Genomic DNA, 111811 nt, shown 5'->3' on the forward strand with positions numbered 1-111811 from the left:
TGTAGCGCCGCCTTGCGCACGGAATCCGATGCAAGCAGGCAATCGGCGTAGTCGAGCCACAGCGATTTATGGCGCAGGCGGGCCAGCGGCGTCCCCGTCAAGGCATTGAAGGTGCGCCCGCAAGGCATGCAGCGGTAGCGCTGCAAGCCGTGCGCATGGCCATGCCGATGCAGATGGGACGAGCGGCAGGCGGGACAGGCCAAGCGCGGCTGCGCCACGCCCTCCAGCAGCGCGACGGTCGCGTCGTGTGGCGTGTTGCCACGCAGCAGGGCCATGCCTGCCTGCCGCTGGCGCCGGTTCAGGCGAGCAAACTGGGCGATAAAACGAATCCATTCGGCTGGCTGCATGATCTGCTCCCTGTGTGGTGGGTATGCAGAGTCAGACCGCACAGCCAACGGAAGATTCCGGAATTTCCCCTATTTGCCGATGACAGAGCAAAAAAAACGCCGTCAATGACGGCGTTTCTATGCAACACGGCTGGCGTTCAGCGTTTGCGGCGCAGCCAGCTGGCGGCCACGGCGGCCACGGCCACGAGGACCAGGGCCGGCTTGACCAGCTTCTTGCGTCCGATAAACGATAGCGCCGTCAGCACGTAAGGCATGGCGCCTTGCAGGCGCATGCCACCCGGCGCCAGCAGCGATTCGACGCGGTGACCGGCAAAGCCGACCGCCGTTTCCACCACGCCCTGCAGCATCGACTCGGGGCGCAACGCATAACCGACGTTGGCGCGCGCATGCACGATACCCACGCGGTACATTTCGCCCTGGGCGATCAGCAGGCGCTTGCGGGCGGCTTGCGCCGCCAGTTTGTCGTTGTCCGACATGAATTCTCCTCGTAATGCCGCTTACATCAGCATGTCGCGGTCAGCCTTCAATTCCGCCATGGTGGCCGGCATGGACAGCTTTCCTTGACGCAGCATGGCACGCGCATACATGACCAGGACGATGGCCAGCAGTACGAACACGACCGTCATGATCGCCAGGATCTTCCAGCCCAGGCTATCCCAGGCCAGGAAGACGATCAGCACGCTGCCGTAAGCGATGGCGAACAAGCCCGCCACCGTCGCCAACGCGAAAATGACAATCAGCTGCAACATGTGATTGCGCACTTCCGACAGTTCGATGGTGGCCAGTTCCAGCCGCGACAACATCAGTCCGACAGCGTTTTTGGCCAGGCCGGCGACCGAGCCGATCAATCCCGGCCCCTGGTGAGACGAAGCAGACTTGTCCATATCGCTCCTGAAGTGGATTACTTGCGGCCCAGGATGAAGCCGACCAGCACGCCGACGCCAGCGGCGACAGCCACCGTGCGCCATGGGTTTTCCTTGACATAACCGTCAGCCTGGGCAGCCATCTGCTTGGTGGCGACGATGGCCGATGCTTGCGCTTCATGCGCCTTGGCCAGGGCGGCGTCCAGGGTTTTCATGCCCTTGACGCGCACTTCATCGGCTTTTTCGCCGGTCAGGGCGGCAGCGGCGCTGAACAGGGCTTGCGCATCCTTGACCAGGGTTTTGACATCGTTATTAACGGTGGTGATATTGTTTTCCAACATGGTTTAGCTCCTTAGCTGTGGATGAATGTAGTTACTATACCTACTTTACTCAAAAACACTATTCCATTAGATCGCGCATATCATCGGCGTGCTCTTCCTCGACAGCCATGATCTTGATCAACAAATGGCGTGTGGTAGGGTCTTTGTCGCCGATTTTCACGATCATCTGGCGATACGACTCGATCGCCACCCGTTCCGCGATCAAATTGGCACGCACCATGCTTTGCACGTCTTCGGAGTCATCATACTCGGCATGGCTGCGTGCAAGCAATGTTGCAGGATTAAAATCTGGCTTGCCATTCAATTGCACGATGCGCTCGGCCAGCCAGTCCGCGTGTTCCTGCTCCTGCTGCGCATGCTCGAGGAACTCGGCCTTGATGGTGCCATTGTCGCGGCCGCTAACGGTGTAGTAATGGCGTTTATAGCGCGCAATACACACCAGTTCGGTGGCCAGCGCCCCATTCAACAGGGTGATCAGCTCCTGGCGGTCGCCCTGATAGCCGGCCGTCACGGCGCCGTCGTCCAGGTTGCGGGCGGCAGCGCGGATGGCGGCCGTGTCGATGCCAACTGGAATCTCAACAGATGTTTGGGTCATGATGTTTCCTTTCAAGTCTTGCATGGGTATCCACCGGCCAACCTTCGGCCGGTGCTGCCTACTCACAAATCAAACACTAGACAAAACCATAGCGAGCCGCAAGTCGCGACGCGCAGCAGGTTTGGCCTGGTGTTTTAGCGGCGGGCGGGAATGGCCGTGTTATCTTCGGACAAGACAATTTCCACACGACGATTCAGCTGGCGATTCGCCGCCGTATCGTTGCCGGCGGCCGGATAGGCGGCGCCATAACCTTTCGTGGCGATACGGTCACGGTTGATGCCTTGTTCCAGCAGCGCATTGCGCACGGACTCGGCGCGGCGTTGCGACAGTTCCAGGTTATGCGCGGAACCGCCCGTGCTATCCGTAAAGCCTTCGATCAGCACGGTGCGCTGCGGATTGTTCTTCAGCACTTCGGCCAGCTTGCGCGCCGTATTCGCGCCATCGGCCGTCAGGTTCGCCTTGTCCGTGCCAAACAGCACGTCACCCAGGGTGATCACCATGCCGCGCTCGGTTTTCTTGGCGGCCAGGTCGGCCAGCTGCGCTTCCAGGCCGGCGGCGCGGGCAGAAGCATCGCGTGCCGATGCTTCTGCCGCTTGCGCCTGGGCCTTGGCCGCTTCCGCATCGGCCTGCGCCGACTGGGCACGGGCCGTGGCCTGGTCAGCCTGCTGCGTACGCGCATCGAGGCGCAACTGGTCGCGCTGCTTGCCAGCGTTGGCGATCTCGGCCTCAGCTGCCTTCTGCTTGGCGACTTCTTGCGCCGTGGCTATCTTTTGCTTGGCCAGGTAGGCCAGCTTGTCGACTTTTTCGCTATCTTCCTGGCGCGTGGCGGCCGCGTTCGCCGCTTCCAGCGCAGCGCTCGCTTCGCGGAATTCGCGTGGCGCATAGGTCGACACGATCGGGTTCGATTGCGCCGCCATGTAATCGCCACGCGTCTGGTCGAGCAGGCTGGTGGTGGTCGGCGCGGAGCTGCAGGCGGCAACAAGAGCGGCCATGGCCAGCAGGCCGGGAATCGTGGTGTAAGTAGCTTTTTTCATGATGGGGTCCTGTTATTGGTTATTGTTGTTGCTTATTGTTTTGGGGCTTGCTGATTGGCGCGGTCGAGCTCTTCGCGCATGACGCGGATGTTCTCGTTGATTTCATCGGCGGCGCTGGTGGCCTTGGCCGAGTTGGCCTTGCTTTGCGCCAGCTTGGCATCGGCTTGCGCCTGGTCGGCCAGGTCGCGTGCCAGCTTGTAATCGCGGTCTTTCAAGGCTTGGTTGGCCATGCGCATTTTTTCGCGGGCCGAACGCATCTCATCGGGAGCCAGGTCGGCGGCGCCGGCGCTGGCGGCGTTATCGACGGCGGCGCGCGACACGGCGACGTCGGCCGTGGCAGGCGTTTTCAGGCTGGAGCAACCCGTCATCAGCACGACGGCGGTGGCACATGCGGCGAAAGCGGCCAGCGGGGAAATCTTGAAATCTCGGTTTGTCATTTTTCTTCTCCTGGAGAATGTTAAGCGTGAAGGGTAGATGTCGATGCATCTGGAATCAGGAACTGCGTTTGATGTATGACGTTATAGGCTCCGGCTCGCCGCATATCCGTTCGGTGCCGCACATAGAGTAAGAAATCGACAATACTTGCAGGGGCAACGTGCGCCAGCGCACGTGCATGCCAGCAAAACCTGAAACGACCCCGGCTTTGGCACGATTCCTGTAGCATCGTGCCTACTTGTCCAGAAAGAATCAGCTTATGCCGCTCTCCCGCCGTCAGAAAATCACCCTCGCCAGTGCCGCCGCACTCATCGCCCTGCCCGTCGCGGCCACCGTCGTCCTGCTGAGCATGGACTGGAACCGCGCCAAGCCCTGGCTCAATGGGCGCGCCAGCGAAGCGCTGGGACGGCCGTTCGCCATCGAGGGCGACCTGGCGCTGACGTGGCAACAACCAGCCACGAGCGCGGGGCAACAAACCTGGCGCGACTATTTGCCGTGGCCGCACCTGCAGGCGAAGGACGTGCGCCTGGGCAACCCGAGCACCATGGCAACGGCGGATGGCCAGGCGCAGCTGGCCAGCGTGAGCCAGCTGGCGTTCTCGCTCAACCCGCTGGCCCTGCTGGACAAGAAAATCATCATTCCGCAATTGCGCTTCGACACGCCGCAAGTCCATTTGCTGCGCAGCAAGGATGGCAAGAACAACTGGACCTTCGACAAGCAGGACCAGCCATCGCCGTGGCAACTGGAATTGCAAAGCGTGGTCTTCAGCAAGGGCACGGTACATCTGGACGATGGCGTCACCAAGACGGCGATGCGCGCCGATGTCGACACCATCGCGGACGATGCGCGCTACGGCATCGCGTGGAAGCTGTCGGGCACCTACCGCGGCGAAACCGTCACCGGTGGCGGCAAGGCGGGCGGCGTGCTGTCACTGCAGCGGCAAGGCACGCCCTTCCCCATCCAGGCCGACATGCGCGCAAGCGGCAGCAGCGTGGCCATCGAAGGCACGCTGACGCGCCCGGCAAACCTGGCCGCGCTCGACGTGCGCCTGAAGCTATCCGGGCCCAGCATGGCGCGCCTGTATCCCTTGACGGGCGTGCTACTGCCGGAAACGCCGCACTTCAGCACGGAAGGCCATCTGACGGGCACCCTGGCGCCGCGCGGCGGCGAATGGGTGTACGACCAATTCAGCGGCAAGGTGGGCTCCAGCGACATCAGTGGCAAGCTGGCCTTTTCCGCCAGCACGCCACGCAAGCGCCTGACGGGTGAAGTCCACTCGCGCCTGCTGCAATTTTCCGACCTCGGTCCGCTGGTGGGCGCCGATTCCAGCGCCAGCAAGAAGGAACGGGGCGTGCCGTCGACGCAGCCGGCCGGCCGCGTGCTGCCGGTGGAAACCTTCAAGACGGAGCGCTGGACCAGCCTGGACGCCGATGTGCGCTACACGGCCGACAAGATCACGCGCGATGCCGAGCTGCCGATCAGCAAACTCGACACGCATGTGGTGCTGACGAACGGCGTGCTGTCCCTGGCGCCGCTCAACTTCAACGTGGCGGGCGGCACACTGTCGTCGCAGATCAAGCTCGACGGCAGCGGCAAGGTCATCGCCAACGGCATCGCGGCAGAACTCAAGGCCAGCGCCCGCCATCTGCACATCCAGCAACTGTTCCCCCGACTGCCTGCCTTGCAAGCGAGCGTGGGCGAAATCAATGGCGACGCGTCGCTGTCGGCCACGGGCAATTCCGTCGCCACCCTGCTGGGCAGCTCGAACGGCGAAGTGCGCGCGCTGATCGACCGGGGCAGCATCAGCAAGCTGTTACTGGAAGAAATGGGCTTGAATATCGGCAGTGTCGTGCTGGCCAAACTGGCGGGCGACAAGCAGGTCAAGCTGAACTGCATGGCCGCCGACTTCGCCGTCACCAAGGGCTTGATGCGCACGCGCCAGTTCATCGTCGATACGGATGACGCCATCCTGCATATCGATGGCACGGTGAACCTGGCCGATGAACGGCTGGACCTGACCCTGCGGCCGGACAGCAAGGGCTTGCGCATCTTTTCGCTGCGCTCGCCGCTGTATGTGCATGGCACTTTCAGCAAGCCCGACGTGAGCGTGGACAAGGGTGTGCTGGCCCTGCGCGCCGGTGGCGCGCTGGCCCTGGCCGTGGTGGCGCCCGTGGCGGCGCTGCTGCCGCTGGTCAATAGCGGCCCCGTCGAGGACAGCGCCTGCGCGGCGCTGCTGACCCAGGCGAGAGTCAAGCCGGTGGCGCCCAAGCCAGGCAAACCCGTGCGCAAGGCACGCTAAGCGTGGCGTGTGTGCTTTTACAATTGTTACACCCCTATGTGCGTTGGCGAACAGACCCTGCCTTGCCACAAATCTATTCTGTGATCGTGCCTGAAACACCCAAGACGTGGCGATACGAAGTCCCACCGGCCCATACCATGCCGGCGCCACGAGGTCCGAATTCATAGGAGAACTATCATGCAAATCATTAAAAAAATCGCCGCCACCACTTCCGTTGCCGCCCTGCTGCTGAGCCTGACGGCTTGCGCCAACATGTCCGGCCAGGATAAAAACACGGCCATCGGCGCTGGTATCGGCGCCGTTGCCGGTTCCGTGCTGACGGGTGGCAGCGCAGTCGGCGCGGTCGGCGGCGCCGCCGTCGGCGGCGTGATCGGCAATCAGGTCAAGCCGAAGTAAGCGTTGAACGAAAAGAGCGGGTTGGGTGCCCAGGCGCCCAACCCGCTTTTTTGCGTCTGCAGCATACGGAGAAAAGCAGGAGGGACGAAGACCGGCCCGGTCAGACGAAGACGTTGGCCATGCCGATCGCGCCGCTATCCTTGACCAGCTCGTAGCAGCGGCAGGAAACGGCTTCCAGCCCCGCCGAATCGAGGATCTCGATATTGCCGCGGCTGTAGGTGATGAGTTTTTGCTGTTGCAGCGCGCTGGCCGCCTTGGTCACGCCGACCCGCCGCACGCCCAGGGTGTGCGCGAGGAATTCATGTGTCAGGTGAAATTTTTCCGATTGCAGGCGGTCGCGCGTGATCAGCAGCGAACGGGCCAGGCGCGCCTCGAGCACGTGGAAGCGGCTGCACACGGCAATCTGGATGGCTTGCGCCAGCAAGGTGTCCGTGTAGCGGTACAGCAAGCGCTGCAGGGACTCGAGCTGGGCGAACTCGGCGCAGAACTCGGCCCGCGCGATGCGGCTGGCCGTGCCGGAACGTTGCACCACGGCACGCACTTGCGCCAGGTCGTGGCCCAGCGCGACGGAAGCGCCCAGCACGCCTTCGCGGCCGACGGACCCCACTTCCAGGGTCATCCGGCCTTCCGCCACGGCCAGCAGCGAAATCAGGCAGTCGCGGGGAAAGTAGATGTAGCCGATAGGCTGGCCCGGTTCGTACAGCACTTCGCCCACCTCGACCTTCACGGTATCGAACAGGGCAGTCAGGTGCCGCAGATCGTGTTCGGGCAGGCTGGCCAGCAAGCGGTTGCCGGCGTCAGGCGCGCCCACGGGCGTGCCCAGGCCGGATCGGCCTGCGTCGCGGGACAGGGTCATGCTGGCAGTCGTTGGTGGCATTGCTTTTCCTTGGTGTCGTTACAACTCGACATAATTTTTACTTAGCCTACGGTGCGCTACCGCCCCTGTATGTACGGTGACGCACGGAAGCGAAGCAAGCGGCGCAGCACACTGGCTGCATGCACGGATAACACGCACTACCCATTTCATTATTTATAAAAACCAAGGAGCTTTCCATGACTACCACCACCAAATCCCTCCACCCGCTGGTGCTTGCCGCCGCCGTCGCCGTCCTGCTGTTTTGCGGCGTGGGCACGGCAGCCCTGATGGGCTGGCTGCCTTCCTCCCAGAGCGACAGCCAGCCACTGGCGACCAGCACCTCGGCCGAGCAAATGGCCAACCTGCAGGCGAACCAGCCGCCGGCCGGCGCGCAGCCGCTGGCCGCCCTGCCGCCACAGCAGCAACAGCCCGTGCGCCAGCCGCAGCCACAACAGCCACAGCAGCAGCCACAGCAACAATACGCGGCAGCCCCTGCGCCACAGGTGTGCGGCAATTGCGGCGTGATCGAAGCCATCCATGAAGTCAATACGCGCGCCGAAGGCAGCGGCGTGGGCGCGGCTGGCGGCGCCGTCGTCGGCGGCTTGCTGGGCAACCAGGTTGGCGGCGGCCACGGCAAGCAGCTGGCCACCGTGCTGGGCGCCGTTGGCGGCGCCGTGGCCGGCAACCAGATCGAAGGCAGCGTGCGCGCCACGCGTAGCTACAACATCGTCGTGCGCCTCGACAACGGCAAGACGCGCACCGTGCACCAGAGCGCCGCGCCGAACTGGCGCCAGGGCGACCGCGTACGCATCGTCAACGGCGCCTTGCGCGCCATGGGCTAAGCGGCCGGCGGCAAGCAGGCCGCCCGCCAGCGTTGCCAATTCAACACACGCCCGGCCTGTCCGGGCGTTTTCTTTTTGATCATGTTCGTTGGCGTACAGATGAGCTTGCCGGGGCGCGAGATGATGCATTCAGGAAAGTTCAACGGATATTCCCCTCAAGGAGCGGCGATGGAAAACGACAAGGCAGGCAATAACAAGATCTGGTTCGGCTTGATTGGCGGCGGCGTGCTGGCCACCGCGCTGGGCTTCTGCGCGCTGGATCTGGCGCCGCCAGCGGGCGGCCCCGTATTTGGCGTCATGCTGTTGCTCACGGGCGGCATGGTCAGCTGCCTGGCGGGCGCCGTCGGCATGGCCGGCATGCTGGCGTGGGTGCCAGGCATGGCCGATGAACACGCCGACCGCCCCCGATAGTTGAGCCTTGTGTACGACAGCGTACAGAACGCAGGGAAAACAAAGTAGACACTTAGTCATGGCATCAGCGTTCAGCGACCCCGGTCGCCGCGCAATGACAAGAATCGATGACGGCGCCACGCGCCAACGCCTGCCAGGCCAAGGCGGTCGCCGTCATCCACACATTACTCTCGGAGGACTCATCATGCTGTATACAATCGCCGTCGTACTCATTATTCTTTGGCTGCTGGGCCTGGTAACTTCCTATACCATTGGCGGCTTCATCCACATCCTGCTGGTGGTCGCCGTCATCATGATCCTGCTGCGCCTGATCAGCGGGCGCGGTTTATAGCCCAGGCCGTTAATATGGCCTGACCAGAGCGGCGCGCGTGCAAACGGGCGCCGCTCTTTTGCCGCCTTTTAAGTGCCGCGTGTGTGCGCTGGCAAGCAGCGTCATTTTGCAGTAACGTGTACGGGTAGTCCTGGGTATGTCCCAATAACAAAACAAGGAGAAAATCCATGAAAGAAACATTCAAAAAAGGCCCTGGCGCCAAGTCCCTGATCGGCATGCTGGTGATCGCATTGGCCGCCAGCGGCTGCGCGGATATGTCCTCGACGCAACGTGGCACGGCCACGGGCGCCGGCATCGGCGCGGGCCTGGGCGCCTTGATCGGCGGCACCACCGGTGGCGGCAGCAGCGGCCGCACGGCCGGCGGCGCCCTGCTGGGCGCGGCAGCTGGCGCCGTGGTCGGCAATATCTGGTCGAACCGCATGGAAAACCAGAAGCGCGCGATGGAACAAGCCACACAGGGTACTGGTGTGCAAGTGTCGCAGACGGCCGATAACCGCCTGAAAATGGAAATCCCGAGCGACATTTCCTTCGACACCAACCGCGCCGACATCAAGGGCAACTTCCGCCCCATCCTCGACCGCTTCGCCGCCACCCTGAATGAAAACCCGAACACCACGGTCAGCATCATCGGCCACACGGACAGCACGGGCAGCGATTCCATCAACGAACCGCTGTCGGTGGAACGCGCGGCCCACACGCGCGACTACCTGGCCATGCGCGGCGTATCGCCAACGCGCGTCGTCACGGAAGGCCGCGGCGCCCGCGAGCCGATCGCCTCGAATGCGGATGCGGCCGGACGCGCTCGCAACCGCCGTGTGGAAATTTACGTCGCGGAATTAGCCCCACGCTAAGCTGACACACGTCAATAAAAAACCCGCCGGCAAGTGACCTTGCCGGCGGGTTTTTCTATGTAAAACGGCTTATTTCGACGTCGTCGCCTTGGCGCCGCTGTCGCCCTCTTTCGCCACTTTGGCGAAGTCGCCCGCCGTCACGATCGAGACGGCGGCCGGTTTCAGATACTCGCGCAAGCCCTGGTTTACTTGCGCCAGGGTCAAGGCGGACACTTTCGCTTCCAGGTCCTTGTCGTACGCCAAGGTACGATCTTGCGCCAGGTAATCGGCCAGGCCGCGCGCCAGGCCCGCATCCTGCGTACGGCCCACTTCTTCCGATTGCAGCCAGCCTTTCTTCGCCTCGCCCAGTTCCTCTTGCGTGAAGCCGTCGGCCAGCACCTTGGCGATTTCCTCGCGCAGGGCCGCTTCGACCTTGGCCGTGTTTTGCGGCGCGCTGATGGCATACGCCATCCAATAGCCGGCCGGTTCGCGCGACGGGATGCTCACTTGCGAGCCGACGCCGTACGACAGGCCTTCCTTCTGGCGGATGCGGTCGGCCAGGCGGCTGCGCAAGGCACCGCCGCCGAGCATGTGATTGGCGATCAGCAAGGCCGGATAGTTGGCGGCGTCATCCTTGAGGGGAATCGGCTGGATGGCGAACAGCACGCTGTTCGCCTTGTCCGGCGTCTCCAGCGTGACTTTTTCGCCGCTGACGGGCTTGACGGCGTCGGCAATGCGCACATACGGCTGCTGCGCCTTCCAGCTGCCGTACAGGCTGGCCACTTGCGCCTTCAGCGCGGCCGGGTCGAAGTCGCCCACGGCGGCAAAGGTGGCGTTCGCGGCACCATAGTAGGCGCCATGGAAGGCTTTCACATCGGCCACCTTGATGGCTTTCCATTGCGCCAGCTCGGCCGGCAGGGTGGCCACGTGGCGCACATGGCCTTCCGGCGTGGCGTCGAGCAGGCGGCGGAAGGCGTTCACGGCCAGCGGCTGCGGTTCAGGCAATTCCTGCTCCGCGCGGCCGACGCGCTCGCGCTGCAATTCCAGGAATTCCGTCTCGCTCAAGGCCGGTTTCTGCAGCACTTGCGCCAGCAGGTCCATGGCGGCCGGCAAGTTCTCGCGCTTGCCCGTCAGCATGGCGGTCACGCCCTCGGCGCCGCCCGAAATGGCCACCTGCATGCCCAGCTGGTCGAACTTGTCCTTCACTTCCTGGCGCGACAGTTTATCCGTGCCGCGCGACAACAGATTGGCCGTGTAGCTGCCCACTTGCGCCTTGCCGCGCAAGCTCTCTTCGCTGCCGATCTGCAATTTCAACACGACGCTGACGGTATTGCCCTTGGTTTTCTTCGGCAGCAAGGCGCCCTTCAAGCCGTTCGGCAAGGTGAAGCGCGTGGTGCGCGCCTCGATATTGTCGGGGCTGGGGTCGAATGCCTCGCCCTGCGCCACGACCGCCCGGCCCGTGTAGCCGGCCAGTTGCGGCGCCACGTCGGCGTAGGCCGGCACAACCGTGCGGTCCGGCGCATCGGTGGGGATGAAACGGCCCAGGGTGCGGTTCGAGCTCTTCAGGTATTTCTCGGCCGCCGCCTGCACCTGCGCCGTCGTCAGCTTGTCGAGCTGGTCGCGCTGCAGGAAGAACAGCCGCCAGTCGCCGGCCGCCAGGGACTCCGTCAGGGCGATCGTCATGCGCGCCGTGTTCGAGGTGATCAGTTCGACCTGCTTGTTCAGTTGCTGTTTCACGCGCGCCACTTCCGCATCCGTGATCGGCTGCGATTTCAGCTCTTCCAGCACCTTCAGCATGGCCGCTTGCGCCGCATCGAGGTTGCCATCGACGGGCACGAGCGCGCCGAACAGGTTGTAGCCCGGCTCCAGGTTGCTCACCGAGTTGTATTCGATCTTGCTGGCCAGCTTGGTTTCCACCAGCGCCTTGTGCAGGCGGCCGGCCGGCGCGTCCGTCAGCACGTGGCCCAGCACCTCGATGGCGACGGCGTCCGGGTTGCCGGACGGCGCCACGTGGTAGCCGGCGCCGACGAATTGCGTGCCGCCGCTGCGGCGCACCGTCACGGCGCGCTCGCCATCCTGCACCGGTTCGGCCGTGTAGGTCGGTTCGATCACGCGCGTCGGTTTCGGGATCTTGCCGAACAGATCATCAATCTGTTTCAAGACCTTGGCTTCGTCGAAGCGGCCCGCCACCATCAGCACGGCGTTATCGGGTTGGTAGTATTTGTGATAGAACGCGCGCAGGCGGGGAATGTTCACCTGCTCGATGTCGGAACGGGCGCCGATGGTCGACTTGCCATAGTTGTGCCAGTCGTAGGCGATGGCCTGGATGCGTTCGCTCGTCACGCCGATCGGGTCGCTCTCGCCCATCTCGAACTCGTTGCGCACGACGGTCATTTCGCCCTTCTGCGTCTTGGGATTCCACAGGTCGTTCTGGTCGATGGCGGCGTTGACCATGCGGTCCGCTTCCATGGCCAGCATCTGGCGCAGGTTGTCGTCGTTGGCGGGGAAGGTGGCGTAGTAATTGGTGCGGTCATACCAGGTGGTGCCGTTGAAATCGGCGCCCGTCGAATTGAGGATCTCGACCGGGGTTTTCGTGCCCTTCTTGATGCCGAAGTTGGCGCTGGGCTTGAACAGCAAGTGTTCGAGCAAGTGGGCCATGCCCGTTTCGCCATAGTTTTCATGGCGCGAACCGACCAGGTAGACGATGTTGGTGGTCAGGGTCGGCTTGCTGGCATCGGGAAACAGCAGCACGCGCAAGCCATTGGCCAGGCGGTATTCGGTGATGCCTTCGACGGACGTGACTTTGACGGCGGCGCGGCTGGGTGCGGCCTTGCCGGCTTTCTGGGTCGGCGCCGCTTCCACCGGGGTGGCGGCCAAGATGAACGACGGCGAGAGGATGCCGGCGGCAAGCAGGAGGGCGGTAATTGGTTTCAAGGCAAAGTCCTGGTAACACTACGTTATAGACGTGCGCAAGCAAGCAGTGCAGGCGCGATGTGATACGAACGCAAGAATAGTCACGGGGCCCGCGCTGCGTCTTCGCCGCCATGTGAAATTATTGCCATTTCATAATTTACGGCATACGTATCACTAAAGCAAGCCCTGTCATCGGGCTGTTATCGGCCCGTGTTATACTCACGATTCCAGAACTATCTGCCTGTATATGAGACGAGCTCTCGTCCTGCTCTGCCTTTTTGTTTTCATCGCCTTACCCCAGGCGTTCGCCAGCATGGCCTACGCCAGCCCTTCCCCATTCCAGCATGCAATCGCGGCCGGCACTACCGCCACGCCCGCCTTCAGCATCGATTGTGCCGACGCCAGCGTCCATGCGAGCCTGCCTGGCGACAGCTGCGACGCCGAGGAATGCGACAACGACCCCATCACGCTGTACCCGAGCTCGCGCCAGGGGGCGCCGTTTTGCGCCATCATTTGGCAAGCGGGACCGGGCGCACTTGCCGAAGCGGACGTGCGGCTGGCCACCCGGCCGCCGCGCGTCCGCCTCTGAACACATGCATGCAGCACCCATCACGCCTGGGGCACCAGCCGCCAGGCAAGCTTGATACTTACTGACTTTACAAGGTTACACACATGGAATGGTTATTTGACCCGACAATCTGGGTCGGCCTGCTGACGCTGGTCGTACTGGAAATCGTACTGGGTATCGACAACCTGATTTTCATCGCCATCCTGGCCGAGAAACTGCCGCCGCACCAGCGCGACAAGGCCAGAGTGCTGGGCCTGACGCTGGCCCTCGTCATGCGCCTGGGCCTGCTTTCGCTGATTTCCTGGCTGGTCACCCTGACCACGCCATTGTTTTCCCTATGGACATTCTCGTTTTCGGGGCGCGACCTGATCCTGCTCGTCGGCGGCCTGTTCCTGCTGTTCAAGGCCACCACCGAGCTGCACGAGCGCCTCGAAGGCGTCACGCACGCCCAGACGGGCCCGAAAGTCTACGCCGGCTTCGGCCTCGTGGTGGCGCAAATCGTCGTGCTCGACGCCGTCTTTTCGCTCGACGCCGTCATCACGGCCGTCGGCATGGTGGACAACCTGTATGTGATGATGGCGGCCGTCGTCATTTCCATCGTCGTCATGATGCTGGCGTCGAAGGTGCTGACGCGCTTCGTCAACGCCCACCCCACGGTCGTCGTGCTGTGCCTGAGCTTCCTGCTGATGATCGGCCTGTCGCTGGTGGCCGAAGGCCTGGGCTTCCACATTCCGAAAGGCTATCTGTACGCGGCCATCGGTTTCTCGATCGTCATCGAGTTCTTCAACCAGCTGGCGCGCCGCAACTTCCTCAAGCTGCAATCGAACGCCCCGCTGCGCGACCGCACGGCGCAAGCCGTGTTGAGCTTGCTGGGCGGGCGCAAGGGCCGCGAAGCCGTGGAAGAACACGAAATCAAGGAAGTGCCCGATGCCTCCGCCTTTGGCGTGGAAGAACGCAACATGGTCAGCGGCGTGCTGACCCTGGCAGAACGGTCGATCCGCTCCGTGATGACGCCGCGAGGCGACGTCTCATGGGTCAACCTGAACGACAGCAGCGAGAAGATGCTGCAATTGCTGCGCGACACACCGCACAGCATGATTCCCGTCTGTAATGATGACCTCGACAACGTGGTCGGCATCGCGCGCAGCAAGGACCTGATCGAGGACTTGGTATCGCGCGGCAAGATCGACCCGGACAGCATGCGCGAAGCCGTCGTCGTGCCGGAAGCGGCCGGCGTGCTGAAAGCCATGGAAACCCTGAAGCGCTCGCGCGGCCAGCTGGTGCTGGTGGTCGACGAGTTCGGCACCGTGCAAGGCGTGCTCACGCCGATCGACATCCTGGAAGCCATCGCCGGCGAATTCCCCGACGAGGACGAGCAGCCCGACGTGGAAGTGCTGGGCCCCGGCCACTGGCGCATCGACGGCGCGACGGACCTGCATTACCTGGAGCAAGTGTTCGAGAAGGAAACCCTGGTCAGCGAAGACGGCGAATACAACTCGCTGGCCGGCTTCCTGCTGGCGCACTTCGAAAACATGCCGGCCGTGGGCGAAGTGCTGGAACTCGATGACTTGCGCTATGAAATCGTCGAAGCCGACGAGCGCCGCATCGCCTGCGTGGACGTGCGCCGCATCGAGCCCGATCACAGTTTGTAACACAATGGCAAGCGTGCTCCGCTTGCCATGCCGTATGCTGGGGTCTGCCCATACCGGAGACCCCACGATGAAACGATCCCTGCTACGCCTGAGTTTACTGGCCTGCGCCGCCATCGGCGCCCACGCCGGCGCCCAAGCCGTCTCGCCATCCGCCACCATCAAGCCGGGCCTGTGGCAAGTCGACAGCACGATGGCGTCGCCGGACGCCGCCACCGACAACGCCATGTCGATGGTGCTGCAGCAACTGGGCAACCTTCCCCCCGATCAACGCAAGCAACTGGAAAGCATGGCCGCCAGCCGCGGCATGGCCATGCCCACCGTGGGCGCCGACGGCGCCGTGCGCGTGACGGCGTGCGTGACGCCGGAAATGGCCGCGCGTAAGCAGATTCCCACGGGCCAGCCCGGCGATTGCAAATCGAAAAACAGCGACATCGCGGGCGGCATGCAGGTGTCATTTAGCTGCGCCAACCCGAAATCGAGCGGCGAAGGCCAGGTGCGCTTCCATGGCGACCAGGCCTTCGACATGCAGCTGGCGGTGACGACCAGCGCGCGCGGCACGCCGGAACAGGTGAATGTGACGAGCAAGGGCAAGTGGCTGGGCGCCAGCTGCCCTGCCCCTGCCGCGACGGCACTTCAGAAACCGTGACGGAAGCCCATATTAAAAGCCGCGTCGCCGCGTCCGCCGTCGCTGGCATTGCCCACCGTGTAGCGGGCACCGTTCTTGTTATGGATCTTCGCGTAGGACGCGTAGAAATCGCTGCGTTTTGACAGCGAATACGTGAGGCCGACGGCAAGCTGCGTGGCGTCGCGGTTGGCCAGGTCGCGGTCATCCTTGCGCACCCATGACGCCAGCAGCTTGAAGCCGCCCACGGGCACGGACACGCCCAGCAAGGTGTCGCGGCTGTCCGAGGACGACATCGACAGGGCCAGCGAGCTGTAGGCATTGTTCGGGTCCCACGGCGAGCTGCCATAGCCCTTGTTCACGCCCACGGCGGCAAAGGCGGTGGCCACTTTCAGGTCGACGTTCGCCGCGATCAGGGTGTTGCGCGACGACATGTCGATGGCGGGCAAGGTGCCGGAGGCGAGGATGAAGTTGTTCTTGCGCTGGTGCGACACGCTGACATTCACGGCGCCGGCCGAATAGCCGAGGGTGGCGCCATACGCGCGGTTGTTGGCGTTGCTGTACGGCGACTCGCCAAAGCTGTAGATGGCGCTGGCGGACACGCCGCGCAAGGCGGGTGTCACGTACTTGACGGTATTGTCGTAGCGTTTCACGCTGTAGCCGGCCAGGTTGCTGGCGCTGCCGGCCATGCCGCCCTTGAACGGATCGGCCACGTCGGTGAGGGTCAGGTATTGCAGGTTGTACTGGCGTCCCAGGGTCAGCGCGCCCAGGCGGCTGTCGAGGCCCACGTAGGCCTGGCGTCCGAACAGACGCCCGTCTTCCGACTGGCCCGTGTCGTTCTGCACGCCCGCTTCCAGGGTGAAGACGGCGGACACGTCATTGCCCAGCGCTTCGCGGCCCTGCAACCCCAGGCGCGAACCGGACGCGACGCCGCCGGACACCTTGGCGCCGGCGCAACTGGCGGCACAACCGCGTTCGGCCACGATGCCCGCGTCGAGCACGCCGTACACGGCAACGTTACCGGATGCGGCACTGCCCGCGCCATCGGGAGCCTGGGCCGCTGCGCCCAGCGCGAATGGCCCCATCCCTATCACAGCAAGCGCAAAATACGAGGTCTTCATGATAAATATCTCGGTGACGTGGGTGAAACTTCCCGGTATTGATCAGGACATGCGCTGTGTGTCTGATCTTAGTGTTACCTTATCCTCGCTTTTTGTCCAGCCATCCGTGCGTTGTACAACAGAAACGTCAGCTTAGTCCCCGGAAAAGAGTCGCGCACTGACAACACGCAAGCGGAAGCATGATTGGGGAAATTTGCGGCAAAATGGCGTGCAATGCAGGCCCTGTCGTAAAGCAATGTTCGGTGGCGAACGTTGCGTGATTTGACGCAGGCGGTACACTACTGGTTTTACCGACAGCGGCTCGCCCGTTTTTTCTGCATGCTAGCTATCCTCGAACGCATTGACCCGAACTCCAGCAATATCGACTTGCTGGTGGAATTATTCAACTCACTGCGTCCCAAGCGCTGCCACGACAGCGCTACCGCGATCGCCAACGTGCGCACCCTGCGCCAGCTTCTCAAAGGTAACCCCGCGCAAGCGCGCGCCCTGCACGAATACGTGCTGCGCGTGCTGGCCGCGCGCCGCCACGCCAGTCTGTACACGGACATCGGCGTGCTGTCGAACAGCGGTTTTTTCACGGAATTGAAACGCCGCATCGCCTACCGCATGCTGCCCCCCGCCCTCGGTGACGAATACCTGAACGACGCGCTCGACCAGGTGCTGTACCTGAAAACCGATTATTTGTGGATCAGCAACGTGCCCGCCACGGACTGGCTGGAACTGTTCGACGTGCTCACCAGCGACGACATCGAACTGGCCGTCGGCGACGGCAATATCATGCTGCCCGGCATACTCGACGCCATCCGCACCCTGTCCTACCGCGTCTGCGCCATGGGCCTGGAGCCGGAACTGACGCGTTTCCACAATGAAATCGAAGTGTTCCAGTCGCCGTTCATGGTGCAGAACACGGAAGTGAACGCCTACCTGGACGCCTACACGAATTTGCTGCAAGGCGACATCGAGCACATCGAAGATGCGCGCCACTTGCTGGTGATGCTGGACCAGTGCGACGCCGTCATCGCCAAGATCCGCAAGAAAGCGCTGTACCAGGGCACCAGCATTCCCCTCACGTATTTATTGGTGGCGCTGGCGCAAAGCATCGACCGCCTGCGCAAGCTGCTGTTCCTGGTCGACACGAGCGGCGAACTGCCCAGCTCGGCGAACGTGGATATCGCCGCCATCACGGTGGACGCCACGCAGGACTTGCTGCATCCGCAGCCCGTCAGCCGCCGCCGCGCGGGCGCCGTCGCGCTGGCGCTGGAACTGATACGCGCGCATAACCACAAGTACAAGGTCAGCGACCTGTTTTCCGACAATATCAACTTGCTGGCACGCAATGTGACGGAAAACGCCAGCCGCACGGGCGAACACTACATCGCGGAGAGCCGGCGCGAGATGGGCGCCATGTTCCTCTCGTCCGCGGGCGCGGGCGTGATCATCGGCTTCATGGCCCTGTTCAAGATATTGATGTCGTATCTGCGCTCGGCGCCGCTGGTCGAAGCCTTCATGTTCAGCATGAATTACTCGATCGGCTTCATGTTCATCCACTTGCTGCATTTCACGGTGGCCACCAAGCAGCCGGCCATGACGGCCTCGCGCATCGCCGCCGGCCTGCACAGCAAGGATGGCCGGAATATCGACCTCGACAGCATGGCCGAGCTGATCAACAAGGTCTTCCGCACGCAAAACATGGCCGTGCTGGGCAACCTGGCGACCGCCATTCCCACGGCCTGGCTGATCGCGCTCGGCTACAAGGCGATTACCGGGCACAACCTGGTGACGCCCGAAAAAGCCATGCATCTGCTGCACGATATCGACCCCATCGGCAGTCCCGCTATCTTCTACGCCATGATCGCCGGCGTGTGCCTGTTCGTGGCCGGCCTGATTTCGGGCTACTATGACAACCAGGCCCTGTACACGCGCTGGGCACAGCGCATCGCGCAATTGCGCGGCCTGGGCAAGGTGATCGGCCAGGAGCGGCTGCAGCGGCTGGGCCTGTATTTGGAAAACAACCTGGGCGGGCTGATGGGTAACTTCTACTTCGGTATCCTGCTCGGTTCCATCGGCACCCTGGGTTTCCTGATCGGCTTGCCGATCGATATCCGCCACATCACCTTCTCGGCCGCCAACTTCGCCACGGCCCTGGTGGGCCTGGACCACAACATGAGCTGGCAACTGGCCGTCAAGTCGCTGTCGGGTATCTTCGCCATCGGCACGGCCAACCTGCTGGTCAGCTTTGGCCTGGCCCTGTGGGTGGCGCTGCGTTCGCGCCAGGTACGCTTCAAGCACGGCATGCAACTGTTGAAGATTCTGGGCAAGCGCTTCCTGCGCTCGCCCATCGTCTTCTTCTTCGGCTCGAAAAACCCGCCGCCACTGGCATTGGCCGATGAATCGGCAAACCTGTCACCCACGACCAAGGCTCAAAAATGACCGCTAGCCGCATGCAACCCTGTCTCACCGCCATACTGCTGTGCTGGACCCTGGCTGCATGCGCCTCGCTGCCCAATGTCAAGAACCTCAACACCACCCTCGAACCGGTGGCCAAGCCGAATGTGATCACGGGCAAGGGCGCCTTGTTGAATGTCAACAGCCGGGCCGCCCTGCTCAACAAGCGCTGGGCCAAGTCCGGCATGGACTTGAAAGCCCAGGCCGCGCTGGAAGAGGCGGCCACCGGCGTGCCTTTGATCAAGGGCAACAAGGTGACCCTGCTGTTTGACGGCCCGCAAACCATGGCCGCCATGTTCCAGGCCATCAGCGACGCGAAAACCAGCATCAACCTGGAAACGTATATCTTCGACCAGGATCCGCTGGGCCTGAAGTTCGCCGACATGCTGATCGAAAAGCAGCAAGCGGGCGTGACGGTCAACGTCATCTACGACAGCGTGGGCACCCTCGGCGTGCCGCAAGCGTTCTTCGAGCGCATGCGCGCGGCCGGCGTGCACCTGGTGGCCTTCAACCCCGTCAATCCCGCCAGGCTCAAGGGCGACGACTGGAAGATCAACAACCGCGACCATCGCAAGGTGCTGATCGTCGACGGCAAGACGGCGTTTACGGGCGGCGTCAATATCAGCGACACCTATGCGAAAAGCTCGCTGTTCCGCTCGAAATCGAAAGCCACCGACAAGAAGGACGTGGGCTGGCGCGATACCCACGTGAAAGTGGAAGGCCCGGCCGTGGCCGCCTTCCAGTGGCTATTCATCCGCACCTGGGCCCAGCAAGACCAGGCCGACTTGCCGGACGCGAATTATTTCCCGCCCCTGTCGGAAGTGGGCGACAAGCTGGTGCGCGTCGTGGCCAGCGAGCCGGACGGCGGCTTTGAAATCTACAAGGCGTATATCCTGGCCATCCAGGAAGCAAAAAAATCCATCCACATCACCTCCGCCTACTTCGTGCCCGACCAGCAGACGGTCGATGCGCTGGTGGCCGCCGCGAAACGTGGCGTGGATGTGACCGTGGTGCTGCCCGGCGTGTCCGACAGCGGCCTCGTGTTCCATGCGGGACACGCGCTGTACGACAAGCTGCTGGCTGGCGGCATCCGCATTTTTCACTTGAAACTGGCCGTACTGCACGCCAAGACGGCCGTCATCGACGGCGCCTGGTCGACCGTGGGTTCGACCAACATCGACATGCGCAGCTTCCTGCATAACAGCGAACTGAACGTGATCGTGCTGGGCGACAGCTTCGGCCGCGAAATGGAAAACGCCTTCCAGGAAGACTTGCGCGACTCGGAAGAGATCACCAAAACGAAATGGGAAACCCGGCCGATTGCCGACCGCATGAAGGAGTGGGCGGCGCGCGTCATGAATTATTGGCTGTAAGGGAGTTGCCGTCAAAAAGTCCAGGGCGTTGTTGCATTGCCTCGCCGTACTATTCGTACTGTCTTCGGCAACGCGCCTAGCCCTGGCCATTTTGCCGGCCACTCCTGCTACCGGCGCAGGTCGGCGTAGGTCGGCTTAGCGCAGCGTAAGCCGACATCAGCGTAAGCCGACACCATCACGAAAACTACGACCACCGCCAACAATAGCGTCGGATTACGCGCGGCTTCGCCCCGCTAATCCAACCTACAGCGGCCGCAAGCTGGCCCACACCCCGCCCTGACGCTCGAACGCTTCCGTGCTGACCTTTTCAAAGTCGGCGCTGTCGTCATTCCAGCTGTAGCGCTCGACGCGAATGCAACTGTTTTCCACGCGCAGCACATTGAAGGAGTTCGACTCGCCGCGCCCCCGCGTGGACGTGGCCGTGCCCGCCTGCACCATCAGGGCGGCGTAGCCGTCGATCTTGTAGCGCGCCGAGGTATCGCCCGCATGGCTGGCGTGCAGGTGGCCGGCCAGCAATAAGTCCACGCCGCATTCGGAAAACATTTGCAGCGCCAGCGGCGCACGGTCGACCAGGTCATCCTTGTCGAAATGCTCGGGCAAATCAAATGGATGATGCGTGACGATGATGCGCGTCAAGCCGGGCGGCAAACGGCCCAGGCGTTCACGCAGGATATCGATCTGCTCGTGGCTGATGCGGCCATCCTTGAACGTCAGGGAGCGGGCCGTGTTGATGCCCAGCACGGCGATTTCCTCGTCCACATGCTCGGGCGACAAATCGTCCGTCACATGGCGCCGGTACTTCACCAGCGGCGTCAGGAAGCGGGAAAAGACGTTGTAGAGGGGCACGTCATGGTTGCCCGGCACCACGATCTGCGGCCCCGGCAAGCTGTCGAGAAAGTGGCGCGCCTGCTGGAACTGGGCGCTGCGGGCGCGCTGCGTGAGGTCGCCCGAGACCACCACCACGTCCGGTTCCAGCCGCTCGACGAGCGTGCGCAAGGGTGCCAGCAGGTCCGCGTCGACCCTGCCGAAATGCAAGTCGGACAAATGCACGATGGTACGCATGGCCTTACTCCCCTGCTGGTGCTGGTGCTGGTGCTGGTGCCGGTGCCGGTGCCGGTGCCGGCACCAGCACCGCCAGCGCGGCCGTACGGATGCGGTAACGCAACGGCGTATTCATGACGGTCACTTCGCCATCGGTGGCCACGCGCAGGCGGCGGTGTCGCGTGGCGATCTCCAGGTCGGTGGCCGTCAACACGTCGAAATCCTTGGCCTGCGACAACTTGCCGAACAGTGCATGCAAGGCCAGCTTCAGCAAGCCCAGGCGGCCCGGACGCTGCGCCACGTACAGACTCAGCTGGCCGCCATCGAGCCGCTCGCGCTCGCCGATATTCAAGCCTTCCATCAGGTATTCATTATTGCCGATGAACACAAACGGCGTGCGCCGCGCATGCACGGCGTCGTTGAGTTTCAATTGCACGCTGAGGAAGGGATAGCGGCGCAAGGCTGCCAGCAGCGCCCAGCTGAAGGCCAGCCACTTGCCACGCCCCAGCCGGCGCTGCTGCTTTTCGCGGTCGCGCACGATGTCCGGATACAGGCCCAGGCTGGAATTGTTCAGGAAGATGCGGCCATTCACGTCCCCCACGTCGACCTGGTGCGGCAGGCCCCGCGCCACGTTGGCAATCGCCGCATCGAGGTCGAGCGGGATATTCAAATCCTTGGCGAAATGGTTCAGGGTACCCAACGGCAAGACGCCAAACGGCGTGCCGCTGCCGACAACGACAGACGCGACGGCATTGATGGTGCCGTCGCCGCCACCGGCCACGACGATCGGTGCGCCATCGCGCACGGCTTGCTCGGCCGTGGCGATCATCTCGGCGCCGCTGGCGGCCAGCGTGATGGCGGCGTCGAGTCCCACGGCGGCGAATTTCGCTTCGAGCTGCTGCGCCCAGTCGGGTGCGTAGCCGCAACCGGCGCCCCCGTTGATGATGACTGCGATCTTGCTCAGGATGGTTTCCCCTTATTTGGTTTGCCGGATATGCCGGCGGCGGCGCAGGGTCGACACTCCGGCGATGCAGATGGCCAGCCAGCCATAGCTTTCCGCCATGGCCGCCAGCACATCGCTCAGGTAATGCGCGCCCAGGTAAATGCGGCTGAAACCCACGAGTGACGCCATCAGGAAAGCTGCCAGCGCGATGGCGATGCGCTTGCCCCAGGCGCCCGGCGCCGTCTGGCAAATCAGATAGGCGGCCAGCAAGCCGTACAGGGCCGTCGAGGTGGCCGTATGGCCGCTGGGAAAGCTGTACGTGCTCAAGGCCGTCTGCAGGATCGGTTCATCAAAACTGGGCCGCGCGCGGACAAAAATGTACTTTAACAGCAGGTTCAAAAACATGACGCCCGGCATGGTGATGATCAAGGTAAACAACCAGTAATCGGCGCCCTTGCGGTGCAGATACCAGCCCAGCAGGGTCGCCAGCGTGATGGCGCCGATCACGCCATGCATGTGCGTGACGACCAGCAGGACGCTGGTGATCCACGGCACGGCATGCTGGTTGAACCAGTGCGCCACTTGCAAGTCGATCACGGTGATCTGGGCCATGCCCATGACGGCTTCGGCGATCTCGTGGAAGACGACGATGGCCACCAGCATCAGGGCCACGCCCACCGTCATATGCAGGCCCAGTTCGCCCTCGGGCGACAGGCGCGCCTCGGCGAAACGGCGCAGTTTCGTGGTCCAGCCCGTGGTCATGCCCATGTCATTTTTCTCTTGCAAACTCATCTCTCTTTCATGTTCCCGGTGCTGATCAAAAAAACCACACCAGTAAAAAAATACTGTTTATTCATACAGTAACTGTGTTTTCATACAGTAGTTATGCTATTCTGATGACTCGTTCAACACATCTCCCTCAAAGGAATTGTCATGGCAACATTGAATAGCGGTTTTGGCTCACGGTTCGGCCTGGAATACGCCCCAAGCTCTTTCCTCGTCCGCATGGGCAAGCGCGAAATCCTCGTCTGCCGCGACTTCCGCAAGCGCTACTACACCGTCAATCCCTTGATCGAGTGCGGTACGGGCATCGAGCCGGGCTATGTTGAAGTGCTGCTGATGCGCCGTTGGCTCCTCATTTTATCCAAGGCGCATTAAATACACCGTAAAAATCTACTGCGCGGCGCGATTTGCGGCCTGCGATGCTCGCTGTACTAAAGTACAGCTGCGCTTCTTAGCCACAACTCGTTGCCGCTCGCTACGATTTTTGTCGGCGTATTCCGGGGCTTTCGACGACCTTGCTTGAAAGCTCCGCCCGGCCACGCCGGGAACGCCCAGTACCGGCCAGCGGCAACGCTGGCCGACCCCTCATTACTGTGTGCGTTCCGGCGCGGCCGGGCTGGCAGGTGTTGGCACTGACAGCACCTTGTCAGACACGTTCGCTTCGTACCACAGGGTTACAAACAGCACCATCACGACGGGGCCGATGAACAGACCCACGAGGCCCAGGGTTTCCACGCCGCCCAGGATGCCGAACAGCACGGCCAGGAAGGGCAAGCGGGTGGCGTTGCCGATCATGCCGGGGCGCACGAAGTGGTCCGCCACGAACAGCACCACGGTGCCCCACACGGCCACGCCGATGGCGGCGCCCACATTGCCCTGAAACACCAGCAAGGCGGCCGCGCACAGGTAGGCGAGCGGCGCGCCGAACGGGATGATGGCGAGGATGCCCGTGGCGAACGCCCACAGGGCCGGCGACGGCAAGCCGGCGATGACGTAGGCAATACCGATCAACACGCCTTCGGCCAGGCCCACCAGCACCAGGCCGTTGACGGTGGCGCGGATGGCCGTGGGGATCTTTTGCGCATAGCGGCCCCACCGTTCCGGGCGCAGGAAATGGCTGCCGACGGCCGTGATCTGGCGCGTCAACGCTTCGCCATCCTTGTAGAAGAAAAACAGGCATAAAAACGCCAGGCCGAAGTCGACCAGGCGGTGGAACACGTCCGCCCCCAGCACCTTGAGCATGTCGCGCGCGGAATGAAAGCCGCCCACGGCGCTGCCCGCAAAGAAGTGGCCCAGGCCATGGGGCTGGCTCAGGGTGGCTTGCCACCAGTCGCCGATGGCGCTGCCGGCCAGCGGAATGTGCGCTACCCAGTCCGGCACGGGCAAGCCGTCGGTGTTCGCATGGACAAGGAAATTGGCCAGCACGGGCACTTCGCGCGCCGCCTGCGCCACGCCGAACAGCACGGGAATGATGAAGATGCAGGCGAACGCCAGGGTCAGCAGGGCGGCGGCCACGATGGTGCGCTGGCCCAGGGCCGCGCGCACGCGCAGGTACAGCGGCCAGGTGGCCACGCACAGGATGCCGGCCCACACGAGCGGCAAAAAGAAACGCTGCATGACGAAGGCCGTCACGGCGATCAGGGCCAGGGAAAAGCCTGCGCTGAGCATATCGCGCTGGGTATCGTTCATGCCACTCCATTCGTGCCCGGCGCCATGGGCCGCCAGTATTCGCTATGCGCCACATGCGCAGGCGTAGCGTAACACGGAGATTCGCCGATTTACACGAGGCCCAGTTCCTCCGGCTTGACGCCGGCAAACACGTGGTCGAGTTGCGCCGGCGTCAAGCCGAAGGTGCGGCGCAGCAAGCCGCCCAGCACGGCCCGGTATTCATTGAGCACGGGCATGTCGCGGTTCTGGAACAAGGTCGCCTGCGACATCGCCACCTGCTCGCCCGCCACCTGTTTTCCCTTGATGCCGCCGCCCAGCACCCAGAACACGCTGCCGTGGCCGTGATCCGTGCCACGGTTGCCGTTTTCGCGGAAGGTGCGGCCAAATTCGCTGACGACCACCACCACGGTATTGCGCCAGGCGCCGCCCATTTCCTGCGAAAACGCAGACAAACCGCGTCCCAGCTCGTCAAAGCGCCCGGCCAGGTAGCCGTTGGCGCCGCCCTGGCCCACGTGCGTATCCCAGCCGCCCACGTCGACGAAGCCGAGGTTGTATTTGTCCTTCATCAAGCGGGCGATGCGCTGCGCCTCCAGCTCAAAACCCTTGGTGCTGATGGCGTTGCGGTTGGCCGCCTGCATCTCGCCCGTCAACTCCTTCGTCACATCAGCGCGCACGGCAAAGCCCGCGCTGACCGGTTGCTGCAAGGGCGTGCCCCGGTACATGGCCGCGATGACCTGGCTTTGACGCGCATCGATGCCCGCCTTGCCCACGGAGCGCAGCGCCATGTTCGGCACTTGCACGCTCCCCTGGAAGATCAGCGGCAGCTGGTCCGTGAAGGAAATGGCGTGCTTGCTGCCATTGAGGCTTTGTGCCAGCCGGTTCAGGAAGCCCGAGCGGAAATCACGGCGTCCGCCCAGTTCCTGCCCCAGTTCGATGCTGTCCTGCGTTTCAAAATGGCTGCGCGTCAGATCCGTCGTGCCGGCAAACGGTATGAAGGCCGCCTCGCCGCCCGTGAACAGGGGATAGATGGTCTCGCGCAAGGCCGGATGCAAGGCCCAGTCCGCGGTCAAGGGCAGCGCGCCGTTTTCCTCGCCGGGTTTGGCGATGGCGATATTCGGTCGCGATGCATAGTAAAAATCGCTGCCGACAGGCACCAGCAGATTGTTCGCGTCATAGCCGCCGCGCAAGAAGACGAACAGCAGCTTCGCATCCGTGGCCGGTGCGGCCAGCAGGCTGCCCGCATGCGACAACAGGGGCGCGGCGGCCAGGGCTTTCAACAGGTCACGACGATTCATGGCAATCCTTTCAATCTAGCGGTGCATCATTTCCGGCGAAGACAGGAGAAAGGTGTTCCACTCCTGCGGCGAAGCGGCCTGCTCCAGGGCCTGGAGAGTGGCCAGGCTCAAGGTTGGCTGCAGCGACTGGAAATACAGGGCGCTGGCCAGTTGCGGGAAGGCGACTTTTTCCTGCGGCTGCGGGCCGTCCGTCTTGAACAGGCCGGCGCTGCCCGAGCCGATGGTGCGGGCGATATCGAAACGCGTCGTCATCTGGCCGGGACTGGCCCAGGCGGCGTCCGTCAGCGGATAGCCATCCGGTGTCTGGCGTCCGTACAGGGGCTGGCCCATGCGCGAAAGCCAGCTCAGCATGGGGCCCGCGTTGAGGATGGGCTTGTCGTCATAACTGAGACGCACGGCCGACACCACGTAATGCATGGGGTCCTTGAATTTCTTGCCCAGCGACTGCTTGAACTCCGGGCTGGTGAACATCGTCTGCAGCACGTCGGCGATCATGCCGTCGCTGTGCTGGAAGGTGGCCGCCATGCGCGCCACCAGCGCTTCGGGAGGACTATCTCCCACGAAATACTGGGCCAGCTTGCCACTGATGAAATGCGCGGTGGCGGGACTGCGGCTCAGGCGATCCAGCGCTTCATCGAGTTCGGCCAGCCCCCTGCCTTTCACCGTTTTCCCGAGGAATTGTTTATCTCCGTAATCGTGGCGGTTCGGGTTGAATTCGAACAAGCCCCGGCGCACGTATTGCGACTGCAGCGCCGGTTTCACTTTCGGCGTGTCCGCTCCCAGGTTCACGCCCACCCCCGTCAGGATGCGCGCCAGTTCCTGCACATCCATCTGGCTGTAGCCGCCGTTCACGCCCAGCGTGTGCAACTCCATCAGCTCGCGCGCATAGTTTTCATTGATGCGCTTGGCGGCGTTGGCTTCATTGTCCAGGTAGCGCAGCATGGCCGGATGGTGGACGGTGGCGCCCAGCAAGTCACGGAATTTTCCCAGCGCATGCGGCGCGATGGCGTTCGCCTCGTAATCGCCCACCATGGCGCGCAAGTTGTGCTTGCCCTGGTGCACGCTGAAATGATTGAGCCAAAACCAGCTCAGCTGCTGCTGCAACTGGTTCGGCGAATACACGTCGAGCAGCAAGGAGCGCGTGGCCGCCTCGCGCGCCAGGCGGTTCAGTTCCTGCTGATACTCCTTTTGCGCCTGCTGCTTGGCCATGTCGTCCATCACACCGGCCGACTCCTTGCGCTTTCGCTCCACGGACATCACCAATTGATCGAGCGGCACCTGGCTGATGGTCATGGCGTCGATCTGCGCGGAGATGGCCGGCGGCAAGACGGCTTTTCCTGGATGCAACTGCGCCTGCAGCCAGGCGTTCCAGCCTTGCGCCTGCAGCTGGCGCACGCTGCCCCCGTTCACACCCCAGCTCACCCGTTCCAGCATGGCGACGTCCTGCGCGGAACTGGTTTGCGCGGGACTGGCCTGCGCGCGATGATCGGACTGAACGGCGGGTCCGGTCGCGGCGCAGCCGGCCAGCAAGAACAGGGAAAGCAAGGTCGTCGGCAATAATCGGGGCGGGGTCATGGCGGTCCTTCAAGCGGTTTCATGCAGAATGCTTGAGGGTACGCCCAGGTTGACCTGCGCATGATTGCCATTTGCAACGAGTTGTAATCAAACGCAATGGCTCGCCAAGCGATTTCGCACAAGAGCGAGCACATTAGCAATGAATCATCTCGGATAAAATGGTATCGGGAGAATGGCGTATTGCAATCGCAGCTCCGTATTTTCTCGCGAACCAGACATTATCCATACAATACGTCCACATTAAGAAGAAATGAAAATATTATTTATCGCTGCATTAGGAACGTTATCGCTCATTCAAGCGCCGTCTGCCTTGGCGGAGAATCTGAATGGCAAAACCCTGTATGTACAGCGCTGTGCCGTGTGCCACGGCGCGGAGATCAAGGGAACGGGGCCATTGGCGAATAAAAGCAATCCGCCCACGCCGGACCTGACCACCGCCGCCTTCAAAAAACGCCTGAAGGATTATCCGGGCGTGATCGTGTCATCGGTCATCCTGCGTCCGAATGGCGATCTGATTCCAAAGACCTTGAAAGAGAATGGCGTCAAGATCGCACCATATGCCTGGCGCGTAAAGGATTTTCGCGATTTGAATCAATACATGAGTGATGTGATTTTAAAGAATCGCTGATATTGAAATACGCGGCGGGCACGTCGCGAGGCAACGATCGACGGTCAATTCCGCAGTTTTAATCATTCGGCACATTTGTCGCGCAGGAAATCGCGCAGCTGCAGCACCAGCGGCGTCACCTGCGCCCGGTGCGTGCAGACCAGATGCAAGGGCGCAGCCTCGCCCGCCACCTCGGGCAACAGCGCTTGCAGGCGGCCGGCGGCCAGGTCGCCCGCCACGTCGAGCCGCGATTTATAGGCGATGCCCAGGCCCGCCACGGCCCAGCGGCGCACCAGATCGGCGTCGTCGGCGCTGCGGTTGCCGCTCACGGGGACCGTCACTTGCTCGCGCTGGGGCAGGCGGTAAAAGGTCCAGCGGTCGTGCAAGCCGTCTTCCAGCGCGAAACGCAGGCAATTGCGCTGCGACAAATCTTCCACCGCCAGCAGGGGGCCGTAGTCGCGCAGGTAAGCGGGCGACGCCACCAGTACGCGGTCGTTGGCGGGGGCGATCGGCATGGCGATCAGGCTCGAATCCTCCTGCTGCCCATAACGTAGAGCAATGTCTACTTGCTGGCGCACCATGTCGGCCACGCGGTCGCTGACGCTGAGCTGGTAATGCAGCTTCGGGTGGCGCAGCTGGAATTCGTCCAGCCAGCCCAGCATCAGGTTGCGGCCCAGGTCGGAGGGCATGGCAATTTTCAAGGTTCCGCCGAAACTGTCCTTGCCGGCCAGCAGCGCATCGTGGCCTGCGCGCAGCAGGCGCAAGGCTTCCCGCGCATGTTCCAGGTATTGCGTGCCTTCCGGCGTCAGGCTCAAGGAACGGGTCGTGCGGGCCAGCAGGCGCAGGCCCAGCTCCCCTTCCAGGCGCTTGACGGCGGCGCTGGCCAGCGCGGGCGAGATGCCGATCTCGCGCGCGGCGGCCGACAAACTGCCCCGATCGGCCGTGCGCACAAATACCTGCAAGTCATCGAGTCGCAGCAATTTTCAGCATTCCTTTGAAAGTGTTTCGGTACGCGCCCCCTGTTTCCAGGGCGGCATTGCCACCATCATACGGTATCCACTCAACGAGGAAGCACATGAAAGCCATCGCCTACCACCACAGCCTGCCCATCACGGATGCCGACGCCCTGCTCGACATCGAGCTGCCCATGCCAGTCGCCACGGGGCGCGACCTGCTCGTCGCCGTCAAGGCCATTTCCGTCAATCCCGTCGACACCAAGGTGCGCAAGAACCGCGCCCCAAAAGATGCCCAGCCGGAAGTGCTGGGTTGGGATGCGGTCGGCGTCGTCACGGCCGTCGGCCCCGACGTCACCCTGTTCCAGGTGGGCGACAGGGTCTGGTACGCGGGCGCCATCAACCGGCCCGGCAGCAACAGCGAATTCCAGCTGGTCGACGAGCGCATCGTCGGCCACATGCCGGCCAGCCTCGATTTCGCGCAGGCCGCCGCCCTGCCGCTGACGGCGATCACGGCCTGGGAATTGCTGTTCGACCGCTTGCAGCTCAGCCGTGACAAGAGTCTGACGGGCAAGTCCCTGCTGGTGATCGGCGCGGCCGGCGGCGTCGGCTCCGTGCTGGTGCAGCTGGCGCGGCAATTGACCGGGGTCACCATCATCGGCACGGCATCGCGTGCGGAAACGGCCGACTGGGTCAAGGAACTGGGCGCGCACCACGTGATCGACCACAGCCTGCCGCTGGCACAGGAAATCACGCGCCTGGGGTTAGCGCCCGTCGATTACGTGATCAGCCTGAACCAGACCGACCGGCATTTCGAGCAGATCGTGGAACTGATCGCGCCGCAGGGCAAGTTTGCCCTGATCGACGACCCCGAGCACATCGACGTGCGCAAGTTCAAGGGCAAGAGCGTGTCGCTGCACTGGGAACTGATGTTTACCCGTTCGCTGTTCCAGACGGCCGACATGGTCAAACAGCATGAACTGCTGGAAGAGCTGGCGCAGCTGGTGGACGCCGGCGTCATCAGGACGACCCTGGCCGCGCGCTTCGGCACGATCAACGCGCAAAACCTGAAACGCGCGCATGCCCTGCTGGAAAGCAATACGGCAAAAGGGAAGATCGTGCTGGAAGGGTTCTAAATTCAGGTAATCAGGATGGCCCGGAAATCATTGACGTTGGTTAATGTCGGGCCCGTGATCACGGAATCTCCCAGCGCCTGGAAGAAGCCGTGGCCATCGTTGTTGTCCAGGCTGTCTCGGGGCTTGATGCCCAGCGCCCACGCCCGTTGCAGGGTGTCGGGCGCCAGAACCGCGCCGGCGATGTCTTCCTGGCCATCGACGCCATCCGTGTCGCCGGCCAGCGCGTCGATGCCCGGGTGGCCATCGAGCGCGATGCCCAGCGCCAGCAGGAATTCCACGTTGCGCCCGCCGCGCCCGTTACCGCGCACGGTGACGGTCGTTTCGCCGCCCGACAGCAGCACGCACGGGGCGGGAAACGGCTGGCCCCGCACGGCCGTTTGCAGCGCGATGCCGGCCATCACCTTGCCCACATCCCTCGCCTCGCCTTCCAGGCTGTCGCCCAAGATATACGGTGTGACGCCGGCCGCGCGCGCCACTTCTGCCGCCGCTTCCAGCGCCATCTGCGGCGTGGCGATCAAGGTCGTTTGCGTACGCGCCAGGCGTGGATCGTCGGGTTTCACGGATTCGCCGCGCCCGCTTTCCAGCACTTTGCGTATGCTGTCCGGCAAGTCCATGCCGTAGCGGCGCACGATGGCCAGCGCATCCTCGCACGTCGTCGCGTCGCCCACCGTGGGGCCGGATGCGATATCACCCAGCTTGTCTCCCGGCACGTCGGAAATGGCCAAAGTGATGACCTGGGCCGGATGGCAGGCGGCCGCCAGGCGCCCGCCCTTGATGGCGGACAAATGGCGGCGCACGCAATTCATTTCGCCAATGGTGGCGCCCGACGCCAGCAGCGCGCGGTTCAAGGCTTGCTTGTCGGCCAAGGTGATGCCATCGAGGGGCAAGGCCAGCAGGGACGAGCCGCCGCCCGAGATCAGACACAGCACGGTGTCATCTTCCTGCAAGTTACCGACCAGTTCCAGCATGCGCCGGGCCGCGTCCATGCCGGCCTGGTCGGGCACGGGGTGCGACGCTTCCACGATCTCGATGCGTTCGCACGGCACGGCATAGCCGTAGCGCGTCACGACCAGCCCCGACAGCGGCCCCGGCCAGTGCCGTTCCACGGCGTGCGCCATGGCGGCCGAGGCCTTGCCGGCGCCGATGACGATCAGCCGGCCCTTGGGCGCGGGCGGCAGATGGGGCGGTATGCAGTGCGACGGCTGGGCCGCTTCGATGGCCGCCTGGAACATGGCTTGCAGCAAGGCGCGCGGCGCCGGGGTGGTCGTCATGCTCAATTCCTCCGGTTCGATGGCAGCTTCGTTCAACGGTTCACGATGCGCGCGGGCACGCGCAGCACCAGTATGGCGCCCAGCAGCATGACTGCGGAAAGAATATACAGGGCCACGTCGGTGCCGCCCGTCGCATCCTTGATCCAGCCGACGAGGAAGGGGCTGACGAAGCCCGCCACCTGACCCAGCGAATTGATCAGCGCCAGGCCGCCGGCCGCCGCCGCACTGCCGAGAAACGCCGTCGGCAGGGGCCAGAACATGGGCAGGCCGGACAGCGCGCCCATGGTCGCCAGCGACAGGCCGATGAGGGCGACGACCACGTTGCCATGCGCCTGGGTGGCCAGCAGCAAGCCGCACAGCGCCATCAGCAGGGGGCCGCTCAAATGCCAGCGGCGTTCCTTGTGCCTGTCGGCCGAACGGCCCACCCAGATCATGAAGATGCTGGCGCACAGGTAGGGAATGGCGCTGATCCAGCCCACGGCCACGGGGCTGGCGAAACCCAGCGACTTGACGATGGTGGGCAGCCAGAAGTTGATCGCGTACACGCCCATCTGGATGCAGAAATACACGAGGCCCAGCATCCACACGTGCTTGTTGCGCAGCACGCTGGCGAAGGTATCGGCCGTATTCGCGCTATTGCGGCGCTGGCGTTCGTCCTCGTCGAGGTCGGCGCGCAGCAGCTGCTTTTCTTCCCCATTCAGCCACTTCGCCTGGGCGATGCCGTCGTTCAGCAGCACATACACGAGAAAGCCCAGCAGCACGGTGGGGATGCCTTGCAACAGGAACATCCATTGCCAGCCGGCCAGGCCGCCGTGGCCGGCGAACGATTGCATCATCCAGCCCGACAGGGGGCTGCCCAGCAAGCCGGAAATGGGAATGGCCGACATGAACAGGCCCATGATGCGGCCCCGGCGCGAAGCGGGATACCAGTTCGTAAAGTACAGCACGATACCGGGGAAGAAACCCGCCTCGAACACGCCCGTGATGAAGCGCAGCGAGTAAAACGCGGCCGGCGTGGTGACGAACATCAGGCAGGCCGAGGCGATGCCCCAGGCGATCATCAGGGTGCCGATGACCTTGCGCGCGCCCAGGCGGTGCAGCAGCAGATTGCTGGGTACGCCGCTGGCCACGTAGCCGATGAAGAAAATGCCGGCTCCCAGGCCGTACACGCTTTCGCTCCATTGCAGCGCATCGAGCATTTGCAGCTTGGCGAAGCCGACATTCACCCGGTCAAGGTAATTGAAAAGGTAGCAAATGAAGATGAAGGGGATCAGATGCAAGGTGACCTTGCGGTAGGCGCCTTCGCGCACACGGTCCTGCGCGGACGCGCCGGCGGACAGGCTGGCGCCTGGATGGGTGGTCATGGGTGTCTCCTGACTATTTTTTTATGGAATACGAGCAGCCCATCGTACAATCGCCCACAGAAACAGTCATCGTGCGGATGCATGAAGAAACATAGTGCCGAATCCGATGATTTCATGCAAATGCACAAGCTCATAAGGCGGCCCTCCATGCCAAGCATCGACTATCCCCTGGCGCAAGACATCGTCCAACGCACCATGCACATCATTCCCTTCAGCGTCAACGTGATCGATGCGCGCGGCGTGATCCTGGCCAGCGGCGACCCGCAGCGCGTGGGCGACCTGCATCCGGGCGCGCAACTGGCGCTGGCCCGGCGCGCCAGCGTGGAAATCGGCACGGCCGACATGGCCAGGCTGCCGGGCACGCGGGCCGGCATCAACCTGCCCTTGACGGTGCGCGGCGAGATTTGCGGCGTGCTGGGCCTGACGGGCGAGCCGGACGCCGTGCGCCAGTTCGGCGAACTGGTGCGGGCCATGGCGGAAATGATGCTGGAGCAGGCGCGGCTGGTCAGCGAGTTGCAGCACGAAAAGCGCTACCGCGAGGAATTCGTGTTTCAGCTCGTGTACCGCACGGGCATTTCGGATGCCAGCATGCAGGCGTGGGCGGCGCGCCTGGCGCTGGACTTGCGCGTGCCGCGCGCCATGTTCGTGCTGGAAATTCCCGATGCGCGGGAAGGCCTGGGAGAACGGCTGGACCAGGTGCTGACGCAGTTGCAGCAAGTGCAGTCCGACCTGTCGGCGCGCTGGCCCGCCCTGCTGATGGCCGTCGTCTCGCCGGGCGAGCTGGTGCTGCTCGACGCCTTTCCCGCCAGCGGCCCGCAGCAGGCGCGCGCGGCGCAGGCAAGGCAGCGCCTGCTCGAACTGCACCAGGTGGCGCAGCAGGCGCTCACGCCGCCCGCCACCCTGTCCATGGGCGTGGCCTTGCCGGGCCTCGATGGCGCGACGGCGTCGTATGAATCGGCGAAGCAGACGGCGCGCGTGGGACGCGCCCGCGATGGCGGGCAAGCCACTTTTTCCTACCTGGAACTGAGCCTGCCCGTGCTGCTGTCCGGCCTGCAAGCCGGTTGGCAGGCCGAGCAATTGCGCCAGACCCTGGCGCGCCTGCAGGCGCACGACCGCAAGTCCGGCACCCTGATGCGCACCTTGGCCGCCTGGTTCCGCCACCACAGCCACCCGATGGCCACGGCCAGGGCACTGCACATCCACCGCAACACGCTCGATTACCGGCTGCAAAAGATCGCCGAACTGACGGGACTGGACCTGGACGACACGGATGACCGCCTGCTGCTGTATGTCGCCCTGCAGCTCAATTGAGGCACGCCGTCTACAATGGCGGCTGACCGCACAACAGGAATAGCATGAACGACGCCATCGAATGGACCAGCCTTGCCCGCACTTTCGGGCTGTTTACCGTCACGGCCGTGGCCGAACTGCTGGGCTGCTATTTGCCCATGCTATGGCTGAGCAACAAGGGCAGCGCCTGGCTGCTGTTGCCGGCCGCCATCAGCCTCTTGCTCTTCGTGTGGCTGCTGACCCTGCATCCGGCCGCCAGCGGCCGCGTGTATGCCACGTATGGCGCCATCTATATCGCCACGGCGCTGGGATGGCTGTGGCTGGTGGACGGCGTCACGCCCGCCTGGACCGACGTCACCGGCGTGGGCCTGGCCCTGGCCGGCGCCGCCGTCATCGCCATGGGACACAAGGCGGCATAGTTACGCCGCATGCTGGCGGAAGTTCGTTTCCGCCGACCACGCCGCGCTGGCGCGGGCCAGCAACACGGCTTCGCCATCGGCCAGCCAGTCGTCCGCATCGGCGATCTTCCACATGGCTTGCAGCAGCTTGCGGCGCAAGTCCGGGTCATCGATTTCATCGAGCAGGCTGTCGATCACGCCATGGGCCAGCTGCACGGCGCCATGCACGGTCGAGGTCAGCATGTCGTCGCACAAGTCTTGCAGCAGTTGCTGGAAGGCGGCCGGGGCCAGGTCGATATGCTCGAGGATCTTGCTGCGATGCATCGCTTGCAGCTCGGCGCTGGCCAGGTTGCCGTCGACCACCATCATCAGGGCCAAAATACGTCCCGCTGCCTGGGGACTGTTCGTTTCATAGGTACGCATGATTTTCCACTTTCTCGGTTAGTTAAAGAGCGCGCCACCGCCCTGCGGGGCGCGCCGTACTGCTATTTATTTCTTCTCGCTGCGGGTGATGAACACGCTGGCCACGCAGCTCGACACGATCAGGACCGCCACCACCAGCAAGGACGCTTCCACCGGCACGTGGTACCACGGCATGACCAGCATCTTGGCGCCGATGAACACCAGCACCATCGCCAGGCCATACTTGAGCATGTGGAAGCGGTCGGCCACGTCCACCAGCAGGAAGTACAGCGCCCGCAAGCCCATGATGGCGAACAGGTTCGACGTGAAGACGATGAACGGGTCCGTCGTGATGGCGAAGATCGCCGGGATCGAGTCCACCGCGAAGACCAGGTCCGTCACCTCGATCAGGATCAGCACGAGGAACAGCGGCGTGACATAGCGCAAGCCACCCTTCGCCACGAAGAAACGCTCACCGTGGTCGCCGTCGGCCACCCGCAAGTGACGGCGGGCAAAACGCAGCACGGGGTTGTTCGCCACGTCCGGCTCCGCGTCGGCCGCCACCAGCATGCGCATGCCGGTAATCAACAGGAAGGCGCCGAACAGGTACAGCACCCAGCTGAACTCGCTCACCACCCACGCGCCGGCCATGATCATCACGGCGCGCATGACGATCGCGCCCAGCACGCCATAAATCAACACGCGGCGCTGGTACTGGATCGGCACCTGGAAGGCGCTGAAGATCAGCAGGAAGACGAACACGTTATCGACCGACAGCGCTTTCTCGATCAGGTAGCCGGAGAAAAATTCCAGCGCCTTCTGGTTGGCGATCTCGGGACCAGCCGTGCCGTTCAGGTACCACCACAGTCCGCCGTTGAACAGCAGGGCCAGGCTGACCCACACGAGCGACCAGGTCGCCGCTTCCTTGACACCGACCTTGTGCGCCTTGTTGCCGCCAAAGACGAACAAGTCCAGCGCCAGCATCACCAGGACGAAGGCGATGAAGCCTGCCCACATGGGTGCCGTTGCAATACTTTCCAGACCGTTCATCGGCGGCCTCCGCAATAATCTGTTTGTATCCTGACGTCCATGACACTCTCCTTGCATGAATTGAGCAGTCATCATAGCCTTCCTATAAACATCGAACAAATCGAATATAATTGACAAATACATCGAAAAACTCGATGCATTAACCTACCAGGAGCAGCGATGTCCAACCTCAACTTCAAGCACTTGCGCTATTTCTGGATGGTGGCCAAGACGGGCAGCATCGCGCGCGCGGCCGAGCAGCTGCACCTGACGCCGCAATCGATCTCCGGCCAGCTCAGCGAATTTGCCGACACCCTGGGCGTGGAATTGTTCCGCCGCAGCGGACGCCAGCTGGAATTGACGGACACGGGCCGGCGCATCCTCAGCCATGCCGAAAGCATTTTCAGCACGGGCGATGAATTGCTGGAAATCGTGCGCGACCAGTCGCGCACGGCGACGACGACGTTTCGCGTGGGCTGCGCCGATTCCGTCTCGAAACTGATCGCCTGCCGCCTCGTCGAACCGGCGCTGGGTCTGGCCGAACCGCTGCGCATGATCTGCCGCGAAGGACGGCTGGCCAGCCTGCTGGCGGATCTGGCCGTGCACCGCCTGGACCTGATCATCGCCGACCGCCCCATGCCGTCCCATTTGAGCGTGCGCGGCTACAACCACTTGCTGGGCGAAAGCGGCATGACCCTGTTCGGCACGCCGGAGCTGGCAGCCACCCTGACGGGGGACTTTCCGCTATGCCTCGATGGTGCGCCGCTGCTGCTGCCCGGCGAAGACTTCGCCATCTACGGGCGCCTGCTGCAGTGGCTGGGCGACAACCACCTGCACCCGCGCATCGTGGGCGAGTTCGACGACAGCGCCATGATGCAAGCCTTCGGCCAGTCCGGCGCCGGCCTGTTCTTCGCCCCCACCGTCATCGCGCCCCAGGTCTGCGAACAGCATGGCGTGGTGGCGCTGGGCCGGGTCGACAGCCTCGTCGAGCAGGTCTACGCGATCACCACGGAACGCCGCCTGAGCCACCCTGCCACCCTCGCCATCAGCCAGAGCGCGCGGCACGAGCTGTTCGCCTAAACCCGTGGCCATCCGGGCCGCACCTGGCGCCGACAGTGCGGGCCCGCGTCGATCTCCTGGCCGCGACGAAGCTGTTGTTGCCAGCCGCCCACACATCGGCGAGACGAAATACATTTGAACAAATACATCTATATAATGGCACTCCTCCCCGACGCCTTGCGCGCCCCCTCCTGGACTTGCCGCAATGAAGCACTTGCACGACATCCCCTCTGCCTTCAAGCATGAATTTGCCAACCCGCGCCTGTGGTGGTCGCGCGCCGTCGTCGTCGGCATGGCCGCCATCGCGGGCCTCGTCGTCGTGGGGTTCACCTGGCTGGCGGAGGAAGCGCTCGACCTGTTTCTCTTTTTTAACGGCAAGGCCTGGTGGTTCGCCCTGCTGTGGACACCCGCCTGCGCCGCCCTGCTGGTCTGGCTGACGCGCCGCTACGCCATGGGCGCGGCCGGCTCCGGCATCCCGCAAGTGATGGCGGCGCTGGACCCGGCCGTGGCGCCCGAGCAGCGCTCGCTGTTCGTCTCCCTGAAACTGAGTGCCGCGAAGATCGGCCTGACGGCGGGCGGCTTGCTGGGGGGACTGTCGCTGGGGCGCGAAGGCCCGTCCGTGCAAATCGCCGCCGGCGTGATGCTGGCCGCGCGCCGCCTGCTGCCGCGTCATTCGCAGGTGAGCGCCCATTCGCTGCTGGTGGCCGGTGGCGCGGCCGGCATCGCGGCCGCCTTCAACACGCCGCTGGCGGGCGTCATGTTCGCCATCGAGGAGCTGTCGCGTTCGCCCGAGCAGCGCAACAGCGGTCTGATCGTGGCCGGCATCGTGCTGGCCGGCATGATGGCCGTGTCGATCCACGGCAACGCCACGCACTTCGGCATCATCCACCCTGGCCCCATCGGCCTGGCGCTGGCCTTGCCGGGTTTGCTCGTGACCCTGGTCGCGGGCGTGGCCGGCGGCCTGTTCGCCCGGCTGCTCTTGGCGTCCGCCCGGGGCAATCCGCTGGGGAAATTATCCGCGTGGAGAAAAGGCCGGCCCGTGCTGTTCGCCGCCGTCTGCGGTGTGCTGGTGGCGGCCATCGGCATCGCCAGCCATGGCGCCACGTTCGGCAGCGGCACCGTGGCCACGCGCGCCATGCTGGAAGGCTCGTCCGACGTGGCGCCCGCCTTTGTCGCCTTCAAATATGTGGCGACGTGGCTGACCGTCTGGTCGGGCGTGCCAGCCGGCATCTTTGCGCCATCGCTGGCCATCGGCGCCGGCATCGGCCACGATATCGCCGTGCTGCTGCACTACCCGCACGCGCCCGCGCTGATCGCGCTGGGCATGGTGGGCTTCCTGGCCGCCGCCACGCAGGCGCCGCTGACGGCTTTCATTATTGTCATGGAAATGGTCGACGGCCACGGCATGGTGCTGAGCCTGATGGCCTGCGCCGTGGTGGCCAGCACCGTCTCGCGCGTGCTCAGCGAACCGCTGTACGGCGCGCTGGCGCAGCTGCAGCTGCAACGGCTGCCGCCACCGCGCTAGAAATTGCTGCAGGGGCGCAGCAAACTGCCATCCTGCCATGCGCAGACGGTGCGCGTGCCATCCTCGGTCCAGTTGCGCTCCAGGCCGTGCTTGCGCCCCTGCACGTAATGCAGGCGCGACTTCTCACGGCCGTCCGGCCACCAGGCCTCGTACAGGCCGGTGCGCTGGCCATCCAGATACGCTCCCCGCTCGGCCAGCCTGCCGTCCGGATGAAACGCCTCCACTTTGCCCGTCAGCACGCCATCGACAAAATGCGCGCGGTTGCTGACCTGGCCATGCGCGTCAAAGCTCAGGTATTCGCCATCGGCGGGCTGGCCCGCCTCGTACCGCAATGCATGACTGAGCTGGCCATTCGGATGATAGTGGCTGTGCATGCCTTCGTACTCGCCGCCGCGGTAAGCCTTGCGGCTCTTCACCGTGCCATCCGCATAGTAGGCGACGTTGACGCCGTCGAAGTCGCCCTCCCCGTTGCGCTCTTCCAGCAGGCCCAGCTGGCCATCGGCGAAATACACGCTGCGCTGATGGACATAGTTGAGCCGCGTCGTATCCGCGTCGCGCAGCCAGGCATCCATGTGCAGCTTGCCTGGCGGCTGCGCGAAATGCAGCTGCCAATGCCAGGCCTGGCGTGCCGCGTCATGACGCAGCGGCGCGCGCTGCTCGTACATGGCCACGGCGGGCGCCACGGGCTGGTAATCCTCGTCGAAAAACTCGGAAGCCAGCGACTGTTCGGAAGGCAAGGCCGGGGTGGCCAGGGAAGAAGAACCGGCCAGTACGGCGGCCAGCAAAACAGAGGTGAGTATCTTCAATGCATGCTTTCATCAACGGTGCGACGGCGCCGATGATAAGGGCAAGCGGGGCGGTCCTGCCACACGCTTGCGCGTCATTACATGGTGAACGGAAATGGTTGCATGCCGGCCTGCCTGTCGTCGGGAGCGACGACGGCCAGCAAGGCGCTCAAGCCCTGGTTCAGGTGCGCCAGGCTGTCCGCATCGAGCTGGCTCAGCGCACTGGGCAGCAAGCCGCGCGCCGGCTGCGGCGCGCCGGCGATCACTGCCTGCCCTTCCGCCGTCAGGGTCAGCGTGACCACGCGCTGGTCGGGCTGGTCGCGCGCCTTGCGCACATAGGCTTTTTTGACCAGCGCGTCGACCAGGTTGCTGGCCGTCGTCTGGTGGATAGACATCTTTCCGGCCAGCTCGCCCATGCGCAGGCCCGGGCGCTCCAGCAATTCCTGCATCACCCACAATTGCGCGCCGGACACGCCGCATTGCTTTTCGATCTGCGCCGAGTGGCGCTGTGCCGCGCGCATGACGACGCGCATGTTTTGCAAGGCCATGCCTTGCGCCCTGGCCAACGCCGAAACTTCCGCTTCCACCACCATTGCCTCCAGTTATCGCACCGGCTTCGCGCCTGCTGGCGGGCCGGAATCCCTGCATGATACCTGCAAAGGCGGACGACTCCTAGCGCATGGAAACTGGTTCACCGGCCCGCCACGCCTGCTCCAGCACCAGCTTGCCGGCCTTGTCCCATTGGCGCTCGATGCCGTGCTGCTTGCCGTGTTCGTACGGCACGATCTGCCGCAGGCTGCCATCGTCGTACCACGTCTGCAGCAAGCCATGGCGCTGGCCTTCGACAAACGGGGTCACGCTGGCGCGCGCGCCGTTGGCATGCCAGTCCGTCGTGTCGCCATGGTCGCGCCCCTGCGCGTCTTTTTGCCAGGCAAACACGGGCCGGCCATTCGGAGCCCACGTTTGCAAGCTGAGCACGGCACCCTTCTGGTACAGCGTCTTGTTCGACACGACGCCGTTGCCATGGCTTTCAAACGACCAACCGTCGGGCTGGCCGTGCACCCACACGGTCCGGGCCAGCACCTTGCCATCCTGCGCGTACATGACGAACTCGCCCTCGCGCTGGCCATCGACGTACCGTCCCTTCCGGAACAGCTTGCCATCGGCATAAAACGATTCCTCCACACCATCCATCTGGCCATGGCGTCGATACGCGCGGTTGCTGACGGCCCCGTTCGCTCCATACGACACTTGCTCGCCATCGGCCATCTCGTCGCCGTGATACAGCGTGCGGCTCATCAGCTGGCCATTCTCGTGATACGTTTCCGAGATGCTGTCGCGCCCGTTCGGCAAGGCGGTTACCCGTTGCTGGACCTGGCCATTCTCGAAGTACACGCTGCCGCCGAGCAGCTCCTCGCCCTGGGCATTGAAATAGGTTTCGCGCAACAGCTGGCCATTCTCGTGGTAGTACTTGCGAAACTTTACGAACTTGATCTGGCTCAAGTCCAGGTCCGTGGCATAGGTTTCAAAGGCCAGCACGCCCGGCGTGTCGGGAAATTCGAGCCGTACATGCCAGGCGCCCAGCGCCTCGTCGCGCACGGGCGGCGTGCGCAGCGCATACACGGCGCGGCGCTCGTTGCTCGGCATGAAATTTTCATCCAGATACATGGTCTTGTCCTCTTCTTGCGCGTGATGGGAAGCCGTTGCCGGCGACGGCGTATCTTCCTGTGCCGCCAGCGGCAAGGCCGTACTCATACCCAGCGCGGCGGCCAGCAGCCAGCGCATTGTCTGTTGATTCTTCATGTTGCTCCATTGTTCATGTTGCTTTGCGGCTGCCATCATAAAGGCAAGCACCGTTCGCCATGGGCACGATTGCAGCCCAAATGAAAAAGGCCGGGACGGACCTGATGGTCCGGCTCCGGCCTGGCGCATGGGCAGGCGCAGGATGGGCCAGGCGTCAGCCCAGGGCATCCTTGACGGGCGACAACTGGCTTGCATGCAGGCGCGCATATGCGCCGCCCTGCTGCAGCAAGGTGGCGTGGCTGCCCGATTCCACCAGGCGCCCGCCCTGCATGACGACGATGCGGTCGGCGCTTTCGATGGTCGACAGGCGGTGGGCGATGACGATGGTGGTGCGGTTGCGCATCAGCACTTCCAGCGCCGCCTGCACCGAACGCTCCGACTCCGTGTCCAGCGCGCTGGTCGCTTCGTCCAGCAACAGGATCGGCGCGTCCTTGTACAGGGCGCGCGCGATGGCCAGGCGCTGGCGTTGTCCGCCCGACAGGCGCGAACCGTTCTGCCCCGCCTGCGTTTCGTAGCCTTGCGGCAACTGCATGATGAAGTCGTGCGCATACGCGGCGCGCGCCGACGCTTCGATGCGGGCCTGGTCCGGCGCCGGGTCGCCATACGCGATATTCGCCGCCATCGTGTCGTTGAACAAAATCACATCCTGGCTGACGAGGGCGAACTGGCGCCGCAGGGCCAGCAGGGAATAATCGCGTACGTCGACGCCGTCGAGCAAAATCTGGCCGCCGCTGACGTCGTAGAAGCGCGGCAGCAAGCCCAGCAAGGTGGTCTTGCCGCCGCCGGAACCGCCCACCAGGGCCACCGTTTCGCCGGCGCGGATATCGAGCGTGATATCGCTCAAGGCCGTGGGCGCGTCGGGATCGTCGCTGTTGTAGCGGAAGTGGACGTTTTGCAAGGACAAATTGCCCTGCACGGCCGCCGGGGCGATGGTGCCCGGGTCCGGTTCCAGCGGCGTGTCGATCAAGCCGAAAACGGATTCGGCCGCCGCCAGGCCACGCTGCAGCGGTTCATTGATCTTGGTCAGGTTCTTGATCGGCGACTGCATCGCCATCAGCGCGCCCATGAAGGCGACGAAGGCGCCCGGCGTGATGGCGCCGCTTTGCGCGCGCAGCATGGCGAAATAGATCACGGACGACAGGGTGATGCCGACGAGCATCATGATGAAGCCGGAATTCATGGCCGAGGTGGCCGCATGCTTGACGGCCAGCTGGCGGTTGCGCTTGACGACGTTGACGAAGCGCGCCTGTTCATAATCCTGGCCGCCAAAGATTTTCACCACGCGCTGGCCGGCTATGCTTTCATCGAGCACGGACGTCAGCTCACCCACGGCTTGCTGCGAACTCTTGCTCAGGTGGCGCATGCGACGGCCCGCCAGGGTCACGACGATGGCCACGATGGGCATCGACGCCATGCAGAACAGGGCCAGTTTCACGTCAATGCTGAACAATAAAATCAGGTAGCCGACGGTGGCGACGGAATCGCGCACCATCACGTTGAGCACGTTCAAGCCCGCCTGCGACACCTGGCTGGCGTCGAAGGCCACGCGCGACTGCGTCAGGCTGGTGGTGGTGGTGTCGAAAAAGCGGCTGGGCAGGCGCATGATGGTGGCGAACATCTTTTCGCGCAAGTCCGCCTGCACCCGGCTCGATAGCCATACGGAACCGTAGTCGCCGGCAAAACTCGAGACCATGCGCAGCACGGCCAGGCCCAGGATGGTGGCGGGGATGACCCACAAGTCCACCTGCCCCGCCTGTGTCGGCAAGAAACGGTCGACCCAGCCCTGCAGCATGCCCATCACGCCGGACGCGGGGGCGACCTGCGTGCTGGCCGTCGCGCGCATGGCGTCGACGACGTTTTGCAACTGGCGGATCAACAACACATCGGTGGCGGACGCCACGCCCACGGCCAGCAAAGTGGCGGCGACGATGGCGCCATAGCGGCGAAACTGGCCGGCCAGGCGGAAGAACAGGAGGCGACTTTGCTGCATGCAGGTGAGAAAAGAAAAGGTAAAGCGTGATTCTAACCGTTGCCAGACTTACCTAGAGGAAAGTCGCACCTTGCCGGCGCAGGACCGGCAAGGGAATGGCATGGACGATCAGCTCTTCGCCACTTTCCACGCGGCCGTGCCGGCCTTGCAGACCTTCAGTTTGAGGGTCTGTTCCTGGCCCTTGGCGTTCAAGCCCACTTGCACCTTGCGGCAGGTTTGCGCATCCGTCTTTTGCGTGTCGCTGGCCGTGATGTCGGCGGCGATGCGCACGGAATTGCGCAAGCCTTCGTTGCTCCATTGCACGGTTTCGCCATCTTTCTTGTCATTGAGCACGTCGGTGACGGCCTTCACGAAGACGGGCTTGTCGTTCTTGTTCAGGTAAGCCATCGGCGTATCGGCCAGGAAACCCAGGCCGACGGCGGAAGCGGAAGCGCTGAAGACGACGCTGCCGAGGATCAGGGCGGACAGCAGTGTGGCGGGACGAATACGCATGAAAAACTCCTTTATAGTAAAAATAGGGACCGCCGGGGCGGTCCTCAGCCGGCATCCGCCGGCGAAATACCCACGGCCAGCAAGGCGTCGATGCTGGGCACAAAATAGATCGCCGACGACAGCGCCGTGGAAAAATCCAGCAGCCTGTCCGTCTTGGTGACGCCATCATAGCCTACGCCGTACATTTGCCGCAGCATGCCCATGCTTACCGTGATGTCCTTGCAGAAACCGACAAACATGACGCCCGCCAGGCCGGCATGCAGCTGGCCAGCTTTTGCCGCCGCGACGGTTTTGTCGAGTACACGGCAGGCGAAGGAGCAAATAGCGGCCAGCATGCACCTTGAGAATCCGATGCTACATTCTTTGCCGTAAAGCAAGTGCACGCTTGACTTGCCGCCGCCGCGGGCTTTCAATGGCAATAGTTTCTAATCATTAACTTTGCCCACCGTCATATCCGTGGCGCGGCAGCGATGAAAGGATGGCGGCGATGGCCCTGGCACAAGAGCGGTATCTGGCGGACACGTGGCAAACGGGCGGCTTGAAGCGGCGCGCCTGCGATTGCGGCGGCACCGTCTTCACGATCCTGCACCAGCGGGTGATGGCGGACATGCGGCGCCGCCAGTTTCTCGGCGGCGCGGCCGCCATGCTGGCGCCCTTCATCGGCCTGTCCGCCGGCAGCGCCAGCGCCCAGCAGCCGCAAACGCCGCAGCGGCCACTCCTGCTGACCAATCTGCGCCTGTTCGACGGCACGGGCAAGGCGCCCCGCTCCGGCATCCATGTGCTCGTGACGGGCCCGACCATTACCGCCCTGCTGCCGGCAGGAGAGAAGGTGGACGGCGTGCAGGTGATCGACTGCCAGGGCAAGCTGGTGATGCCGGGCCTGATCGACGCCCACTGGCACACCATGCTGGCCGCCATCAGCCAGGTGACGGCCATGACGTCCGACGTCGGCTATCTGTACCTGGTGGCGGCGCAGGAAGCCCGGCGCACCCTGCTGCGGGGCTTTACCTCCGTGCGCGATCCGGGCGGCCCCGCGTTTGCATTGCAGCGCGCCATCGATGAAGGCATCGTCGACGGCCCGCGCATCTTTCCGTCGGGCGCCATGATTTCGCAAACGTCGGGCCACGGCGACTTCCGTTTGCGCTCGGACATCCCCCGCGCGGCAAATGCCCCGTTGAGCATGGCGGAAACGGCGGGCATGGCCATGATCGCCGATGGCGAGGCGGAAGTGCTGCGCCGCGTGCGCGAGCAGCTGATGTTGGGCGCGACGCAAATCAAGATGATGGCCGGCGGCGGCGTCGCATCGACGTACGACCCGCTCGACAGCACGCAGTATTCGGAGCGCGAACTGCGCGCCGGCGTGGAAGCGGCCGCCGACTGGGGCACGTATGTGATGGCCCACGTCTACACGCCGAAAGGCATCCAGCGGGCCATCCGCGCAGGCGTGCGCAGCATCGAGCATGGCCAGCTGGCCGATGAAGAGTCCGTGCGCATGATGCGCGATGCGGGCACGTGGTGGAGCCTGCAGCCCTTCCTGCAGGATGAAGACAGCAATGTGTATCCCGATGCGGCGCGCAAGGCCAGCCAGAGGATCGTCGCCGAAGGCACGGTGAAGGCGTATGCGCTGGCGCAAAAGTACGGCATCAAGACGGGCTGGGGCACGGACATCCTGTTCAACGCAAAAAACACGCCCACGCAGGGCCGCCAGCTGGCCAAGCTCACGCGCTTTTACGACCCGCTCACCTTGCTGGCGCAGGCGACGGGGCAGAATGGCGAACTGCTGGCCCTGTCCGGCCAGCGCTCGCCCTACCCGGGCACCCTGGGCCGCCTGGCCGCGGGCGCGCTGGCCGACTTGCTGGTGGCCGAGGGCAACCCGACGAAGAATCTCGATTTCCTCGCGCGCCCCGAGGAAAACCTGTTGCTGATCATGAAGAACGGGCGCATCTACAAGGATACATTGCGCGCGCCGCTGGCAGGCTGAGGTCAACAGCGTTGGCAAGCCGGCACGGCTGCCGCATAATGCGCCCATGTTCAAACTAACTTTTCTCGGCACGTCTTCCGGCGTGCCCACGCGCCACCGCAACGTCACGTCGCTGGCCCTGCAAACCACGCACAACCGCGACTGGTGGATGATCGATTGCGGCGAAGCCACGCAGCACCGGCTGCAGCGCCTGCCCCTGTCCGTGCACGACCTGGTGGGCATCTGCATCACCCACGTGCATGGCGACCACAGCTATGGACTGCCGGGTTTGCTGGCCAGCGCCTCGATGACGGGGCGCAAGAAGCCCTTGCTGCTGATCGCCCCGGCCGCCATCAAGGCCTGGATCGACGCCACCCTGCTGCACACGGAACTGTTCCTCACGTATCCGCTGATCCACATCGACGTGGACAGCGCGCCAGTGGTCTACGAGGAAGCGGGCTTGACCGTTTCGCGCCACGCGCTGTCGCACCGCGCGCCGAGCGTTGCTTATCGTTTTGCGCTGGAAACGAGCAGATGGAAGCTGGACAAGGCCGCCCTGCAGGCGGCCGGCGCGCCGCCCGGCCCCGCCTGGGGACTGTTGCAGGCAGGCCAGGATGCGATCCTCGACGATGGCACGGTCTTGCGCGCCGCCACTTTCCGCCAAACGGAAACGCAGCGCGCCACGGTGGTGATCGGCGGCGACAACGACACGCCCGCGTTGCTGACGGACGCCTGCGCCGGTGCGCAACTGCTCGTGCATGAAGCCACCTACACGGAAGCGATGCTGCAAAAGGTGGGGCCTGGCCCCACGCACAGTTCCGTGCAGCGCGTGGCGCAGTTCGCCGAAGCGGTCCGCCTGCCGAACCTGATCCTCACCCACTTTAGCGCCCGCTATCACCATGCGGAAGGCATGGCAGAGCTGGAAGCGGAAGCGCGCCTGCATTACTCGGGAGAACTGTTCCTGGCGCGCGATTTCGACAGCTATGAGCTCGATGCGGCCGGCGTGCTGAGCAAACTGCCCGCGAAGTCTGGTGGGGATTGATGCCGTACTGCGGATGCATGCAGTATGATCATTCTCCTCCTGATGCAAACCGGGCATTGTGCCCCAATGTCTGCCCACGAATATCGCCATGAAACTGATTGCCCTGCTTTTATCGCTGATTGCCACCTCGGCTTATGGCGGCACCTTGCACCTGGACAAAGCCGCGACGGGCAAAGTGCGGCAAGCCGCCGATATCCGCTATCTCAATCACGATGAAAAACAGACGTACCGGCTGAAAATCGGCAAGCAATGGGTCGCTGGCCATTGCAGCAGCAGCGGCACGGGCAATTTGCACGCGCTGCTGCTGGACATGAATTTCGACGGCCATGCCGACCTGTGGGTCACCGGCTACACGGAAAGCCAGGGGCGCATCCGCTGTTCCGACGTGTGGCTGTGGGATGCATCGGCGAAACAATACCGCTTCAACACACCACTCTCGGCGATTCCGAATCTCGATATCAGCATCGCCGATCAAGGCATCGCAGGCGGCACCGTCAATTGCGGCTGCGCGGCGCAATGCTTTTATGAAGACAGCTATGCCTGGCGGGCAGGCAAGTTCATTGCCATTGCGCGGCGCGCACAGGATTGCGAGCGCTATCGCGAATATCGCCTGAATGACAAAAACGATTTGATTATCGTCAAGGATGAAATCATCGATAGCAGCAACCCCGGCCAGCAAGCCATCGAGAATACAAACGCCTATGACTGGCAGCGCCACGCGCAAACCATGCGCAAAGCCTGGGAGTAAATCCTTCACCACCATCGAACAATGAACGCAGACATGACGACCCATCCAGCATCGATTACCTTCCACGCCGCCAGGGCGGACGACACCCCCGCCTTCATCGACTTGCGCGGCAAGACGCGGCAGAACGCCGTGTCCGCGGAGCGCCTGGCGGAAGTGGGCATCACGGCCGACTCTTGGGCGGAGATGATGCGCTCGGGCAGCCTGCCGGGTCAGGTCTGCCATCACGACGGCCAGCTGGCCGGCTACTGCTTTGGCGAGCGCGACACGGGCGAAATCATCGTCCTGGCCCTGCTGCCGGCATTCGAAGGCCTCGGGATCGGCAAGACCTTGCTGGAATTGGTGATGACGGAACTGCGCGCGCACGGCCACCAACGGCTGTTCCTCGGCTGTTCGAGCGACCCCGCCTCGCGCTCCTACGGCTTTTACCGCTACCTGGGCTGGACGGCAACGGGCGAGACGGACAAGTACGGCGACGACGTGCTGGAGTTTACGTTCAACACAGAGAGATAAGTGACAAGCCAGTGCGGCGCTGGCCCGGTCTTCCTGCGGGAGCCTGGCTATGCCGCCGTCGTTGCCAGCCAGATCAGTCGAACATCACTTGCACGGTGATGAAAGCTTGGCCGTTGCTGCTGGCCTTGCACAATCTGCCGATCTCCATGCCCATCGGACCGGGCCCAAGCAGGCCGGCAATCGTCTTGATTCTTTCCGGTGGCGAATTGGGCATTAGCCTTTGCACTTCCGCCAGCGTTGCCTCTGGGGTTTCTTTAGGGAATATGTTCTGAGCTGCGCAAACAAAGGTGATGGCCTGATTCTGATAATTACCGGCCAATCCCTCCGACAGCTGATCATCGATACCCTTGAGTACCGTGCTTCCATCGATTTTCAAACTATAGACATCATGCGAAAAATTGCCACCAGCAACGCATACCTGCGACTTGCTGGCCTGATCCGCGACGCATACTTCCTTGCCGGGCTTGGCCGAGATCAGATATTGCTTTTCTTCTGCCGCATACGTTGCCGATACGCCAGCGATATACATTAAGGTCGATGCCAGTACCGCTTTTTTGAACTGAGACAACATGAACGCTCCATTAAAAGAATGTCCATATTATAATTTCAAAAAATTTCCCAGTGGAAATATTTATCAACGAATGCCATAGATAATTTCCGGCAGCGTTTGATGAATCAGGCGCTATGCCCCACTGCGATTGGCATCCCACACGCGCAGGATGTGCGTGATGGCCGCGTCAAACACGGCGTAGCCAACGCCATCGCGCGCCTGAATCGATACTCCCGACAAAAAACTGTCGAACACGGCCGCCAGCGCCACCCCATCCGTCTGCGCGGATAACTCTCCGCTGGCCATGCCCCGCTCGACGCAGCGCGCGAAACCGGCCCGCGTGCGCGTGCGCGACGCGGTGAGCGGTGCGGCCACGGCCGCATGTTCGGCCGTCGGCGCGCTCATGCAACCGAGCGCCACCATGCAGCCGGGCGGATGCCCCGGCTCGGACTGCATCGCCGCCGACTGGCGCAAAGCCAGCTCGATGGCCGCGCGCGGCGCCAGGCCATCGTCCCACAGGCACTCCGTCACGCGCGCGAACGTATCCAGATAGCATTGCGCCGCCTCGCGGAACAGCGCTTCCTTCGAGCCGAACGCCGCATAAAAGCTGGGCGCGGAAATGCCGCCGCCCAGGCTTGCCTTGAGCTGGCTCAAGGACGTCGATTCATATCCCTGCTGCCAGAATAAAAACATGGCCTGCTCGACCGCGGCCTGCCGGTCAAACGTGCGCGGCCGTCCCATTTGCGCCATTGCTCGCTCCTTTTTCGTCTACTTACATACTACTCGATACAGAAGTCGTTGACAACGCGGCGCGCCATCACCTATATTTATACCGATCGATACACATGTATCACCACCGCAGTCCGGGGCACTCCTGCGCCCGGCCGACGCGTCACACTTCCAAGGATTTTGCTTTGAATCACGCTACGCTCACCACCGGAACCAGCCCTGCGCTGGCCGACCGCCTCCCCGTCGCCGGCCTGCTGGCCCTGGCCATGACGGGTTTTATCTGCATCGTCACGGAAACCTTGCCCGCCGGCTTGTTGCCACAGATCAGCGCGGGACTCGGCATCAGCGCCGCGCTGGCCGGGCAAATGGTCACGGCCTATGCGCTGGGCTCCCTGCTGGCGGCCATTCCGCTCACCATCGCCACGCGCGGCTGGCGCCGCCGCAATGTGCTGCTGCTCACCATCATCGGTTTTCTCGTGTTCAATACCGTCACGGCCCTGTCTTCCCACTACTGGCTGACCCTGGCGGCCCGCTTCTGTGCCGGCATGGCGGCCGGGCTGGCGTGGAGCTTGCTGGCAGGCTATGCGCGGCGCATGGTGGCGCCGCATCAGCAAGGCCGCGCCCTGGCGCTGGCCATGGTGGGCGCGCCCGTCGCCCTGTCCCTGGGCGTGCCGCTGGGCACCTTGCTCGGCTCCCTGGTCGGCTGGCGCGCCGCGTTCTGGATCATTTCCGCCCTGACATTGATCCTGATCGCCTGGGTGCTGGCGAAGGTGCCGGACTACCCGGGCCAGTCCGTCCATGAACGCCTGCCCCTGCGCCGCGTCTTCGCGACGCCGGGCGTACGCCCCGTGCTGGCCGTCGTCATCGCCTGGATGCTGGCACACAACATTCTCTACACCTACATCGCCCCGTTCGTGGCGCCGGCCGGATTGACGCAGCGGGTCGACCTGGTCCTGCTCGTCTTCGGCGGCGCCGCCATGGCCGGCATCTGGATCACGGGCAAGCTGGTCGAGCGCCACCTGCGCGCCACCGTGCTGGCCAGCCTGGCCGTGTTCGCCGCGACGGCTCTCGTGCTGGGCCTCGCAGCGCACGTCCCCGCCGTCATCTACCTGGGCATGGCCGTCTGGGGATTGTCCTTTGGCGGCGCGGCAACGCTGTTGCAAACGGCGCTGGCCGACACGGCCGGCAGCGGCGCCGACGTGGCCCTGTCGATGAATGTGGTGGCGTGGAATGGCGCCATCGCGGCCGCGGGCGTGGTGGGCGGCGCCCTGCTGGAAACCTGGGGCGCGGGCGCCTTCCCGTGGGCGATGCTGGGCTTGCTGCTGCTGGCTTTCCTCGTCACCTGGTCGGCCCGCGCGCACGGTTTCCGGCCGGGACGCCGCAGCGGCGGCGCGCCCGTGGCCGGGCATTGAGCATCAGCGACCCGCAGGGACGCTCATGATGCGGGGCACGTGTCCCGTATGCGCGAGAAAACGGACCAGGGCGGCGTGCGGCAGCGCCACGGTGGCCGTGTTGCGCAGCGGATGGGCTTGCACAGCATTGGCCTCCCACACGGCCTGGTCCAGCACCAGTTCCACCGCCTGCCTGCCATCATGCAGCAAGGCAAACAGGCTGACGGACCCGGGCGTGATGCCCAGGTGCTGCAACAGGCGCTCGGGCGAGGCCATGCTCAGCTTGCTGACTGGCAGCAAGCGCCCCAGCGCCGCCAGGTCGATGCGCTTGTCGAAAGGCACGATGACGAGAAAATGCCGCCGGCCCTTCGCGTCGCGCACGAACAGGTTTTTCACCATCAGGCCGGACATGGCCGGCACGTGAACCAGTGCTTCATCGATGGTGTGCACGGCCGGGTGCTCGACGAATTGGACATCGCCGGCGCTGCTTGCCAGCCAGCGGGACAGGGTTTCTTGCATGGTCACTCCTCAGCGCGAACGAATGCGCGATGAAGGGATTGTAGCGGCGCACCGCGTGGAACGCTTGCCGTCAAGGCTGCTTCTCGTCCTTGTCGTCCTTGTCGGCCGCCGCCAGCCCCCAGTCATTCCAGCCTTCGCCAAACAGCTCGATCGGATGCTGTGTGCGCTCGGAACCATTACCGCAGCGCATGGCGTCCGGCGGACAATACTTGTCGCAGCCCCAGCAGATGCGTTCGGGGTTCTTGGGGTTCAGGGGGAAAGGCTTGGCCATGGCAGGCGATCGTGGTCGGTTGAGGGTTCCTTGCCGACTCTAGACCTGGTGCGGATGGCGGTCAATTGAATTCGGACGAGGAATTTGCCTGGATCAAATTTGCGAAGATTGCCGTGGTGGCAGCTTGCTCCTGACGCTCACACAGGAGACCGGCAAATGCCATCCGGGGATTGCCCTCATTCCCTTTCATAACTGGTCACCGCATCATTCGCATTACTTTTGATGACCTTCATCATCTTGGCGTTGCCTCGGTATTTCATCTCAAGAATTCTCAGCTGATTTTTCGCCGCCTTGCAGTATTGATGTATGTTCTTGAGAATGTCATCCTGCTGCCGCTTGGGGAGCTCTCCATCAAACTCTCCCGCCAAGTGTTCGCATGCTTCTGCATTATAGATAAACCTGCTGACATCTTTAGGGAGTGGCTCGGCTGAAAAAGCGAAAGAGAAAACACAGTACACTGGCACTATCAGAAAAAAATCTCGCATGATTTTCCCTTAATAGCCGTTATTAGACCAATGTGGCCGATCACTTCCAGGCCCGTTGTATTTTTTGACTCCATATGTTGCAGCGACCGCGATAAGTTGTCTGTTCATGCCTGTTCTGGGCAAAGTAGCAATCTTCACCAGGTTACCGCTCGCATCGTTCACCTCAACCAATCCGCTCCATACCAAATCCATATCAATCGCAAGACCAGCATTGTGTTGTGAGCGTAGTGCGGGTTTGATGGGTAAATTATTAATCTGCAAGACAATCAGCATCGCTTTTGCAGCCTTGACAGATGCATCAATTTCACCGTGATCCCATTCGATATTCACACCCGCCATTTTTGGAATGTGTTGTGGGGATCCAGCTGTTTTCTTGCGAGTCTCCAGGCATAATGCATCAGATCAGAGCGTTGCGGCGGTCTGTAGGTGGCATTGATTGCAACCCTGATCCCCGCCTCTTTCATTGCATACAGAAAATCTTCTACGGCCAAACGAAAATTTCCTGATAAATCCCTGGTATTCGTGCTACCTGGAAATTTCCGTCCCCATTTTTCACCGCGGAGCTCGTCATTCATCTCGTCTCCAGCATTAAATTTCCTTAATTTAATACCAAACTGGAGGGATAGTTTTGACATGAAACAGGGGGCGTGTCAGCGGTATCAAGTGGATATAAAGCGCCTTATCCTGCAGAAACGAACACTTCCAGCACGGTCCGCGCGTAGTTGACACCACCATCCGCCGCAGGTTGCGCCTTGAGTTCGTCCAGCGCATACACCATCGTCACCGTGGCGCCGGGCACGAACAATGCGACATCCTGCTTGCGGTGCGTGTAGATGCTCTCCTCGACTGTCGTGCCATCCGCCAGGCGCAAGGTGAAGCTGTTGACTTGATCGCCACGGCGGCTGTCCTGGCCCGAGAAATACGTGCGCACGATGCTGCCCGTCACCGTTCGCGTCTGGATGCGGCCGGCATTGATGCTTTCCCACCACGCTACGGAGGCGAACAGGCCGTGGCGGCCTTTCAGGCCCATGTGGGGCCTGGAGCTGTCGAGGGTGAGCGATTGCGTCTTGGCGACGCGCGCGGGGTCTTGTGCCAGGGCTGCGGCGAGGGTGTAGATGAGTTGCATAGGGATGCAGGAGTTCGGGACGGTCCTGACTCAATGCTTGCGCCGAATGACGAAAGCATTGCCGGCAGGTTCAAAGCCGAGCGTCGGATTGTAGGACATGGCATCGGGGGCGGAGAGCAAAATCAAGGACACTTCATCGCCGATGACGGCCTGGGTGCGCCTGACAAGCTCTTTGCCGATACCCAGACCCTGGTATTGCTTGTCCACCGCCAGATCCGAGAGATAGCAGCAATATGCATGGTCGGTCAGCGAGCGGGCCAGCCCCACAAGCTCGCCATCCACCCATGCCGACAGCACCAGGCAAGGCGCGGCAAACATGCGCGCGATTCTCGGGAGGTTGCTGGTGGGCCGCTTGATGCCGGAGTGATCGAAGACGCGAACAACGTCCACTGGATCAAGCGGAAAGTGATGACGATATTCGACTGCGGCGTTTTTCATGGGTTCACGGGGACAAGGAGATCAAGCATGCGAAACCGCTGCTACGTGAGTATAACAAGCGATGCTCCAGGCATGGCGACGATACGGCATCGGTGACAGGTCGGGGCACTAGCGCCGATGCTGAAGCACCTGTATCGCGGACGGGAGGCGAGGCCCAGTGCCTGCCTGCTCGGTGGTCATCGCATGAAGCCGCCAAGAACGCGCACCTGAGATTCCTGACGTCAGCGGCCGCATGGCCGACCGATCCATGCAGTTATTCAACCACCTCCCATCTGTTAAAATAGTTGATATCTTCATGCTCAGAGCATGAACAACCTGAATTTTTCAAACATAAGGAATGTGCTTAGCAAATGAAAGCCATTATATTCTGCACCAGCTTTATAAAAGATGCCGCATCATGGGAAAGCCGGTATCAACGGTGGCTCGATTACTACGAAAACATCCCGATCAATGCAGAAAAAAAAATAATGATCGATGATGGTTCACCATTTCTTCCACCTGCTGAAATCATCAATACAGTTTCGCATAGCGCCACATTGGCTTCGAATAGCGACAAAAACCTCATCATTCGCTTCGACAACAATCTGGGACGACAAAACATAACCGACTATCCGGGCTGGTGGCGCAGTTTCCTGCACTCCGTCAAGGTGGCAAATGAATTGGGCGTGGATAAAATCATCCATATCGAGTCGGATGCCTATATCTTGACGCCGCGCCTGGCAAATTTCATCAATGAAATCGAGTCTGGCTGGAATGTCCTGTGGTCGCCCCACTATGAATTCCCAGAAACTGCCATTCAAGTTATCTGCAGAGATCAATTTTCCATTTTTGAGAAATTCAAGAATGACCATCCTGCTTATTCTTTCCAGGACATTGCGGAAAGATTACTTCCTTTCACAGCTGTGCACAAGCAGTTCAAAGGCGACCGCTACAGCGATTTCAGGAAAAACAGATGGATATTCCGCTCGCGGAAATTCAACAATATTCCTATTTTCAAACATGATTTTTTCTGGGAACCAATCCCCCCGGATGCGGACTTCGTCACGCAAGGCATCAGCCGTCAACAATTCGTATTTAAGCGGGATGAAGTTGCTTAAGTTTGCCAAGTCGCCCATGCCGGCTGATGGCGCAATAGACAGGTGCCGCTAACAGCGAAGGTCAGGCCTGCCGGCAAACGGCCGGTGAATTTCTTTTCCGTATCAAACGTGCGATAAAAAAGCCAGTCAGATGACTGGCTTTTTTATTAGGCTGGGCCTTCTGGAAATTGTTTTGCATTATCACAAATTCCATACCATGCAGGCTTGGAGCCCACATAAACATGAAACTGTATTCCCACCTCAGGGTCATCATCCAGGCAGTTTACTGATATTGGAAATGAGTCATTCTCCGAACCAATTTCCCCCAAAGAAGTTCCGCAGTTTTTGCAAAAAGTTCTTGCATACGTAAAGGGGGGGTCTGGCTCATATCGTTGAATAAATTCTCGCCCGTCCAGCAAGGTAAATGAGTCCTTATCAACGAAGGCCAAGGCACTCGCTCCGGCCTTCCGACAACGAGAACAGTGACAAATGCCCATCATGCCTGGGGGGGACGCCAATTCAAACTTGACTGAGCCACAGCAGCAACTGCCCTTGATCATGAAATGTCCTTTTTGAATGCGAATACTGTATATTTGCACAGTATTTCTAGACAAGCAAGGTACACATAGAGGAATTTTTCAGCCACCAAAACAGCATGCGGTCGCGAGGGGCAGGCCTGCCATTCAGACACGGCTGGGAAGCGGCATGTTTTTTAGCTGAGGGGAGCTGTGCGGCGCAGTTCCAGGGCCGGAAGTCGTCGACCGGTTGACCGGATGATCGGCGATATTGCTTGCGGCGCCCCCTGCCATTAGATCCAGGGCGAGCAACATGGCAGTCTGCCGCTCTGCCCCGGCTACTCCTCCCTGCTATTTTCGGCACCGCCCCCGCTGTTTTTGTTGGCAATGCTGGCGCCGCGTAGAGATTTTGGTGAAAACAAACGGTCTAGACCAAGCTTTCCACCGTTCGTCGCAAATTGAGGGAACCTCGGACAACGCTCGATAAGATTCACTGATCCAATTAATGAAAGGGAAACTTATGCGCATTCGTCTATGGCTATTGCCAGTCCATGCTTCAGGCCGCGCGCTACGCCTGGGAGCCTTGCTGGGGGTGGCGGCATGTAGCGGCCCCGCCCACGCGGGCGAGTCCGATATAGCCGAGCGTATCGCCAGCGGGCTGCGGCAGCGGGTGGACATCGCAGGCGAGCCGGCGCAAACCTTCGATATCCAGCAGCGCCTGCGCCGCTATAAGGTCTCCAGCGTCAGCGTGGCGGTCATCCGCGACGGCAAGATCGCTTGGGCCGGCGTCTACCGGCAACCGTCCGCACCTGCGGCCGACACCGACACGCTGTATCAGGCCGCGTCCATCAGCAAGGGCGTGACCGGGGTGCTGGCACAGCGGCTGGCGGGCAGCAACAAGCTCCAGCTCGATAGTCCGGTGGACGCCTGCCTGCGGCCATGGATCCTGCCCGTCGGACAGCAAAGCCCCGAGCATCCGGTGACCTTGCGCAATTTGCTCAACCACACCGCAGGGGCGACCGTGTCCGGCTTCCCCGGCTATCCGCCATCGCAGGTAATCCCTACGGACCTTCAGGTAATCAAGGGCGAGCCGCCGTCGTTCACGCCAGCGGTCGCCATCCAGACCATCCCGGGCGCCGCCTACGCGTACTCCGGCGGCGGCTACACCATCGCCCAAGTCGCCATGCAGCAATGTCTTCGCACGCCTTTTGCGGAGTTGATGCGCCAGCAAGTACTGCAGCCGCTGGGGATGCGGCGCAGCACGTTCGTACAGCCATTGCCGGCGGCAGAACACAACCGCGCGCGCGGCCACTACGCCGACGGCAGCGAAGTCGAAGGCGGGGCCTTCGTCTATCCCGAGCTGGCGGCCGCCGGCCTGTGGACCACGGCCAGCGACCTGGCGCGCTTCGCCATCGGTGTCCAGCAGTCGTGGAAAATCGGCACAGCCTTTCTGAGCAGCACCAAGGCGCGCGATCTGCTGACGCCGGCGCTGAACAATTATGCGCAGGGCTTCTTCGTGGTCGGCGATGGCGAGCACAAACGCTTCATGCATTCCGGCGGCAACACCGGCTTCAAGAGCACCTATGCGATGTATCTCGACAGCGGCAACGGCGTAGTAGTCATGACCGACGGCGACAACGGTAGCTATCTTGGCGGCGAGATCGTCAAGGCGGTGGCGTCCGCCTACGACTGGCCCGATTTCAAACCTCGCCTGGCCCAGGCGGCGGCGCTGGATCTGGCAACGGCCACACGCCACGTCGGCATCTACCAGCTCGACAACTTCGAGGGCCGTTTCGCCAACCGCTACGAACTGCGCTTCGACGGCAAGGACTGGACGATGGTGATGCCGGACATCGGCGCCACCCGGCTGGTGCCGACCGGCAAAACCAGCCTGGTATCCCCCGAGACTGGCGACATCATCGAACTGACGCAGGATGGCGCCCAAGACCTGCTCTTGATCGGAGGGCGCAAGGCCCATCGCAGCCCGGACAGCTGAATCGGCAACGGTAGCGCCAACTCGGCAAGAGAGTACGAGGCGGTGCTGGCCAGCTACGATCACGACGAGCATCCAGACCAGCGCGCCGTGGTCGCCATGGCGATGGCCGCGCTGGGCGCGAGGGTCAGTCTGCGATTTGTATACGGACTGCCGCACAGCGGCAGCGGTAGGATGACCTATTCGGGTACGACCAAGGCTCCTGGATCAAGCACCAGTGGACTCATGCTCGCCGTCTGACCTGACGCCTTTACGCAAGTTGCCGGCCGCACACCGCGAGGCCTCCCCTCCACGTGCTCACCGCCGTGGAGGTTTTTCGTGTCAGCCGGGCCAATGCCCGCTGTTCCAAGCAATCAGAGACGAGCAGGAAGGGCTGGTAGCTCAGTAAATTTCGCCTCGTCTAACAGTTTAGCCTTGTACGCCATTAGCTCATCGTCCGCGATATCGAAACGGTTCAGCCATTCCTCCGCAGCTCGGCCAATCAACCGCGGCTCGCTCCCGGCGGATGCGTAATGCATCCGGACTTTCGGTGTCCTGATGGGCTTGAGGAGCATATTGGGAAGCACCAACCGCGCGGGCATCGGCGAGTCAGCAGGTGCGGCTTCGGGTTGGGCGCCGCCCTGGATGACAAGTCCAGTCCCATAGTCGAATAGGCCAAACCAGTCCATCGGTAATGCCGAACGAATGGCCGATATACCTCCGACTTTTTCCACATAATGATTGTCTATCGCTGTGAGCCAGCCTACTGTTTTAATGCCCAGGTGCGCATTGACTGCGCCGCTGACAAGGTTGCCGGCATCAAACCCCCGGAGCTTGGACGTCAGGAATGCCTCGAATGCCTGGTTCTCGTCATAGCGAGCGGCCGACAGTATTAGACTGTGGCCGCCATATCCGTGGACGGCACATAGGCGTCGTGCAAAGCTTACGAAGAGCGCCTGAAAGAGTCCAGGATTTTCTTCGACGAACAAAATGGGCAGGCTAAACCGCAGCCCGCATAAGCCCCAGCCTCCCATTTCCGCCCGCCAAGCGGGGAGGCCGACGACCTGAAACTCCCATGGACCCGCGTCCTGCGCCTGCACGCCACTGGTGTAATGAAAACTCACTGCATCGTCTGCATCCATACGCACCAGCATTTTGCTCAGCGGTTTTGCCTCCGCGTAGGCCATCTTATCCGGCCCTTCCGGCGGGTCTTCCCGGGAGAGCCAGGTGAGTTTAGGCTCAGCCTTGGCCTGCAACTCTTCGAAACAAGCGCTGATGGCATCGCGAACCGCCGGGAGATGAGCATCCTTGAAGAAGAGCGTGCCAGCGATTGCGGGCACGCTGCCGACATAGTCCTGTGGCCCCTGCTTAGTGAGCAAGCCCCCAGGTACATTCATTGCGTCAGGGTTTTCGCGCAGAAGTTCCAGCAAGTCCAATGGTAATTCAGTCATGTTCAGTCCTTAATACGCTGGCAAGCTACGCACGGGGTCACCTGTTGTAGCGTCGACCACCTGAAAGCGGCCGCGGAAGCGTTCGGTTTCATCCGCAATGGACTCATCCTGATACCTGCTGGCCAACCCGGTGTGGATAGTACCAAAGCCCTGCATCAGGGGCATTGGAGGGGGACTGCCGTGGACGCCCGGCGCCGCGCCTCCCGATGGTGTCGTAAGGGTGGACAGCTGGATCGAGAGTAGCGTGGCGCCACAAGCGGTCTTACAGCCATGCTAGGCCACGGCCTGGCCCGCATCGATGAGGCTGGTGTCACCTTGGCTGATGGGAAACACTCCCTTGCACCGGGGGCAAGAGACCATATCACCGACACGAGCCCAGCCTTTGCCATGAGTATCCGATAGCGGTGAGCAGGTGACGACGGTGCCGCCGTGGCTCGTCTTATCGCCCAGCACGATGATGGAATTGCTCAAGATTTTTGTCATTTTAATATTTTTTTGGCAAAATTAACACAATTATTAAGCTCGACGTTTACGTCACCTCTATGGTCGAAGTTCCACAACGGGATACCGTCGGTCGGCAACTAGCATTCTGTGGCGAGGTTCGCAGACTCGCCCCCCCTGACGCGAATAACGCAAGGGGCAAGTCCGCCATTCAGGCACGGGCTGATGTGTGGCGTGCTGAGATAGCTGACTCTGTCGGAATACTGATTGGAACCATGAACGCGCGCCTGCCGCGCAGCGGCAGCGGTTGGAGGATTCGGGGCGGGCCGGGCAGGTAGGCCCAGCCCTTCGAATCTCACACGCAGGGCGCGAAGGCGCCCTGCTCGCTTCCGCCAGGAAATAAAAAAAGCCGCCCAAGGGGCGGCTCTTCTTTTTATTTCCTGGCGGAAGCGGTGTAATGCACACACCTACTATTCATGCGCCTTACATGAGCACCTCGTAGCAGCGTACCTACGTTTGTACCGTCGATTGAAAAGAAACAGAATTTTTCGATCTTTGACTTGTCCGGCGGTACGCTGTTGCCTGCGGCCTTCGAGCACGGGACGCGAGCGCAAGCTTGGGAAGCTCGACAAGGAACTCAACAGCCATGCGGGCTTGCGGGCTTGCGGGCCATTGTAGCAGCATCAGAAGCGGCCATCCATGCGGTGTATTTTACGCTTGTGGAGCAAACTATTCTGGCAAACAGTACCGATCCACGAACTGCATCCCTAATTTAACTGATAGAGGGCACCCCCAGATACGCTCCCCTGAACATCAGCGCCTGGTAGTCCTGCGGAAAGTAGGCTACCACCATCCCGTTTCCCCGGTTGCCCGGGTCTTGTCAGAATTGCCTGATCTTGGCTCCAGCCTGCCTAATTGCACGCAAAGACGCGATGACCGAAGATACTGAGCGGCTTGGCCAGTAATACTCAAAATGGTACTCATCTGAATCGCCATATTGTTATTGTTGTGTGTTGATCAACTAATCCTTTGGGACTTTGGATTCTCTAGACTTGAAGATAGTGACTGGGAGCGGTTTCCCAATATTCAATTTCGCTGGCCCGCAACGCGCAATTGGCCAAAACGAGGCAAAGACGGAACACAACTTGGTATGTTCCCATGGCTGGAGCAGAAAGCGGCACGTGGGCGCTAATGATGGCAATACAAAATTGCACCGGCGCATCGTAGAAGTTGTTACAATCTGGCCCAAGTATGCTTGTCGATGCCAACGAATAAAAAGATGACGGTGTAATTACCAATACTCAGATTCGATAATGCTTTGTGGCCGGGTTAGCCTTTCAGGAGAATTTATTTGGAATATTTCATGCAATGGATTAACAATTCGCTAGTACAGAGCGCTATCATTTCTCCCGTTATTGGCGCGCTCTTAGGCATATTGTTTGCTGGATTAAACAATCCACCATCCGGAGGCACTACTACCGTCCAACAAACCACTATCGTATTTAAGAATGTCACCAACATAAATAATAATGGTGGCCGAGGATCATCCTCGTCTGATGATGGCATTTCGATCCTTATTTTATCCGTCATGTTGATTGCAGGAATTACATGGGGCTATAGTCGATATGCAAGCGAAATACTTGGCTATTGGGCGAATGGTCTGTTTACCTGCTCAACATTTATTCTTGCCGCGGGCATAACATCTGCTCTACGTGGTCAATACAGCAGCTATGATTGGGTTTGGTATATTTTCATGCCGACACTGGCGATTGCATTTTCATTTCACCTATTATATTTAGCTAAAATTGGCATTATTCCAAATGTTAGAGAATTTGCTCGGATGCACACCTTTATGGATTTTTACTTAAATGTACTTCGTGAAGAGCATAGATCATGGCTACTATTTCAAATTGCTGGAGTTTTATTTGGCGTGTTGGCCGCGATCATTGCAACCATGAGGTCTTTGCATTACTTATCCTTAATGAATCAGAGATCAGGGAGTGCATTAGCCGGAGCATGGCGCCTTATAGCAAAAATCACATTTGCTTCAGCAAGTTCGACCGGTTTATTTTTTTTGTTATTTCTCACAGGACTTTCGTATTTCATGCTTTCTGGTAATGCATTTGAATTTTGGCCACACAAACCTTAACGAAGTTCTCAAGAATCTTATATAGATACGAAGGCCGGGAATAAAACTATTTTTATTCTAGTGAAATTTATTTTAAAATTCGCAGCATTGAGTGCGAATAAAGCTGCAACGATTACACACCTAGTTGTACACAATCCCAATCGCACAGCTAGGTGGATTCCTCGACCGAAAATGCAACGGCGAGCCGAGCATCAAGACTATTTTGCTCGGTATGCAAGGGGGCTATGTCGCGGAGACGACGATTGGCAAGGCTGTAATGCAGCCCCTCAAGCACACAGAAAAATGTGTTCACCACGCCATCGCACCAGCCGCAAAAAAAACCACTCAAAGTGCGTCAAAATGCGTCAAAACGCATGCCCCCTCTTCGCCCCGCAGCGCCAGTCCTCATGCGCCTTCGGCCATGGCGCAAATTTGAGTCAAAACAGCCCTATATAGCGGGCAGGTGTGGAGGGGGGACAACTGCGCGCGCCGGGCCGAAACGGGGCTTTTTCTTGCCTCCATGGCAATATCAATCGATGGGACGTGAAAAAGCCGCCTCATGGGCGGCTTGTGCGGTGGCTGGGTCGCGCTGGCGTGGCTGGCCTGTCGCGGCCCCATCCTGCCGGCTATCGCGGCGTGACGGTCATCCTGGGCGGCCGGCGCGCGCCTTGGCCGCCTGCTCTTTCTCGTAGTCGTCGCGGCAGTCCACGTTGCAGAACAGCAGCGCGGGCGCCAGCGCCTCGTCGCAATAGTGGCAGCAGCCATCCGCCACCAGGCCCGGCCGGCGCCGCACGGCGGCCAGGCCGCGCGCCACCTCGGCAAAGATGATCTTGTCGGTGTTGTCGATATGGTCGCTCATTGCGTGCTCTCCTTGCCCAGGCCCAGGTCATACGGGGCGAAGCGCACCACTTCCACGCCGGCCCACTCGTTGATCGCCATGAACTGCGCCTGCAGCGGCACCAGCTCATTGCGCGCGAAGACGCGCGCGGCCGGCTCCACGGCGCCGAAGCCGCCGGCATTGTTCGGCAGGATGCCCATCAGCTGGGGCGGCACGCGGTGCGCGGCCAGCTGGTCGTCGCGCGTCACGCTCTTGATGTTGAAAAACTCGTCCTTGGCGGCCACGTCGGACACGGGCAGAATCTGGATGCCGTCCTTCTTGCCGTTCGGCGCGTACATGAACAGATTGCGGAAGTTGCCCGGCCCCTTGCTGTCGCGCATAGCCTGGCGCAGGTTGTCCACGTCCTGGGTGTTGGCGGCAGCATCCGTCATGTAGAACACGAAACCGGCGTGCGAGCCGTTCTTGTAATACTTGCGGCGGAACAGGGTCGCCGCCTCGTTGAGCCAGGCCGATTGCAGCGCGCTCAGGTACTGCGGCACGCCGTACAGCTCCTGGTTCACGTCTGGCTCCATCAGGTGGAAGACGCGGCCCTTGTCAAACTGGTGCACGGCCTGGTAGCCGTTCACGAAGAAATAGGTATCCAGATCGACGCCGCGCCGCATGTACTTGGCCAGCGCATGCTGATACGCCAGCGCCTTGCCGCTGCGGCTGGGGCGGTCTTCCAGGTAGGCATTGCCGAACGTCAGATAGTCCAGGGCCATGCGCTTGAATCCATCGCGCGACAGGTATTTCGTCGGCATCAAGGTGGACGTCAGCACGTTGGCCTTGAAGTGGATGGCGCTGCTGTGGTGCACGCCGGCATTGAAGGACTTGGCCAGGCCGGCCAGGTTGACGGGCGGCTCATACCAATGGCCGTTCTTCCAGCATTCGAAGCAATCGAGAATGTCGGCGTGCTCGAGCACGGGCGTCGGGTCGCCGAAGGAAAACGCCTCGATGCCGGCGGCGGCCGGCGCCGTGGCCGCTGGTGATGGCGCGCCCTGGGCCTGCCGGCCGCGCGCGCGCAAGTGTCGTGCTTTGCTCAAGAATAAATCTCCATGAAAGAGTGGTGGTTGTCGGTGGTGCCTTCGAACGGCTCGTGATCGAGGGCGTGCATGCAGGCCCACGCCAGATCGGCGTGGCCGGTTTCGTCGCTGCGGCCGGCGACATAGGTCACGTGCCGCCCGCTGGGGGTGAGGGTCTTGTGGATGGCCATGAAGGACTGCGCGATGTCGGTCCAGCCGGCGTCAAATTCCAGCCGGCCCTTGCTGATGATGTTTTTGGCCTTCAAGACCATGCGGGTTTTGACTTCTGGCGAGTAGTTCAGCGGCGTGACGGCCGGGAAGAAGCCGCGCACGATCGGCAGCACGCCGATGCCCATGCCGGTCGTGTCGATGCCGATGTATTCGACGTTGTAGCGGCCGGTCATCTGGCGGATGGCGTCGGCGTGATCCTCGAAACTCTGCCCGCGCCACTGGTGGCGCTCCAGGATGCGGAACTTGCCGCCGGCCGTCATGGGCGGCGCCAGCACGACGCAGCCGGCGCTGTCGCCGTTCAAGGCCGGGTCATAGCCGATCCACACGGGCCGGTTGCCGAACGGGCGCAGGCCCAGCAAGGGCTTGTAGTCGTCCCACTCCACCCAGGAATCGACCATGCAGCGCTGCAGCTCGGCCAGCGGAAAGACCGAGGCCGAGTCGTCGATAAAATTGCACATCAGCAGGTTATCGAACTGGTCCGGGCTGTATTCGAAGTTGCGCAGCTCGTCGATATCGAACAGGTTGCAGCCGCCGCGCTCGGCGTCCAGGATGGTGACGATCTGGCGCCAGATCTTGTCCTCGCCCGTAAAGCCCGACGACAAGCGGCCATGGCTCACATCGATATTCACCTGGTCCGCCTTGGCGCGGCGCTTGTTGAACAGCTCGCCCGTCCAGAACGGGTAAGCCTGGTGCGTGGTCGAGGATGGCGTTGAAAAATAGGTCTTGCGCCATTTCTTGTGAATGGCCATGCCCGAGGCCACCTTGTTGAGTTCCTGGAAATTCTGCGTCCAGAAGAATTCATCGAAGTAGAAATTGCCGTGGTAGCCCTGCGCCGTGCGCGCGTTGGTGCCCAGGAAGTACAGGTGCGCGCCGTTCGGCAGCACGATGGGGTCGCCCGTCAGCTCGATGGCAGCGGCCTCGCGCGCGAATTGCACGATGTATTGCTTGAAGACGTGCGCCTGCGACTTGGAGGCGGACAGGAAGATTTGATTGCGGCCCGTTTCCATGGCGTCGGCCAGCGCCTCGCGCGCGAAATACCAGGTGGCGCCAATCTGGCGGCTTTTGAGAATGGCGCGCGTGCGCTGGTCGCCGTTGCGGAACCACACCTTTTGATAATCGAAGAGCGAATCCTGGAAGGCATCGAGCAGCTGGATTTTCTGTTCTTCGCTGAAGTCATTGCGCGTCGGCTTCTTCTTCGGGCCGGCATTGCGGTTCGCCAGCTTGGGATTGAGATCGACCTCGTTGCCGCCCGGCTGCTCATAGCGGCGCACGCGCGCCATCTGCACGATGGTGCGCGCCAGCAAGTCGATTTCCTTGTAGTCGCTGCCGCTCTTGACCTCCTTTTCGATCAGTTTGACCAGGCGCAGCTCGGCCGACGCCTCGACGTGCTCGATAGCCTGCGCCTTGTCCCACTCGTCGCGCTCTTTCCAGCTATTGATGGTGCTGCGCTTGATTCCCAGGTGCCGGGCGATGGACGAAATGCGCCAGCCCTTCCAGTACAGGGCGCGCGCAGCACGACGCGGCTCGGATTCGGGCACGGCCAGTTCGCCGATGATTCCATCGACGGTTTGTTCGCTTGTTTTCTCGATTGTCAGCATGCCGCCAGCGTAGGCCGCGCGCGCGCGGAACGGGGGAAGGCAAAAGTCGCTATGGCCCATAGCAACCCGCACCGCATTGAATCGCAGCGCCAAGACGTTGACCATGGCGTTATCCGATCAACCGAGAACGCCCACCATGTCCAAATCGAAATTCTTCCGCGTCGCCACCGAAGGCGCCACCACGGACGGCCGCAACATCGACCGCGCCACCATCGAGCAGATCGCCGCCACCTACAACCCGAAAACCTACGGCGCGCGCATCTGGCTGGAACACATTCGCGGCATCCTGCCCGACAGCCAGTTCAAGGCTTACGGCGACGTGATCGCCGTCAAGGCCGAGGAAGTCGACACCGACAGCGGCAAGAAACTGGCCCTGTTCGCACAGATCGAACCCACGCCGGAACTGGTGGCCATCAACAAGGCCAAGCAAAAGCTGTACACCAGCCTGGAAATCCAGCCTGATTTTGCCGACTCGTCGCAGCCCTACCTGGTCGGCCTGGGCGTCACCGACAGCCCGGCCAGCCTGGGCACCGAGGCGCTGCAATTCTCGGCCAGCCGCAAGCTGCAAAGCACCAACCTGTTTACCGCCGCCGTCGAGGTCACGCTGGAATTTGACGAGCCGCAGGGCATCAAGCTGGCGGACGCCGTGAAAAACCTGCTGTCGCGCTTTTCGAATAAATCCGGCAGCGACGCCGCGCAGTTCGCCGACATCAGCGAAGCCGTCGAGGCGCTTGCCGGCCACGTCGTCACCGCCAACGATAACTACACGGGCACCCTGGCGCGCCTGGAAAAAACCGAAACGGCATTGAAGGCCACGCAGGACGAGCTGGCCGCCTTCAAGGCGCAGATGGACGAAGCGCCCGGCAACGGCCCGCGCCGCCCTGCCGCGACCGGCAACGACGGCGCCGTGCAGACCGAGTTTTAAGCGCGCGCGCCCTTTCTTCCCCCCATTCAACAACGGAGCACTGATTTATGAAAAAGCAAACGCGCCAGGTCTTTGGCCAATATGAAACCCGCCTGGGCCAACTGAACGACACGGACAACGTGGCCAAGACCTTCAGCGTCACGCCCAGCGTGCAGCAGAAGCTGGAAAACAAGATGCAGGAATCGAGCGAGTTCCTCTCAAAAGTGAACATCATCGGCGTAGGCGAGCAGGAAGGCGAAAAACTGGGCCTGGGCGTGTCCGGCCCGATTGCCAGCCGCACCAACACCAAGGACAAGGAACGCGAAACGCGCGACCTGTCCACCATGGATAGCACCAAGTACCGCTGCGAGCAAACCAACTTCGACACGCATTTGAGCTATGCCAAGCTGGACGCCTGGGCCAAGTTCCAGGACTTCCAGTCGCGCGTGGCCAATGCCATTTTGACGCGCCAGGCGCTCGACCGCATCGTCATCGGCTTCAATGGCGTGAAAGTCATGGCCACCACCGACCTGGCCGCCAATCCGCTGCTGCAGGACGTAAACAAGGGCTGGCTGCAGCACCTGCGCGAACTGGCGCCCGAGCGCGTGCTGGGCCTGGTGGCCGCCGGCATGCCGGGCAAGGTCATCATCGGCGACGTGGACGGCGCCGACTATGCCAACCTCGACGCGGCCGTCACGGATGCCGTCAACCTGCTCGACCCGTGGTATCAGGAAGACACCAATCTGGTGGCCATCGTCGGCCGAAAACTGTTGAACGACAAGTATTTTCCACTGGTCAACACCAAGCAGGCGCCCACGGAAACCCTGGCGGCCGACATTATCATCAGCCAGAAACGTATCGGCGGCTTGCCGGCGGCGCGCGTGCCCTACTTCCCGGATAACGCCATCCTGATTACGCGCTTCGACAATCTGTCGATCTACTTCCAGGAAGGCGCGCGCCGCCGCCGCGTCGAGGACGTGCCCAAGCGCGACCGCATCGAGAATTACGAGTCGTCGAATGACGCCTACGTGATCGAAGACCTGGGCCTGGCCGCGCTGGTGGAAAACATCGAGCTGAAAGACAAATAATGGCGAACCAGTCCCCCGCCCTGCGCCACCGCGCGCGCATGCTGGCCGAGCGCACGGCCGGCGCCGCCGCGCCGCAGGGCGTCACCACCGGCACGGCCTACGAAATGATGCTCTACAAGCTGGCCGATGACCGCCGCCGCCTGAAATCCATCCAGTCGGTGGAACGCAAGATCGAGGTCAAGGCCACCTTGCTGCCCGACTATGCGCAATGGATCGACGGCGTGCTAGCCGGCGGCAAGGGCGCCCAGGATGACGTGTTCGCCACCCTGCTGGTGTGGCACATCGACACGGGCGAGTACGAGCGCGCCCTGGTCATGGCTGAATACGCCTTGGCGCACAAGTTCACCCTGCCCGAGACTTACAGCCGCGACATCGCCACCCTGATGCTGGACGAGTTTGCCGAAGGCTACCTGCACGGCAAGCTGGCAGCCGATCCGCAGCATGCGGCCCAGGTACTGGGCACCGTCGAGCAGCTGACAGCTGCCAGCGACGCGCCCGACCAGGCGCGCGCCAAGCTGCATAAGGCGATTGGCCTGGCCATGATCGCCGTGCTGGATCAGGCCGACGATACGGACATTACCCCGGCGCTGGTGGCGCAGGCGGAAACGGCCATGGGCCAGTTGAAGCGTGCCCGCGCTTTATCCGAGTCGTGCGGCGTCAAGAAAGATATGGAACGGCTGGAACGGCGCCTCAAGCGCGCGGCCGGTTCCACGTAAAGAGCATCCCCCGCAGCACGGCGGCACGGGGGGATTCTGGCCACACCTTTGACCTGATGAACCCCGTCCACCGCCCCATTTTGAAAGCGCCCCGTATGTCCTTCATGGCCCTGCCCCCGTCCATCCCACCCGGCACCTCGCCCGCGCCGCCAGCGCCGGCCGCCGGCATCATCGAGAACGATGGCTGGTTTCCCGACATTACGCTAACCGACATGCGCGACGCCATGCGCCTGGATGGCACCGTCACCGACGCGCGCCTGGTACAAGCCGTGGTCGATGCCATCCTGCAGGTCAACCGCGAGCTGGCCGACTGGCAAGGCAAGCACGCCGCAGCCGGTATCGCCGCCCTGGTGGACGTGCCAGCCACGCGCATCAACCGCGAGTCCCGCTTGCTGGCGCAGTACCGGCGCGCCGTCTACAGCACGGCGAAGGCCGATCTGATCGAGCGTTACCGCGACTACGACAGCACGGCCACGTCCGTCAGCGACAAGAAAAGCATGGAGTGGCTGGACGAGGCGCCCGGCGCGCAGCGGCGTAATGCGCAATGGGCCATCGCCGATATCGTCGGGCGCACGCACCTGACCGTGGAATTGATCTGATGCAGGTGCGCACGCAGCAGCACGACACGGTAGACGCCCTAGTGTGGCGCTACCTGGGCGACGGCGCGGGATACGTCGAGCACACCCTTGAAATGAATCCCGCCCTGGCGCGCCACGGCGCCGTGCTGCCGGCCGGCCTGCTCGTCACCCTGCCCGAGCCGGCGCCCAGCATGGGCCAGCTTGCTGACATCGTGCAGCTATGGGATTAACGCGCAATCCACCTTTTTACCCTCATGAAAAATCTATCTAACCTCACCCCGGAGAATCAAGCAATGTCCGCAGAATCGTTTGGTGGTTTCGCCACCCTGGTCAAACTGTACGGCGTCAAGGCGGCGCTGGGCATGGTCGGCGCCGCCATGCTGTACATCGTGCTGCCGCCTTTGAATGCCGACGGCACCTTCAACAAGGGCGAATTCGTCGCCCGCCTGGCCTGCGCCGGCGTGTTCTCGTGCCTGCTGGGCGGCACCGTGTACCAGCTGCTATGCGCCCAGCTCCCAGCCATCGGCGCCATGGTCAACGCTTCCGCCATCGACCTGATCGTGGGCGCGCCCGGCTGGTGGGTATCGCGCGCCGTGGCCCTGTGGTTCCAGCGCCGCAGCGACAAGGACATCGCCGAGCTGGTCAAAGATGCGAAGGAACACTGATGGCCACCATGGAAAATCCCGTGATCGCGCGCGTCATCGACGCCATCCTGCGCGCCGAAGGCGGCTACGTGAACGACCCGCAAGACAAGGGCGGCGAAACCAATTACGGCATCACCGTGGCAGTGGCGCGCGCCAACGGCTACACGGGGCCGATGCGTGAGCTGCCCGTGGGCGTGGTGCGCGCCATCTACACGGCCCGCTACATCACTGAACCGAAGTTCGACCAGGTGCTGGCCCTGCATGCCGGCATCGGCGCCGAGCTGATCGACACGGGCGTAAACATGGGCCCGCACCGTGCGGCCGAGTTCCTGCAGCGCTGGCTGAACGGTTTTAATGACACGGGCGCGCGCTACCCTGCCCTATTCGTCGACGGACGCCTGGGCGCGCAGTCGCTGGGCGCGCTGGCCGCTTTCCTGCAGTGGCGCGGCCAGGACGGCGCCACCGTACTGCTGCGCGCCTTGAACGGCCTGCAGGCGGCGCGTTACTTGGAAATCACCGAAGCGAACAAGAGCCAGCGCCGTTTTCTGTTCGGCTGGATCAAGGAACGGGTGGCCACGTGAAGGCGACCACCTGGCGCCCACTGGCCGCTGTTCTCCTGTGCGGCGCCCTGGCTGGCTGGACGGCGCAGGGCTGGCGCAAGGATGCCGCCATCGCCGAGCTGCAGCGGCAGGCGGCCGCCAGCAAGACCACCGCCGCCACCGAACTGGCCCAGGCCACCGCCCGCGTGCTCACGCTGGAGCGCGCCGCCGGCACCGCTCTGGCACAGCGCGCCGACCACCTCACCCAGGAGCAAACCCATGCGAAAACCGAGCGTGACCATTTCAATGCTGACGTGCGCAGCGGTGCTGTGCGCCTGTCAATCCCCGTCGCCAGCGGCCAGTGCGCCGCAACTGCAGATTCCACCGCTGCCGCAGGCCATCGGCACCAAGCGCGCGCCGAACTTGACCCAGCGACTGCGGCAGCTCTTGACGCCATTGCCGGCGACGGTGACGACGCCACCCGCCAGCTGAACGCCTGCATCGACGCCTACAACCTAGTACGAGACACCTACCATGTACAAACCGAATAGCCTGCGCCAGCACCTGGCCGCCGCCATCCCCGACCTGCAGCGCGACCCCGACCGCCTGCTGGTCTTCGCCGACGAGGGCAATGTGGTGGCATCGGCCACCGCATCCCTCTCCTTCGAATACCGCTTCAAGCTCAACCTGATCGTGACCGATTACGCGGGCGACGCCGACGCCATCATGGTGGCCCTGATCGCCTGGCTGAAAGTCCACCAGCTCGACCTGATGGCCAACGAGGAAACCCGCAAGCACGGCATCGCCTTCGAGGTGGATTTCAACAACCATGAAACGGTCGATATCTCGATCAAGCTGGACCTGACCGAACGCGTGGCCGTCAAGGCCAGCGAGGCGGGCCGCCTGGACATCAAGCACCTGGCCGAGATACAACACATGCCGGCCTACGCGGACGAGTTCTGGAAATTGTATGACGGCGAGACCCTGCTGGCCGAATGGCGCACGCCCGAGGCCACGCTGTGAGCGACAACCTGCACGCGCTGGAAGCCTGGGCCGGCGCCCTGCTGTCCAAGCTGCAGCCAGCCCAGCGCCGCGCCATCAATCACAAGGTGGCCATCGACTTGCGCCGCAGCCAGGCGCAGCGCATCAAGGCGCAGCAGGGGCCGGATGGCGCCGCCTATCCGGCGCGCAAGCGGCGCAAGGAATTCAAGGGGAAGAATGGACGCATCAAGCGGCAGAAGGCAGCGATGTTCGCCAAGATTCGCACCGCCAAACACTTGAAGGTGAAGGCGACCGGCGACCAGATCGAAGTCGGCTTCTTTGGCTGGGTGGCGCGCGTCGCGCATGTGCATCAGTTTGGCCGGCAAGACCGCTTGTCGAAAAAAGGCCCACTGTACAAGTACCCGGAGCGGCCGCTGCTGGGCTTGAGTGAACCGGATCGAACATTGATACGCGAATCCTTACTACGTCACGTACAAAAAAACTAGGTCATATCCGGAAAATTTAGCAATGAACTTGAGAACATTTCAGACAACAAGGTATTGATGGCGCCACTGAGTTCAAATATCTTAGATGCAGAATATCGGAGTATGCTGAGACAGAACAACTCATTTTTGGAGATCTCCAATGTACCGCTGGACGAAGCCCATCCCGCTCCAAGACAATCGTAACTATTCGACAATATCGGAACGGGTCACAAATATTCGACGTGTCCAGCAACTACCGTACCCCGTCGCCGCAGGAATGTTCGACGAAGTTTGCAGTTGGCTCGAAAGTCTTGGTATCCAGTACCATAATACTAGGGTGCATAAGTACAAATCCCTACTTACAGACCTAGCAATTTCTGAGGTAAGAAAGGACTACAGTTTTTTTGAAGAAAAATATGGACTAGTTAACGGCATCAATGCCGCTCACGAAGCGATGGAGCTTATTCGCATCTACGAAGGACTTCGTTACGAAAAAGATCCAAAATTTATAGAGCGGCTAACAAAAATCTTGCAGGGCCATGAGCTATTTCCATTAGATAAGTCGAGCGGGAGAGATTTCAGTCTCGAATTAGGGATCGCGGCGAGCTTCGTTGCACAAGGCAATCAGATTGATTTTAGTCATGTGGCTGATTTATCGTTAGTTTTTGATGGCACTCCGATGTTTGTAGAATGCAAACGTCTCAAGTCAGAGAGTAAAATAAAAGCTAATATAAAAGATGGATTGAAGCAGTTAACCAAGCGATACGAAACACTCGAAAATCCATCAAAAGCACGCGGCATTCTTGTTCTTTCGATAGGTGCAGTAGTTAATCCAAATCTAATACTTTATGAGGCATCTGACTCGGGGCAGCTTGGCCGGAAGGTTAAAACAACAGTTCGGGAGTTTATTGCAACGTACAAGCAGTATTGGGAGAGGGAAACAACAGACAAGCGAAGTATCGCCGTCATAATCATTTTCGACACACCTGCACGTATGGATAAGACCTTAACCACTTGTCGCGAACTAGATGTCAGACTATTGCCTGATCGGATGCATTCAGATGCAGCGTTATTTCACAAGATAGCGCCCCTATTTGGACCACCTTTCTAGTAAGAAGGCTATAGCTAAGAAGGTAGAAATTCTGCAGTAGAACATTGGTTTTTTGCACTATTTACAACCTAAACTATCAGAAAAATCTGTATTGCTGTGCATCCAACGCAGCTACAGTCACTAAGCTCCATATCAACCCGTCCCCGCGTGCATCCGCACGCGGACTTCGGCAACATGCACTGCATGAACGCCGACCTGTCCGACCTCACCCGCTTGCTGCAAAACCTGATCCGCCTGGGCACCATTGCCGAGGTCAAAGGGGCCAAGGCGCGCGTGCGGCTCGGGCCGACCCTCACCACCGAATGGCTGAAATGGGCCACCCGACGCGCCGGCAGCACGCGCACCTGGTCGGCGCCCACCGTGGGCGAACAGGTCATCGTCTTTTCACCCGGCGGCGACCTGACGCGCGGCATCATCGTGCCGGCGCTGTACTCCCAGGAATTTGACGCGCCCGAAACCAGCGACACCATCCACACCACACACTATCCTGACGGCGCCGTGGTGCAGTATGACCACGCGGCACACGCCCTGACGGCCCTACTCCCCGGCGGCACAGCCAACATCACGGCCGACAAGGTCACGTCGAACGCGCCCAGCACCATTTGCACGGGCGACCTGACCGTCATGAAAAACCTGATCGTCAACGGCGCCACCGCGCTGAATGGCGGCGTGAACGCCAAGGCCGGCGCCGCTGGCGGCGTGGCCATGGCCGTGCAAGGCAGTGTCAAGGCCAGCGAGGACGTGCTGGCCGGCGCCATCAGCCTGACCAAGCATGCGCACGGCGGCGTCAAGGCCGGCGGCGACCAGTCAGAAGGGCCATTGCCATGATGGGCATGCACGCCGCCACCGGGCGCAGCCTGACGGGCCTGGGCCATTTGCGCCAGTCGGTTGCCGACATTATCACGACGCCCATCGGTTCGCGCATCCGGCGCCGCCGCTATGGTTCCGAGGTGCCCGAGCTGATCGACCAGCCCCTGAACAGCGCCACGCAGTTGCGCATCTACGCGGCCACCGCCTTTGCCCTGCGGCGCTGGGAACCGCGTTTACAGCTCGCCAGCGTGCAGCTCACGCGCGACACGGACGGCGCCATCGCGCTGCTGCTCGATGGCACGGCGAATGGCCAGAGCATCACGCTGGCCGTCCCCGTCAAGCAAGGCGGCGTCGTATGAGCACGCCCATCGACCTGACACAATTGCCGGTGCCCAGCGTGGTCGAGGCGCTGGACTTTGAGGCCATCCTCGCCACACGCAAATCCCACCTGGTCAGCCTGCTGCCGGAAGCCGAGCGCGCCGCCGTCACTGCCCTGCTTGAGCTGGAATCGGAACCGGCCACCAAGCTGCTGGAAGAAAACGCGTATCAGGAAACCATCCTGCGCAACCGCGTCAACGACGCCGGCAAGGCCGTCATGCTGGCGTTTGCCCTTGATGGCGACCTGGACCAGCTGGGTGCCAACGTCAACGTGGAACGCCTGACCATCACGCCGGCCAATCCCAACGCCATGCCGCCCGTGGCCGCCGTCATGGAAGATAACGACGCGTACCGCCTGCGCATCCAGGAAGCGCCGGACGGCCTGTCCGTCGCCGGCCCGAAAGCGTCGTATGAATTCCACGCCCGCAGCAGCGACGGCCGCGTCAAGGACGCGAGCGCCACCAGCCCGGCGCCGGCCAGCGTCACCGTCACGGTGCTGGCCAACAACGACACGGGCATCGCCGACGCCGCGCTGCTGGCCATCGTGGCGCGCGCGCTCAACGCCGAGGAAGTGCGCCCCCTGGGCGACCGCCTAAAGGTGCAAGCAGCCCAGGTCATCGATTATCAGATCGAAGCGACCTTGTTTATCGGCGTCGGCCCGGAAGTGCCGATTCTGCTCGATGCCGCGCGCGCCAACGCCGTGCGCGTGTCGCAGCCGCGCCGCCCGCTGGGCCACAGCATTTATCGATCCGCCTGCAGCGCCGCCGTCCACGTCGAGGGCGTGCGCAAGGTCGTCTTGACCAGCCCGGCCCTTGATATCGAACTGGACGCCACCCAGGCCGCGCGCTGCACCGCCATCAAATTGAATGTGGTGGTGCTTGATGAATAGGACCGTGCCCACCCTGCCGCCCAACACCACGGCGCTGGAGCGCGCCATTGCCGTGGCCTGCGCCGAACTGGTCAACGTGCCCGTTCCGCTGCGCGACCTGTGGAACGCTGACCGCTGCCCCGTCAATCTGCTGCCGTTTCTGGCCTGGGCGTGTTCCGTCGACCGCTGGGACGACGCCTGGCCCGAGTCGATCAAGCGCGGCGCCATCAAGGCGGCCTATTTCATCCACAAGCACAAGGGCACGATTGCCGCCGTACGCCGCGTGGTGGAGTCCTTGGGCTATTTGATCCGCATCACCGAATGGTGGCAAACCACCCCGCCCGGCGTGCCGGGCACGTTCCGCCTCGACGTGGGCGTGCTGGATTCAGGCATCACCGACGCCATGTTTCAGGAAATGGAACGCCTGATCGCCGACGCCAAGCCCGTCAGCCGCCATATGACGGGCCTGGCGCTGTATCTGGAAACCCGTGGCCAGGTGCAGATCGGCTTGAGCACCTATCACGGCGATGCGATGACGGTTTATCCGTGGATCGCCGAAGAAATCGAAGTGCGCGGCACGCTGTTGCAGGCCGGCGCATCCCATACCATTGACACCATGACCATCTATCCATGAGCACATACTTTGCCATTCTGACGCAGGTGGGCGAGGCCAAACTGGCCAATGCCATCGCGCTGGGCCAAACCCTGAAACTGAAAAAGATGGGCGTGGGCGACGGCAACGGCGCCCTGCCCATCCCGGATCGCTTGCAAAAGGCGCTCGTGCATGAAGTGCGCCGCGCCGACCTGAACCAGCTTGCCATCGACCCGGCCAACCCCAGCCAGATCATCGCCGAACAGGTGCTGCCCGAAGAGGTGGGCGGCTGGTGGATACGCGAGATTGGCCTCTACGACGAGGCGGGCGACCTGTGCGCCGTCGCCAACTGTCCGCCCAGCTATAAGCCCGTCATGGCCGAGGGCAGCGCCCGCACGCAAGTGGTGCGCGTGGTGCTGATCGTTGCCAGCACGGCCGCCATCGAGCTGAAAATCGATCCGGCCGTCATCCTGGCCACGCGCAAGTATGCGGACGATCAGGCGATCGAAGTGCGCGCCTATGCCGACACGCTGCTGGCGCAGCACCTGGCCGCCCCCGACCCGCACCCGCAATACAAACCGAAAGAGCTGATCGTCCTGAATAAATCCGTTGCCGGCAAGGTGGACGTGGTGCTCACCGAGGCGGAAGCCAAGGCCGACGTGCTGCAGTTCACGGGGGCGCTGACGGGCAACATCAACGTCATCGTGCCGGCGGCGGCGCATAACTGGACGGTGCGCAACAAGACCACGGGCACTTACTCCCTGACGTTCAGGACGGCGGCCGGCAGCGGCCTGGTCATCGGCCAGGGCCAGACGCGCGTGCCCTACTGCGATGGCGTCGATGTGCTGTCGCGCATGACGGAAACCGATACGCCCGCCCAGTTCGACACATCGGCCAAGCTGGCCACCATGCTGGCCGTCCAGCGTGCCCTGGGCAACTTCCAGGGGCAATCCTCGATTGCCGTGTCGAGGGCACTGCTGGCGGCGGAAGCTGGCTCAATTATCAACGCCTCCGCCACCCTGACCCTGACCATGCCGCCCTCCGGGCAAGTCAAATCCGGTACTTTCTATCAGATCAACAACTCCGGCAGCGGCGTGGTCACGCTGCAGGCATCTGCAGGCGACGTCCTGTATGGCGTCGGCAATGGCAACGCGCGCACGTTCTCGCTGGGCCAGGGCGATACGCTGGGCGTCGCCTACGTGGGCGGCGGCCAGTGGTACGCCTGGGGCGGCGTTCAGGCCGGCGCGTCGGCCAGTTTCGCCTCGCAAATGGCCGTGCCGGGCTTTCAACGACTGCCGAGCGGCATGCTGCTGCAGTGGGGAAACATCAGCACCTCGAATACCGGCCCGACCCTCTTTGCCTTCCCTACTGGGTTTCCAAACATGTGCCTCGCAGCATGGGGAACCGGATCGGTGCCGGGCGGTGAAATCGCCAACGTGGGCGTGTCCAATCCGTCGCGCTTCAATTGCTCCGTCTCCTTGCGGGATGCATCGGGCAACTTCTACATCAATCCCGTTTCTGTTTTTGCCATCGGACACTAAGCCATGAAACTCTTTTCTCCCTCTGCCGGCGGCTTTTTCGATACCCACATCCTGGACTTGGCGATCCCTGACGATGCCCGCGAAGTGACGCCAGCGCATTACGCGGCACTCTTCGCCGCCCAGGCCCAGGGCTTCGATATCGTCGCCGACGCCGCCGGCAACCCGGTGGCCAAGCAGCGCGCCAGTGCGCCCTTTTCCGTCCTCGCCGAGCGGCACTTGGAAGCGACACGCAAGACGCGCGACACGATCCTGAACCGCCTGGCCGGCATCGGCTTTGCGGCGATGTCCGATGGCGACAGCGCCACCGTCGCCGCGATTGCCGCCGCGCGCCTGCGCCTGCTCGACATCACCACCTGCGCCGGCGTGCTGGCGGCTGAGGATCTGGATGCGCTGCGCCTGGCCATTGCCGACGAATACGCGCAGATCGCCGCCACCCTGCCGGAAGAGGCGCAGCGCGCCTTTGCCGAAAACCTGCAGTAACCACCCGAAACTTCTTTTCTACCAGGAGAGCCCTATGGCCACCGACTACCACCATGGCGTGCGCGTCATTGAAATCAACGAGGGTTCGCGCCCCATCCGCACCGTCTCCACGGCCGTGCTGGGCCTGATCGCCACGGCAGACGATGCCGACCCGGCCGCCTTCCCGCTGGACACGCCCGTGCTCGTCACCAACGTGCTGGCCGCCATGGGCAAGGCCGGCAAGACGGGCACCCTGTACCGCGCGCTGGAGGCGATTGCCGCGCAGACAAAACCCCTGACCATCGTCGTGCGCGTGGAAGAAGGCGAGACGGAAGCGGATACCACCAGCAACGTGGTGGGCGGCGTGTCGCCCGATGGGAAATACCTGGGCGTGAAAGCCTTGCTGGCAGCGCAAAGCAAACTCGGCGTCAAACCGCGCATCCTGGGCGCGCCGGGCCTGGACACCAAGGCCGTCACCAACGCCCTGGCCAGCGTCGCCCAGCAGTTGCGCGCCTTCGTGTACGCCTCCGCGTATGGCTGCAGCAACGTGGTGGCCACCACCACCTATCGCGGCCAGTTCGGCCAGCGCGAGGTCATGATTATCTGGCCCGATTTTGTGAACTGGAACACTGCCACCGACGAGGAAGCGAGCATTTCCGCCGTCGCCTACGCCATGGGCCTGCGCGCCAAGATCGACGAGGAAACGGGCTGGCACAAGACGCTGTCCAACGTGGTCGTCAACGGCCCCACCGGCTTGACCCAGGATGTGTTTTTCGACCTACAAGACCCGGCCACCGACGCCGGCGTGCTCAACGCCAAGGAAGTGACCACCCTGATTAACATGGGCGGCTACCGCTTCTGGGGTTCGCGCACCTGCGAGGCGCCGGGCGGCTTCTTCTATTTCGAGAACTACACGCGCACGGCCCAGGTGCTGGCCGACACCATCGCCGAAGCGCATTTCACCTTTGTTGACCTGCCCCTGCATCCGTCCTTGGTGCGCGACATGCTGGAGAGCATCAACGCCAAGTTCCGCGACCTGAAATTGCAGGGCTACATCATCGACGGGCACGCCTGGTATGACGAGCAGTACAACGACAAGGACACGCTCAAGGCGGGCAAGCTGGCCATCGACTACGACTACACGCCCGTGCCGCCGCTGGAAAACCTGCGTTTCCAGCAGCGCATTACCGACCGCTACCTGGCCGACTTCGCCTCGCGCATCTCCGCGTAATCGACCACATCACCACCCTGCCCGCGCCAGCGCGGGCGCATTGAAATACTGGAGAAATTATGGGCCTGCCCCGCAAACTGAAAAATTTTAACTTGTTCCAGAACGGCGTGTCCTTCCTGGGCATGGTGCCCGAAGTCACTTTGCCAAAACTCAGCCGCAAGATGGAGGAGTACCGCGCCGGCGGCATGGCCGGCCCCGTGTCGGTGGACTTCGGCAACGAGGCGCTGTCGCTGGAATGGAGCGGCGGCGGCCTGGTCGCCGAAGCCCTGAAACAGTACGGTGCGCACTCGCACGGCGCCGTGCAACTGCGCTTTGCCGGCGCTTACCAGGAAGACGATGACGGCACGGTCGCCGCCGTCGAGGTTGTCGTACGCGGCCGTTACAAGGAAATCGACATGGGCACGGCCAAGATGGGCGACGACACCACCCATAAATACACCATGGCTTGCAGCTATTACAAGCTGATGATCGACGGCGCCACCGTCATCGAACTGGACTTCATGAGCGGTACCGAGAACTTTGGCGGCGGCGACACGAATGCCGCCATCCGCAAGGCCATCGGCCTGTAATCCCCCTTTTATTCACCACCACACCACAAGGAACACAGCATGAACAACGAAAACACAAACCAGGCCGTCATCGAGCTGGACGATCCGATCAAACGCGGCGACACATTCATCAACTCGCTGACCGTGCGCAAGCCCAAGGCAGGCGCCCTGCGCGGCATTTCCCTGATCGAGCTGGCCAACCTGAACGTGTCGGCCCTGCAGATCGTGCTGCCGCGCATCACCGAGCCGACCTTGACCGCACACGACATCGCCAACATGGACCCGGCCGACCTGCTGGCCGTGGGCGTCGAGGTTGCCGGTTTTTTGGCGAGCAGAGTAGATCGCCTTTCGGTATCCCCGGCGAAGTAGAAGACGCCATGGCCGACATTGCCGGCGTCTTCCACTGGACGCCGGCAGCAATGGACGGTTTTACGATTGATGAACTGATGGCCTGGCGCGAACGCGCCAGGCAGCGAAGCGGAGCGGAATAGATGGCTGGTCGGGATCTGAAATTACAGGTGGTATTTGCGGCACTGGACAAGATTACCGGCCCGCTGAAAAGAATATTGGGCGGCTCCAGCGACACGGCCAAGGCCTTGAAGGCCACCAGCGACCGCTTGCGCGATCTGAATGCCCAGCAGAAAAACATCAGCAAGTTCCGCGAACTGCATGGCGGCCTGGACGCCACCCGCACCAAGCTGGAAGCGGCCCAGCAAAAGGTGGCCAGCCTGGCCGCCAAGATGAAACAGGCGGAGGCGCCCACGCGCGCCATGACGCGCGAGTTTAACGCCGCCGTCAAGGCGGCCGGTGCATTGAAGACGGCCGGCCAGCAACAAGCCCAGCAACTGCAGGTCATGCGCGAGCGCCTGGCGGGCGCCGGCATCGGCACCAAAGACCTGGCCAACCACGAGCGCACCTTGCGCCGCGAGATAGAGGCCACCAACAAAACCATGACGCTGCAGCAGCAGAAACTGGCCAATGCGGCCGCCAAACAGCAGCGCGTCACCAACGCCATCCAGCATGCGGACAAGCTGCGCAGCAAGGCGGGCAACCTGGCCATGGCCGGCGCGGGCGCGACCGCCACGGGCGCCGTCATCGGCGCGCCCGTCGTCAAGGGGCTGAACGAGGCCAAGCACTATCAAACGGAAGTGGGCCGCGTCAACGCGCTGGGCCTGGGTGACAAGGTATCAGCCGAGGCCGTCGCCTTCGCGCGCAACATGAAGACCTACGGCACCAGCCAGCTCGACAACCTGCAATTGATGCGCGACGGCATGAGCGCCTTTGCCGACGTGCACCACGCGGAAATGGTCGCCCCTACCCTGGCCAAGATGAAGTTTGCCAATCACGCCTTCTTTGGCGAGGCCGAAGGTGCCGACAACGAACGCAAGTTCATGGACATGCTCAAGGTGATCGAGCTGCGCGGTGGCCTGGAGAGCAAGGAAAAGTTCGAAGCCCAGGCCAATATCGTGCAGCAGGTCATTACCGCCACGGGCGGGCGCGTCGGCCCGAATGAATGGCTGAACATGATCAAGACGGGCGGTATCGCCGCCAAGGGTTTGAAAGATGATGCCTTTTATTACCAGATGGAACCGCTGGTGCAGGAAATGAGCGGCAACCGCGTCGGCACGTCCCTGATGAGCGCCTACCAGAACTTGTACCAGGGCCGCACCACCAAGCGCTCAGCCAGGAAGCTGGAAGAGTTCGGCCTGATTGGCGACAAGAGCAAGGTCAAGCACGACAAGGCCGGGCAAGTCTCGTTCCTCGATCCGGGCGCGCTGCTGGGCGCCGAGCTGTTCCGCGAAAACCAATTCGAATGGCTGGAAAAGGTGCTGCTGCCGCAACTGGCAAAGAAGGGCATCACGGAAAAGAAACAGGTGCTCGACGCCATCGGCAGCATTTTTTCGAATCGCACCGCATCAAACCTGTATTCGCAGATGTACCTGCAGCGCGTGCAAATCCACAAGAACGAAAAGCTCAACCGTGGCGCCGCCGATATCGGCAAGCTGGAAAAATTTGGCCGCGACTCGGCCGCCGGCAAGGAACTGGAAGCGCAATCGAAGCTGGCCAACCTCAAGCTCACCATGGGCGAGAAAATCCTGCCGCTGTATGCGCAAGGGCTGGAGCTGGCCATCAGCGCGGTGCAGCGCCTGAATGGTTTCATGGAACTCAACCCAACCGTGGCCAAGGTCATGATCGCTGGCTTTGCAGTGCTGGCCGGCCTGCTGCTGGTGCTCGGCCCGCTGATGCTGGGCATTGCCGCCCTGATCGGCCCGTACGCCATGCTGCACGTCATGTTCGCCAAGATGGGCGTGACGGGCGGCGTGCTCACGCCCATTTTGCGCAACCTGGGCGGCGCCTTCATGTGGGCGGGCCGTGCCGTGCTGTGGCTGGGCCGCGCCCTCTTGATGACGCCCATCGGATTGGCCGTGACGGCCATCGCCGGCGCCGCCTTCCTGATCTACACATACTGGGGGCCGATCAAGGCATTCTTTGGCGGCCTGTGGTCAGACGTGAAAGCGGCGTTTGCCGGCGGCTTTACCGGCATCAATAGCCTGATCGCCAACTGGTCGCCGCTGGGCCTTTTCTATCGCGCCTTCGCGGGCGTGCTGGGCTGGTTCGGCATCGCGCTGCCGGCCAGGTTCACCGACTTTGCCGCCACTATCCGGCACAGCATTGTCGAAGGACTGGCGCCGCTGACAGGCTTAATTGCCGGCCTGTGGTCGCAGCTGAAAACAACTTTCAGCGGCGGCATGGCCGGTATCACCGCCCTGATTATCAACTGGTCGCCGGTCGGCGTGTTTTACCAGGCCTTCGCGGGCGTCATGACCTGGTTCGGCATCAAGCTGCCGGCCCAGTTCACCGAGTTCGGCGCAAACATTCTGCGCGGCCTGGTCAACGGCATCACGGGTTCCATGGGAGCGGTCAAGGATGCCATCAGCAATGCCGGCTCCAGCACCATTGCCTGGTTCAAGGAAAAGCTGGGCATCCACAGCCCGAGCCGCGTGTTTGCCCAGCTTGGCGACTACACCATGCAGGGCTTTGCTGTGGGCCTGGACCGCAGCGAGGGCGCGCCGATTGCCAAGGTTTCCGGACTGGCGCAGCGCCTGACGCAACTGGGCGCCGGCATCGCCATCGGTACGGCAACCGCCCTGCCGGCCAGCGCCTTCGACACGCGCACGCCGCTGTCCCAAGGCGGGTTCGGCGCCGGCATGACGATTCAGGGCGACAAGATCGAAATCACCTTCCACGTGCAGGCAGGCACCGATCCCCAGGCCATCGCGCGCGCGGTAAGCGCGGCGCTCGATCAACGCGACCGCGAAAAGGCGGCACGCATCCGCTCGTCCCTGCGCGACCACGATTAAGAAGGAATAACCACCATGATGATGATTTTAGGAATGTTCGTGTTCAGCCTGCCGACCCTGGCCTATCACGAGCTGCAGCGGCAAACGGAATGGAAGCACGCCAGCACGGCCCGCGTGGGCCTGCGCGATGCGCACCAGTACGTGGGGCCAGGTGACGACACCATCACCCTGTCTGGTTGGGTGGCGCCGGAACTGACCGGCTCCCTGTATTCGCTCGATGCGCTGCGCATGATGGCCGATACCGGTAAATCGTGGATACTGATCCAGGGCACGGGCCGCATTCTCGGCTCCTACCGCATCACCAGCATGACCGAGGGCCGCACCATCCTCGACGGCAGCGGCGGCGCGCGCCGCGTCGAGTTTTCGATTGCGCTCAAACGTGACGACGACGGCGTACTGGCCATGGTCGGCCTGGGCGACATCGGCGACCTGAAAAACATGCTCAGCATCGACGGCATGACCAGCAGCATTGCGGGCGCGGCCAAGAATGCCGTGGGCAGCGTCGTGGGCAACGTGGTCGGCGGTATCACGTCGAAATACGGCGGCGTCGTCAGCGAGAAAGACAAGATCGGCGGCAGCATCAGCGGCGCCATCGGCAGCGCGGCGGACAAGTTCAAATGAGCGAGCATATCCCTGCCTTCAAGGTCAGCATCGAGGACAAGGATTTGACGGCCATCGTCTCGCCGCGGCTGATTAATCTGACGTTGACCCTGTGCCGTGGCGACGAAAGCGACCAGCTCGATATTTCCCTCGACGACAGCGACGGCAAGCTGGCCCTGCCGCCGCGCGGCGCGCAGATCGCCCTTGCGCTGGGCTGGCAAGCGACCGGCCTGGTGGACATGGGCAAGTTCACCGTGGACGAGGTGGAGCACAGCGGCGCGCCCGACACCATCACCCTGCGCGCCAGGTCGGCCAACCTGATCGACACGTTTAAGCAGCAGCAGGAACACAGCTTCCACAAGACCACCCTGGGCGCCATCATCGAGGCCATCGCCTTTCGCAACGAGCTGGCGTCGGGCGTATCGGCGCGCCTGCGCGATACCGCCGTCGAGCACATCGACCAGACGCACGAGAGCGACGCGGCCTTCCTGCGCCGGCTGGGCAGGAAATACGACGCGGTGGCCACCGTCAAGAACGACACCTTGCTCTTCATCCCCATCAACCAGAGCCGCACGGCCAGCGGCAAGGCGCTGCCCGTCATTCCCATCACGCGCGCCCTGGGCGACGGCCATCGCTACCACAGCGCCGAAAGCGACGCCTACACAGGCGTGCGCGCCTTCTGGCATGACGAGCGCTACGCGCGGCGCCGCAGCGTGGTGGCCGGCGTGCCCGGCAACAGCAAGCGCCTGCGCACCACCTTCGCCAATGAAACGGACGCGCGCACGGCGGCCGTCGCCGAATGGCAGCGCATCCTGCGCGGGCTGGCCACCTTTGAAATGAATCTGGCCCTGGGAAACCCGGCCGTGTTCCCGCAATCTCCCGTGACCGTGAAGGGCTTCAAGCCCGAGATCGACGCCACCGACTGGCTATCGGTCAAGGTCACGCACAGCCTGGGCGGCAACGGCTTTACCACGCGGGTGGAGTTTGAGACGAAAACGGAAGCCGTCGAGGCCGAGCGCGAGGAAGAGAAAGACCCGGACGAAGGCATCACGGGCGTGGTGGCCAAGTGGAAGGACGTGGCGGCGAAGAAGAAAAAGGCGGGCCAGGAGCAGGCCGGCGCCACGGGCAAGCTCAAGACGTTGGAGCACACTTACAAGAGCAAGCAGGCCGCCAAGCGGGCGGCCCTGAATGCGTGGAAAAATATTGAAGAAGTGCGGGATATCATTCACGAGAATAGCGACGAACCTTGGAGGCATACGCGAGCCGTAACCGGCGAAGAAGCAGCATGAAAGAATGCCTTCTACGCCCGCTCAACGGCTGCTATCTCCATGCTCGCGCTAGCCTTTGGAAGCAGGCCCTTACAAGAATATCTCGGCAAGACCTTTTTATAGTTACCATCGGTTCCGGCTCGCAATGCACTCTATTTGCACTCGTTTGCTTGTTGCCAGTGCCCATTCAAGGCGTCAGCCAGCATAGCAACGCCATAGGCGGTGCCTTCATTTTTGAGGGCTAAGTCCGGTACGTGGAATTTCACTAGCGTAATTTAGGACCCCGTAAGAAATTCAAAGATGGCTCCCTTTAAAGCCAAAAATTATGGGCCATCAGTTTTCTGATGGTCGCGTGCGATGAATTCATGTTAGCAGCTCAGTATAGAGTTTCGGGTGATTGTTGCGCAGCCACCAGCGCATTATTCCGGAAAATGCTGCATTATCTGAAATAAGCTTCCAAATTAGCTCTACATCTTGCTGTGCAACAGCTGTAACAAAATTAGTATGGGCACGCAAAATTTTATTTCGCAGTATTCGTGCCTCATCCGTCTTCATAGCTGTCGCATCCTTGCCATTATAAACCTTCTCCAACAAGCGAATCGTATTTTGTCCTTTTTCAGGATGCGGACATGTCGCACTTAGAGATATCTTAACCTCAGTCTTAGGAAATATTGAAAGACTAATATTCAGCGATTCCCAGACTTCATGATCGAACTCTGTACAATCCAACATCGGCCAGAAACCAGCATTCTTCGTATTATTGCAATGTCCACATGAATAGAAGAGGTTTTCCCAAGAATATTTTTTCACCAACACATTTTTGTGTGGCTCGAAATGCTCGATCTGGATTGCCGTCATTTCATCATCTTCACAGATATAGCACTTCCCATGAAAGTCGGCCTTCAACCGCTCATATACCGGACCATCTCGATACACTCCTGATCTATCGACTGCCATTGCTTCCTGAAGAATTTTCGCAAGATCACCTGCAGAACTTTTTGGGAGATAGATCAATCACTAATCTCCTTTGCGCGCATTGCTCGGTAATGCCCAACCAATTCTGGAGCCTGATTGTAATCAACACTATCTAATATAGCTCTTATATCAACCAATTGATTCAATATCATTTCATCGGCCACATCCCCAGCTGTAAGTAACTGATATCTTATTACCAAGTCCTTAATTTCGTTGGAATATAGATCAGCCTCAAAGTACTGTTCAATTACTGCACCTACCGACATTGGGGTCATATTTTCCCATCTCTTTCGTGTATCTAAGTCATACACTACTGCATTTGGCACGGAAGTCAGAACGAACGGTGAATGAGTTGTCACGATGAACTGGATATTTGGGAAAAATTCGATCAATAATGGCAAAACTATCTTTTGAAGCTGAATGTGCAAGTGGGTTTCAATTTCATCAATCAAAACAACTCCTGGAATATCATAGCTAGATCGCCCTATAGCTTCCATCCGGAGTAGTAATTCGGCCAATACTTGCAATATTGAAGAGAATCCATCTGATAATTGATTATCAACAAACCGAAAAGGTTCTCTACCTGGAATGCAAATTTTGAAATCAAATTCATCAATATCATATTCCAACTTTAGTTGATCATTTTGAAATATTTGTTGAAATTTCTTTGTTAAATTACTAAACCAGACAGTGATCTTTTGTTCTTCCTCATGATTGCCCTTTCTTGCAAGAAGAGCTGCGCGATTTTCTTGGTTTACCAAAAATTGTAAGAATCGCGCGCCTACAGCATTTTGCTTATCCACAGCAATAGGCGAAACCCTTGGCAAATCTAACCGCTCTGCCCCTTTTACAGGAGAAATTTGAGCTTCCCGTCTCGCCTCAAAAAAACTAATTATATATTCGCCTTTACTGTAGCGAGAAACAGCCTCCCCCAAACTACTAAATTCAACTTCAACATTCTTTAAATCTGCGATCTTCTTCTGAAGATTCTTAATATGCACTTCTTGCTGTAAAATCATTTGCTCGCGCGCAGCCTTTTCCTCCAAAGTGGAAGTTTCCGCTTTAAAATTGAGAAGACTTAAAATGGCGCTCTCACTATTCTTTATATTACCCTTCCACGTTGGAATATCAAGAATTTCTCCACTCGCCACCGCTTCAAGCTGCTGCTTAATGCTACGTAGAACGCTTGTTTTCCCGCAGCCGTTGGGGCCTGTAAGAATTAAATGTTCACGACGATCATTGCTTATCTCGATAGATAAATTTTTAATATTTCGAATTTCATTTATATTTATCTCTCGTATAAAAGGACCAAATCCGGTCATCACGCCTCCCTGGTTACATCTACACAATGTTACTTCTGTCCATCTCAGTTGCAAATTTACTTTACAGCAAGATGATGTTGCTAGCTAGTGAACTGATCTAAATTCTTCTTGGTAAAACAGCGTTATCGGCGAATCAAACCATGACAGCGCCGCCTCTTCGAATTGCTAGTACCAAGCAGAGTCTGGTTAGGTTGTGGTCGGATTTCACGGAAGTCGTATATACAAAAGGCGCACAATCCCTTACGAAAAGAGGCTGAAACACCGATGCGTATCTGAGGCAGAATATTCCGTCATATCATTTTCGCGAGCAGTTTCGTTAGCAGACTTACTCTGCGTTCTCATAATACTCTTCCGGAATTTTTCATATCGAATCCACATTGTTTTCCTTAAATCTCGCTTCGCCAAGATTAGCATGCTCTACTTCTGGCAGCTGAAAGCAAGCATGACCGATCGTTTTTGGCTCGGAGCTGGTGTTCGCAGGCGATACTGTATGGTGCCAAAAGGAGCCGCCCGACTCGCCCGCCTTAAACGCTCGCTTTCGAGGATTCATACTGCCGAAAATTATGCAAAGCAAACAAGCAGCAATTACAATAAGCATAAGAAGGTGAATCATTTGCAGACTATTTTTCCTTTTTTCGTCCGCCGCCGGCCACATTAAAAGTCTGTGGCCCAATGATATTTCCAACGAAATTTTGACCGATCTTGCCGTGGGTTTCAACGTGTGGGGCATTCCCTACTTGGGATGCTGGGGGCGTTGGCGAGCGCATGCCGCCAATCATCCCAAGTACGCCTGCTTTCCCGCGAACGTCCATACTTCGATAGCCGTCCAACAATTCTCTCTCATCCGAGGTAACGGCTGATTGCAATCTCTCACCCGTAAGTATGTAGTGGACATCGACCCCGATCCCAGCCAACGCTCGTAAGTAAAGCGCGTCCGGGGCGCGCTCGCCTTGCTCATAGAGCGTTTGTGCGCGTCGCTTCAGCCCGCCAACGGCAGCAAAATCTTCTTGATTCATGCCCAGCCGTTGACGCTCTTCTTTTAGTATTTCACCAATTGATCTCATTTGTGCGCAAATTTTTCTTTACAATGCTCTCATTTGAGAGCTATAGTTATGCCATACCATAGCGATTACAGATCATAACATTATGAAAAACGTATCCATAGCGAGGCGCACTGCCAAGGGCGTCACGACTAAGCCTCTTGGCGTTCGTCTGACATCGGATGAGGTAGATGAAGTCGAAGGCTACGCAGAGAAACTTGAACGCTCCCGTGCCTGGTTCCTCCGCTTCCTGATCCTGCGCGGCCTCGCCGATTACAAACGTGAACTCGCTTCCAAATCCATTCACTAAGGACAACGTCATGTACCCCGATGCAAAACGTATCCGCAGCCACCGCGTCATGCTGCGCCTCGATGACTATGAGCACCAGCTTGTTTCCTCGATCGCCAACTACCAGGGCGAAGAGCTTGCGGTGCTGGTGCGCCAGATCGTGATGCGTGAAGCCTTGGCCGTGATCGCCTTGGATGACGCCACAATCGACAGCGTACAGCGTCGCAGCGTTTAAACCGAGTCACTTTTGAGCAACTCTAAAGTTACAGAAAATGCCAGACCATCAAATTAACCTCAATGACGAAGAGCGCGCGGTGCTGGAACTCGTGCGCCAACGCCAGGGGCTGGCAAGTATCGATCAGGCGGCTGAATGGCTCATCAAGTCGCGCTTACGCATACAGTCGAAAAACATGACAGGTCGCGGTCGCGCCCTGTACCAAGTGGAAAGAAAGCTGAAATGAGAGTCATCGGCCTGCCCTGCCCGCATTGCGAAAACACCGTCCGCGCTGTCAAGAGCCGCACGATGTCCGCCATGTTCAAGGAAATCACCTACATGTGCCAGAACCCCGAATGCGGGCACTCCTTCGTGGCAGGCCTGGAAGTACTGCGCACCCTCTCGCTGTCCGCCATGCCCAAGCCGGATATCCGCATCCCGATGTCCCAGCATGCGCGCGCGGCAGCAACCAGCCAGCTGGCCCTCGACCTGACAGCGGGCTGCTGATGACTATCCCGATCCTCGCGCCGCCGTAACCCGGCCGCTGTAACTCCCCTCTTTTGCTGTGCCCTGCTGCGCTCCCTTTTGAGCGTGCGGGATTCGTTCAACCTGAAATAAGGAAAACCGATGGAAAACACGCTGCACGCCACCCCTCATGCCGGCATATCCACGGCATCAAGCACGATCCGCCCGACCTTGCAAAATTGTATTGTCGCCGTGGCACCAACGTGTTTTCTGCTGCAAGCCAGCGCGGGCATCGGCATCGCGGCGCTGACCGCCCACATCCACGAGATTGCCAAGACCTATCACGCCTACGGCGCTGCCAATCTGACCTTCATCGTCAGCAATGCGCAGGCGCTGGAGCGTGACGGCTTTTTCACGCCAGCCAAGCAGCGCGCCCTGGTCGGCAAGCTGCCCATTGAGGTGAACTACATTTTCGCCAATGAAGCGGGTTCCCAGCACTGCTGCGGCGCATCACACACGCTCCCGTACTGGGCAGAACAATTTCTCAAGCGAGGGGCACGCTGATGCTGCGCCTGGCCAAAACCTGCGGCATCTGGCTGCTGTCGCTCCTGATCGTCATTGCCCCCGGCGTGCTTCGGGCCATCGGCGCCATCAAGGACTGAACCATGCCGGCGTCCCTTATCGACAATCACTTGTCCTTCCAACCTGCCACCGAGATTTTGGCAGCGCGCGACAAGGACATGCCGACGCCACCAGGCGCCGGGCATGCGCTGGCCGCCATCGCCGAAGCCAAGGCCCAGCTACGCAGCATCAAGCCGCGCAATCTGGCGCCCTTCATGGCCCAGGCGTGGGGATTGTCGCCACGCGGCGCGCGGCGCTCCGTGCTGATCGCCGCCGGCCTGGACGCCGACCGCTGGGAATCGCCGATCCACTCATTTACAGAGGAAGAGCGCATCGAGCTGCGCGCCGCCACCTCTGCCGCTATCCGTGTGTACGAAAGACTGTTGAATGCAATCTAAACAAATCCTGCTGCCAGCCCCGCAGCGTCACGAAGCTTTTTTGCGATCCGCCCAGTTCGCGCCCGAGCTGGCCCGCATTCCGTTCAAGTGGCGCAACCGCGTCATCACGGCCGCCATGGCAAAAATGGCCTGGTCGTCCTGGTACAAAGTTTATGAATCCGTCGCCACTGGCTTTGTGCGCGAATTCGCCGAACAGTACGTGCCGGCCGGCGTCGACCTGTCGCAAAGCGATGCGGACATCGTGGCCACCGCCGAGCGCGCGGCGGCCGGCGTGACCAAAATGCTGTGGATGGCCTTGTCCGACACGCACGCCCTGCAGATCATGGAAGGTGAATGCGCCTCGTATGGCATCGAGCTGCCAGAGTTCGACGCGCTGACCGACACCATCGCCCGCCTGGTAGACGCGCGATGGTGGCGCCGCCAACTGCGCAAGCGCGTCAAGCGCGCCTTTGAAGCCGGCAATATCCGACTGGGCTACGTCAACTATCGCGGCGAACCCTACGCCAGCAACGACGCCGTGCTGTCTCGCCTGGCGCAGAACCGCCGCAACGCGGCAGCGCTGGCCGCCACCCTGGTGCAGAACGAGAACGGCCAGCAATTTAGCATCGCCGAGCTGGCCAAGAAAACGACGGCGAATAAAGCCATCCGGCGCGGCGAACTGATGCTGCGCATCAACGGCTTTGAGCAGATCGCCCGCGAGTGCGGCGACCAAGGCATTTTCATCACCTGGACGTGCCCATCGCGCTTCCACGCCATGCAGCACAGCGGCAAGCCAAACGACAAGTTCGACGGCTCCACGCCACGCGAGGCCAATGCGTATTTGGGCAAGATGACATCGCTGTGCCGCTCCGCGCTGGCGCGCCGTGGTATCGGCCTGTACGGCTTTCGCATCGCCGAGCCGCACCATGACGGCTGCCCGCATTGGCATCTGCTGCTGTTCGTGCGCCCCACCGCGAAATACAAGACGCCCCACCTGCAGGACGTGGCGGGCCGCGCCATCCGCATCATGAAGCGCTACGCCTGGCGCGTGGACCGTGGCGAACCGGGCGCCTTCGCGCGCCGCCTGGACGTGAAACGCATCGACTGGGCCAAGGGCAGCGCCGCCGGCTACATCGCCAAGTACGTGGCCAAGAACATCGACGGCGTTGCCGAGCACAAGACCAAAGAAGGCTATGTCGTCACGGCCGACACCGAAGGCGATGTCGAGCTGACGCCATCGGCGCGCGTCGAATCCTGGGCCGCGTGCTGGGGCATCCGTCAATTCCAGCAATGGGGTGGCGCGCCCGTCACCGTGTGGCGCGAACTGCGCCGCATCGAGGAAAACATGCTCAACGAAGCCCCGGCCTCCATGCGCCGCGCCTGGGATGCCGTGCAAAAGATCGACGGTGAAAAGCGCGCCTGCTGGGCTGAATACCTGCGCGCCCAGGGCGGCGCCCTGGTGCCGCGCAAGGAACTGGTCGTCACCCTGGCCAAGGACGAAAAAACCGTCATCGGCCGCTACGGCGAAACGCTGCGCACCACGCCCTACGGCGTGCGCTGCAGCGACCTGATAGGCGTGGTCTTCAAGTCCGTGCGCCATACGTGGACGCCGGTACAGGCCACAGGCGGGCGCGGGGTGGCTGTTGGGGTTGCCGTTCCTCGGACTCGTGTAAATAACTGTACGCACCCCGACCGCCCTGCCCCGGCCACGCCGCCGGCGGCGCCCGTGCCTGACCTGCCTGACGAGGCAAAAACAGCCGTAATTGCCGCCTGGGCGGCCGTCAACGCCTGCCCATATCCCCGGCTGATCTTCCCCGACAACCCATCGCATGAGGGAGCTACCACATGAAAACCTTTGCCGTGATCGTTCGCACCCAAACCGAACGCTTTGAATTTTTTGATGATGCCGCGTCCAGCGGCGACGTAATCGACGCTGCCATCGACCGCTACGGCGTGTGCGGCGTTACCGCCAAACTGAAAGGAGCACCGCAATGCTGACCACCCTGACCAATTCGCCGCGGCAAATCGCCCTGGGCGACCGCGTGACATTCGATACCGATGAAGGCTACCAGGCCGGCACCGTCAACGACCTGCGCCGCGACGTGGGCAATGGCGAGCTGCATGCCTGGGTGGAGCTGGACCACCAGTGGCCGGGCATGTTCCGTGCGGTGCCGCTGGGCGCCATCGAGGCGGTCAAGAAGGCAACCGCGCCTATCGGGTGCGCAGCATGACAGCGGAACGCTCATTACCTGCCGTGGCGGCCTTGTTCGTGCGCGCCAATTCGATCTACAAGACCATGCCGGCGGTGGACGCCTGGGACGCGGAACGCGACGCCCGAGCTGGCGCATTGGCTGGTGGCCCTGGCTCAACGCTGCGCGGTGCCCGCATGAACAGCCCATTCCTGTTCGACGGTCCGGGCGTCATTTCGTTCAGCGGTGGCCGTACCAGCGGCATGATGCTGTGGATGACGCTTCAAGCCTACGGCGGCACGCTACCGGCTGACGTCGTGGTGTGCTTTGCCAACACCGGCAAGGAAGAGGAAGCGACCCTTGAATTCGTGCGCAACTGCGGCGAGCGCTGGGGCGTTCCTATCGCCTGGATAGAAAACCGCCCTCGCAATGAAGCACGCGGCAAGGAATTCGCCATCGTGGACTTTGCAACGGCCAGTCGCTGCGGCGAACCGTTCGCGGATCTGCACGACGAAAAGAAATTCCTGCCGAACCCTGTCGCGCGCTTCTGCACGGCGGAACTCAAGGTACGCCCAATGCAGCGCTATTTGAAGTCGATAGGCCTGGTCGAGTGGACCACGTTTATCGGCATGCGCGCCGACGAGCCTTTGCGCGTGGCGCGGCTGGCGAATCAGGACTACGGCAAGCACGAAGTGAAAGAAGCGCCCCTGGCGGCGGCCGGCCTGACCGTGGCTGACGTCAGCGCGTTTTGGGCAGCACAGGATTTTGACCTGGGCTTGCCGAATATGAGCGGCAAGACGATGCACGGCAACTGCGATCTGTGCTTCCTGAAAGGCGGCAACCAGGTGTTATCCCTGATCCGCGAAAAGCCAAGCCGTGCCCTGTGGTGGATACAGCAGGAAAAGAACGCCCAGGCGTCCGGATCTGGTGCTGGCGGCTGGTTCCGCAAGGACAGGCCCAGTTACCAAGCGATGTATGACATGGCGATGAATCACGGGGAGCTGTTCCCCTTTGCCTTTGATGATGCTTTAACCGATTGTGGATGCACGGATTAGAAGGAGCATAGCAACAATGAACGAATACAAAGAATTTTGCCGGCTGCGCGACTACCGCAAGCCTGGTGCTGAAATTTGCCAACACACCGAAGCCGAAGCGTTTGCCCTGGCGACAGCCCACATGCTCGACAGGCGTCCAATGCACCAGATGCTGTACGCATTACCGACTGCAGCACGGCCAGAGGCCAACCAGAATGACGATAAAACAACAACTTGGAGTAAAAATTGAGCACTACCGACACTGACCGCATTATCTATCGCCAAGATCTGTACAAGCTGATCGGCGTTACCTCGGAAACGCTACGGCGCTGGCTCAAAGAGGGCAAGATTCCGGCCGCCGACATCGCTATCAGCCGCCGCACGGTCGGATGGCGTCTGTCTACGCTCCACGCAGCAGGCATTAAGCTACTTTAAACTTGGTTAGCTCTGACTTGAACTGACATAAACTGCCAGATGAGTCAGAGCTTTGAAAGGCCGCGTCCGGCCATCTCAGAAATTGCATAAAAGAAGAATAATTTCTTTTTGTATATCACTTTACTACCAAGGTATGCCGCTTTCGTCTAGGACCGGCACTGGTCCAAAATGTGAAATTAGATCACTTTCGTACGCCTTTAAGATATCAACTCCGATGGCGTAGGTGAAGCTACTATAGCTGCGCACGGACCTAGGCTGAGAATCAAACTGATTCTCGATAAATTCTTGACATTGCGCCTCAGCATAATTGCAATTCATGCCAAACCACTCGGACAGCCCGCCATTGTGAAACTCAATACGTATAGGCGAGTAGGCGATGTGTACCCTTTTCTCTAATTCAAATGCCTGTAGTGAGCAACTCTGTGGGAAGTAGAAGGCGGCATGCATGAACAAGTGTGGGTCGCCACAGCGCAACGTTGCAAAGCGCAACATTGGATTGTTCGTTGTCATTCCAATCTTGGTTCTTTTATAGTCAGCGCTGGTTCCCATTAAGTATAGCCATGATCCCGGCGGTAGCACTGGCATAGGCATGTTTTCTATTTGCATCATCGTATTGCTATAAGAGTATTGTTTTGTCGGGAACGGAAAAATGCAGCAAAGTTCGGAGTTAAAATTCAAAGAGTGCCACTCATTTCCAGCTATCGTCGCATGATCATTTGGCGAAACGCGTTAGGCCAAGCATGTGCTGCTGTGCTTAAATAACCAGTCCGCAAACGCTTGGAGCATCGCCCTGCGCTGCTTCAGGTACTCCGCCGAATTATAGACGCCACGCACCCCGCCGTCCTTGTGCGCGAGCTGCATCTCGATATGGTCGGTATTGAATTCGTGCTCGTTCGCCCAGGTGGACCCCACCTTGCGCCAACCGTGCCCCGTCATGCGGCCTTTGTACCCGATCCGGTGGATGAGGTACAGGATCGAATTTTCACTCATGGGCCGATTGCCTGTTCGATCATTCGGAAACACGTAGGCGCTCCCGCGCGAGCGCAATTTCATTTCTTTCAGCAGCGCCTGAGCTTGCGTTGATAGCGGTACAAGATGCTCGCGGTTCTTCTTCATCCGCTTGCCAGGTATGCGCCAGATATCGCCCTCGACTTCTGCCCACGTCATGCGGCGCAACTCGTCCGTGCGGGTCCATGTGAGTGCCAGCAGCTTGCAGGCCAGCACAGACTGAATTTCATCCTCCAGCGCGAGGCGTTCCAGGAATGGATGCACCTCGGATATGGCTAACGCCGCAAAACCCTCACGGGGCTTTCTGGAAAACGCAACCTTCGCATTGATCGATGATGCCGGGTTCTCGTCGCAGTGTCCGTGCTGAACGCCCCAGTCAAGCACCTGACTGGCCCACATTCGCACGCGTCGAACATAGACGGACAGGCCCGCCGCATCCATGGGCCTCAAGGCATCCATCAGGCTGTCCCGCGTGATATCGCGCAGCAGCATGCCCCCAAGTTTCGGCGACAAATGCATTGCCAGGCCCCTGAGTGCATTGGCTTTGTAACCCTCGCTGATGTCGGTTCGGCCGGCCCAGTATTCAGCGATCGCAACATCGAACGTGATCGATGGTTTCACCTTGGGCTTTGGCTTGAGGTCTTCCCCGTCGAGTAGTTTCAGGCGGATCGCATCGCGTCGGTCGCGTGCCTCTTTCAAGCCAATGAGTGGGTACGGCCCGATCACCGCAGTTTGCTGCTTGCCGTCAGTATTGCGATACGCTACGCGCCAGACCTTGCCGCCGCTGGGTAAAACAGCCAGGAATAGACCATGACCGTCAAACAGCTTGCGCAGCTTCCCATTGTTGGAGAGCGCCTTGCGGCAATCGTTGTCAGTAAGGGTATTGATCGCCATGGCGCGGTTCCTGTAGGTACGGTAGATGAGGAAACCGCATCATACCTACAAATGAACCTACGTGAAAATGTGCGACAGGGAGTTTAAAGGTAGCCAAATCTGCGATTCAGATGGGCTGAAATTCACTTAACTCGTTGATTTTCAAGGATTTTACGCACTGTACCGTGCGGTACTTTAATGCAACCTTGAATATGATTGGCGGAAGCGGTGAGATTCGAACTCACGAACAGTGTAACCCGTCGCTAGTTTTCAAGACTAGTGCCTTCAACCACTCGGCCACGCTTCCAGATGGCAGCATTATACATAAAGGTCGGTGGCTTACCAATGGCGAGTAGTCAGGGCCGCGTATTTAAACCTCACAGCAAGCTCTGGGGTCAGACCCGGCGGGTCTGACCCCAGCTCTTCGCCTATGGGTTCCATATCTACACCAACACGCCAATGGAAAGCCTTACACGCCCCAGTTTTCCCGCAGCGCCTTCTCGAACTCTCCCGCCGGCAATGGCCGCGAGAATAGGTAGCCCTGCACTTCGTCGCAGCCTGAACTTTTCAGGAAGGCCAGCTGCTCCGCCGTTTCCACGCCTTCCGCGATCACCTTGTGCTGCAGTTGCTGGGCGATGCTGATGATGGTGCTGGCGATGGCGCAGTCGCTGGCGTCGGTGGGGATGCCGGTGGTAAATGATCGGTCGATCTTCAAGGTATCGATGGGGAAGCGCTTGAGGTAGGACAAGCTGGAGTAACCGGTGCCGAAGTCGTCCAGCGACAGGGCCACGCCCAAGGCCGTGATGCGGTCCATGATGCCGATCACGCGCTCGATGTTGTGCATCAGCGTGCTTTCCGTGATTTCCAGTTCCAGCCAGGCCGCCTCCAGGCCGTAGCGGGCCAGGGTCGCCGCCACCCTGGCGGGCAGCGCTGACGTGAATTCGCGCGCGGACACGTTGACGGCCAGGCGGATCGGCGGCAGGCCGGCCAGTTTCCACGCTTGCGCCTGGGCGCAGGCCGCTTCCAGCACCCATTCGCCCACTTGCACCACCAGGCCCGTCGATTCGGCCAGGGGGATGAATTCGGCGGGCGGGATCATGCCGTGCTGCGGGTGGCACCAGCGCACCAGCGCTTCGGCGCCGATGATGCGCCCGCTGCCCAGCGCGTATTTCGGCTGGTAGTGCAGCAGCAATTGCTGTTCTGACAATGCCTGGCGCAAGCCTGTTTCCAGGCGCATGCGTGCCTGCATGCCCAGGTTCATGTCGTGGCTGTAGAAGGCCACGCTTTCCGCTTCGCCGCCGCTGTCCTGCTTGGCGCGGTACATGGCGATGTCGGCCAGGCGCAGCAGGGTTTCCGCGTCCTGCCCGTCCTGCGGATAGACGCTGATGCCGATGCTGGCGCCCACGCGCAGGTCGTGGCCTTCGATCAGGAACGGTTCCACCAGCGAGGCCAGCAACTTTTGCGCCACCATGCTGGCCTCGAAATGCTGGCCGATATCGAACAGGCCGACGGCGAACTCGTCGCCGCCCAGGCGCGCCACCAGGTCCTGATCGCGCAAGGCATGGCGGAAACGCAGCGAGACTTGCCGCAACAATTCGTCGCCAATGCGCCGGCCCAGGGTGTCGTTGATCAGTTTAAAACGGTTCAGGTCGATGAACAGCACGCAGCCGAGCATCTTGCTGCGCTGCGCCACGCTGAGGGCCTGATCGACCAGCTTGGCCAGCAAGGTGCGATTGGGCAGGCTGGTCAGCGGGTCGTAATACGCCAGGTGGTGCAGGCGCTCCTCGGCCAGTTTGCGTTCCGTGATGTCCGTCAGGTAGGCGATGAGTCCGATCGGCTTGTCGTCCATGTCTTGCAGCGGCGACAGGGACAGGCTGGCCCAGAAGACTTCGCCCGACTTCTTTCGGCGGCGCACCTCCATCAGGCGCCCTCCCTGTTCCAGGAAGGCGTCGTGGAAACCCGTGTCTTCGTCGTCGTACAGGAACAGGATGTTGCGCCCCACGGCTTCCACCGAGCTGTAGCCGAACAGGCGCTCGGCGCCCTTGTTCCAGCTGGTGATGTAGCCCGTCAAGTCCATCGTCAGCACGGATTCGTGCAACTGGTCGAGGATTTGCGTCTGTTGCGCCAGCAAGGCTTCGACCTGCGCAAAGGCATGCGTGGAGCGTTGCGCCAGCGAATGCACTTGCAGCACGCCCGCCGTCAACGATGCCAGGCTGGCCAGGTGGCGGCGGTCGGCGTCGCTGTAGGCGCGTCCCGCCACGCTGTAATGACCGAAACAATGGCCGTCGAAACTGATTTCCTGTAACAAGGCGGGCGTATCGCCGGGGAAAATCGCGGACTGCGCAGCGGCGTCCATGCTGGTGGCGGGCAGGAACAGGCCATATGGGCTCGCCATCACGGCGCTGGCGATACGGCCCAGCTCAGCCACCAGCGCGGGACCGCGCAAACGCACGACGGCATCGCACAAGGCGGCGCTGTTACCGAGGAAATCCGACACTGGCAGCAAGGTCATGCTACAGGTTCCGGCTAACCTGGATGGCCCATTGGTAGGCTTGCAGCAGGCTGCGCCAATAGGTTTCTCCATCGATGCCGGCGCGGCGCAAGCCATCAAGCGCCGGCGTGGCGCTTTCGACCAGCGCCAGCAAGGTGCCCAGCTCGCCATTGCGTTCCAGCAAGGCGGCGCTGACGTCGGGCGCCAGGTTCAGGGTGGCGATGATCTCTGCCATCGGCATGCCCAGCAGGACATCGAGCAGGGAAAACACGCCCGCCATGAAGGCCAGGTCTTGCGCGTCGCGGTCGCCGCCGCGCAACTGGCACAGCGCTTCCATCTGCGCCGCGCGCACGGCGGCCAGCGGCAGCAGCGCGTGGATCTTGCCGTCATCTTGCTGGCGCGCGTACAGCAGCAGTTGCAGCCAGCGCTGCAGCTGGCGCCGCCCCAGCAGGGTGATGGCCTGGCTGAAGCTGGTAATCGGCGCCGTGAAACCGAAGGCGGCGGAATTGACCAGTTTCAATAAATGATAGCTGAGCGATGGGTCTTGCTTGAGCGGCACTTCCAGCTCGTGCGCGTCGGCATCGCGGGCCAGCAAGCCCAGCAGCGCCAGCACACGGCGCCGCGACGTGGCGTCTTCCGGCTCGCTTTGCTGGCGCGCATGGTGCAGGGCGTAATCGCCGGCAAACCAGCTCACGCCCAGCGCTTGCGCGGCAGCAAACTGCTCGGCGTCGACGATGTTGTAGGCCAGGTGCGGCCCCGGCAGGGGCAGCAGCTGATGCAGGGCCGGGCGGGCGCCGGCCGCGTCAAAGCTCAGCGCGCGCGCGTCGACCTGCGCCGCCGCCACGGGACCGGCCTCGGCGCCATCAAGGATGAGGCGGTAGCCGGCGTCGCGCCATTGCCGGCATTTTTTCTGGATCTGCTTGTCGTCGGCAAGATGGGCCGGCAATCGGAAGATGGTGCGTTGCGGCGCCAGTTGCGCCAGCACGGCCTCGTCCACGCCATGCGGGTCGGCCAGGGGAATGATGCAGTCGAGCGGCGCCAGGTAGGCATACGCATCGGCAGCGGCCAGCGCCGCCAGCAGCGGCGCCGTCGAGGCCTGCGGTACATGCAGGGTGACAGCAACCCACTCGTTATGAGCATTGGCCACTGCTTGTAATCCCACCAACGGAAACAGGTTTGATTCAGACGCTGACATCGGTATCTCAGTGTGGGTAGGGCGCCATAGTAAATAAACTGACCAGCATTGGCAACCCTGGCCCGACAGGGATGCCCTCGACAGCGAGAATCATTCTATCCGAATCTCACCCACGAAACAGTTTAATTTTGGCAATAAATGTTCAAAATAAACATTCCCCCGGGAGACCCGCCTGTCATGCGGGTGTGACAAGAACACGGCGCGGCGCGGGCCTGCTCAGGCGCTGCCGCCATGCGCGTGCTCGACCGCGTATTTGATCAATTCTGCCTGCCCTTCGATGCCAAGCTTGCGCTTGATGTTCAGGCGGTGCGTCTCCACCGTGCGCACGCTCAGGTCCAGGTCGCGGGCGATCTGCTTGTTCGACTGGCCCGCCGCGATATGCTGCAGCACCTGCTGCTCGCGCGTGGTGAGGAAGGAATCGTGGACTTGCGGGCGCGACAGTTGCCGCGCCAGGGCCGCACTGTAATAGATGCCGCCGGACATCACCGTCTCGATGGCGAAGACGATATCTTTCCCTGGTGCATCTTTGAGCACATAGCCGCGCGCGCCGGCGGCGATGGCTTGCGACACGTATTCGAGCTTGTCGTGCATGGACAGGATCAGCACGGCAATCTGCGGAAACGCCTGTTTAAACAGCGCCGTCGCTTCAATCCCATTCGTGCCGCGCATATTGATATCCATCAGCACGAGGTCCACCTGGTGGACGCGCGCCTGGGCCAGCGCTTCGTCGGCGCCGCCCGCCTCGGCCACCACGTCGAAATGCGCCACCGCTTCCAGGCGCGCGCGCAAGCCGTCGCGCACGAGGGGGTGGTCGTCCACCAGCAGGATGTTGATTTTCTCGGTCATGGTTGCATATCTATTTTAGTGTGTGGATGGAAGGCCGAGCCGCGCCAGCACCACGGTGCCGGCCGCGGACGAGGTGATGTGCAGGCTGCCGCCGATGGCTTCCATGCGTTCCGTCATGTTGCGCAGGCCGATGCCGCGCTGCGGATGCAGGGCGATGCCGTCGAAATCGAAGCCGCCGCCATTATCCTGGATGCGCAATTCCACCGCCTTGCCCGCCTCGTGCAGGCTCACTTCCACGCCGCTGGCGTGCGCATGGCGCTCGCAATTGGTCAGCGCTTCCTGGGCGATGCGGAACAAGACGGTATTGACCATGTCGGGCAAGCCCTCGCCCGCCGCCGCCGGGCTGGCCGTGAAACTGGCTTGCGCGCTGCTGCTGTCGTTGAATTCATGCACCAGGTGGTCGAGCGCGGCAGCCAGGCCCAGGTCATCTAAAATGGCCGGGCGCAGGTTGTGCGAAATGCGCCGCACCTCGCCCAGCACCTTGTTCAGTTGCTCGGCGGCCCGCTCGAAGGTGGCCGGCGCCTTGTCTTTCTGTTCCGCATTGCCAGCCAGGCGCGCGATGCCCGCCTCGATCTGCAGTTTAATGGACACCAGCCACTGGCTGATGCCGTCATGCAAGTCGCGCGACAGCCGCGCCCGCTCTTCCTCCTGCGATTCCACCACGCGCTGCGCCAGCACCTTCAGCTTGGCGTCGGCCACGCGCAATTCGCGCAGGTTCAGCACCAGGCCGCAGGCGGCCACCAGCAGGGAGCCGAGGATGGCGATGGCGGCGATCAGTTCCATGGTCGAGCGGATATTGCGCGACTGCTGGGCATCGACCTTGGCCAGCGCCTGGTCCACGTCATCCATGTAGATGCCGGTGCCCATCATCCAGCCCCATTCCGGCATCAGGATCACATAGCCGAGCTTGGGTGCGGACTTGTTGGTCGACGGCTTGATCCAGTTGTAGCGCTCGAAGCCGCCGCCGTTCTTCGCCCGCTGCATCAGGCGCTGGATGGTCAGATTGCCGTCCGCGTCGCGCAACTCCCACAGATTCTGCCCCACCAGTTCGGGCTGGCGCGGATGCATCAGCGACTTGCCTTGCAAATCATAGATAAAGAAATAGCCATCGTCGCCATAGCTGAGGGCGGACAGGATGCGCTTGGCCTCTTCTTGCGTGGCGGCATCCTTGCGTCCCGACTGATACAGGGAAGCGATGGAATGGCTGGCCAGGGTCACGTAATGCTTGAGCTCGGCTTCCTTGCTGGCCAGATACGCTTGCTGGATGGTGGCGCGCTGCTGCTCGGCCAGGGTGATCGCCTGGTGCCGTACGGCAAAGGCGATCGCGCACAGGGCGAGGATGAGCGGCGTGAGGGCCAGGAAGATGACTTTCTGTCTGAGTTTCATGGCCTGGCGCGCTCCGGCGGCGTCGATGCTGGTGGAAGGAAATGCGTGATTTTACGTCGCGGCGCGGCGATCAGCCTGCGTAGTAATACTGAGCGTTACTGCGTAGTGCTGCGCTTGCGGCAATTATACGATTCCTGAATACTCGCCATAAGCTGCAGACACCCAATTCTCACCCAAACTGGCGACGACCAGGCTCGGCAGCACACATCATCGCACGGCACAGCGCCCGTCAATCTCTGGAGGAAGCATGAACCGCATTTTCAAACAGCTCGGCTGGGCAGCGCTTGCGCTGGCCGGCGCCGGGTCCCTGGGCGTCGTCGCCCTGCAACGTGGCGAACCGATCAGCGCGATCTGGATCGTCATCGCCGCCGTCTGCGTCTATCTGATCGCCTACCGTTTCTACAGCCTGTTCATCGCCGACAAGGTGCTGGGCCTGGACGCGCGCCGCATGACGCCCGCCTTCAAGCACAACGATGGCCTCGACCACGTGCCGACCAACAAATATGTGCTGTTCGGCCACCATTTCGCGGCGATCGCCGGCGCCGGCCCCCTGGTCGGCCCCGTGCTGGCCGCGCAGATGGGCTATCTGCCCGGCATGCTGTGGATTTTGGCGGGTGTCGTGTTTGCCGGCGCCGTGCAGGATTTCATCGTGCTGTTCATTTCCATGCGCCGCGATGGCCGCTCGCTGGGCGACCTGATCAAGGCTGAGCTGGGCGAGATTCCCGGCATGATCGCCCTCCTGGGCTGCTTCATGATCATGGTCATCATCCTGGCCGTGCTGGCCCTGATCGTCGTCAAGGCGCTGACGGGTTCCCCATGGGGCAGCTTCACCGTGATGGCGACGATTCCCATCGCCCTGTTCATGGGCGTGTACTCGCGCTTCATCCGCGTGGGCCGCATCGGCGAGATTTCCATCATCGGCTTCGTCTTGCTGATGCTGGCCATCATCGGCGGCCAGTACGTGCAGGAACACGCGGTGCTCGGTCCGATGTTCACGTTCACGGGCACGGAATTGACGTGGATGCTGATCGGCTACGGCTTCATCGCCTCGGTCCTGCCCGTGTGGCTGCTGCTGGCGCCGCGCGATTACCTGTCGACGTTCCTGAAGATCGGCACCATCCTGGGCCTGGCCATCGGCATCATCGTTGTCGCACCGTACCTGAAAATGCCGGCCATGACCAAGTTCATCGACGGCTCCGGCCCCGTCTGGTCGGGCAATCTGTTCCCCTTCCTCTTCATCACCATCGCCTGCGGCGCCGTTTCCGGCTTCCACGCCTTGATTTCCTCGGGCACCACGCCGAAGATGATTGAAAACGAAAGCCATGCCCGCTTCATCGGCTATGGCGCCATGCTGATGGAATCGTTCGTCGCCATCATGGCCCTGGTGGCCGCCTCGACCATCGAGCCGGGCATCTATTTCGCCATGAACAGCCCGGCCGCCCTGATCGGCACCACGGCCGAGTCCGCCGCACAGGCGATCTCGCAATGGGGCTTCTATGTCACGCCGGAAATGCTGACGCAGACGGCCAAGGACGTTGGCGAGCACAGCATCATCTCGCGCGCCGGCGGCGCACCGACCCTGGCCGTCGGCATGGCGCAGATTCTTTCCGGCGCCATCGGCGGCAAGGCCATGATGGCCTTCTGGTACCACTTCGCCATCCTGTTCGAAGCGCTGTTCATCCTGACGGCCGTCGATGCGGGCACGCGGGCGGGCCGTTTCATGCTGCAAGACTTGCTGGGCAGCTTCGTGCCTAGCCTGAAACAGACGGAAAACGTCATCGCCAACCTGCTGGCCACGGGCCTGTGCGTGGCGGCCTGGGGCTACTTCCTGTACCAGGGCGTGGTCGATCCATTGGGCGGCATCAACACCTTGTGGCCATTGTTCGGCATCGCCAACCAGATGCTGGCGGCCATCGCGCTGATCCTCGGCACCTGCGTGCTGTTCAAGATGAAACGGGGACAGTATGCGTGGGTCACCATCACGCCAACGATCTGGCTGCTGCTGTGCACGTTGACGGCGGGCTGGCAAAAGATTTTCGACGCCAATCCGCGCGTCGGCTTCCTGGCGCACGCCAAGAAATACTCGGCGGCCCTGGACGAAGGCACCCTGCTGGCGCCGGCCAAATCGGTGGCGCAGATGCAACAGATCATCTTCAACGATTACCTCGACGCCGGCCTGGCCGCCTTCTTCGTCATCGTCGTGATCAGCGTGCTGTTCTTCGGCATCCGCACCATCCTGAAGGCGCGCGCCGACAGCCGTCCGAGCACCAAGGAAACGCCGTTCCAGGCCATGCCCACGGTGCAATGATGATCGATGAAATCATCAAGGCTGGACGGTATCTGGGGCAAAGCATGCGGCTCATGTGCGGCTTGCCCGAGTACGACACCTATGTGGCCCACCGGGAAGTGACCCATCCCGGCGAGCCGATGATGACGTATGAAGAGTTCTTCCGCGAACGGCAGGAAGCCCGCTACGGCGGCGCCGGCAAACGCGGAGGTTGTTGTTAGTAGCGGGGTCAGACCCTTCGGGTCTGACCCCAGCTTTTCACCGGGTTTGATTTCATAAGCCCCAAAAGCAAATACTGGGGTCAGACCCATAGGGTCCGACCCCACCCTCCGTTGTTTCATCTTCAGTAAGTTCCCCTCCCCTCTCGTCCCTTAGACCCACATCAACATCGGGGTGTGTCTTCGCGTCTATATTTTTCCAATAGGAATTAAATAACAGTCAACGGGCCGACCGGAGAAGCGCCGCCACCATGTTCAATTTCCAACGCTCCAGCATCAGCCAGAAGCTGACCATGATTTCGGTACTGTCGTCGGGCTGCGCGCTGCTGCTGGTGTTCGTGGCGTTCGCGCTGACGTCCGTGCTCAGCCACAAGAACGACGAGGGCAAGCAATTGCTGTCCCTGGCGGGCGTGATCGGTGCGGCCAGCGCGGCGCCCATGCTGATAGGCAAGCCGGCGCAGGCGGAACAGGTGCTGGCCGCGCTGGCCGCGCGCGACGAGGTGGCCCAGGCGGCCCTGTTCGACAAGGGCGGGCGGCTGTTCGCCCTATACCGCGCGCCGCAGCATGCGGACGGCCTGGCGGCGCCGGAAGACATGGACCCGGCCCTGCTGGCCGACATGGCCGTGCAACCGGTCACGCAAGGCGCGGGCACGACCCTGGCGCCGGCCATGCGCCTGTACCACCCCGTCTACCGGCCAGGCGAGCCGCAACAGATCATCGGCGCCGTGCTGATCGAGGCGGACCTGAACCACATGTGGCGCGACATCGGCCGCCACGTGGGCGCCATCGGCGGCGCCACCGTGCTGTCCTTCCTGATCGCCGTGTTCCTCGCGCGGCGCTTCAAGAGCGTGATCGCCGAACCGATCACCAAGCTGATCGACACGGCGCAAAAAGTGTCGAGCAGCCAGACCTACAGCCACCGCATCGCGCACCAGCGCAGCGACGAGCTGGGCGTGCTGATCGACAGTTTCAACGACATGCTGGCGCAGATCGACAGCCGCGACAGCACCCTGGCCAATTACCGCGACCAGCTCGAGCGCCAGGTGGGCGTGCGCACGGCGCAGCTGGAGAAGGCCAAGGATGCGGCCGAGGCGGCCAGCCAGGCGAAAAGCGCGTTCCTTGCCACCATGAGCCATGAAATCCGCACGCCCATGAATGGCGTGCTGGGCATGACGGAGCTGCTGCTGGCCAGCCCTTTGAGCCCGCAGCAGCGCCACTACACGAGCATGGTGCAGCGCTCGGGACAGAATCTGCTGGTGATCATCAACGACATCCTCGACTTTTCCAAGATCGAGGCGGGCAAGCTGAGCGTGGAATACATCCGCTTCAATTTCCGCGAACTGCTCGACGATATCGAGCACGTCTTCGCGCCGCAGGCGGAGGCGAAAAACATCAGCCTGGAATTCGATATCGCCTACGACATCCCCATCGCCATCTGCGGCGACCCGAACCGTTTGCGCCAGATCATCGTCAACCTGCTGGGCAACGCCATCAAGTTCACGGAAACGGGCAAGGTCACCGTGAAAGTGACCGTGTGCAGCGAGGATGCGCCCAGCGTGGGCTTGCGCTTCGAGGTGCACGACACGGGCATCGGCGTGTCCAGCGAGGCGCAGAGCCGCATCTTCGAATCGTTTTCGCAGGCCGACGGCTCGACCACGCGCAAGCACGGCGGCACGGGCCTGGGATTGACGATCTCGAAGCAGCTGGTGGAGCTGATGGGCGGCACTATCGGCGTTGATAATGCTTTAACGCAAGGATCGATCTTCTGGTTCGAAGTAAATTTCGATAAGCGGCGGGTCGACAGCGATGATCCGTCCTTCAACCTGAAAACCACGCGAGGGTTACGCGCCTTGATCGTCGACCACACACCCGCCACGCGCGCCGTGCTGGAGCGGCAATTGGCCAGCTGGCACATCGTCAGCGACAGCGCCGGCACGGCCAGCGACTGCCTGGGCAAGCTGCGCGCGGCCGCCCAGGCGGGCACGCCGTATGGCGTGGCCCTGCTCGACATGGAATTGCCGCGCACCAGCGGCCTGGCCCTGGCCGCCACCATCAAGAGCGATCCGCTGCTGGCCGATCTCAAGCTTTTGCTGCTGAGCACGGAACAGGCGGCGGCCGACCCCGTGCAGCGGCGCGAGGCGGGCGTGGCCTTCCAGCTGATCAAGCCGGCCCGCGAATGCGACCTGTTCGATTGCATCGTCACGCCGCCGCGCGCCAGCGACAGCCTGCGCATCCACCCGCCGCACACGGCGCGCCAGGTGGGCCGGCGCCAGCGCCGCCGCGTGCTGCTGGCCGAGGACAATCCCGTCAACGTGGAAGTGGCGCTGGCCATGCTCGACAGCCTGGGCCTGGACGTGGTCTGCGCGCACAACGGCGAAGAGGCCTTGCAGGCGGCGCAGGCCGAGGATTTCGATCTGATCCTGATGGATTGCCAGATGCCCGTGATGGATGGCTTTGCCGCCACGGCGGAAATCCGCCGCCACGAACAGCAGTGCGGCCACGCGCGCGTGCTGCCCATCGTCGCCATCACGGCCAATGCGCTGCAGGGCGACCGCGAGGCATGCCTGGCGGCCGGCATGGACGATTACCTGAGTAAACCTTTTACGCAGCAAGACCTGGGCCACACGATCGCCCGCTGGATCACCTTGCCGCGCGCGGCCACCGTGCACCACAGCGAGGCGCCGCAGGCACAAGCACCGCAGCAGGTGCCGCCCGAAGCGCCGGCGCCTGCATCCCCGCCAGCGGCCCAGCCGCTGAACCGGCAGGCGCTGGAAAACATCCGCGCCCTGTCCGGCACGGATGGCGATGCGCTGCTCGAGCGGGTCATCCAGGCCTTCGTCGGCGAAACGCCGCGCCAATTGATCGCCATGCGCGAAGCGATCGCCGGCGCGGATGCCGAAGCGCTGCGCAAGGTGGCGCACAGCCTCAAGTCGGGCAGCGCCAACGTGGGCGCCGACGGCCTGGCGCAACTGTGCAAGGAGATGGAAAAACTGGGCCGCGCCGGCAGCACCGAGGGCGCGGCTCCCCTGCTGCAGCAGATGCAGCAAGCCTTCCTGGCCGTACGCGAATCGCTGAACGCCATCCTCGTGAAGGAACACTGACATGACAGCGCCCCTCTCCCCTCCCCGCGGCCTGGTGCTGGTGGCCGACGACGATCCCGTGATGCGCCTGCTGATGCGGCAAATGCTCACGCAGGTGGGCCTGGACGTGATCGAGGCCGAGGATGGCGTGCAGGCGCTGGCCAGCTACAAGCACAGCGGGCCGGACCTGGTCATGCTCGACGTCGACATGCCGGCCATGGACGGCTTTGCCGTGTGCCGCGAAATCCGCCACCAGGAAGTGGGCGGCACGGTGCCCATCATCATGGTCACGGGCGGCGACGAACTGGAAGCCGTCACGCGCGCCTACGAGGTGGGCGCGACGGATTTCATTTCCAAGCCCATCAACTGGCCCATCCTGGGTCACCGCGTGCTGTACGTGCTGCGCGCCAGCGACGCCATCGCCCGCCTGCGCATCGCCGACGCGCACAACCGCGCCGTGCTGGCCGCCATCCCCGACACCTTCTTTCGCCTCAACCGCGAAGGCTTTTATCTCGACTACGAACAGGGGCACGACGCCAGCGCCGGCTTTTCCCTCAGCGACTGCGTGGGTAGCCATATCCGCGACGTGCTGCCGCCCGAAATCGCCGCGCGCCTGCTCGACAAGGCGCGCGCCGTGCTGACCACGCAGCATATCGGTTCGGTCGACTACACGCTCACGCACGAGGACAGCACGCGCCATTTCGAGGCGCGCCTGGTGGCGACGGGCGCCGACGAGGTGCTGGGCCTGGTGCGCGACATCAGCGAGCGCAAGCGCACGGAAGAGCAGATCCGCCGCCTCGCCTACTGCGACAGCCTGACGGGCATCCCCAACCGCCAGGCCTTCCTGGAAACCCTGGAACGCGAACTGCTGCGCTCGAAAGAACACGACAAGAAATTTGCCGTGCTGTTCATGGACCTCGACGCCTTCAAGCGCATCAACGACACCCTGGGCCACGACGTGGGCGACCATCTGCTCAAGGTGGTGTCCGAGCGCCTGCGCGAAACCATCCGCCCCAGCGACCTCGTGCTGCGCGGCGAATACGAGCTCGATGGCGTCTCCGGCGGCAGCAACCTGGCGCGCCTGGGCGGCGATGAATTCACGATATTGATTCCCGACCTCGAACGGGTGGAAGACGCGCTGAACGTGGCGCACCGGGTCAAGGAAGCCATGCGCCGGCCTTTCATGATCGAGGGACACGAAATTTTTGTGACGGCCAGCATCGGCATCTCGCTGTATCCGGAAGACGGCGAAGACTGCAACTCGCTGCTGAAGTATGCGGACACGGCCATGTACCACGCGAAGAACTGCGGCAAGAACAACGCCAAGCTGTACAGCTCTTCGCTGACGATGGAAATCATGAGCCACGTCAAGATGGAAGTGGGCTTGCGCAAAGCCTTGCAAAACAACGAGCTGTACCTGCTGTACCAGCCGCAGATCGACGTGCCCAGCACGCAGATCGTCGGCGTCGAAGCGCTGGTGCGCTGGCGCCATCCCGAACGGGGCATCATCTCGCCCACGGAATTCATCCCGCTGGCCGAAGAGACGGGATTGATCGTGCCCATCGGCGAATGGGTGCTGCGCACGGCGTGCAACCAGGCCAAGGCCTGGCAAAGCGACGGCGGTCGGGCCATCCGCATGGCCGTGAACCTGTCGGCCAAGCAATTCAAGGATGAAAACCTGATGCAGATCGTGCTGTCGGCCCTGGCCGACACGGGCCTGGACGCGCGCCTGCTGGAACTGGAATTGACGGAAGGCACCTTGATGGACGATGCGCGCGCCACCATGGTGACCCTGGAGCAATTGCGCGGCATCGGCGTGTACCTGTCGATCGACGACTTCGGCACGGGATATTCTTCAATGAATTACCTGAAACGCTTCGACGTGCGGGCCCTGAAGATCGACAAGAGTTTCATCGCCGGCTTGCCGCAAGATACGGAAAACGCGGCCATCACGCGCGCCATCATCGCCATGGCGCATGGTTTGAAAATGGTGGTGGTGGCCGAGGGGGTGGAAACGGACGAGCAACTGCTGATGCTGGAGGAATACGGCTGCGACATGGCGCAGGGATACTTCCTGGGCCACCCGTCGCCGCACGACACGATCACGGCCATGCTGGCCAGGCAAAGGGACCAGCTGGCCAGCCTGGAAGCTAGAGCACTTCGAAGGCAAGGATTTGCGTGACTTGCTGCGGATTAAAATTATCGTCGGAAATCATCACCAGGCTGCGGCGGCCGTTTTCCAGGCGCGGCCCCCAGCTGATGCCTTCGATGTTGTCGACCCGTGCCAGGCCGCTCTTTTCCAGGTCCAGCAGCAGTCGCTTGCGCGCCGGCACATACGCCGCGCCGGCCAGCGCCGGCATGGCCTGGATATCGGTGGCGCCAGCCGTGTCCATCGCGTAGATGCGCACGTGATTCGTGTAGATGCCGTCGGCGTTTGCCACGCCGGCCCGCTCCACCACCAGCACCTGATGGTCGTTGACGGCGAGGATTTCCGACACGCCATTGTCCGCCTCGCGCCCCGGCGCGGGCCGCGAGGCCACCGGCTCGATCGCATACGCATACTGGCCCAGCACGGCACCGGCGCGATCCAGGCGCGTGATGCGCACCACCGAGCCGTTATCGGGCGTGGCCAGCGGGCCATCCTGGTACAGGGCCGCTTCCATGCCCAGCCACAAGCTCTTGCCATCCGAGGCAAACGACAGCGCTTCAAAGCTCATGTTGTTGCGCGAACCGGTTTCGTTCTTCGAGACCTGGAACATGGCGGGCGTGGGCAAGGTGGCCAGGTAACGGCCGCCGCTATCGGCGTGGCGCACGAACGGATGCAAGCCCACCTTGCGGTTGCCTTCGCTGCCGTACCACAGGCTGCCATCGTGCGGATCGACGCGGATGGTTTCGATGTCGGGCACCTGGTCACCCTGGTCCAGCTTGGCATGCGCCAGGTTCGGATAGCGGCTGCCGTCGGGCTGCGTGAAGAAATGCACGCTTTTCAATGTCACGCCGGAGAATTGTTTACTGTCGTAATCGAGCGTGGCGCGGTAGAAACGGGCCGGATTGATTTCCGAACGGTCATCGCTTTCCATCACCCAAGTGCCGCTGGCCGCATCGTAATCGATGCCGGACAGGCCGCCCACCGTCGTGCCCTCGAACGCGTATTTCAAGGCGATGCGCTGTTCGCCGATCAGGCGCAGGCCGGCGATCGGCGCGTCGTGGGGGAAGCTGGCGCAGCCGGAGAGAAGAACAGCGGCGGACGCCAGGGCAAGCGCGGCGCGGAACAATGGAAGCATGATCGGTATCAAATAAGTCGGGAAGCAAATTCCGGGGTCAGATCCGCCGGGTCTGACCCCGGCTTTGGTTCTGCGGGTTAATAGCGAATTACACCACGCCATCGGCCTTCAGCCGCGCGATGGCGGCAGCGTCAAACCCCAGCGACGCCAGCACCTCGTCATTGTGCTGGCCCAGGGTCGGCCCCAGCCACTGGGTCTTGCCTGGCGTGGCCGACAGTTTCGGGCTGATGGCGGGCAATTTGACGGGTGTGCCGTCGGCGAAATGGTGTTGTTCGAACATGTCGCGGGCGAGAAATTGCGGGTCGCTCAGCATGTCGCGCACGGAGTATATCTTGCCGGCGGGGACGTCCGCCGCCTTGAGCACGGCCAGCGCGCTGTCGATCGTGTGCGTGGCGCACCAGGCGCCGATGGCGTCATCGATTTCCTGCGTGCGCGCCACGCGGCCGTCGTTGCGCGCCAGTTGCGGGTCGCCCGCCATGTCGATGCGGCCCATGGCCAGCATCAAGCGCTTGAAGATGGCGTCGCCGTTGCCGGCAATCACAATATTTTCGCCGTCGCCCGTCGTGTAGGTATTCGAAGGCACGATACCGGGCAAGGAACCGCCCGTGCGCTCGCGCACCACGCCCGCCTGGTCATATTCGGGCACCAGTGACTCCATCAGGTTGAACACGGATTCGTACAGGGCCACGTCGACCATCTGCCCTTCGCCGTGCTCGCGTCCGCCCGTCACGTCGCGGTGGCGCAAGGCCATCATGGCGCCGATCACGCCGTGCAGGGCCGCCACGGAGTCGCCGATCGACACGCCCACGCGCACGGGCGGGCGGTCGGCAAAGCCGGACACATAGCGCAAGCCGCCCATCGATTCGCCGATGGCGCCGAAGCCGGGCAAATCCTTCATCGGCCCCGTCTGGCCAAAGCCGGACAGGCGCACCATGATGAGGGACGGTTTGATTTGCTTGAGCTGTTCGTAGCCGAGCTCCCACTTTTCCAGCACGCCGGGGCGGTAATTCTCGATAATGATGTCCGCTTCCAGGGCCAGCTGGCGCGCAATCGCCCGGCCTTCCGGCGACTTCAGGTTCAGCGTTAAACTTTTTTTGTTACGCGCCTGCACCGACCACCACAGCGAGGTGCCATCCTTCAGCACCCGCCAGGTACGGATCGGGTCGCCACCATCGGGCGACTCGATCTTGATCACGTCGGCGCCGAATTCGGCCAGCATGCGGGCGCAGAACGGCCCCGCGATCAGGGTGCCCAGTTCCAGGACTTTGATGCCCGCTAAAGGTCCTGCCGACGTTTTCTCTTGCATGATTTAGGTTGCCCTGCGGTCGAGCATCGCGCGGGCGATCGTGCCCGCGTCGACGTATTCCAGTTCGCCGCCCACGGGCACGCCGCGGGCCAGGCGGCTCACGCGCAAGCCCCGCGCCTTCAGCATTTCGCTGATGTAATGGGCGGTCGCTTCGCCTTCATTCGTGAAATTGGTGGCCAGCACCACTTCGCCGACCACGCCATCGTTGGCGCGGTTCAGCAATTTTTCGAGGTGGATATCTTTCGGGCCGATGCCGTCCAGCGGAGAGAGTCGTCCCATGAGGACGAAATACAGGCCCTTGTAGGTGAGCGTTTGCTCGATCATCAGCTGGTCGGCGGGCGTTTCCACCACGCACAGCAAGCGCTTGTCGCGCTCTTCGTCGAGACAGGTCTCGCATACTTCGTGTTCGGTAAAGGTATTGCACAGGCCGCAGTGATGCACGGCATCGACGGCCTGGAACAGGGCGCGCGACAGCATGGCCGCGCCTTCCCTATCGTGCTGCAACAAATGAAACGCCATCCGCTGCGCCGACTTGGGACCGACGCCGGGCAGGCGCCGCAGCGCCTCGGTCAAAAATTCAAGCGACTTGGACATGGATCAACCCTGCCCCGTGCCACAGATCGAGCGCATGCGGTGTAGCATCAGAATGGCATTTTGAAGCCGGCTGGCAAGTTCATGCCGCCAGTCAAGCCTGCCATTTTTTCCGCGGACGTCGCTTCCGCCTTGCGCACGGCGTCGTTGAAGGCGGCGGCCACCAGGTCTTCCAGCATGTCCTTGTCGTCGGCCAGCAGCGACGGGTCGATGGACACGCGCTTGACGTCGTTCTTGCACGTCATGACGATCTTGACGAGGCCGGCGCCGGACTGGCCTTCCACTTCCACCAGCGCCAGTTGTTCCTGGGCCTTTTTCATGTTGTCTTGCATTGCTTGCGCCTGTTTCATCAGGCCAGCCAGTTGATTTTTCATCATGAGAATGCTCCGTTCAATTCAGTTTGTGAGTGTGTTAATCATCAATGCAGGGTCGGCGCGCCGGAGCCGGCCGGTGCAGGGGTAATCGTTCCCGGCACAACAAAAGCGTCGAAGGCCCGCTTCATGTCGAGCACGAAGGGATCGCTGGCGATGGTGGCTTCCGCTTGCAGCTGGCATGCCTCGCGGTGCGCCTGCGCTTCCGCGCTGGCCGTGTACCAGACGGCGCCCAGTTCCGTGTCGACCGAAACCTTGCGGCCGAAGCGTTCGCTCAGCGCAGCCGCCAGTTTTTCCACGTTGGCCGGACTGCGCCACGTGTCGATCGGCACGCGCAGGCGGAACGTGGTGCTGTGGCCGTCGTGCAGGCATTCGATCAGCTCGGCCTGCACGGCCAGTTGCTGGGCCACGCCGCGCAAAGGCAGCACGGCGGCGACGGCCGGCCAGT

121 protein-coding genes, 1 tRNA gene and 1 pseudogene (1 of these 123 cut by a window edge) are annotated in these 111811 nt (G+C 61.8%); 66 read left to right on the forward strand and 57 right to left on the reverse strand.

Annotation, left to right across the window (positions count from 1 at the left end):
- The 7 genes from GCN78_RS25235 to GCN78_RS25265 form a co-directional block, all read right to left on the reverse strand.
- A partial coding sequence (locus GCN78_RS25235) for an IS1 family transposase (protein WP_193316871.1) occupies window positions 1–347 on the reverse strand: 347 nt, incomplete at its 3' end.
- 137 nt (window positions 348–484) lie between these two features.
- Entirely contained in the window at window positions 485–823 is a 339-nt protein-coding gene (locus tag GCN78_RS25240) for a hypothetical protein (RefSeq protein ID WP_034786335.1), read from the reverse strand.
- A 21-nt stretch (window positions 824–844) separates the two neighbouring features.
- Window positions 845–1231, reverse strand: a complete 387-nt coding sequence (locus GCN78_RS25245) for a phage holin family protein (RefSeq protein WP_152254170.1) — start codon at window positions 1229–1231, stop codon at window positions 845–847.
- Window positions 1232–1248: 17 nt separating this feature from the next.
- Complete coding sequence (locus GCN78_RS25250) at window positions 1249–1551, reverse strand: ElaB/YgaM/YqjD family protein (protein WP_035826246.1); 303 nt, start codon at window positions 1549–1551, stop codon at window positions 1249–1251.
- A gap of 58 nt (window positions 1552–1609) precedes the next feature.
- Window positions 1610–2146 (reverse strand): ferritin-like domain-containing protein, encoded by a 537-nt coding sequence (locus tag GCN78_RS25255; RefSeq protein ID WP_152254171.1) that lies wholly within the window; start codon window positions 2144–2146, stop codon window positions 1610–1612.
- A gap of 134 nt (window positions 2147–2280) precedes the next feature.
- Window positions 2281–3180: an OmpA family protein gene (locus GCN78_RS25260; protein WP_152254172.1), complete on the reverse strand. Its 900-nt coding sequence runs from the start codon at window positions 3178–3180 to the stop codon at window positions 2281–2283.
- A gap of 32 nt (window positions 3181–3212) precedes the next feature.
- Window positions 3213–3617, reverse strand: a complete 405-nt coding sequence (locus GCN78_RS25265) for a DUF4398 domain-containing protein (RefSeq protein WP_102122680.1) — start codon at window positions 3615–3617, stop codon at window positions 3213–3215.
- Window positions 3618–3874: 257 nt separating this feature from the next.
- On the opposite strand from GCN78_RS25265, the gene GCN78_RS25270 reads away from it, so the two are divergent.
- Both GCN78_RS25270 and GCN78_RS25275 read left to right on the forward strand, forming a co-directional pair.
- Window positions 3875–5914: an AsmA family protein gene (locus tag GCN78_RS25270; protein ID WP_152254173.1), complete on the forward strand. Its 2040-nt coding sequence runs from the start codon at window positions 3875–3877 to the stop codon at window positions 5912–5914.
- A 177-nt stretch (window positions 5915–6091) separates the two neighbouring features.
- Window positions 6092–6310, forward strand: a complete 219-nt coding sequence (locus GCN78_RS25275; RefSeq protein ID WP_010396384.1) for a glycine zipper 2TM domain-containing protein — start codon at window positions 6092–6094, stop codon at window positions 6308–6310.
- A 100-nt stretch (window positions 6311–6410) separates the two neighbouring features.
- Here the strand turns inward: GCN78_RS25275 and GCN78_RS25280 are convergent, their stop codons facing one another.
- A complete protein-coding gene (locus GCN78_RS25280) occupies window positions 6411–7187 on the reverse strand; it encodes a Crp/Fnr family transcriptional regulator (protein WP_152254174.1) in 777 nt (258 codons plus the stop codon).
- 176 nt (window positions 7188–7363) lie between these two features.
- Between GCN78_RS25280 and GCN78_RS25285 the strand changes: the two genes are divergently transcribed.
- The 4 genes from GCN78_RS25285 to GCN78_RS25300 all read left to right on the forward strand — a co-directional run bounded on the left by GCN78_RS25285 (window position 7364) and on the right by GCN78_RS25300 (window position 9601).
- The gene (locus GCN78_RS25285) at window positions 7364–8008 is read left to right on the forward strand and encodes an outer membrane lipoprotein (RefSeq protein WP_152254175.1); all 645 of its coding nucleotides are present in this window, start codon (window positions 7364–7366) and stop codon (window positions 8006–8008) included.
- A 168-nt stretch (window positions 8009–8176) separates the two neighbouring features.
- Window positions 8177–8419, forward strand: coding sequence for a hypothetical protein (locus GCN78_RS25290; protein WP_152254176.1), 243 nt, complete (start codon window positions 8177–8179; stop codon window positions 8417–8419).
- Window positions 8420–8603: 184 nt separating this feature from the next.
- Window positions 8604–8750 (forward strand): lmo0937 family membrane protein, encoded by a 147-nt coding sequence (locus GCN78_RS25295; RefSeq protein WP_121670992.1) that lies wholly within the window; start codon window positions 8604–8606, stop codon window positions 8748–8750.
- A 215-nt stretch (window positions 8751–8965) separates the two neighbouring features.
- On the forward strand, window positions 8966–9601 hold the full coding sequence (locus tag GCN78_RS25300) for an OmpA family protein (RefSeq protein WP_152254269.1): 636 nt from the start codon (window positions 8966–8968) through the stop codon (window positions 9599–9601).
- Window positions 9602–9670: 69 nt separating this feature from the next.
- Here GCN78_RS25300 and GCN78_RS25305 read toward each other — a convergent pair whose 3' ends face one another.
- Window positions 9671–12514 carry a M16 family metallopeptidase gene (locus GCN78_RS25305; protein WP_152254177.1) on the reverse strand — a complete coding sequence of 948 codons (2844 nt, stop codon included), beginning with the start codon at window positions 12512–12514 and terminating at the stop codon, window positions 9671–9673.
- 292 nt (window positions 12515–12806) lie between these two features.
- Here GCN78_RS25305 and GCN78_RS25310 point away from each other — a divergent pair, with 292 nt between their 5' ends.
- The 3 genes from GCN78_RS25310 to GCN78_RS25320 all read left to right on the forward strand — a co-directional run bounded on the left by GCN78_RS25310 (window position 12807) and on the right by GCN78_RS25320 (window position 15359).
- Window positions 12807–13082 (forward strand): hypothetical protein, encoded by a 276-nt coding sequence (locus tag GCN78_RS25310; RefSeq protein WP_152254178.1) that lies wholly within the window; start codon window positions 12807–12809, stop codon window positions 13080–13082.
- Between the two features lie 83 nt (window positions 13083–13165).
- A complete protein-coding gene (locus tag GCN78_RS25315) occupies window positions 13166–14713 on the forward strand; it encodes a TerC family protein (RefSeq protein WP_152254179.1) in 1548 nt (515 codons plus the stop codon).
- Window positions 14714–14780: 67 nt separating this feature from the next.
- The gene (locus GCN78_RS25320; protein ID WP_152254180.1) at window positions 14781–15359 is read left to right on the forward strand and encodes a DUF3617 domain-containing protein; all 579 of its coding nucleotides are present in this window, start codon (window positions 14781–14783) and stop codon (window positions 15357–15359) included.
- Here GCN78_RS25320 and GCN78_RS25325 read toward each other — a convergent pair.
- A complete protein-coding gene (locus GCN78_RS25325; protein WP_152254181.1) occupies window positions 15347–16456 on the reverse strand; it encodes a porin in 1110 nt (369 codons plus the stop codon). The two genes, GCN78_RS25320 and GCN78_RS25325, sit on opposite strands and share 13 nt — an antisense overlap.
- A gap of 318 nt (window positions 16457–16774) precedes the next feature.
- Between GCN78_RS25325 and GCN78_RS25330 the strand changes: the two genes are divergently transcribed.
- Both GCN78_RS25330 and cls read left to right on the forward strand, forming a co-directional pair.
- Entirely contained in the window at window positions 16775–18886 is a 2112-nt protein-coding gene (locus tag GCN78_RS25330) for a site-specific recombinase (RefSeq protein WP_152254182.1), read from the forward strand.
- Window positions 18887–18897: 11 nt separating this feature from the next.
- A complete protein-coding gene (gene cls, locus GCN78_RS25335; RefSeq protein WP_413465235.1) occupies window positions 18898–20274 on the forward strand; it encodes a cardiolipin synthase in 1377 nt (458 codons plus the stop codon).
- Window positions 20275–20517: 243 nt separating this feature from the next.
- Here the strand turns inward: cls and GCN78_RS25340 are convergent, their stop codons facing one another.
- Genes GCN78_RS25340 through GCN78_RS25350 form a run of 3 tightly spaced genes read right to left on the reverse strand, consistent with a single transcriptional unit; the run spans window position 20518 to window position 23050 of the window.
- On the reverse strand, window positions 20518–21336 hold the full coding sequence (locus GCN78_RS25340) for a metallophosphoesterase family protein (protein WP_152254184.1): 819 nt from the start codon (window positions 21334–21336) through the stop codon (window positions 20518–20520).
- 4 nt (window positions 21337–21340) lie between these two features.
- On the reverse strand, window positions 21341–22279 hold the full coding sequence (locus GCN78_RS25345; RefSeq protein ID WP_152254185.1) for a diacylglycerol/lipid kinase family protein: 939 nt from the start codon (window positions 22277–22279) through the stop codon (window positions 21341–21343).
- 12 nt (window positions 22280–22291) lie between these two features.
- A complete protein-coding gene (locus GCN78_RS25350; protein ID WP_226939821.1) occupies window positions 22292–23050 on the reverse strand; it encodes a phosphatase PAP2 family protein in 759 nt (252 codons plus the stop codon).
- 141 nt (window positions 23051–23191) lie between these two features.
- On the opposite strand from GCN78_RS25350, the gene GCN78_RS25355 reads away from it, so the two are divergent.
- On the forward strand, window positions 23192–23416 hold the full coding sequence (locus tag GCN78_RS25355; protein WP_010396348.1) for a hypothetical protein: 225 nt from the start codon (window positions 23192–23194) through the stop codon (window positions 23414–23416).
- A 213-nt stretch (window positions 23417–23629) separates the two neighbouring features.
- Here the strand turns inward: GCN78_RS25355 and GCN78_RS25360 are convergent, their stop codons facing one another.
- The 3 genes from GCN78_RS25360 to GCN78_RS25370 form a co-directional block, all read right to left on the reverse strand.
- The gene (locus GCN78_RS25360; protein WP_152254186.1) at window positions 23630–24730 is read right to left on the reverse strand and encodes an AI-2E family transporter; all 1101 of its coding nucleotides are present in this window, start codon (window positions 24728–24730) and stop codon (window positions 23630–23632) included.
- 89 nt (window positions 24731–24819) lie between these two features.
- Window positions 24820–26004: a DUF1501 domain-containing protein gene (locus tag GCN78_RS25365; RefSeq protein ID WP_152254187.1), complete on the reverse strand. Its 1185-nt coding sequence runs from the start codon at window positions 26002–26004 to the stop codon at window positions 24820–24822.
- A 15-nt stretch (window positions 26005–26019) separates the two neighbouring features.
- Complete coding sequence (locus GCN78_RS25370) at window positions 26020–27579, reverse strand: DUF1800 domain-containing protein (RefSeq protein WP_152254188.1); 1560 nt, start codon at window positions 27577–27579, stop codon at window positions 26020–26022.
- A 250-nt stretch (window positions 27580–27829) separates the two neighbouring features.
- Between GCN78_RS25370 and GCN78_RS25375 the strand changes: the two genes are divergently transcribed.
- Window positions 27830–28207 carry a c-type cytochrome gene (locus tag GCN78_RS25375; protein WP_077401501.1) on the forward strand — a complete coding sequence of 126 codons (378 nt, stop codon included), beginning with the start codon at window positions 27830–27832 and terminating at the stop codon, window positions 28205–28207.
- Window positions 28208–28269: 62 nt separating this feature from the next.
- On the opposite strand, the gene GCN78_RS25380 is transcribed toward GCN78_RS25375, so the two are convergent.
- A complete protein-coding gene (locus GCN78_RS25380; protein WP_152254189.1) occupies window positions 28270–29166 on the reverse strand; it encodes a LysR family transcriptional regulator in 897 nt (298 codons plus the stop codon).
- Window positions 29167–29261: 95 nt separating this feature from the next.
- Between GCN78_RS25380 and GCN78_RS25385 the strand changes: the two genes are divergently transcribed.
- Entirely contained in the window at window positions 29262–30275 is a 1014-nt protein-coding gene (locus GCN78_RS25385; protein WP_152254190.1) for a zinc-binding alcohol dehydrogenase family protein, read from the forward strand.
- A gap of 2 nt (window positions 30276–30277) precedes the next feature.
- On the opposite strand, the gene GCN78_RS25390 is transcribed toward GCN78_RS25385, so the two are convergent.
- Both GCN78_RS25390 and GCN78_RS25395 read right to left on the reverse strand, forming a co-directional pair.
- Window positions 30278–31546, reverse strand: coding sequence for a glycerate kinase type-2 family protein (locus GCN78_RS25390; protein ID WP_152254191.1), 1269 nt, complete (start codon window positions 31544–31546; stop codon window positions 30278–30280).
- A 32-nt stretch (window positions 31547–31578) separates the two neighbouring features.
- On the reverse strand, window positions 31579–32910 hold the full coding sequence (locus GCN78_RS25395) for an MFS transporter (protein WP_152254192.1): 1332 nt from the start codon (window positions 32908–32910) through the stop codon (window positions 31579–31581).
- A 147-nt stretch (window positions 32911–33057) separates the two neighbouring features.
- On the opposite strand from GCN78_RS25395, the gene GCN78_RS25400 reads away from it, so the two are divergent.
- Both GCN78_RS25400 and GCN78_RS25405 read left to right on the forward strand, forming a co-directional pair.
- Window positions 33058–34221, forward strand: coding sequence for a sugar diacid recognition domain-containing protein (locus GCN78_RS25400; RefSeq protein WP_152254193.1), 1164 nt, complete (start codon window positions 33058–33060; stop codon window positions 34219–34221).
- Between the two features lie 44 nt (window positions 34222–34265).
- Window positions 34266–34619, forward strand: a complete 354-nt coding sequence (locus GCN78_RS25405) for a YnfA family protein (RefSeq protein ID WP_152254194.1) — start codon at window positions 34266–34268, stop codon at window positions 34617–34619.
- Here GCN78_RS25405 and GCN78_RS25410 read toward each other — a convergent pair whose 3' ends face one another.
- Both GCN78_RS25410 and GCN78_RS25415 read right to left on the reverse strand, forming a co-directional pair.
- Window positions 34620–35021, reverse strand: a complete 402-nt coding sequence (locus GCN78_RS25410) for a tellurite resistance TerB family protein (protein ID WP_152254195.1) — start codon at window positions 35019–35021, stop codon at window positions 34620–34622.
- 66 nt (window positions 35022–35087) lie between these two features.
- Window positions 35088–36050 (reverse strand): TerC family protein, encoded by a 963-nt coding sequence (locus GCN78_RS25415; protein ID WP_152254196.1) that lies wholly within the window; start codon window positions 36048–36050, stop codon window positions 35088–35090.
- 159 nt (window positions 36051–36209) lie between these two features.
- On the opposite strand from GCN78_RS25415, the gene nhaR reads away from it, so the two are divergent.
- Together nhaR and GCN78_RS25425 are read left to right on the forward strand one after the other, a co-directional pair.
- Entirely contained in the window at window positions 36210–37109 is a 900-nt protein-coding gene (gene nhaR / locus GCN78_RS25420) for a transcriptional activator NhaR (RefSeq protein WP_152254197.1), read from the forward strand.
- 184 nt (window positions 37110–37293) lie between these two features.
- Window positions 37294–38613: a chloride channel protein gene (locus GCN78_RS25425; protein WP_152254198.1), complete on the forward strand. Its 1320-nt coding sequence runs from the start codon at window positions 37294–37296 to the stop codon at window positions 38611–38613.
- Here the strand turns inward: GCN78_RS25425 and GCN78_RS25430 are convergent.
- The 6 genes from GCN78_RS25430 to GCN78_RS25455 all read right to left on the reverse strand — a co-directional run bounded on the left by GCN78_RS25430 (window position 38610) and on the right by GCN78_RS25455 (window position 44018).
- On the reverse strand, window positions 38610–39419 hold the full coding sequence (locus GCN78_RS25430; RefSeq protein WP_152254199.1) for a toxin-antitoxin system YwqK family antitoxin: 810 nt from the start codon (window positions 39417–39419) through the stop codon (window positions 38610–38612). The genes GCN78_RS25425 and GCN78_RS25430 overlap by 4 nt on opposite strands.
- Before the next feature lie 77 nt (window positions 39420–39496).
- Window positions 39497–39991, reverse strand: coding sequence for a MarR family winged helix-turn-helix transcriptional regulator (locus GCN78_RS25435; RefSeq protein WP_152254200.1), 495 nt, complete (start codon window positions 39989–39991; stop codon window positions 39497–39499).
- A gap of 79 nt (window positions 39992–40070) precedes the next feature.
- Window positions 40071–41201, reverse strand: coding sequence for a toxin-antitoxin system YwqK family antitoxin (locus GCN78_RS25440; RefSeq protein WP_193316872.1), 1131 nt, complete (start codon window positions 41199–41201; stop codon window positions 40071–40073).
- Between the two features lie 154 nt (window positions 41202–41355).
- Window positions 41356–43191, reverse strand: coding sequence for a lipid A export permease/ATP-binding protein MsbA (gene msbA, locus GCN78_RS25445; RefSeq protein WP_152254202.1), 1836 nt, complete (start codon window positions 43189–43191; stop codon window positions 41356–41358).
- Window positions 43192–43299: 108 nt separating this feature from the next.
- Window positions 43300–43683 (reverse strand): hypothetical protein, encoded by a 384-nt coding sequence (locus GCN78_RS25450; RefSeq protein ID WP_152254203.1) that lies wholly within the window; start codon window positions 43681–43683, stop codon window positions 43300–43302.
- Between the two features lie 44 nt (window positions 43684–43727).
- Window positions 43728–44018 (reverse strand): Dyp-type peroxidase domain-containing protein, encoded by a 291-nt coding sequence (locus tag GCN78_RS25455; protein ID WP_152254204.1) that lies wholly within the window; start codon window positions 44016–44018, stop codon window positions 43728–43730.
- Between the two features lie 152 nt (window positions 44019–44170).
- Here GCN78_RS25455 and GCN78_RS25460 point away from each other — a divergent pair, with 152 nt between their 5' ends.
- The 4 genes from GCN78_RS25460 to GCN78_RS25475 all read left to right on the forward strand — a co-directional run bounded on the left by GCN78_RS25460 (window position 44171) and on the right by GCN78_RS25475 (window position 47943).
- Window positions 44171–45664 carry a metal-dependent hydrolase family protein gene (locus tag GCN78_RS25460; protein ID WP_413465236.1) on the forward strand — a complete coding sequence of 498 codons (1494 nt, stop codon included), beginning with the start codon at window positions 44171–44173 and terminating at the stop codon, window positions 45662–45664.
- A gap of 46 nt (window positions 45665–45710) precedes the next feature.
- Entirely contained in the window at window positions 45711–46685 is a 975-nt protein-coding gene (locus GCN78_RS25465; protein ID WP_152254206.1) for a ribonuclease Z, read from the forward strand.
- Between the two features lie 88 nt (window positions 46686–46773).
- Window positions 46774–47433 carry an XAC2610-related protein gene (locus GCN78_RS25470; RefSeq protein WP_152254207.1) on the forward strand — a complete coding sequence of 220 codons (660 nt, stop codon included), beginning with the start codon at window positions 46774–46776 and terminating at the stop codon, window positions 47431–47433.
- A gap of 33 nt (window positions 47434–47466) precedes the next feature.
- Window positions 47467–47943, forward strand: a complete 477-nt coding sequence (locus GCN78_RS25475; RefSeq protein WP_152254208.1) for a GNAT family N-acetyltransferase — start codon at window positions 47467–47469, stop codon at window positions 47941–47943.
- Between the two features lie 73 nt (window positions 47944–48016).
- Here the strand turns inward: GCN78_RS25475 and GCN78_RS25480 are convergent, their stop codons facing one another.
- Window positions 48017–48514, reverse strand: a complete 498-nt coding sequence (locus GCN78_RS25480) for a hypothetical protein (protein WP_152254209.1) — start codon at window positions 48512–48514, stop codon at window positions 48017–48019.
- Window positions 48515–48625: 111 nt separating this feature from the next.
- A complete protein-coding gene (locus tag GCN78_RS25485; protein WP_152254210.1) occupies window positions 48626–49243 on the reverse strand; it encodes a TetR/AcrR family transcriptional regulator in 618 nt (205 codons plus the stop codon).
- A gap of 245 nt (window positions 49244–49488) precedes the next feature.
- Between GCN78_RS25485 and GCN78_RS25490 the strand changes: the two genes are divergently transcribed.
- Window positions 49489–50634: an MFS transporter gene (locus GCN78_RS25490; protein WP_226939826.1), complete on the forward strand. Its 1146-nt coding sequence runs from the start codon at window positions 49489–49491 to the stop codon at window positions 50632–50634.
- A gap of 3 nt (window positions 50635–50637) precedes the next feature.
- Here the strand turns inward: GCN78_RS25490 and GCN78_RS25495 are convergent, their stop codons facing one another.
- From GCN78_RS25495 to GCN78_RS25525, 7 genes are all read right to left on the reverse strand, one after another.
- Window positions 50638–51132, reverse strand: a complete 495-nt coding sequence (locus GCN78_RS25495) for a prolyl-tRNA synthetase associated domain-containing protein (protein WP_152254212.1) — start codon at window positions 51130–51132, stop codon at window positions 50638–50640.
- Window positions 51133–51202: 70 nt separating this feature from the next.
- Entirely contained in the window at window positions 51203–51403 is a 201-nt protein-coding gene (locus GCN78_RS25500; protein ID WP_152254213.1) for a DUF3079 domain-containing protein, read from the reverse strand.
- A 176-nt stretch (window positions 51404–51579) separates the two neighbouring features.
- A complete protein-coding gene (locus GCN78_RS25505) occupies window positions 51580–51888 on the reverse strand; it encodes a hypothetical protein (protein WP_152254214.1) in 309 nt (102 codons plus the stop codon).
- Between the two features lie 9 nt (window positions 51889–51897).
- Window positions 51898–52218, reverse strand: coding sequence for a hypothetical protein (locus tag GCN78_RS25510; RefSeq protein ID WP_152254215.1), 321 nt, complete (start codon window positions 52216–52218; stop codon window positions 51898–51900).
- The gene (locus GCN78_RS25515; RefSeq protein WP_152254216.1) at window positions 52215–52463 is read right to left on the reverse strand and encodes a hypothetical protein; all 249 of its coding nucleotides are present in this window, start codon (window positions 52461–52463) and stop codon (window positions 52215–52217) included. Before GCN78_RS25515 ends, GCN78_RS25510 begins: the two co-directional genes overlap by 4 nt.
- A 104-nt stretch (window positions 52464–52567) precedes the next feature.
- Window positions 52568–53014: a hypothetical protein gene (locus GCN78_RS25520; RefSeq protein WP_152254217.1), complete on the reverse strand. Its 447-nt coding sequence runs from the start codon at window positions 53012–53014 to the stop codon at window positions 52568–52570.
- Window positions 53015–53044: 30 nt separating this feature from the next.
- The gene (locus GCN78_RS25525; protein WP_152254218.1) at window positions 53045–53452 is read right to left on the reverse strand and encodes a GNAT family N-acetyltransferase; all 408 of its coding nucleotides are present in this window, start codon (window positions 53450–53452) and stop codon (window positions 53045–53047) included.
- Window positions 53453–53802: 350 nt separating this feature from the next.
- On the opposite strand from GCN78_RS25525, the gene GCN78_RS25530 reads away from it, so the two are divergent.
- Window positions 53803–54549, forward strand: a complete 747-nt coding sequence (locus GCN78_RS25530) for a hypothetical protein (RefSeq protein WP_152254219.1) — start codon at window positions 53803–53805, stop codon at window positions 54547–54549.
- 146 nt (window positions 54550–54695) lie between these two features.
- Here the strand turns inward: GCN78_RS25530 and GCN78_RS25535 are convergent, their stop codons facing one another.
- On the reverse strand, window positions 54696–55088 hold the full coding sequence (locus GCN78_RS25535; RefSeq protein WP_152254220.1) for a GFA family protein: 393 nt from the start codon (window positions 55086–55088) through the stop codon (window positions 54696–54698).
- 475 nt (window positions 55089–55563) lie between these two features.
- Between GCN78_RS25535 and GCN78_RS25540 the strand changes: the two genes are divergently transcribed.
- Window positions 55564–57039 (forward strand): serine hydrolase domain-containing protein, encoded by a 1476-nt coding sequence (locus GCN78_RS25540; RefSeq protein ID WP_193316873.1) that lies wholly within the window; start codon window positions 55564–55566, stop codon window positions 57037–57039.
- A gap of 350 nt (window positions 57040–57389) precedes the next feature.
- On the opposite strand, the gene GCN78_RS25545 is transcribed toward GCN78_RS25540, so the two are convergent.
- Window positions 57390–58466, reverse strand: coding sequence for a type VI immunity family protein (locus GCN78_RS25545; RefSeq protein ID WP_152254222.1), 1077 nt, complete (start codon window positions 58464–58466; stop codon window positions 57390–57392).
- A gap of 273 nt (window positions 58467–58739) precedes the next feature.
- On the reverse strand, window positions 58740–58949 hold the full coding sequence (locus tag GCN78_RS29810; RefSeq protein ID WP_226939822.1) for a PAAR domain-containing protein: 210 nt from the start codon (window positions 58947–58949) through the stop codon (window positions 58740–58742).
- Between the two features lie 1321 nt (window positions 58950–60270).
- Between GCN78_RS29810 and GCN78_RS25555 the strand changes: the two genes are divergently transcribed.
- Window positions 60271–61056 carry a hypothetical protein gene (locus GCN78_RS25555; protein WP_152254223.1) on the forward strand — a complete coding sequence of 262 codons (786 nt, stop codon included), beginning with the start codon at window positions 60271–60273 and terminating at the stop codon, window positions 61054–61056.
- A 622-nt stretch (window positions 61057–61678) separates the two neighbouring features.
- Here the strand turns inward: GCN78_RS25555 and GCN78_RS25565 are convergent.
- From GCN78_RS25565 to GCN78_RS25575, 3 genes are read right to left on the reverse strand one after another with little or no spacing between them, the layout of a single operon-like run.
- Window positions 61679–61894 (reverse strand): hypothetical protein, encoded by a 216-nt coding sequence (locus tag GCN78_RS25565; protein ID WP_152254225.1) that lies wholly within the window; start codon window positions 61892–61894, stop codon window positions 61679–61681.
- Window positions 61891–62955, reverse strand: a complete 1065-nt coding sequence (locus tag GCN78_RS25570) for a phage portal protein (RefSeq protein WP_413465237.1) — start codon at window positions 62953–62955, stop codon at window positions 61891–61893. Before GCN78_RS25570 ends, GCN78_RS25565 begins: the two co-directional genes overlap by 4 nt.
- Window positions 62952–64868 (reverse strand): terminase ATPase subunit family protein, encoded by a 1917-nt coding sequence (locus GCN78_RS25575; RefSeq protein WP_413465238.1) that lies wholly within the window; start codon window positions 64866–64868, stop codon window positions 62952–62954. The genes GCN78_RS25570 and GCN78_RS25575 overlap by 4 nt, the downstream gene beginning before the upstream one ends.
- A 31-nt stretch (window positions 64869–64899) precedes the next feature.
- Between GCN78_RS25575 and GCN78_RS25580 the strand changes: the two genes are divergently transcribed.
- The 24 genes from GCN78_RS25580 (at window position 64900) to GCN78_RS25695 (ending at window position 83487) form a co-directional block, all read left to right on the forward strand.
- Complete coding sequence (locus GCN78_RS25580; RefSeq protein ID WP_152254228.1) at window positions 64900–65688, forward strand: GPO family capsid scaffolding protein; 789 nt, start codon at window positions 64900–64902, stop codon at window positions 65686–65688.
- Window positions 65689–65735: 47 nt separating this feature from the next.
- Complete coding sequence (locus GCN78_RS25585) at window positions 65736–66755, forward strand: phage major capsid protein, P2 family (RefSeq protein ID WP_152254229.1); 1020 nt, start codon at window positions 65736–65738, stop codon at window positions 66753–66755.
- Window positions 66755–67471, forward strand: coding sequence for a phage terminase small subunit (gpM, locus tag GCN78_RS25590; protein ID WP_152254230.1), 717 nt, complete (start codon window positions 66755–66757; stop codon window positions 67469–67471). The genes GCN78_RS25585 and gpM overlap by 1 nt, the downstream gene beginning before the upstream one ends.
- Window positions 67472–67566: 95 nt before the next feature.
- The gene (locus GCN78_RS25595) at window positions 67567–68070 is read left to right on the forward strand and encodes a head completion/stabilization protein (protein ID WP_152254231.1); all 504 of its coding nucleotides are present in this window, start codon (window positions 67567–67569) and stop codon (window positions 68068–68070) included.
- Entirely contained in the window at window positions 68070–68279 is a 210-nt protein-coding gene (locus GCN78_RS25600; protein WP_152254232.1) for a tail protein X, read from the forward strand. Before GCN78_RS25595 ends, GCN78_RS25600 begins: the two co-directional genes overlap by 1 nt.
- A 63-nt stretch (window positions 68280–68342) precedes the next feature.
- Entirely contained in the window at window positions 68343–68714 is a 372-nt protein-coding gene (locus GCN78_RS25605) for a hypothetical protein (protein ID WP_152254233.1), read from the forward strand.
- Complete coding sequence (locus GCN78_RS25610; protein ID WP_226939823.1) at window positions 68714–69274, forward strand: glycoside hydrolase family 108 protein; 561 nt, start codon at window positions 68714–68716, stop codon at window positions 69272–69274. The genes GCN78_RS25605 and GCN78_RS25610 overlap by 1 nt, the downstream gene beginning before the upstream one ends.
- Entirely contained in the window at window positions 69271–69783 is a 513-nt protein-coding gene (locus GCN78_RS25615) for a lysis system i-spanin subunit Rz (protein ID WP_193316874.1), read from the forward strand. The genes GCN78_RS25610 and GCN78_RS25615 overlap by 4 nt, the downstream gene beginning before the upstream one ends.
- Window positions 69767–70255, forward strand: a complete 489-nt coding sequence (locus GCN78_RS25620) for a phage tail protein (RefSeq protein WP_152254235.1) — start codon at window positions 69767–69769, stop codon at window positions 70253–70255. Before GCN78_RS25615 ends, GCN78_RS25620 begins: the two co-directional genes overlap by 17 nt.
- Window positions 70252–70719, forward strand: coding sequence for a phage virion morphogenesis protein (locus GCN78_RS25625; RefSeq protein WP_152254236.1), 468 nt, complete (start codon window positions 70252–70254; stop codon window positions 70717–70719). Before GCN78_RS25620 ends, GCN78_RS25625 begins: the two co-directional genes overlap by 4 nt.
- Window positions 70720–70858: 139 nt before the next feature.
- Entirely contained in the window at window positions 70859–71809 is a 951-nt protein-coding gene (locus GCN78_RS25630; protein WP_152254237.1) for a hypothetical protein, read from the forward strand.
- Window positions 71810–71992: 183 nt separating this feature from the next.
- On the forward strand, window positions 71993–72637 hold the full coding sequence (locus GCN78_RS25635) for a phage baseplate assembly protein V (RefSeq protein ID WP_152254238.1): 645 nt from the start codon (window positions 71993–71995) through the stop codon (window positions 72635–72637).
- Entirely contained in the window at window positions 72634–72978 is a 345-nt protein-coding gene (locus GCN78_RS25640; RefSeq protein ID WP_152254239.1) for a GPW/gp25 family protein, read from the forward strand. The genes GCN78_RS25635 and GCN78_RS25640 overlap by 4 nt, the downstream gene beginning before the upstream one ends.
- Window positions 72975–73886, forward strand: a complete 912-nt coding sequence (locus tag GCN78_RS25645) for a baseplate assembly protein (protein WP_152254240.1) — start codon at window positions 72975–72977, stop codon at window positions 73884–73886. Before GCN78_RS25640 ends, GCN78_RS25645 begins: the two co-directional genes overlap by 4 nt.
- Window positions 73879–74499 carry a phage tail protein I gene (locus GCN78_RS25650; RefSeq protein WP_193316875.1) on the forward strand — a complete coding sequence of 207 codons (621 nt, stop codon included), beginning with the start codon at window positions 73879–73881 and terminating at the stop codon, window positions 74497–74499. Before GCN78_RS25645 ends, GCN78_RS25650 begins: the two co-directional genes overlap by 8 nt.
- Window positions 74496–75998: a phage tail protein gene (locus GCN78_RS25655; RefSeq protein WP_152254241.1), complete on the forward strand. Its 1503-nt coding sequence runs from the start codon at window positions 74496–74498 to the stop codon at window positions 75996–75998. Before GCN78_RS25650 ends, GCN78_RS25655 begins: the two co-directional genes overlap by 4 nt.
- Before the next feature lie 3 nt (window positions 75999–76001).
- Window positions 76002–76478 carry a hypothetical protein gene (locus GCN78_RS25660; protein ID WP_152254242.1) on the forward strand — a complete coding sequence of 159 codons (477 nt, stop codon included), beginning with the start codon at window positions 76002–76004 and terminating at the stop codon, window positions 76476–76478.
- 34 nt (window positions 76479–76512) lie between these two features.
- A complete protein-coding gene (locus tag GCN78_RS25665) occupies window positions 76513–77688 on the forward strand; it encodes a phage tail sheath protein (protein ID WP_152254243.1) in 1176 nt (391 codons plus the stop codon).
- 59 nt (window positions 77689–77747) lie between these two features.
- Window positions 77748–78257 carry a phage major tail tube protein gene (locus tag GCN78_RS25670; RefSeq protein WP_152254244.1) on the forward strand — a complete coding sequence of 170 codons (510 nt, stop codon included), beginning with the start codon at window positions 77748–77750 and terminating at the stop codon, window positions 78255–78257.
- Between the two features lie 39 nt (window positions 78258–78296).
- Window positions 78297–78605 carry a phage tail assembly protein gene (locus GCN78_RS25675; protein ID WP_152254245.1) on the forward strand — a complete coding sequence of 103 codons (309 nt, stop codon included), beginning with the start codon at window positions 78297–78299 and terminating at the stop codon, window positions 78603–78605.
- Window positions 78606–78613: 8 nt separating this feature from the next.
- Entirely contained in the window at window positions 78614–78727 is a 114-nt protein-coding gene (locus tag GCN78_RS25680; RefSeq protein ID WP_071650284.1) for a GpE family phage tail protein, read from the forward strand.
- Complete coding sequence (locus GCN78_RS25685; RefSeq protein ID WP_152254246.1) at window positions 78728–81598, forward strand: phage tail tape measure protein; 2871 nt, start codon at window positions 78728–78730, stop codon at window positions 81596–81598.
- Between the two features lie 15 nt (window positions 81599–81613).
- On the forward strand, window positions 81614–82219 hold the full coding sequence (locus GCN78_RS25690; RefSeq protein WP_152254247.1) for a phage tail protein: 606 nt from the start codon (window positions 81614–81616) through the stop codon (window positions 82217–82219).
- Complete coding sequence (locus GCN78_RS25695) at window positions 82216–83487, forward strand: phage late control D family protein (RefSeq protein WP_152254248.1); 1272 nt, start codon at window positions 82216–82218, stop codon at window positions 83485–83487. Before GCN78_RS25690 ends, GCN78_RS25695 begins: the two co-directional genes overlap by 4 nt.
- 342 nt (window positions 83488–83829) lie before the next feature.
- On the opposite strand, the gene GCN78_RS25700 is transcribed toward GCN78_RS25695, so the two are convergent.
- The 3 genes from GCN78_RS25700 to GCN78_RS25710 form a co-directional block, all read right to left on the reverse strand.
- A complete protein-coding gene (locus GCN78_RS25700) occupies window positions 83830–84480 on the reverse strand; it encodes an HNH endonuclease (RefSeq protein WP_152254249.1) in 651 nt (216 codons plus the stop codon).
- On the reverse strand, window positions 84477–85763 hold the full coding sequence (locus GCN78_RS25705; RefSeq protein ID WP_152254250.1) for an AAA family ATPase: 1287 nt from the start codon (window positions 85761–85763) through the stop codon (window positions 84477–84479). The genes GCN78_RS25700 and GCN78_RS25705 overlap by 4 nt, the downstream gene beginning before the upstream one ends.
- A 620-nt stretch (window positions 85764–86383) precedes the next feature.
- On the reverse strand, window positions 86384–86827 hold the full coding sequence (locus tag GCN78_RS25710; protein WP_152254251.1) for a helix-turn-helix domain-containing protein: 444 nt from the start codon (window positions 86825–86827) through the stop codon (window positions 86384–86386).
- 82 nt (window positions 86828–86909) lie between these two features.
- Between GCN78_RS25710 and GCN78_RS25715 the strand changes: the two genes are divergently transcribed.
- The 12 genes from GCN78_RS25715 to GCN78_RS25765 all read left to right on the forward strand — a co-directional run bounded on the left by GCN78_RS25715 (window position 86910) and on the right by GCN78_RS25765 (window position 92427).
- Window positions 86910–87113, forward strand: a complete 204-nt coding sequence (locus GCN78_RS25715; RefSeq protein ID WP_139178462.1) for a ribbon-helix-helix protein, CopG family — start codon at window positions 86910–86912, stop codon at window positions 87111–87113.
- 10 nt (window positions 87114–87123) lie between these two features.
- Window positions 87124–87327: a hypothetical protein gene (locus GCN78_RS25720; protein ID WP_035820909.1), complete on the forward strand. Its 204-nt coding sequence runs from the start codon at window positions 87124–87126 to the stop codon at window positions 87325–87327.
- 37 nt (window positions 87328–87364) lie between these two features.
- Entirely contained in the window at window positions 87365–87553 is a 189-nt protein-coding gene (locus GCN78_RS25725) for a hypothetical protein (protein WP_152254252.1), read from the forward strand.
- The gene (locus GCN78_RS25730) at window positions 87550–87813 is read left to right on the forward strand and encodes an Ogr/Delta-like zinc finger protein (RefSeq protein ID WP_133992923.1); all 264 of its coding nucleotides are present in this window, start codon (window positions 87550–87552) and stop codon (window positions 87811–87813) included. The genes GCN78_RS25725 and GCN78_RS25730 overlap by 4 nt, the downstream gene beginning before the upstream one ends.
- Before the next feature lie 120 nt (window positions 87814–87933).
- On the forward strand, window positions 87934–88335 hold the full coding sequence (locus tag GCN78_RS25735; protein WP_152254253.1) for a hypothetical protein: 402 nt from the start codon (window positions 87934–87936) through the stop codon (window positions 88333–88335).
- 101 nt (window positions 88336–88436) lie between these two features.
- The gene (locus GCN78_RS29815; protein WP_226939824.1) at window positions 88437–88790 is read left to right on the forward strand and encodes a hypothetical protein; all 354 of its coding nucleotides are present in this window, start codon (window positions 88437–88439) and stop codon (window positions 88788–88790) included.
- Window positions 88780–90618: a replication endonuclease gene (locus GCN78_RS25745; RefSeq protein ID WP_152254254.1), complete on the forward strand. Its 1839-nt coding sequence runs from the start codon at window positions 88780–88782 to the stop codon at window positions 90616–90618. The genes GCN78_RS29815 and GCN78_RS25745 overlap by 11 nt, the downstream gene beginning before the upstream one ends.
- A complete protein-coding gene (locus GCN78_RS29460) occupies window positions 90615–90767 on the forward strand; it encodes a hypothetical protein (RefSeq protein ID WP_175445254.1) in 153 nt (50 codons plus the stop codon). Before GCN78_RS25745 ends, GCN78_RS29460 begins: the two co-directional genes overlap by 4 nt.
- Complete coding sequence (locus GCN78_RS25750; protein WP_152254255.1) at window positions 90761–91000, forward strand: hypothetical protein; 240 nt, start codon at window positions 90761–90763, stop codon at window positions 90998–91000. Before GCN78_RS29460 ends, GCN78_RS25750 begins: the two co-directional genes overlap by 7 nt.
- Window positions 90997–92013 carry a phosphoadenosine phosphosulfate reductase domain-containing protein gene (locus GCN78_RS25755; protein WP_226939825.1) on the forward strand — a complete coding sequence of 339 codons (1017 nt, stop codon included), beginning with the start codon at window positions 90997–90999 and terminating at the stop codon, window positions 92011–92013. Before GCN78_RS25750 ends, GCN78_RS25755 begins: the two co-directional genes overlap by 4 nt.
- Window positions 92014–92029: 16 nt before the next feature.
- Window positions 92030–92242 carry a hypothetical protein gene (locus GCN78_RS25760; protein WP_152254256.1) on the forward strand — a complete coding sequence of 71 codons (213 nt, stop codon included), beginning with the start codon at window positions 92030–92032 and terminating at the stop codon, window positions 92240–92242.
- Window positions 92239–92427, forward strand: coding sequence for a helix-turn-helix transcriptional regulator (locus tag GCN78_RS25765; protein ID WP_152254257.1), 189 nt, complete (start codon window positions 92239–92241; stop codon window positions 92425–92427). The genes GCN78_RS25760 and GCN78_RS25765 overlap by 4 nt, the downstream gene beginning before the upstream one ends.
- A gap of 123 nt (window positions 92428–92550) precedes the next feature.
- Here GCN78_RS25765 and GCN78_RS30060 read toward each other — a convergent pair whose 3' ends face one another.
- The 7 genes from GCN78_RS30060 to GCN78_RS25800 all read right to left on the reverse strand — a co-directional run bounded on the left by GCN78_RS30060 (window position 92551) and on the right by GCN78_RS25800 (window position 100226).
- The gene (locus GCN78_RS30060) at window positions 92551–93036 is read right to left on the reverse strand and encodes a GIY-YIG nuclease family protein (RefSeq protein WP_152254258.1); all 486 of its coding nucleotides are present in this window, start codon (window positions 93034–93036) and stop codon (window positions 92551–92553) included.
- 120 nt (window positions 93037–93156) lie between these two features.
- Window positions 93157–94329: a tyrosine-type recombinase/integrase gene (locus tag GCN78_RS25775; protein ID WP_152254259.1), complete on the reverse strand. Its 1173-nt coding sequence runs from the start codon at window positions 94327–94329 to the stop codon at window positions 93157–93159.
- A 196-nt stretch (window positions 94330–94525) separates the two neighbouring features.
- Window positions 94526–94615, reverse strand: a tRNA-Ser gene (locus GCN78_RS25780).
- A gap of 162 nt (window positions 94616–94777) precedes the next feature.
- On the reverse strand, window positions 94778–96820 hold the full coding sequence (locus GCN78_RS25785; RefSeq protein WP_152254260.1) for a putative bifunctional diguanylate cyclase/phosphodiesterase: 2043 nt from the start codon (window positions 96818–96820) through the stop codon (window positions 94778–94780).
- Between the two features lies 1 nt (window position 96821).
- Window positions 96822–97946, reverse strand: a complete 1125-nt coding sequence (locus GCN78_RS25790; protein ID WP_319633149.1) for an EAL and HDOD domain-containing protein — start codon at window positions 97944–97946, stop codon at window positions 96822–96824.
- Window positions 97947–98210: 264 nt separating this feature from the next.
- The gene (locus GCN78_RS25795; RefSeq protein WP_152254262.1) at window positions 98211–98840 is read right to left on the reverse strand and encodes a response regulator transcription factor; all 630 of its coding nucleotides are present in this window, start codon (window positions 98838–98840) and stop codon (window positions 98211–98213) included.
- Window positions 98841–98855: 15 nt separating this feature from the next.
- Complete coding sequence (locus GCN78_RS25800) at window positions 98856–100226, reverse strand: cache domain-containing protein (protein WP_152254263.1); 1371 nt, start codon at window positions 100224–100226, stop codon at window positions 98856–98858.
- 247 nt (window positions 100227–100473) lie between these two features.
- On the opposite strand from GCN78_RS25800, the gene GCN78_RS25805 reads away from it, so the two are divergent.
- The 4 genes from GCN78_RS25805 (at window position 100474) to GCN78_RS25820 (ending at window position 107993) form a co-directional block, all read left to right on the forward strand.
- Complete coding sequence (locus GCN78_RS25805) at window positions 100474–102534, forward strand: carbon starvation CstA family protein (protein WP_152254264.1); 2061 nt, start codon at window positions 100474–100476, stop codon at window positions 102532–102534.
- Entirely contained in the window at window positions 102534–102734 is a 201-nt protein-coding gene (locus GCN78_RS25810; protein ID WP_010396213.1) for a YbdD/YjiX family protein, read from the forward strand. Before GCN78_RS25805 ends, GCN78_RS25810 begins: the two co-directional genes overlap by 1 nt.
- 248 nt (window positions 102735–102982) lie before the next feature.
- Window positions 102983–105832, forward strand: a complete 2850-nt coding sequence (locus GCN78_RS25815; RefSeq protein ID WP_152254265.1) for a response regulator — start codon at window positions 102983–102985, stop codon at window positions 105830–105832.
- Between the two features lies 1 nt (window position 105833).
- The gene (locus tag GCN78_RS25820) at window positions 105834–107993 is read left to right on the forward strand and encodes a putative bifunctional diguanylate cyclase/phosphodiesterase (RefSeq protein WP_152254266.1); all 2160 of its coding nucleotides are present in this window, start codon (window positions 105834–105836) and stop codon (window positions 107991–107993) included.
- On the opposite strand, the gene GCN78_RS25825 is transcribed toward GCN78_RS25820, so the two are convergent.
- The 5 genes and pseudogenes from GCN78_RS25825 to GCN78_RS25845 form a co-directional block, all read right to left on the reverse strand.
- Window positions 107962–109095: an esterase-like activity of phytase family protein gene (locus GCN78_RS25825; RefSeq protein WP_152254267.1), complete on the reverse strand. Its 1134-nt coding sequence runs from the start codon at window positions 109093–109095 to the stop codon at window positions 107962–107964. The two genes, GCN78_RS25820 and GCN78_RS25825, sit on opposite strands and share 32 nt — an antisense overlap.
- 88 nt (window positions 109096–109183) lie before the next feature.
- Window positions 109184–110401, reverse strand: coding sequence for a CaiB/BaiF CoA transferase family protein (locus tag GCN78_RS25830; RefSeq protein WP_152254268.1), 1218 nt, complete (start codon window positions 110399–110401; stop codon window positions 109184–109186).
- Between the two features lie 3 nt (window positions 110402–110404).
- On the reverse strand, window positions 110405–110995 hold the full coding sequence (gene recR, locus GCN78_RS25835; protein WP_034786598.1) for a recombination mediator RecR: 591 nt from the start codon (window positions 110993–110995) through the stop codon (window positions 110405–110407).
- A 47-nt stretch (window positions 110996–111042) separates the two neighbouring features.
- Window positions 111043–111369: a YbaB/EbfC family nucleoid-associated protein gene (locus tag GCN78_RS25840; protein WP_034759121.1), complete on the reverse strand. Its 327-nt coding sequence runs from the start codon at window positions 111367–111369 to the stop codon at window positions 111043–111045.
- A gap of 41 nt (window positions 111370–111410) precedes the next feature.
- Window positions 111411–111811, reverse strand: a pseudogene (locus GCN78_RS25845) (DNA polymerase III subunit gamma/tau) (its annotated part continues 367 nt past the right edge of the window); the annotation flags it as partial.

Source organism: Janthinobacterium rivuli (genome assembly GCF_009208735.1).
GTDB lineage: Bacteria > Pseudomonadota > Gammaproteobacteria > Burkholderiales > Burkholderiaceae_D > Janthinobacterium.

Coding starts and splice junctions, on each gene's coding strand:
- GCN78_RS25240 (WP_034786335.1), bottom strand. CDS start 823: ATGTCGGACAACGACAAACTGGCGGCGCAAGCCGCCCGCAAGCGCCTG.
- GCN78_RS25245 (WP_152254170.1), bottom strand. CDS start 1,231: ATGGACAAGTCTGCTTCGTCTCACCAGGGGCCGGGATTGATCGGCTCG.
- GCN78_RS25250 (WP_035826246.1), bottom strand. CDS start 1,551: ATGTTGGAAAACAATATCACCACCGTTAATAACGATGTCAAAACCCTG.
- GCN78_RS25255 (WP_152254171.1), bottom strand. CDS start 2,146: ATGACCCAAACATCTGTTGAGATTCCAGTTGGCATCGACACGGCCGCC.
- GCN78_RS25260 (WP_152254172.1), bottom strand. CDS start 3,180: ATGAAAAAAGCTACTTACACCACGATTCCCGGCCTGCTGGCCATGGCC.
- GCN78_RS25265 (WP_102122680.1), bottom strand. CDS start 3,617: ATGACAAACCGAGATTTCAAGATTTCCCCGCTGGCCGCTTTCGCCGCA.
- GCN78_RS25270 (WP_152254173.1), top strand. CDS start 3,875: ATGCCGCTCTCCCGCCGTCAGAAAATCACCCTCGCCAGTGCCGCCGCA.
- GCN78_RS25275 (WP_010396384.1), top strand. CDS start 6,092: ATGCAAATCATTAAAAAAATCGCCGCCACCACTTCCGTTGCCGCCCTG.
- GCN78_RS25280 (WP_152254174.1), bottom strand. CDS start 7,187: ATGCCACCAACGACTGCCAGCATGACCCTGTCCCGCGACGCAGGCCGA.
- GCN78_RS25285 (WP_152254175.1), top strand. CDS start 7,364: ATGACTACCACCACCAAATCCCTCCACCCGCTGGTGCTTGCCGCCGCC.
- GCN78_RS25290 (WP_152254176.1), top strand. CDS start 8,177: ATGGAAAACGACAAGGCAGGCAATAACAAGATCTGGTTCGGCTTGATT.
- GCN78_RS25295 (WP_121670992.1), top strand. CDS start 8,604: ATGCTGTATACAATCGCCGTCGTACTCATTATTCTTTGGCTGCTGGGC.
- GCN78_RS25300 (WP_152254269.1), top strand. CDS start 8,966: ATGCTGGTGATCGCATTGGCCGCCAGCGGCTGCGCGGATATGTCCTCG.
- GCN78_RS25310 (WP_152254178.1), top strand. CDS start 12,807: ATGGCCTACGCCAGCCCTTCCCCATTCCAGCATGCAATCGCGGCCGGC.
- GCN78_RS25315 (WP_152254179.1), top strand. CDS start 13,166: ATGGAATGGTTATTTGACCCGACAATCTGGGTCGGCCTGCTGACGCTG.
- GCN78_RS25320 (WP_152254180.1), top strand. CDS start 14,781: ATGAAACGATCCCTGCTACGCCTGAGTTTACTGGCCTGCGCCGCCATC.
- GCN78_RS25325 (WP_152254181.1), bottom strand. CDS start 16,456: ATGAAGACCTCGTATTTTGCGCTTGCTGTGATAGGGATGGGGCCATTC.
- GCN78_RS25330 (WP_152254182.1), top strand. CDS start 16,775: ATGCTAGCTATCCTCGAACGCATTGACCCGAACTCCAGCAATATCGAC.
- cls (WP_413465235.1), top strand. CDS start 18,898: ATGCAACCCTGTCTCACCGCCATACTGCTGTGCTGGACCCTGGCTGCA.
- GCN78_RS25340 (WP_152254184.1), bottom strand. CDS start 21,336: ATGCGTACCATCGTGCATTTGTCCGACTTGCATTTCGGCAGGGTCGAC.
- GCN78_RS25350 (WP_226939821.1), bottom strand. CDS start 23,050: ATGAGTTTGCAAGAGAAAAATGACATGGGCATGACCACGGGCTGGACC.
- GCN78_RS25355 (WP_010396348.1), top strand. CDS start 23,192: ATGGCAACATTGAATAGCGGTTTTGGCTCACGGTTCGGCCTGGAATAC.
- GCN78_RS25360 (WP_152254186.1), bottom strand. CDS start 24,730: ATGAACGATACCCAGCGCGATATGCTCAGCGCAGGCTTTTCCCTGGCC.
- GCN78_RS25365 (WP_152254187.1), bottom strand. CDS start 26,004: ATGAATCGTCGTGACCTGTTGAAAGCCCTGGCCGCCGCGCCCCTGTTG.
- GCN78_RS25370 (WP_152254188.1), bottom strand. CDS start 27,579: ATGACCCCGCCCCGATTATTGCCGACGACCTTGCTTTCCCTGTTCTTG.
- GCN78_RS25375 (WP_077401501.1), top strand. CDS start 27,830: ATGAAAATATTATTTATCGCTGCATTAGGAACGTTATCGCTCATTCAA.
- GCN78_RS25385 (WP_152254190.1), top strand. CDS start 29,262: ATGAAAGCCATCGCCTACCACCACAGCCTGCCCATCACGGATGCCGAC.
- GCN78_RS25390 (WP_152254191.1), bottom strand. CDS start 31,546: ATGACGACCACCCCGGCGCCGCGCGCCTTGCTGCAAGCCATGTTCCAG.
- GCN78_RS25395 (WP_152254192.1), bottom strand. CDS start 32,910: ATGACCACCCATCCAGGCGCCAGCCTGTCCGCCGGCGCGTCCGCGCAG.
- GCN78_RS25400 (WP_152254193.1), top strand. CDS start 33,058: ATGCCAAGCATCGACTATCCCCTGGCGCAAGACATCGTCCAACGCACC.
- GCN78_RS25405 (WP_152254194.1), top strand. CDS start 34,266: ATGAACGACGCCATCGAATGGACCAGCCTTGCCCGCACTTTCGGGCTG.
- GCN78_RS25410 (WP_152254195.1), bottom strand. CDS start 35,021: ATGCGTACCTATGAAACGAACAGTCCCCAGGCAGCGGGACGTATTTTG.
- GCN78_RS25415 (WP_152254196.1), bottom strand. CDS start 36,050: ATGAACGGTCTGGAAAGTATTGCAACGGCACCCATGTGGGCAGGCTTC.
- nhaR (WP_152254197.1), top strand. CDS start 36,210: ATGTCCAACCTCAACTTCAAGCACTTGCGCTATTTCTGGATGGTGGCC.
- GCN78_RS25425 (WP_152254198.1), top strand. CDS start 37,294: ATGAAGCACTTGCACGACATCCCCTCTGCCTTCAAGCATGAATTTGCC.
- GCN78_RS25435 (WP_152254200.1), bottom strand. CDS start 39,991: ATGGTGGTGGAAGCGGAAGTTTCGGCGTTGGCCAGGGCGCAAGGCATG.
- GCN78_RS25440 (WP_193316872.1), bottom strand. CDS start 41,201: ATGAAGAATCAACAGACAATGCGCTGGCTGCTGGCCGCCGCGCTGGGT.
- msbA (WP_152254202.1), bottom strand. CDS start 43,191: ATGCAGCAAAGTCGCCTCCTGTTCTTCCGCCTGGCCGGCCAGTTTCGC.
- GCN78_RS25450 (WP_152254203.1), bottom strand. CDS start 43,683: ATGCGTATTCGTCCCGCCACACTGCTGTCCGCCCTGATCCTCGGCAGC.
- GCN78_RS25455 (WP_152254204.1), bottom strand. CDS start 44,018: ATGCTGGCCGCTATTTGCTCCTTCGCCTGCCGTGTACTCGACAAAACC.
- GCN78_RS25460 (WP_413465236.1), top strand. CDS start 44,171: ATGGCCCTGGCACAAGAGCGGTATCTGGCGGACACGTGGCAAACGGGC.
- GCN78_RS25465 (WP_152254206.1), top strand. CDS start 45,711: ATGTTCAAACTAACTTTTCTCGGCACGTCTTCCGGCGTGCCCACGCGC.
- GCN78_RS25470 (WP_152254207.1), top strand. CDS start 46,774: ATGAAACTGATTGCCCTGCTTTTATCGCTGATTGCCACCTCGGCTTAT.
- GCN78_RS25475 (WP_152254208.1), top strand. CDS start 47,467: ATGACGACCCATCCAGCATCGATTACCTTCCACGCCGCCAGGGCGGAC.
- GCN78_RS25480 (WP_152254209.1), bottom strand. CDS start 48,514: ATGTTGTCTCAGTTCAAAAAAGCGGTACTGGCATCGACCTTAATGTAT.
- GCN78_RS25485 (WP_152254210.1), bottom strand. CDS start 49,243: ATGGCGCAAATGGGACGGCCGCGCACGTTTGACCGGCAGGCCGCGGTC.
- GCN78_RS25490 (WP_226939826.1), top strand. CDS start 49,489: ATGACGGGTTTTATCTGCATCGTCACGGAAACCTTGCCCGCCGGCTTG.
- GCN78_RS25495 (WP_152254212.1), bottom strand. CDS start 51,132: ATGCAAGAAACCCTGTCCCGCTGGCTGGCAAGCAGCGCCGGCGATGTC.
- GCN78_RS25500 (WP_152254213.1), bottom strand. CDS start 51,403: ATGGCCAAGCCTTTCCCCCTGAACCCCAAGAACCCCGAACGCATCTGC.
- GCN78_RS25505 (WP_152254214.1), bottom strand. CDS start 51,888: ATGCGAGATTTTTTTCTGATAGTGCCAGTGTACTGTGTTTTCTCTTTC.
- GCN78_RS25515 (WP_152254216.1), bottom strand. CDS start 52,463: ATGAATGACGAGCTCCGCGGTGAAAAATGGGGACGGAAATTTCCAGGT.
- GCN78_RS25520 (WP_152254217.1), bottom strand. CDS start 53,014: ATGCAACTCATCTACACCCTCGCCGCAGCCCTGGCACAAGACCCCGCG.
- GCN78_RS25525 (WP_152254218.1), bottom strand. CDS start 53,452: ATGAAAAACGCCGCAGTCGAATATCGTCATCACTTTCCGCTTGATCCA.
- GCN78_RS25530 (WP_152254219.1), top strand. CDS start 53,803: ATGAAAGCCATTATATTCTGCACCAGCTTTATAAAAGATGCCGCATCA.
- GCN78_RS25535 (WP_152254220.1), bottom strand. CDS start 55,088: ATGATCAAGGGCAGTTGCTGCTGTGGCTCAGTCAAGTTTGAATTGGCG.
- GCN78_RS25540 (WP_193316873.1), top strand. CDS start 55,564: ATGCGCATTCGTCTATGGCTATTGCCAGTCCATGCTTCAGGCCGCGCG.
- GCN78_RS25545 (WP_152254222.1), bottom strand. CDS start 58,466: ATGACTGAATTACCATTGGACTTGCTGGAACTTCTGCGCGAAAACCCT.
- GCN78_RS29810 (WP_226939822.1), bottom strand. CDS start 58,949: ATGACAAAAATCTTGAGCAATTCCATCATCGTGCTGGGCGATAAGACG.
- GCN78_RS25555 (WP_152254223.1), top strand. CDS start 60,271: ATGCAATGGATTAACAATTCGCTAGTACAGAGCGCTATCATTTCTCCC.
- GCN78_RS25565 (WP_152254225.1), bottom strand. CDS start 61,894: ATGAGCGACCATATCGACAACACCGACAAGATCATCTTTGCCGAGGTG.
- GCN78_RS25575 (WP_413465238.1), bottom strand. CDS start 64,868: ATGGTCAACGTCTTGGCGCTGCGATTCAATGCGGTGCGGGTTGCTATG.
- GCN78_RS25580 (WP_152254228.1), top strand. CDS start 64,900: ATGTCCAAATCGAAATTCTTCCGCGTCGCCACCGAAGGCGCCACCACG.
- GCN78_RS25585 (WP_152254229.1), top strand. CDS start 65,736: ATGAAAAAGCAAACGCGCCAGGTCTTTGGCCAATATGAAACCCGCCTG.
- gpM (WP_152254230.1), top strand. CDS start 66,755: ATGGCGAACCAGTCCCCCGCCCTGCGCCACCGCGCGCGCATGCTGGCC.
- GCN78_RS25595 (WP_152254231.1), top strand. CDS start 67,567: ATGTCCTTCATGGCCCTGCCCCCGTCCATCCCACCCGGCACCTCGCCC.
- GCN78_RS25600 (WP_152254232.1), top strand. CDS start 68,070: ATGCAGGTGCGCACGCAGCAGCACGACACGGTAGACGCCCTAGTGTGG.
- GCN78_RS25605 (WP_152254233.1), top strand. CDS start 68,343: ATGTCCGCAGAATCGTTTGGTGGTTTCGCCACCCTGGTCAAACTGTAC.
- GCN78_RS25610 (WP_226939823.1), top strand. CDS start 68,714: ATGGCCACCATGGAAAATCCCGTGATCGCGCGCGTCATCGACGCCATC.
- GCN78_RS25620 (WP_152254235.1), top strand. CDS start 69,767: ATGTACAAACCGAATAGCCTGCGCCAGCACCTGGCCGCCGCCATCCCC.
- GCN78_RS25630 (WP_152254237.1), top strand. CDS start 70,859: ATGTACCGCTGGACGAAGCCCATCCCGCTCCAAGACAATCGTAACTAT.
- GCN78_RS25635 (WP_152254238.1), top strand. CDS start 71,993: ATGAACGCCGACCTGTCCGACCTCACCCGCTTGCTGCAAAACCTGATC.
- GCN78_RS25640 (WP_152254239.1), top strand. CDS start 72,634: ATGATGGGCATGCACGCCGCCACCGGGCGCAGCCTGACGGGCCTGGGC.
- GCN78_RS25645 (WP_152254240.1), top strand. CDS start 72,975: ATGAGCACGCCCATCGACCTGACACAATTGCCGGTGCCCAGCGTGGTC.
- GCN78_RS25650 (WP_193316875.1), top strand. CDS start 73,879: ATGAATAGGACCGTGCCCACCCTGCCGCCCAACACCACGGCGCTGGAG.
- GCN78_RS25655 (WP_152254241.1), top strand. CDS start 74,496: ATGAGCACATACTTTGCCATTCTGACGCAGGTGGGCGAGGCCAAACTG.
- GCN78_RS25660 (WP_152254242.1), top strand. CDS start 76,002: ATGAAACTCTTTTCTCCCTCTGCCGGCGGCTTTTTCGATACCCACATC.
- GCN78_RS25665 (WP_152254243.1), top strand. CDS start 76,513: ATGGCCACCGACTACCACCATGGCGTGCGCGTCATTGAAATCAACGAG.
- GCN78_RS25670 (WP_152254244.1), top strand. CDS start 77,748: ATGGGCCTGCCCCGCAAACTGAAAAATTTTAACTTGTTCCAGAACGGC.
- GCN78_RS25675 (WP_152254245.1), top strand. CDS start 78,297: ATGAACAACGAAAACACAAACCAGGCCGTCATCGAGCTGGACGATCCG.
- GCN78_RS25680 (WP_071650284.1), top strand. CDS start 78,614: ATGGCCGACATTGCCGGCGTCTTCCACTGGACGCCGGCAGCAATGGAC.
- GCN78_RS25685 (WP_152254246.1), top strand. CDS start 78,728: ATGGCTGGTCGGGATCTGAAATTACAGGTGGTATTTGCGGCACTGGAC.
- GCN78_RS25690 (WP_152254247.1), top strand. CDS start 81,614: ATGATGATGATTTTAGGAATGTTCGTGTTCAGCCTGCCGACCCTGGCC.
- GCN78_RS25695 (WP_152254248.1), top strand. CDS start 82,216: ATGAGCGAGCATATCCCTGCCTTCAAGGTCAGCATCGAGGACAAGGAT.
- GCN78_RS25705 (WP_152254250.1), bottom strand. CDS start 85,763: ATGACCGGATTTGGTCCTTTTATACGAGAGATAAATATAAATGAAATT.
- GCN78_RS25710 (WP_152254251.1), bottom strand. CDS start 86,827: ATGAGATCAATTGGTGAAATACTAAAAGAAGAGCGTCAACGGCTGGGC.
- GCN78_RS25715 (WP_139178462.1), top strand. CDS start 86,910: ATGAAAAACGTATCCATAGCGAGGCGCACTGCCAAGGGCGTCACGACT.
- GCN78_RS25720 (WP_035820909.1), top strand. CDS start 87,124: ATGTACCCCGATGCAAAACGTATCCGCAGCCACCGCGTCATGCTGCGC.
- GCN78_RS25725 (WP_152254252.1), top strand. CDS start 87,365: ATGCCAGACCATCAAATTAACCTCAATGACGAAGAGCGCGCGGTGCTG.
- GCN78_RS25730 (WP_133992923.1), top strand. CDS start 87,550: ATGAGAGTCATCGGCCTGCCCTGCCCGCATTGCGAAAACACCGTCCGC.
- GCN78_RS25735 (WP_152254253.1), top strand. CDS start 87,934: ATGGAAAACACGCTGCACGCCACCCCTCATGCCGGCATATCCACGGCA.
- GCN78_RS29815 (WP_226939824.1), top strand. CDS start 88,437: ATGCCGGCGTCCCTTATCGACAATCACTTGTCCTTCCAACCTGCCACC.
- GCN78_RS25745 (WP_152254254.1), top strand. CDS start 88,780: ATGCAATCTAAACAAATCCTGCTGCCAGCCCCGCAGCGTCACGAAGCT.
- GCN78_RS29460 (WP_175445254.1), top strand. CDS start 90,615: ATGAAAACCTTTGCCGTGATCGTTCGCACCCAAACCGAACGCTTTGAA.
- GCN78_RS25750 (WP_152254255.1), top strand. CDS start 90,761: ATGCTGACCACCCTGACCAATTCGCCGCGGCAAATCGCCCTGGGCGAC.
- GCN78_RS25755 (WP_226939825.1), top strand. CDS start 90,997: ATGACAGCGGAACGCTCATTACCTGCCGTGGCGGCCTTGTTCGTGCGC.
- GCN78_RS25760 (WP_152254256.1), top strand. CDS start 92,030: ATGAACGAATACAAAGAATTTTGCCGGCTGCGCGACTACCGCAAGCCT.
- GCN78_RS30060 (WP_152254258.1), bottom strand. CDS start 93,036: ATGATGCAAATAGAAAACATGCCTATGCCAGTGCTACCGCCGGGATCA.
- GCN78_RS25775 (WP_152254259.1), bottom strand. CDS start 94,329: ATGGCGATCAATACCCTTACTGACAACGATTGCCGCAAGGCGCTCTCC.
- GCN78_RS25785 (WP_152254260.1), bottom strand. CDS start 96,820: ATGACCTTGCTGCCAGTGTCGGATTTCCTCGGTAACAGCGCCGCCTTG.
- GCN78_RS25795 (WP_152254262.1), bottom strand. CDS start 98,840: ATGACCGAGAAAATCAACATCCTGCTGGTGGACGACCACCCCCTCGTG.
- GCN78_RS25800 (WP_152254263.1), bottom strand. CDS start 100,226: ATGAAACTCAGACAGAAAGTCATCTTCCTGGCCCTCACGCCGCTCATC.
- GCN78_RS25805 (WP_152254264.1), top strand. CDS start 100,474: ATGAACCGCATTTTCAAACAGCTCGGCTGGGCAGCGCTTGCGCTGGCC.
- GCN78_RS25810 (WP_010396213.1), top strand. CDS start 102,534: ATGATCGATGAAATCATCAAGGCTGGACGGTATCTGGGGCAAAGCATG.
- GCN78_RS25815 (WP_152254265.1), top strand. CDS start 102,983: ATGTTCAATTTCCAACGCTCCAGCATCAGCCAGAAGCTGACCATGATT.
- GCN78_RS25820 (WP_152254266.1), top strand. CDS start 105,834: ATGACAGCGCCCCTCTCCCCTCCCCGCGGCCTGGTGCTGGTGGCCGAC.
- GCN78_RS25825 (WP_152254267.1), bottom strand. CDS start 109,095: ATGCTTCCATTGTTCCGCGCCGCGCTTGCCCTGGCGTCCGCCGCTGTT.
- GCN78_RS25830 (WP_152254268.1), bottom strand. CDS start 110,401: ATGCAAGAGAAAACGTCGGCAGGACCTTTAGCGGGCATCAAAGTCCTG.
- recR (WP_034786598.1), bottom strand. CDS start 110,995: ATGTCCAAGTCGCTTGAATTTTTGACCGAGGCGCTGCGGCGCCTGCCC.
- GCN78_RS25840 (WP_034759121.1), bottom strand. CDS start 111,369: ATGATGAAAAATCAACTGGCTGGCCTGATGAAACAGGCGCAAGCAATG.